This is a genomic window from Streptomyces sp. NPDC002499 (genome assembly GCF_053595415.1).
This window is the reverse complement of sequence record NZ_JBSFXO010000011.1, coordinates 115,344-229,249: the sequence shown is the minus strand read 5'-3', so window position 1 is coordinate 229,249 and position 113,906 is coordinate 115,344. Positions and strand designations below refer to the sequence as shown.

General features: G+C 71.1%; 99 protein-coding genes (2 of these 99 cut by a window edge). 36 read left to right on the top strand and 63 right to left on the bottom strand.

What is annotated here, in order from left to right:
- From hydA to ACWD5F_RS30595, 7 genes are all read right to left on the bottom strand, one after another.
- Positions 1-652: the 5' end (the start) of a dihydropyrimidinase gene (gene hydA / locus ACWD5F_RS30625; protein WP_451259251.1), read on the bottom strand. The gene continues 752 nt to the left of window position 1, outside the view; the window shows 652 of its 1,404 coding nt (coding positions 1-652); it begins with the start codon at positions 650-652; its stop codon lies off the left edge, out of view.
- A gap of 121 nt (positions 653-773) precedes the next feature.
- Positions 774-1,616 (bottom strand): nitrilase-related carbon-nitrogen hydrolase, encoded by an 843-nt coding sequence (locus ACWD5F_RS30620; protein ID WP_124001702.1) that lies wholly within the window; start codon positions 1,614-1,616, stop codon positions 774-776.
- A 155-nt stretch (positions 1,617-1,771) separates the two neighbouring features.
- The gene (locus tag ACWD5F_RS30615; protein ID WP_451259248.1) at positions 1,772-3,337 is read right to left on the bottom strand and encodes a PucR family transcriptional regulator; all 1,566 of its coding nucleotides are present in this window, start codon (positions 3,335-3,337) and stop codon (positions 1,772-1,774) included.
- Positions 3,338-3,364: 27 nt separating this feature from the next.
- Positions 3,365-4,651, bottom strand: coding sequence for an aspartate aminotransferase family protein (locus ACWD5F_RS30610; RefSeq protein ID WP_451259246.1), 1,287 nt, complete (start codon positions 4,649-4,651; stop codon positions 3,365-3,367).
- Positions 4,648-5,490 (bottom strand): nitrilase-related carbon-nitrogen hydrolase, encoded by an 843-nt coding sequence (locus ACWD5F_RS30605; RefSeq protein WP_401718324.1) that lies wholly within the window; start codon positions 5,488-5,490, stop codon positions 4,648-4,650. Before ACWD5F_RS30605 ends, ACWD5F_RS30610 begins: the two co-directional genes overlap by 4 nt.
- Before the next feature lie 179 nt (positions 5,491-5,669).
- Positions 5,670-7,385 carry a hypothetical protein gene (locus tag ACWD5F_RS30600; protein ID WP_451259244.1) on the bottom strand — a complete coding sequence of 572 codons (1,716 nt, stop codon included), beginning with the start codon at positions 7,383-7,385 and terminating at the stop codon, positions 5,670-5,672.
- A 169-nt stretch (positions 7,386-7,554) separates the two neighbouring features.
- Positions 7,555-7,806 carry a helix-turn-helix domain-containing protein gene (locus tag ACWD5F_RS30595; protein ID WP_124001697.1) on the bottom strand — a complete coding sequence of 84 codons (252 nt, stop codon included), beginning with the start codon at positions 7,804-7,806 and terminating at the stop codon, positions 7,555-7,557.
- Between the two features lie 32 nt (positions 7,807-7,838).
- Between ACWD5F_RS30595 and map the strand changes: the two genes are divergently transcribed.
- Positions 7,839-8,606, top strand: coding sequence for a type I methionyl aminopeptidase (gene map, locus ACWD5F_RS30590; protein ID WP_451259242.1), 768 nt, complete (start codon positions 7,839-7,841; stop codon positions 8,604-8,606).
- 174 nt (positions 8,607-8,780) lie between these two features.
- On the opposite strand, the gene ggt is transcribed toward map, so the two are convergent.
- Complete coding sequence (gene ggt, locus ACWD5F_RS30585; RefSeq protein ID WP_451259240.1) at positions 8,781-10,580, bottom strand: gamma-glutamyltransferase; 1,800 nt, start codon at positions 10,578-10,580, stop codon at positions 8,781-8,783.
- Positions 10,581-10,709: 129 nt separating this feature from the next.
- Between ggt and ACWD5F_RS30580 the strand changes: the two genes are divergently transcribed.
- Both ACWD5F_RS30580 and ACWD5F_RS30575 read left to right on the top strand, forming a co-directional pair.
- Complete coding sequence (locus ACWD5F_RS30580) at positions 10,710-11,468, top strand: hypothetical protein (RefSeq protein WP_401718311.1); 759 nt, start codon at positions 10,710-10,712, stop codon at positions 11,466-11,468.
- 116 nt (positions 11,469-11,584) lie between these two features.
- A complete protein-coding gene (locus tag ACWD5F_RS30575) occupies positions 11,585-13,150 on the top strand; it encodes an alpha/beta fold hydrolase (RefSeq protein ID WP_451259238.1) in 1,566 nt (521 codons plus the stop codon).
- Between the two features lie 46 nt (positions 13,151-13,196).
- Here ACWD5F_RS30575 and ACWD5F_RS30570 read toward each other — a convergent pair whose 3' ends face one another.
- The 5 genes from ACWD5F_RS30570 to ACWD5F_RS30550 all read right to left on the bottom strand — a co-directional run bounded on the left by ACWD5F_RS30570 (position 13,197) and on the right by ACWD5F_RS30550 (position 16,922).
- Entirely contained in the window at positions 13,197-14,075 is an 879-nt protein-coding gene (locus ACWD5F_RS30570; protein ID WP_451259236.1) for an amino acid ABC transporter permease, read from the bottom strand.
- A complete protein-coding gene (locus ACWD5F_RS30565) occupies positions 14,072-14,716 on the bottom strand; it encodes an amino acid ABC transporter permease (protein ID WP_451259234.1) in 645 nt (214 codons plus the stop codon). The genes ACWD5F_RS30570 and ACWD5F_RS30565 overlap by 4 nt, the downstream gene beginning before the upstream one ends.
- Positions 14,713-15,627 (bottom strand): glutamate ABC transporter substrate-binding protein, encoded by a 915-nt coding sequence (locus ACWD5F_RS30560; RefSeq protein WP_451259232.1) that lies wholly within the window; start codon positions 15,625-15,627, stop codon positions 14,713-14,715. The genes ACWD5F_RS30565 and ACWD5F_RS30560 overlap by 4 nt, the downstream gene beginning before the upstream one ends.
- A 17-nt stretch (positions 15,628-15,644) precedes the next feature.
- A complete protein-coding gene (locus ACWD5F_RS30555) occupies positions 15,645-16,388 on the bottom strand; it encodes an amino acid ABC transporter ATP-binding protein (RefSeq protein ID WP_451259230.1) in 744 nt (247 codons plus the stop codon).
- 126 nt (positions 16,389-16,514) lie between these two features.
- Entirely contained in the window at positions 16,515-16,922 is a 408-nt protein-coding gene (locus tag ACWD5F_RS30550) for a DUF6278 family protein (protein WP_124001689.1), read from the bottom strand.
- 176 nt (positions 16,923-17,098) lie between these two features.
- On the opposite strand from ACWD5F_RS30550, the gene ACWD5F_RS30545 reads away from it, so the two are divergent.
- Positions 17,099-18,892: a GDSL-type esterase/lipase family protein gene (locus ACWD5F_RS30545; RefSeq protein WP_451259228.1), complete on the top strand. Its 1,794-nt coding sequence runs from the start codon at positions 17,099-17,101 to the stop codon at positions 18,890-18,892.
- 19 nt (positions 18,893-18,911) lie between these two features.
- Here ACWD5F_RS30545 and ACWD5F_RS30540 read toward each other — a convergent pair whose 3' ends face one another.
- The 12 genes from ACWD5F_RS30540 to ACWD5F_RS30485 form a co-directional block, all read right to left on the bottom strand.
- Positions 18,912-19,694: an exodeoxyribonuclease III gene (locus tag ACWD5F_RS30540; RefSeq protein ID WP_401718291.1), complete on the bottom strand. Its 783-nt coding sequence runs from the start codon at positions 19,692-19,694 to the stop codon at positions 18,912-18,914.
- Positions 19,695-19,731: 37 nt separating this feature from the next.
- Entirely contained in the window at positions 19,732-20,367 is a 636-nt protein-coding gene (locus tag ACWD5F_RS30535) for an MBL fold metallo-hydrolase (protein WP_451259226.1), read from the bottom strand.
- Positions 20,368-20,457: 90 nt separating this feature from the next.
- Positions 20,458-21,762: a bifunctional 3-oxoadipate enol-lactonase/4-carboxymuconolactone decarboxylase PcaDC gene (gene pcaDC / locus ACWD5F_RS30530; protein WP_451259224.1), complete on the bottom strand. Its 1,305-nt coding sequence runs from the start codon at positions 21,760-21,762 to the stop codon at positions 20,458-20,460.
- Positions 21,763-21,897: 135 nt separating this feature from the next.
- Positions 21,898-22,314: a CAP domain-containing protein gene (locus ACWD5F_RS30525; RefSeq protein ID WP_451259222.1), complete on the bottom strand. Its 417-nt coding sequence runs from the start codon at positions 22,312-22,314 to the stop codon at positions 21,898-21,900.
- 300 nt (positions 22,315-22,614) lie between these two features.
- Complete coding sequence (locus tag ACWD5F_RS30520) at positions 22,615-23,295, bottom strand: hypothetical protein (protein WP_451259220.1); 681 nt, start codon at positions 23,293-23,295, stop codon at positions 22,615-22,617.
- Positions 23,288-30,184: a polymorphic toxin-type HINT domain-containing protein gene (locus tag ACWD5F_RS30515; protein ID WP_451259218.1), complete on the bottom strand. Its 6,897-nt coding sequence runs from the start codon at positions 30,182-30,184 to the stop codon at positions 23,288-23,290. Before ACWD5F_RS30515 ends, ACWD5F_RS30520 begins: the two co-directional genes overlap by 8 nt.
- 174 nt (positions 30,185-30,358) lie before the next feature.
- Positions 30,359-34,444, bottom strand: a complete 4,086-nt coding sequence (locus ACWD5F_RS30510; protein ID WP_451259216.1) for a LamG-like jellyroll fold domain-containing protein — start codon at positions 34,442-34,444, stop codon at positions 30,359-30,361.
- Between the two features lie 479 nt (positions 34,445-34,923).
- Entirely contained in the window at positions 34,924-37,011 is a 2,088-nt protein-coding gene (locus tag ACWD5F_RS30505) for an SWIM zinc finger family protein (protein WP_451259214.1), read from the bottom strand.
- Positions 37,008-39,824 (bottom strand): SNF2-related protein, encoded by a 2,817-nt coding sequence (locus tag ACWD5F_RS30500; protein ID WP_451259212.1) that lies wholly within the window; start codon positions 39,822-39,824, stop codon positions 37,008-37,010. The genes ACWD5F_RS30505 and ACWD5F_RS30500 overlap by 4 nt, the downstream gene beginning before the upstream one ends.
- 97 nt (positions 39,825-39,921) lie before the next feature.
- A complete protein-coding gene (locus ACWD5F_RS30495; protein ID WP_451259210.1) occupies positions 39,922-40,515 on the bottom strand; it encodes a sugar kinase in 594 nt (197 codons plus the stop codon).
- Positions 40,512-41,660, bottom strand: a complete 1,149-nt coding sequence (locus ACWD5F_RS30490) for an ROK family glucokinase (protein ID WP_124001679.1) — start codon at positions 41,658-41,660, stop codon at positions 40,512-40,514. Before ACWD5F_RS30490 ends, ACWD5F_RS30495 begins: the two co-directional genes overlap by 4 nt.
- Before the next feature lie 186 nt (positions 41,661-41,846).
- Complete coding sequence (locus ACWD5F_RS30485; protein WP_451259525.1) at positions 41,847-42,584, bottom strand: GntR family transcriptional regulator; 738 nt, start codon at positions 42,582-42,584, stop codon at positions 41,847-41,849.
- Positions 42,585-42,714: 130 nt separating this feature from the next.
- Between ACWD5F_RS30485 and ACWD5F_RS30480 the strand changes: the two genes are divergently transcribed.
- Positions 42,715-43,737 (top strand): Gfo/Idh/MocA family protein, encoded by a 1,023-nt coding sequence (locus ACWD5F_RS30480; protein ID WP_401718269.1) that lies wholly within the window; start codon positions 42,715-42,717, stop codon positions 43,735-43,737.
- 69 nt (positions 43,738-43,806) lie between these two features.
- On the opposite strand, the gene ACWD5F_RS30475 is transcribed toward ACWD5F_RS30480, so the two are convergent.
- From ACWD5F_RS30475 to ACWD5F_RS30465, 3 genes are all read right to left on the bottom strand, one after another.
- Positions 43,807-44,991, bottom strand: a complete 1,185-nt coding sequence (locus tag ACWD5F_RS30475; RefSeq protein ID WP_451259207.1) for a cytochrome P450 family protein — start codon at positions 44,989-44,991, stop codon at positions 43,807-43,809.
- A gap of 72 nt (positions 44,992-45,063) precedes the next feature.
- Positions 45,064-45,744, bottom strand: coding sequence for a response regulator transcription factor (locus ACWD5F_RS30470; RefSeq protein ID WP_401718263.1), 681 nt, complete (start codon positions 45,742-45,744; stop codon positions 45,064-45,066).
- A gap of 253 nt (positions 45,745-45,997) precedes the next feature.
- Positions 45,998-47,257 (bottom strand): sensor histidine kinase, encoded by a 1,260-nt coding sequence (locus ACWD5F_RS30465; protein ID WP_451259205.1) that lies wholly within the window; start codon positions 47,255-47,257, stop codon positions 45,998-46,000.
- 169 nt (positions 47,258-47,426) lie between these two features.
- On the opposite strand from ACWD5F_RS30465, the gene ACWD5F_RS30460 reads away from it, so the two are divergent.
- Complete coding sequence (locus tag ACWD5F_RS30460) at positions 47,427-47,627, top strand: hypothetical protein (RefSeq protein WP_401718258.1); 201 nt, start codon at positions 47,427-47,429, stop codon at positions 47,625-47,627.
- 64 nt (positions 47,628-47,691) lie between these two features.
- Here the strand turns inward: ACWD5F_RS30460 and ACWD5F_RS30455 are convergent, their stop codons facing one another.
- The gene (locus ACWD5F_RS30455; protein WP_451259203.1) at positions 47,692-48,087 is read right to left on the bottom strand and encodes a ribonuclease domain-containing protein; all 396 of its coding nucleotides are present in this window, start codon (positions 48,085-48,087) and stop codon (positions 47,692-47,694) included.
- A 265-nt stretch (positions 48,088-48,352) separates the two neighbouring features.
- Here ACWD5F_RS30455 and ACWD5F_RS30450 point away from each other — a divergent pair, with 265 nt between their 5' ends.
- A complete protein-coding gene (locus ACWD5F_RS30450; RefSeq protein ID WP_451259201.1) occupies positions 48,353-48,955 on the top strand; it encodes a hypothetical protein in 603 nt (200 codons plus the stop codon).
- A 32-nt stretch (positions 48,956-48,987) separates the two neighbouring features.
- Here ACWD5F_RS30450 and ACWD5F_RS30445 read toward each other — a convergent pair whose 3' ends face one another.
- Positions 48,988-49,614, bottom strand: a complete 627-nt coding sequence (locus ACWD5F_RS30445; protein ID WP_451259199.1) for a dihydrofolate reductase family protein — start codon at positions 49,612-49,614, stop codon at positions 48,988-48,990.
- Positions 49,615-49,688: 74 nt separating this feature from the next.
- Positions 49,689-50,501 carry an AIM24 family protein gene (locus ACWD5F_RS30440; RefSeq protein ID WP_451259197.1) on the bottom strand — a complete coding sequence of 271 codons (813 nt, stop codon included), beginning with the start codon at positions 50,499-50,501 and terminating at the stop codon, positions 49,689-49,691.
- A 143-nt stretch (positions 50,502-50,644) separates the two neighbouring features.
- Between ACWD5F_RS30440 and ACWD5F_RS30435 the strand changes: the two genes are divergently transcribed.
- Positions 50,645-51,403: a 3-oxoacyl-ACP reductase family protein gene (locus ACWD5F_RS30435; RefSeq protein WP_451259195.1), complete on the top strand. Its 759-nt coding sequence runs from the start codon at positions 50,645-50,647 to the stop codon at positions 51,401-51,403.
- A gap of 32 nt (positions 51,404-51,435) precedes the next feature.
- Here ACWD5F_RS30435 and alc read toward each other — a convergent pair whose 3' ends face one another.
- Both alc and allB read right to left on the bottom strand, forming a co-directional pair.
- Positions 51,436-52,593, bottom strand: a complete 1,158-nt coding sequence (gene alc / locus ACWD5F_RS30430) for an allantoicase (RefSeq protein ID WP_451259193.1) — start codon at positions 52,591-52,593, stop codon at positions 51,436-51,438.
- Between the two features lie 47 nt (positions 52,594-52,640).
- Positions 52,641-53,978, bottom strand: a complete 1,338-nt coding sequence (allB, locus tag ACWD5F_RS30425) for an allantoinase AllB (RefSeq protein WP_451259191.1) — start codon at positions 53,976-53,978, stop codon at positions 52,641-52,643.
- A 250-nt stretch (positions 53,979-54,228) separates the two neighbouring features.
- On the opposite strand from allB, the gene ACWD5F_RS30420 reads away from it, so the two are divergent.
- Both ACWD5F_RS30420 and ACWD5F_RS30415 read left to right on the top strand, forming a co-directional pair.
- Positions 54,229-55,023 (top strand): IclR family transcriptional regulator, encoded by a 795-nt coding sequence (locus ACWD5F_RS30420; protein ID WP_451259189.1) that lies wholly within the window; start codon positions 54,229-54,231, stop codon positions 55,021-55,023.
- A complete protein-coding gene (locus tag ACWD5F_RS30415; RefSeq protein WP_451259187.1) occupies positions 55,020-55,715 on the top strand; it encodes a DUF6304 family protein in 696 nt (231 codons plus the stop codon). The genes ACWD5F_RS30420 and ACWD5F_RS30415 overlap by 4 nt, the downstream gene beginning before the upstream one ends.
- An 18-nt stretch (positions 55,716-55,733) precedes the next feature.
- On the opposite strand, the gene ACWD5F_RS30410 is transcribed toward ACWD5F_RS30415, so the two are convergent.
- Positions 55,734-56,798, bottom strand: coding sequence for an aldo/keto reductase (locus ACWD5F_RS30410; protein WP_451259185.1), 1,065 nt, complete (start codon positions 56,796-56,798; stop codon positions 55,734-55,736).
- A gap of 115 nt (positions 56,799-56,913) precedes the next feature.
- Here ACWD5F_RS30410 and ACWD5F_RS30405 point away from each other — a divergent pair, with 115 nt between their 5' ends.
- Positions 56,914-57,747 carry a helix-turn-helix transcriptional regulator gene (locus ACWD5F_RS30405; RefSeq protein ID WP_451259183.1) on the top strand — a complete coding sequence of 278 codons (834 nt, stop codon included), beginning with the start codon at positions 56,914-56,916 and terminating at the stop codon, positions 57,745-57,747.
- Between the two features lie 75 nt (positions 57,748-57,822).
- Here the strand turns inward: ACWD5F_RS30405 and ACWD5F_RS30400 are convergent, their stop codons facing one another.
- The gene (locus ACWD5F_RS30400; protein ID WP_451259181.1) at positions 57,823-58,116 is read right to left on the bottom strand and encodes a DUF5955 family protein; all 294 of its coding nucleotides are present in this window, start codon (positions 58,114-58,116) and stop codon (positions 57,823-57,825) included.
- Between the two features lie 240 nt (positions 58,117-58,356).
- Between ACWD5F_RS30400 and ACWD5F_RS30395 the strand changes: the two genes are divergently transcribed.
- Positions 58,357-58,974 carry a nucleotidyltransferase family protein gene (locus ACWD5F_RS30395; RefSeq protein WP_451259179.1) on the top strand — a complete coding sequence of 206 codons (618 nt, stop codon included), beginning with the start codon at positions 58,357-58,359 and terminating at the stop codon, positions 58,972-58,974.
- Positions 58,975-59,120: 146 nt separating this feature from the next.
- Positions 59,121-60,743 carry a malate synthase A gene (gene aceB / locus ACWD5F_RS30390; RefSeq protein WP_451259177.1) on the top strand — a complete coding sequence of 541 codons (1,623 nt, stop codon included), beginning with the start codon at positions 59,121-59,123 and terminating at the stop codon, positions 60,741-60,743.
- 27 nt (positions 60,744-60,770) lie between these two features.
- Here aceB and ACWD5F_RS30385 read toward each other — a convergent pair whose 3' ends face one another.
- The 14 genes from ACWD5F_RS30385 to ACWD5F_RS30320 form a co-directional block, all read right to left on the bottom strand.
- Positions 60,771-61,049 (bottom strand): SelT/SelW/SelH family protein, encoded by a 279-nt coding sequence (locus tag ACWD5F_RS30385; protein ID WP_124001663.1) that lies wholly within the window; start codon positions 61,047-61,049, stop codon positions 60,771-60,773.
- The gene (locus tag ACWD5F_RS30380; RefSeq protein ID WP_451259175.1) at positions 61,046-61,951 is read right to left on the bottom strand and encodes a HipA family kinase; all 906 of its coding nucleotides are present in this window, start codon (positions 61,949-61,951) and stop codon (positions 61,046-61,048) included. Before ACWD5F_RS30380 ends, ACWD5F_RS30385 begins: the two co-directional genes overlap by 4 nt.
- Before the next feature lie 80 nt (positions 61,952-62,031).
- Positions 62,032-62,610 carry a TetR/AcrR family transcriptional regulator gene (locus tag ACWD5F_RS30375; protein ID WP_451259173.1) on the bottom strand — a complete coding sequence of 193 codons (579 nt, stop codon included), beginning with the start codon at positions 62,608-62,610 and terminating at the stop codon, positions 62,032-62,034.
- A 294-nt stretch (positions 62,611-62,904) separates the two neighbouring features.
- Positions 62,905-63,789, bottom strand: coding sequence for an alpha/beta hydrolase family protein (locus ACWD5F_RS30370; RefSeq protein WP_451259171.1), 885 nt, complete (start codon positions 63,787-63,789; stop codon positions 62,905-62,907).
- Positions 63,789-64,742: a VlmB-like protein gene (locus ACWD5F_RS30365; RefSeq protein WP_401718215.1), complete on the bottom strand. Its 954-nt coding sequence runs from the start codon at positions 64,740-64,742 to the stop codon at positions 63,789-63,791. Before ACWD5F_RS30365 ends, ACWD5F_RS30370 begins: the two co-directional genes overlap by 1 nt.
- Positions 64,743-64,830: 88 nt before the next feature.
- Positions 64,831-65,901: a phosphatidylglycerol lysyltransferase domain-containing protein gene (locus ACWD5F_RS30360; RefSeq protein ID WP_451259168.1), complete on the bottom strand. Its 1,071-nt coding sequence runs from the start codon at positions 65,899-65,901 to the stop codon at positions 64,831-64,833.
- A complete protein-coding gene (locus tag ACWD5F_RS30355; RefSeq protein WP_451259166.1) occupies positions 65,898-66,503 on the bottom strand; it encodes a hypothetical protein in 606 nt (201 codons plus the stop codon). Before ACWD5F_RS30355 ends, ACWD5F_RS30360 begins: the two co-directional genes overlap by 4 nt.
- The gene (locus tag ACWD5F_RS30350; RefSeq protein ID WP_451259164.1) at positions 66,503-66,967 is read right to left on the bottom strand and encodes a type II toxin-antitoxin system RatA family toxin; all 465 of its coding nucleotides are present in this window, start codon (positions 66,965-66,967) and stop codon (positions 66,503-66,505) included. Before ACWD5F_RS30350 ends, ACWD5F_RS30355 begins: the two co-directional genes overlap by 1 nt.
- A 1-nt stretch (position 66,968) precedes the next feature.
- Entirely contained in the window at positions 66,969-68,273 is a 1,305-nt protein-coding gene (locus ACWD5F_RS30345) for an aspartate aminotransferase family protein (RefSeq protein WP_451259162.1), read from the bottom strand.
- Positions 68,274-68,301: 28 nt separating this feature from the next.
- Entirely contained in the window at positions 68,302-69,438 is a 1,137-nt protein-coding gene (locus tag ACWD5F_RS30340; protein WP_451259160.1) for an acyl-CoA dehydrogenase, read from the bottom strand.
- Complete coding sequence (locus ACWD5F_RS30335; protein WP_451259158.1) at positions 69,438-71,123, bottom strand: aldehyde dehydrogenase family protein; 1,686 nt, start codon at positions 71,121-71,123, stop codon at positions 69,438-69,440. The genes ACWD5F_RS30340 and ACWD5F_RS30335 overlap by 1 nt, the downstream gene beginning before the upstream one ends.
- 4 nt (positions 71,124-71,127) lie before the next feature.
- The gene (locus ACWD5F_RS30330) at positions 71,128-73,875 is read right to left on the bottom strand and encodes a beta-ketoacyl synthase N-terminal-like domain-containing protein (protein WP_451259156.1); all 2,748 of its coding nucleotides are present in this window, start codon (positions 73,873-73,875) and stop codon (positions 71,128-71,130) included.
- Entirely contained in the window at positions 73,868-76,996 is a 3,129-nt protein-coding gene (locus ACWD5F_RS30325) for a non-ribosomal peptide synthetase (RefSeq protein WP_451259154.1), read from the bottom strand. The genes ACWD5F_RS30330 and ACWD5F_RS30325 overlap by 8 nt, the downstream gene beginning before the upstream one ends.
- A 107-nt stretch (positions 76,997-77,103) precedes the next feature.
- Positions 77,104-78,300: an aminotransferase class I/II-fold pyridoxal phosphate-dependent enzyme gene (locus ACWD5F_RS30320; protein WP_451259152.1), complete on the bottom strand. Its 1,197-nt coding sequence runs from the start codon at positions 78,298-78,300 to the stop codon at positions 77,104-77,106.
- 472 nt (positions 78,301-78,772) lie between these two features.
- On the opposite strand from ACWD5F_RS30320, the gene ACWD5F_RS30315 reads away from it, so the two are divergent.
- Together ACWD5F_RS30315 and ACWD5F_RS30310 are read left to right on the top strand one after the other, a co-directional pair.
- Positions 78,773-79,414 (top strand): SRPBCC family protein, encoded by a 642-nt coding sequence (locus tag ACWD5F_RS30315; protein ID WP_451259150.1) that lies wholly within the window; start codon positions 78,773-78,775, stop codon positions 79,412-79,414.
- 50 nt (positions 79,415-79,464) lie between these two features.
- Positions 79,465-80,520: a fatty acid desaturase family protein gene (locus tag ACWD5F_RS30310; protein WP_451259148.1), complete on the top strand. Its 1,056-nt coding sequence runs from the start codon at positions 79,465-79,467 to the stop codon at positions 80,518-80,520.
- Here the strand turns inward: ACWD5F_RS30310 and ACWD5F_RS30305 are convergent.
- Positions 80,444-81,112, bottom strand: a complete 669-nt coding sequence (locus ACWD5F_RS30305; RefSeq protein ID WP_451259146.1) for a TetR/AcrR family transcriptional regulator — start codon at positions 81,110-81,112, stop codon at positions 80,444-80,446. The two genes, ACWD5F_RS30310 and ACWD5F_RS30305, sit on opposite strands and share 77 nt — an antisense overlap.
- 167 nt (positions 81,113-81,279) lie before the next feature.
- Between ACWD5F_RS30305 and ACWD5F_RS30300 the strand changes: the two genes are divergently transcribed.
- From ACWD5F_RS30300 to ACWD5F_RS30280, 5 genes are all read left to right on the top strand, one after another.
- On the top strand, positions 81,280-81,996 hold the full coding sequence (locus ACWD5F_RS30300; protein WP_451259144.1) for a thioesterase II family protein: 717 nt from the start codon (positions 81,280-81,282) through the stop codon (positions 81,994-81,996).
- A gap of 79 nt (positions 81,997-82,075) precedes the next feature.
- Entirely contained in the window at positions 82,076-83,449 is a 1,374-nt protein-coding gene (locus tag ACWD5F_RS30295; RefSeq protein ID WP_451259142.1) for an ABC transporter permease, read from the top strand.
- Positions 83,450-83,484: 35 nt separating this feature from the next.
- Positions 83,485-84,075: an NAD(P)H-dependent oxidoreductase gene (locus ACWD5F_RS30290; protein WP_451259140.1), complete on the top strand. Its 591-nt coding sequence runs from the start codon at positions 83,485-83,487 to the stop codon at positions 84,073-84,075.
- A complete protein-coding gene (locus ACWD5F_RS30285; protein ID WP_451259138.1) occupies positions 84,072-84,872 on the top strand; it encodes an alpha/beta fold hydrolase in 801 nt (266 codons plus the stop codon). Before ACWD5F_RS30290 ends, ACWD5F_RS30285 begins: the two co-directional genes overlap by 4 nt.
- A 44-nt stretch (positions 84,873-84,916) precedes the next feature.
- On the top strand, positions 84,917-85,747 hold the full coding sequence (locus ACWD5F_RS30280) for an SDR family oxidoreductase (RefSeq protein WP_451259136.1): 831 nt from the start codon (positions 84,917-84,919) through the stop codon (positions 85,745-85,747).
- Here the strand turns inward: ACWD5F_RS30280 and ACWD5F_RS30275 are convergent.
- Positions 85,722-87,335 carry an IucA/IucC family protein gene (locus ACWD5F_RS30275; protein WP_451259134.1) on the bottom strand — a complete coding sequence of 538 codons (1,614 nt, stop codon included), beginning with the start codon at positions 87,333-87,335 and terminating at the stop codon, positions 85,722-85,724. The two genes, ACWD5F_RS30280 and ACWD5F_RS30275, sit on opposite strands and share 26 nt — an antisense overlap.
- Positions 87,336-87,437: 102 nt before the next feature.
- Here ACWD5F_RS30275 and ACWD5F_RS30270 point away from each other — a divergent pair, with 102 nt between their 5' ends.
- The 3 genes from ACWD5F_RS30270 to ACWD5F_RS30260 are packed head-to-tail and all read left to right on the top strand — an operon-like array spanning position 87,438 to position 91,056.
- Positions 87,438-88,937: an IucA/IucC family protein gene (locus ACWD5F_RS30270; protein ID WP_451259132.1), complete on the top strand. Its 1,500-nt coding sequence runs from the start codon at positions 87,438-87,440 to the stop codon at positions 88,935-88,937.
- 44 nt (positions 88,938-88,981) lie between these two features.
- Positions 88,982-90,247: a VWA domain-containing protein gene (locus ACWD5F_RS30265; RefSeq protein ID WP_401718165.1), complete on the top strand. Its 1,266-nt coding sequence runs from the start codon at positions 88,982-88,984 to the stop codon at positions 90,245-90,247.
- Complete coding sequence (locus ACWD5F_RS30260; protein WP_451259130.1) at positions 90,247-91,056, top strand: hypothetical protein; 810 nt, start codon at positions 90,247-90,249, stop codon at positions 91,054-91,056. The genes ACWD5F_RS30265 and ACWD5F_RS30260 overlap by 1 nt, the downstream gene beginning before the upstream one ends.
- Positions 91,057-91,144: 88 nt before the next feature.
- Here the strand turns inward: ACWD5F_RS30260 and ACWD5F_RS30255 are convergent, their stop codons facing one another.
- Entirely contained in the window at positions 91,145-91,786 is a 642-nt protein-coding gene (locus tag ACWD5F_RS30255) for a winged helix-turn-helix transcriptional regulator (RefSeq protein ID WP_451259128.1), read from the bottom strand.
- Positions 91,787-91,873: 87 nt separating this feature from the next.
- Between ACWD5F_RS30255 and ACWD5F_RS30250 the strand changes: the two genes are divergently transcribed.
- The 6 genes from ACWD5F_RS30250 to ACWD5F_RS30225 all read left to right on the top strand — a co-directional run bounded on the left by ACWD5F_RS30250 (position 91,874) and on the right by ACWD5F_RS30225 (position 97,927).
- Positions 91,874-93,082 (top strand): pyridoxal phosphate-dependent aminotransferase, encoded by a 1,209-nt coding sequence (locus tag ACWD5F_RS30250; protein WP_450354075.1) that lies wholly within the window; start codon positions 91,874-91,876, stop codon positions 93,080-93,082.
- A gap of 79 nt (positions 93,083-93,161) precedes the next feature.
- A complete protein-coding gene (locus tag ACWD5F_RS30245; RefSeq protein ID WP_451259125.1) occupies positions 93,162-95,570 on the top strand; it encodes a hypothetical protein in 2,409 nt (802 codons plus the stop codon).
- Between the two features lie 12 nt (positions 95,571-95,582).
- Entirely contained in the window at positions 95,583-95,993 is a 411-nt protein-coding gene (locus ACWD5F_RS30240; RefSeq protein WP_451259124.1) for a hypothetical protein, read from the top strand.
- 106 nt (positions 95,994-96,099) lie between these two features.
- Positions 96,100-96,699 (top strand): histidine phosphatase family protein, encoded by a 600-nt coding sequence (locus ACWD5F_RS30235; protein WP_451259122.1) that lies wholly within the window; start codon positions 96,100-96,102, stop codon positions 96,697-96,699.
- Between the two features lie 96 nt (positions 96,700-96,795).
- The gene (locus tag ACWD5F_RS30230; RefSeq protein ID WP_451259120.1) at positions 96,796-97,440 is read left to right on the top strand and encodes a hypothetical protein; all 645 of its coding nucleotides are present in this window, start codon (positions 96,796-96,798) and stop codon (positions 97,438-97,440) included.
- Between the two features lie 64 nt (positions 97,441-97,504).
- Entirely contained in the window at positions 97,505-97,927 is a 423-nt protein-coding gene (locus tag ACWD5F_RS30225; RefSeq protein ID WP_401718144.1) for an acyl-CoA thioesterase, read from the top strand.
- 110 nt (positions 97,928-98,037) lie between these two features.
- Here ACWD5F_RS30225 and ACWD5F_RS30220 read toward each other — a convergent pair whose 3' ends face one another.
- Positions 98,038-98,439 carry a winged helix-turn-helix transcriptional regulator gene (locus ACWD5F_RS30220; RefSeq protein WP_401718141.1) on the bottom strand — a complete coding sequence of 134 codons (402 nt, stop codon included), beginning with the start codon at positions 98,437-98,439 and terminating at the stop codon, positions 98,038-98,040.
- Positions 98,440-98,535: 96 nt separating this feature from the next.
- Between ACWD5F_RS30220 and ACWD5F_RS30215 the strand changes: the two genes are divergently transcribed.
- A complete protein-coding gene (locus ACWD5F_RS30215) occupies positions 98,536-99,966 on the top strand; it encodes an MFS transporter (protein ID WP_451259117.1) in 1,431 nt (476 codons plus the stop codon).
- Between the two features lie 92 nt (positions 99,967-100,058).
- Here ACWD5F_RS30215 and ACWD5F_RS30210 read toward each other — a convergent pair whose 3' ends face one another.
- Positions 100,059-100,985 carry an NAD(P)H-binding protein gene (locus ACWD5F_RS30210; RefSeq protein ID WP_451259115.1) on the bottom strand — a complete coding sequence of 309 codons (927 nt, stop codon included), beginning with the start codon at positions 100,983-100,985 and terminating at the stop codon, positions 100,059-100,061.
- Positions 100,986-101,080: 95 nt separating this feature from the next.
- On the opposite strand from ACWD5F_RS30210, the gene ACWD5F_RS30205 reads away from it, so the two are divergent.
- Together ACWD5F_RS30205 and ACWD5F_RS30200 are read left to right on the top strand one after the other, a co-directional pair.
- Complete coding sequence (locus ACWD5F_RS30205) at positions 101,081-101,878, top strand: helix-turn-helix domain-containing protein (RefSeq protein ID WP_451259113.1); 798 nt, start codon at positions 101,081-101,083, stop codon at positions 101,876-101,878.
- A 44-nt stretch (positions 101,879-101,922) separates the two neighbouring features.
- Positions 101,923-102,537 (top strand): 3'-5' exoribonuclease domain-containing protein, encoded by a 615-nt coding sequence (locus ACWD5F_RS30200; RefSeq protein WP_451259111.1) that lies wholly within the window; start codon positions 101,923-101,925, stop codon positions 102,535-102,537.
- A gap of 10 nt (positions 102,538-102,547) precedes the next feature.
- Here the strand turns inward: ACWD5F_RS30200 and ACWD5F_RS30195 are convergent, their stop codons facing one another.
- The 8 genes from ACWD5F_RS30195 to ACWD5F_RS30160 form a co-directional block, all read right to left on the bottom strand.
- The gene (locus ACWD5F_RS30195) at positions 102,548-103,951 is read right to left on the bottom strand and encodes a nucleobase:cation symporter-2 family protein (RefSeq protein WP_451259109.1); all 1,404 of its coding nucleotides are present in this window, start codon (positions 103,949-103,951) and stop codon (positions 102,548-102,550) included.
- Positions 103,952-104,176: 225 nt separating this feature from the next.
- Positions 104,177-105,550, bottom strand: coding sequence for an 8-oxoguanine deaminase (locus ACWD5F_RS30190; protein WP_451259107.1), 1,374 nt, complete (start codon positions 105,548-105,550; stop codon positions 104,177-104,179).
- A 48-nt stretch (positions 105,551-105,598) separates the two neighbouring features.
- Entirely contained in the window at positions 105,599-106,483 is an 885-nt protein-coding gene (gene pucL / locus ACWD5F_RS30185) for a factor-independent urate hydroxylase (RefSeq protein ID WP_451259105.1), read from the bottom strand.
- Positions 106,484-106,485: 2 nt separating this feature from the next.
- A complete protein-coding gene (uraH, locus tag ACWD5F_RS30180; RefSeq protein WP_401718122.1) occupies positions 106,486-106,887 on the bottom strand; it encodes a hydroxyisourate hydrolase in 402 nt (133 codons plus the stop codon).
- Positions 106,884-107,399 (bottom strand): 2-oxo-4-hydroxy-4-carboxy-5-ureidoimidazoline decarboxylase, encoded by a 516-nt coding sequence (uraD, locus tag ACWD5F_RS30175; RefSeq protein ID WP_451259103.1) that lies wholly within the window; start codon positions 107,397-107,399, stop codon positions 106,884-106,886. Before uraD ends, uraH begins: the two co-directional genes overlap by 4 nt.
- 121 nt (positions 107,400-107,520) lie before the next feature.
- Complete coding sequence (locus tag ACWD5F_RS30170) at positions 107,521-107,889, bottom strand: helix-turn-helix domain-containing protein (RefSeq protein WP_451259101.1); 369 nt, start codon at positions 107,887-107,889, stop codon at positions 107,521-107,523.
- Complete coding sequence (locus ACWD5F_RS30165; protein ID WP_124001641.1) at positions 107,886-108,137, bottom strand: hypothetical protein; 252 nt, start codon at positions 108,135-108,137, stop codon at positions 107,886-107,888. Before ACWD5F_RS30165 ends, ACWD5F_RS30170 begins: the two co-directional genes overlap by 4 nt.
- A gap of 91 nt (positions 108,138-108,228) precedes the next feature.
- Positions 108,229-109,668, bottom strand: coding sequence for an MFS transporter (locus ACWD5F_RS30160; protein ID WP_451259099.1), 1,440 nt, complete (start codon positions 109,666-109,668; stop codon positions 108,229-108,231).
- Positions 109,669-109,871: 203 nt separating this feature from the next.
- Between ACWD5F_RS30160 and ACWD5F_RS30155 the strand changes: the two genes are divergently transcribed.
- The 4 genes from ACWD5F_RS30155 (at position 109,872) to ACWD5F_RS30140 (ending at position 113,298) form a co-directional block, all read left to right on the top strand.
- Complete coding sequence (locus ACWD5F_RS30155; protein WP_451259097.1) at positions 109,872-110,753, top strand: helix-turn-helix domain-containing protein; 882 nt, start codon at positions 109,872-109,874, stop codon at positions 110,751-110,753.
- A gap of 169 nt (positions 110,754-110,922) precedes the next feature.
- Entirely contained in the window at positions 110,923-111,744 is an 822-nt protein-coding gene (locus ACWD5F_RS30150; protein WP_451259095.1) for a TIM barrel protein, read from the top strand.
- Positions 111,745-111,769: 25 nt separating this feature from the next.
- A complete protein-coding gene (locus ACWD5F_RS30145; protein ID WP_451259093.1) occupies positions 111,770-112,663 on the top strand; it encodes a 2-hydroxy-3-oxopropionate reductase in 894 nt (297 codons plus the stop codon).
- Positions 112,664-113,058: 395 nt separating this feature from the next.
- Positions 113,059-113,298 carry a hypothetical protein gene (locus ACWD5F_RS30140; RefSeq protein WP_451259091.1) on the top strand — a complete coding sequence of 80 codons (240 nt, stop codon included), beginning with the start codon at positions 113,059-113,061 and terminating at the stop codon, positions 113,296-113,298.
- 234 nt (positions 113,299-113,532) lie between these two features.
- Here the strand turns inward: ACWD5F_RS30140 and gcl are convergent, their stop codons facing one another.
- Positions 113,533-113,906, bottom strand: the 3' end of a protein-coding gene (gene gcl / locus ACWD5F_RS30135; protein ID WP_451259089.1) for a glyoxylate carboligase. The gene runs 1,411 nt beyond the window's last position; 374 of the gene's 1,785 nt are visible here — the last part of the coding sequence; its start codon lies off the right edge, out of view — the gene reads right to left on this strand; its stop codon occupies positions 113,533-113,535.

Below are 113,906 nucleotides of genomic sequence, written 5' to 3'. Positions count from 1 at the left end.
GGACCTCGCCGTGGTAGCGGGGGTCGGTCTCGCCGCGGGCCAGCGCCTGCTCGACCAGCACGTCGATGGCGATGCCGTTCTCGGCGTGCATCATGATCAACCCGCCGTTGTCGGCGGCGCGTTGCATGGCACGCAGGATCTGGCCGTCGTCGCTGTAGAAGACGCCCGGGTAGGCCATGAACTGCTTGAAGGAGGTGACGCCCTCCTCGACCAGCAGGTCCATCTCCTTGAGGGTGTCCTCGTTGACGTCGGAGACGATCATGTGGAAGCCGTAGTCGATGGCGCAGTTGCCCTCGGCCTTGGCGTGCCAGGCGTCCAGACCCTCGCGGAGGGCTCCGCCGACGCTCTGGATCGCGAAGTCGACGATGGTCGTCGTTCCGCCCCAGGCGGCGGCCCTCGTGCCGGTCTCGAAGGTGTCGGCGGCCTTGGTGCCGCCGAACGGCATCTCCATGTGGGTGTGGGCGTCGACGCCGCCGGGGATGACGTACTTCCCGGTGGCGTCTATGACCCGCTCGGCGGTCCAGGCGTCGGCCGTCGCGGTACCGGAGGTGGCCAGGGCTGCGATGCGGCCGTCTTCGATCAGGACGTCGGCGTGGAGTTCGTCGGACGCGGTGATGACTAGGCCGCCGCGGATGACGGTACGGGTGCTCATCTTGACTCCGCTGGATTGTGGTCGGGTGCGGGTCTGTGGGGGCTGGTCGCGCCCCGTGGCGAAGCCGCTAATGGACGCTGCCCCGCGCCCCTGGAAACGGGGCGCGGGAACCCAGGGCGTTCTACGGTGCGGTCAGCGGCTCGTACGCGTCCGGGCGGCGGTCGCGGTAGAACTGCCAGCGGTCCCGGACCTCGCGCAGTTTCTCCATGTCGAGGTCCCGGACGACCAGTTCGGTCTCCTTGTCGCTGGCCACCTCGCCCACGAACTGGGCTTCCGGGTCGACGAAGTACGTCGTGCCGTAGAAGTCGTTGTCGCCCAACTCCTCGACACCGACCCGGTTGATGGCGCCGACGAAGTACTCGTTGGCTACGGCCGCGGCCGGCTGCTCCAGCTGCCAGAGGTAGGCCGACAGACCGCGCGAGGTCGCCGACGGGTTGAAGACGATCTCGGCACCCGCGAGGCCGAGCGCCCGCCAGCCCTCCGGGAAGTGGCGGTCGTAGCAGATGTAGACGCCGATCTTGCCGACGGCGGTCTCGAAGATCGGCCAACCGCTGTTCCCGGGACGGAAGTAGAACTTCTCCCAGAAGCCGGCCACCTGCGGGATGTGGTGCTTGCGGTACTTGCCGAGGTACGAGCCGTCCGCGTCGATCACGGCCGCGGTGTTGTAGAGGACGCCGGGCTGCTCCTCCTCGTACATCGGCAGGATCAGGACGATGCCCAGTTCCTTGGCGAGCGCCTGGAAGCGCTTGACGATCGGCCCGTTCGGGATCTGCTCGGCGTACTCGTAGAACGCCTTGTCCTGGACCTGGCAGAAGTACGGTCCGTAGAACAGCTCCTGGAAGCACAGGACCTGAGCACCCTGCGCGGCCGCGTCGCGGGCCGCCTGCTCGTGTACCTGGATCATCGATTCCTTGTCGCCCGTCCACGCGGTCTGGAAGAGGGCGGCGCGAATCACTCTGCTCATCGGGACCTCCGGTCACTCGGTGTGCCAGAAGGCTAGGAAGTCCGGAAGCAGCCTTTGAGTTGCACGGTGTCACGTCTGCGGGCGCACGGCGTGCCACCGTGTCACGCCTTGCTCGCCCCATGTTTCACCACCGTTTTCCCAGGTCGTCGCATGTTTCACCCCTGTTGCGCATCGTGCGCGAGGAGCGCGATGTGCACCGAGGCGGCCTGTTCGAAGTCGTCGAGGTCCACGCCGAGCCGGCCCTGTATCGCCTCCAGCCTGCGATAGAGCGCGGGCCGCGAGACATGGTGGAGCTGGGCGGTGCGGGACTTGTTGCGCCCGGTGGCGAGATAGGTCCGCAGCACGGACAGCAGATCCTCGTCGGCCGCGCACAGCAGCCCGTCCAACTCCCGCTCCGCGAACGACTGGACGTTCGGGTCGTCCCGCAACAGCCGTACCAGGCCGCGCAGATGTACGTCCTTGAGGCGTACGACGGCCGGCAGGTCGAGGGCGGCCGAATGGTCCGCGACGGCGTCGGCCACGTGCTGGGCCTCGCGCAGTCCCGCCGGTACGTCGTCCCAGGCGGTGCGCGGATCGGCCGCCGCCACCACGGCCTTGAGCGAGCCGGACTCACTGCGCAGGCGCGCCGCGAAGTGCGCGGTGAGCGCCTCGGCGTCCTGGTCGCGGGCGAGGCTGAGCAGCACCGCCGTCGCGCCGTCCGCGAGCTCGGCGACCAGTCCGGGCAGGCCCAACATCCGCAGCACACGGTCGAGTTGGGCGGCCTCGCCCTCGCGTACGACCAGCGGCACGAAGGTGCGCCGGTTCACCGGCAGTCCGGCGGCCCGTGCGCGGGGCAGCAGTTGCCGGGCCGCTACGACGCCGGAGACCAGGTCGGTCAGCAGGCTCTCGGCGGACTGCTCCTCCCAGGTGTGCGCCGAGTTGCCGGCGAGCATGCGGTGCAGGACGAGGGCCTCGGCGCCCCGGTCGGCGAGGAGGCGTCCGGTGGTGGTGTCGCCGCGGTAGCCGCACAGCACGATCTGGCCCCAGCGTTCGCCGCGCCCGGCGAGTTCGGCCCGGATCCAGCCGTCGCCCTCGCTGCCGCCGGCCTGCCGGGCGATCCGCTCCCAGTCGCGCAGCACGTCGTCCACGGCCGGCCGCTCCCCCGCGGTGGCGAGGACGCGGTGGGCGAGGTTGGTGACGACGACGGGACAGGCGCTGTGCGAGGCGATCTCGTCGAGCAGGCGTTGCAGCGGGGCGTCCGCGGTGATGAGCCCGGTGAGGGCGGTGCGCACCGACTCCGACAGGCTGACGGCGGCGAACTTGCGCCGTACCAAACGGGCTTGGACCTCTTCGGTCAACTCCGCGAAGGGGAAAGGGCGGTGGAGCACGATCATCGGCAGTCCGCACCGCTCGGCGGCCCGGCGCATCACGTCCGGCGGCGCGGGGAAGGCGCGCCCCAGGCCGAGGACGACGGCGGCGGCCTCCGCGCGGTGCAGGGAGCGGATGTACTCGGCCTGCTTCTCCTCGTCACCGGCGAGGAGCACGCCGGTGGTGAGGACCATCTCGCCGCCGGTGAGCATCACGCCCACGTCGGGTGCCTCGGCGACATGCACCCAGCGCACGGCCCGGTCGAGCTGGGCCGCGCCGGCCACCACCTCGGGTTCCCCGGCGAGGACCCGTTCCATGGTCAGCACCTGGCGCACCGACAGGGCGGGTTCCAGGGTTCCGAAGGTGGTGGTCATGGCGGTGTTCCCTTGCTCATTCCGCGCTCAGCGCAGGCTCCCCAGGGCGTCTTCGAGGATGGCGGCGCCCTCCTCGGCCTCCGCGACCGTGAGGGACAGGGGTGGCGCGACGCGCAGGGCGCTGGTGTTGTGGCCGCCGCCCTTGCCGATGAGCAGGCCGCCCGCGCGCGCCGCTTCGAGCACGGCGGACGCGGCGTCCGGATCGGCCTGGTCGGTGCCCGGCTTCACCAGCTCGATGCCGATCATCAGCCCGCGTCCACGCACCTCACGGACGTACGGCAGTTGCGCGGCGACGGCCCGCAGTCGCTCGATGAGCAGGCCGCCCACGCGCCGGGCGTTGCCCTGGAGGTCGTGCTCCAGCAGGTAGGTGAGGTTGGCGAGGCCGGCCGCCATGGTGATCTGGGTGCCGCCGAACGTCGAAATGCTGTTGGAGTCCAGGCAGTTCATGATCTCGCCGCGGGCGACGACACCGCCGATCGAGCTGCCGTTGCCGATGCCCTTGGCGAAGGTGAGGATGTCCGGCGGGCCGCTGCGGCCGTGTGCCTGCCAGCCCCAGAAGTGGTCGCCGGTGCGGCCCCAGCCGGTCTGCACCTCGTCGGCGATCCACAGGATGCCGCGCTCGTGCAGCACCTCGCGGAAGGCGGCGTACAGGCCGTCGGGCGGCGAGGTGAAGCCGCCGACGCCCTGGACGGGCTCGGCGATCAGGGCCGCGGGCGGGCGGGTGTGGCCGAGCAGGTCCTTGAGGTCGTCGACGCAGGCCGCGATGAACTCGTCGTCGCTGAGGGCGGCGAACGGGCCGCGGCTACGGACGCCGCCGTGCACGTACAGCGTCTGGAGCGGTGACAGCGAGGTCGGTGACCAGCCGCGGTTGCCGGTGATGCCGACCGAGCTGAAGGAGCGGCCGTGGTAGCTGTTGCGCATCGCCAGGATCGTGTTGCTGCGCCGGTAGGTGGTGGCGAGCATCAGGGCGGTGTCGTTGGCCTCGGTGCCGGAGGTGGTGAAGAAGACACGGGCGTCCGGGATGCCGCTCAACTGGGCGATGCGCTCGGCGAGTTCGACCATCGGCCGGTTGAGGTACAGGGTCGAGGAGTGGATGATCCGCCCGGCCTGCTCGCTGACCGCCTTGGTCACCTCGGGCAGCGCGTGCGCGGTCATCGTGGTGAGGATGCCGCCGAAGAAGTCGAGGTACTTGTTGCCCGCGGCGTCCCAGACGTGGCGGCCCTCGCCGTGGGTGATCTCCAGCGGGTCCTCGTAGTAGAGGGCGAGCCAGTCGGGAAGCACCGCGCGGTGGCGTCCCAGCAGGTCCTTGGTCACGGCTGCACCAGCCCCTCGTACGCGTCGGGTCGGCGGTCCCGGTAGAACGCCCACTGCTGTCGCACTTCGTCGATCAGGTCGAAGTCCAGGTCACGGACGAGGAGTTCCTCGCCCTTGTCGCCGGCGGTCTCGCCGACGAACTGTCCGCGCGGGTCGACGAAGTACGACGTCCCGTAGAAGTCGTTGTCCCCGTACTCCTCCTGTCCCACACGGTTGATCGCGGCGACGAAGTACTCGTTGGCGACGGCGGCCGCGGGCTGCTCCAGCTGCCACAGATAGGCGGACAGACCGCGCGAGGTGGCCGACGGGTTGTACACCAACTGGGCGCCGTTGAGACCGAGTTGCCGCCAGCCCTCCGGGAAGTGCCGGTCGTAGCAGATGTAGACGCCCACCCTGCCGACGGCGGTGTCGAAGACGGGCCAGCCGGCGTTGCCCGGCTTGAAGTAGTACTTCTCCCAGAAGCCCTTGACCTGCGGGATGTGGTGCTTGCGGTACTTGCCGAGGAAGGTGCCGTCGGCGTCGATCACGGCGGCGGTGTTGTAGTAGAAGCCGGACTGCTCCAGTTCGAAGACCGGCACGACGATCACCATGCCGGTCTCGCGCGCCAGCGCCTGCATACGAACCACGGTCGGCCCGTCGGGCACCGGCTCGGCCCAGCGGTAGTGCTCGGGCTCCTGGACCTGGCAGAAGTAGGGGGCGTTGAAGACCTCCTGGAACCCGATGATCTTCGCGCCCTGGCGAGCCGCCTCGCGGGCGTGCTCCTCGTGTTTCGCCACCATGGACTCGGTGTCGCCGGTCCAGGTGGCCTGGACCAGAGCGGCACGTACGACGTTGGCCATGAGCTGCTCCTTCGACGGGACGTCCGTCTCTCTACGCCCGTAGAACAGGCCGTAGAGGGATGAACGTAAGCCTCCGGGAGAGCCTTGCCAAGACCATCGTCGTTAACCCGCGGAGTCGATCACGTTTCACACTCCGGTGGGTGAGCCGCGCGGCCGGTCAGCGGGGTGACGGGGGTGCCTCAGGCCGAGAAACCGGCGACCCGGAGGGCGTGCACCAGGTCCCAGTGTCGCTCTTCGGACACACCTTGCGCAGCTTCGAGCAGCAGCGGAGCGAGGGCGTGCGGGTCGGGCTCGGCGCTGCGGGCCGCCTCCTCGGGGGTGCGGACGCGGACGTAGGCGTCCAGCAGGGCGCGCACCTCGCGCCGGCGCCCCTGCGCCACCAGCTCCAGGACGGCCTGTCCGACCTCGACGGCGGGCCGTGCCACGCCCTGCCGCAGGATCTGCTCCCCGTCGGTGTCGCGGCCTGCGGCGACCAGGGCGTCGGCCGCCGCGACGAGCCGGTCGGCGGGCAGGGAGGCGGCCTCCCAGAGCAGGGTCGCCCAGTCGGCGCCGAGCCCGGCGCGGTGCAGTTCGGCGGCGAGCATGGGGAACCGGGCGGCGGGCCAGTAGGCGGCCTCGACGAGCAGCGCGTGCGCCTCGCCGCTGCGGCCCTCGGCACGCAGCCGCACCAGCCGCCCGACGGCCTCGACGACCTCCAGCGGAGCCCCGTCGTCCACCGACTCGCTCTTCTTCCCCTGCACCTTCTCCTGCGCCTTCGCCCGCTCGTTCCCGGCGGCGGCCCCGGCGAACCGCGCGCCACGGGGGGTCCTGCGGCCGGTCGCGGCCGGCGCCTGCGGGCTCGGCTGGGCGGTCGGCGGTACGACGACGGGGGCGCCGTCCGCCTCGGCCATCCCGGCGAACCGCGCACTGCCCCGGCGCCGCTTGCGCTGCTTCTGGGCAGGGGGCGCTGGCTCGGGTTCCGCGGGGGACGGATCGGCGGGGGCCGGCTGCTCGGCGAACGGGTCGTCGAAAGCGGGCTGCTCCTGGGCGGACCAGTCCTGCCCGGACTCGTCCTCGCCGGGCCAGTCGTGGGTGGAGCGGTCCTGGGTGGACTCGTCCCGTGCGGGCCAGTCATGGCCGGGCCGGCCCTGAGCAGGCTGTTCCTGAGCGGGAGCCTCCCACTCGGGCTCGTACGCGCGCCGCTGCTGCGGGAACCCGGTGTCGCGGGCGTCCCACCCCTCGTCGCCGGCGGAGGCCTCGCGCGCACCCCATCCCTCGCCCCCGGCAGCGGTGTCGTCGACCCAGCGCACGGGCCCCTGACCGGCGTGCCCTTCTCCCGCCTGCCCCTCTCCGGCCCGCCCTTCGCCGGCCTGCCCGCGGTGCGTCGCCTCCGCCCGGCCGCCGGTCGTGCGCCGGTCCAACTCGGCCATGCGGGAGTGGAGTTCGGCGCAGCGGGCGGTCGCCCGTTCGTGGTCGTCGTGGGCCCAGGCAAGGTCGAGGCGGAGGGCGTCGGCCTCCTCGCGGGTGGCCGCGGAGGCGAGCAACCGGCTCAGTTCCGCCTGCCGTTCGGCCGCGTAGCGCTGTTCGCGGAGCATGACGTCGAGGCGGTCACCGAGGGCGTCGCGGGCCCCGGGCCGGGCGTCGTGGTCGAGGAGTGCGGCGGAGTGCAGGGCGCGGATCCGCTCCTGCTCCTGGGCGGCGGCGCGAGGGCCGTATGCCGCGGCCAAATCCTGGAGGAGCGCTTCCAGTACGTCCCAGGGCGGTATCTCACGCCCGTCGAGGCAGGCCTGCATGCCGTCGGGATCGCGCTGCCAGAACACCGCGCACCAACCGCCGGCCTGGTCGAGACGCGCCAACAGGCCGTTCAGGTAGTTCGCGAACTCCCGCACCCTCCCCGGGAGTTGATCCACAGCCATCGCCCAACTCCCGCCAGACCGGAGCACTCCGGTTCGTAGGCAACACCAGCCGTGTTACGGGGTTGCTACGTTAGGTTTTCAGTCGGCGCGCAGCCACCTCATTGCGGGATCTTGACCAATGTGCGACCGGCGCGCGACCAACCCGCGTTCTATGAACGGCCGGCGCGGGTCAGACGATCACCAACTCGCAGCGCGTGGCCAGTTCGTCCATCGACAGACCGAGGGCGCGGGCCAGCGCGACGACCGTGAAGAAGGCCGGCGTCGGGGCCCGTCCGGTCTCGATCTTCCGGAGGGTCTCGGCGGAGATGCCTGCGCTCGCGGCCACGTCCGTCATGCTGCGCCCGCCGCGGGCCTCGCGGAGCAGCCGCCCGAAACGCTCGCCGCGTTCGCGCTCTTCGGTGGTGAGAGGGGTGCGTACCATGCCGTCATTCTAATACCGGTATAGTAATTGGCATGGTGGAACTCAAGACAGACACATCGCTCGACGCCATGTACGCAGCGGGACAGATCGTCGGACAGGCCCTGACGGCCGTACGGGACGCCGCTGACGTGGGCGTTTCCCTGCTGGAGCTGGACGAGGTGGCGCATGACGTACTACGCGCGGCGGGCGCCGGCTCGCCCTTCCTCGGCTACCGCCCCTCCTTCGCGCCGACCCCGTTCCCGGCCGTCCTGTGCGTCTCGGTGAACGACGCGATCGTGCACGGCATCCCGACCGGCTACCGGCTGCGCGACGGCGACCTGGTCTCGGCCGACTTCGGTGCCGAACTGAACGGCTGGGTGGGCGACTCGGCGATCAGCTTCATCGTCGGCGAACCGCGCCCGGCGGACGTGCGCATGATCGAGACGGCCGAGCGGGCGCTCGCGGCGGCCATCGAGGCGGCCGTGGTCGGCAACCGGATCGGGGACATCGCCCACGCGATCGGCACGGTCTGCCGGGCCGGCGGCTACGGCATCCCGGAGGGCTTCGGCGGCCACGGCATCGGCCGGCGCATGCACGAGGACCCGGGAGTCCCGAACGAGGGCCGCCCCGGCCGCGGCTTCCCCCTGCGCCACGGCATGGCCATCGCCATCGAGCCGATGCTGATCGCCGGTGGCGGCGACGACTACCACGCGGCCCCCGACGGCTGGACCCTGCGCACGAACGACGGCTCCCGCGCGGCCCACGTGGAACACACGGTGGCGATCACGAACAACGGCCCCCGCGTCCTGACGGCCCGCTGAGCGGGGGAACCGCCGAGCGGGAAGGCCGAGCCCTGCGCGCCAGGGGGCGTGTCCGCCGAGCGGAGAGCCGGAGCCCACCGAGCGGGGGCGGACCCGCCGAGCCGAGGCCCGCAGGGCCGCCGGGGCGGAGTCGTCGTGAGTCCGCCCCGCCTCCCCGCACAGTGTCCGTGCCGGCTACGGCGCCGGGTGCACCACCATCGCCGAGCCGCCACCCCGCCGTACCGTCTCCGCGGCCGCCAGCCACTTCCCGTTCGGGAGCCGCTGCACGCCCGTCGCCGCTCCGATCTCGGGGTTGAGCGAGAAGGAGTGGCCGATGGCCTCCAACTTGGTCCTCAAGTCGCTGTTGTAGAGGCCGGGTTCGAGTTCGGTCCTGGCCGCGTTGCGCTGGCTGGCGCGCGGGGCGGCGATGGCGTCGACGAGCGGCAGGCCGCGGTCGAGGAACTCGGTGAGCGTCTGGAGCACGGTCGTGATGATGGTCGCGCCACCGGGCGAACCGAGCGCCACCACCGGCTTGTCGTGCTTGTCGAGCACGATCGTCGGCGAGATCGACGAGCGCGGGCGCTTGCCGGGCCCGGGCAGGTTCGGGTCGTGCACGGCCGGGTTGGCCGGGGCGAAGGAGAAGTCCGTCAGCTCGTTGTTGAGCAGGAACCCGCGCCCGGGGACCGTGATCCCGCTGCCGCCGGTCTGCTCGATGGTGAGCGTGTAGGCGACGACGTTCCCCCACTTGTCGGCGACCGTGAGGTGCGTGGTGTTCTCGCCCTCGTACGTCGTCGGCGCCGCCGTGCCGCCGGCCCCGCAGGCCGCCGGGTGCCGCGGATCGCCGGGCGCCAGCGGGCTGGTGAGCACCGCGTCGTCCTTGATCAGGCACGCGCGCGCGTCGGCGTACTTCTGCGACAGCAGTTCCTTAGTGGGTACGTCCTCGAAGGCGGGGTCGCCGACCCAGCGCCCGCGGTCCGCGAACGCGATCCGGGTCGACTCGATGAAGTGGTGCAGGTACTGGACCTCGCTCGCCTTCGAAAGATCCGTCTTCTCCAGGATGTTGAGCGCCTCGCCGACGGTCGTGCCGCCGGAGGAGGAGGGCGCGATGGAGTAGACGTCGAGACCGCGGTACGAGGTCTCCGTGGGCGCCTGGAGCTTGGCGCGGTAGGCCGCGAGGTCCTTGGCGGAGAGCTTGCCGGCTCGGGCGTTCCAGCCTGAACCCGGGTCCACCGGCGGGTTGTTGACCGTGTCGAGGATGTCCTCGCCGAGGTCGCCGCGGTAGATCGCCCCGACCCCCTTCTTGCCCAACTCCTCATAGGTGCGGGCGAGTTCGGGGTTCTTGAAGGTGGAGCCGACGACCGGGAGCTGTCCGCCCGGCAGGAAGAGCTTCGCGGTGTCCGGGAAGTAGCGGAACCGGGTCTCGTTGGACGCGGTCTGCGAGCGGAACGTGTCGTCCACGGTGAAGCCGTCGCGGGCGATCCGTTCGGCGGGCTTGAGCACCGTGCCGAGTCTCTTGCTGCCCCACTTGTCGAGCGCCGTCTGCCAGGTGGCGGGCGTGCCCGGCGTGCCGACGCTCAGGCCGCTGCTGACGGCGTCGGCGAAGGCGAGCGGCTTGCCGTTCTCCAGGAAGAGGCCTGAGTCGGCGGTCAGCGGCGCGGTCTCCCGGCCGTCGATCGTGCGCACGGTACGGGACTTGGCGTCGTAGTAGACGAAGTAGCCGCCTCCGCCGATGCCGGAGGAGTAGGGCTCGGTGACGCCGAGGGCGGCGGCCGTGGCGACCGCGGCGTCGACCGCGTTGCCGCCCTTCTTCAGGACCTCGATGCCGGCGGCCGAGGCGTCGGCGTCGACGCTGGAGACCGCGCCGCCGTAGCCGACGGCCACCGGGACCTTCCGAGCAGTGGTGTCCTGGGCGGCCGGCGGCGCTGCCGCCCCCACCGACACCACGGCGGCCGAGACCGCCAGGACCGACAGTTTCCGTGCGACAGGGCGACGCATCCGTACCTCCAGTGAAAGGCCGTCCGCGCAGCCTATGCCATCACCATGCCCACGTCAGGAGCGCGCGGAAGCATGGCCGCCACCATGGCTCGAACACGGGTTTGCCCGGGCCCGCTAGCATGCGCGCCCATGAATGACGACGTGCGCAACATCGTCCTGGGCGTGCTCGCGGCCGGCATCAGTGCCGCGCTCGGCTGGCTGGCCCGTACGTACCTGTGGAAGCGGAAACTCCGCCGCAAGCAGGCCTTTTTCGGGCTGCCCGACAACTCCGAGTCGCTGCTCGTCGTGAACCGGGACGCGGGCAGCCCCGATCTGTCGGTGCACCGCTACGACGTGTTCGCCCTGCTGGAGCTGTCGGCACTCATCAAGGACTGCGGGGCCCACGCCGAGGTCATCACGCAGGACGTGGCCCGGCAGGGCTTCGGCGAGCGGACGGAGTTCTGCGTCGGCGGCCCGGGGTCGAACCGGCGCATGGCCGCCCACATGCAGGCGATGCTGCCCGGGGTACGCGTGAACATCGCGCCGGAACCGGGCCCGGACAAGCTGGCGTTCCAGATCGGCAGCGAGCGCTACCGCATGGAGAAGGGCGTGGCCGAACACGTGCTGCTGGCCCGGCTCACGGCCGGCCAGCCCGGCATGACCAGACCCGTGTTCCTCTTCAGCGGCCAGACCGCGATCACCAACCAGGCCGCCACCCGCTACCTCGCCCGCAACCACGAACGGCTGGCCCGCAAATACGGCAACAGCACATTCGTCCTCCTGCTGAAGGTGGTCAACTCGCAGGCGTACGGCCCCGATGTGGCCGAGCTGGTCGCGGACGTGACCCGGGCGGCCCAGGCACCCCTGCCGACACCCACCCCTACGCCCAACTCCCACCGCGCCTCCTGAGTTCGCACACATTTCAACAATCGTTACTCGCACGTAACTTACCGACGGGTTACTTGCGGTAAGCGGCCGCGGTTACCGTCGGGTCACTTTCCACTTACACGAGTGAGGAGTGACCCGTGGGACTCCCTCGCAAGGCCCTGCGTACGACCGCCGTGGGCGCCGTCTCCGCGACTCTGGTCGCCGGAAGCGCCCTCGGACTCACCCCTGCCGCCCAAGCGGCGGACGCCGTCCGTTTCGTGGACATCAGCGGCGACGGCGGCACCGTCCTCAAGGCGAACGTCATCACACCCACCGGCGCCGACGGCACGCACCGCTACCCGCTGCTGGTGCTGCCCACCAGCTGGGGCCTGCCCCAGATCGAGTACCTCGCCCAGGCCCAGAAGCTCGCGAACTCCGGCTATGTCGTGGTCAGTTACAACGTCCGCGGCTTCTGGCAGTCGGGCGGCGAGATCGACGTGGCGGGCCCGTCCGACACGGCCGACGCGTCCAAGGTCATCGACTGGGCACTGGCCAACACCCCGTCCGACGCCCAGCACATCGGCATGGCGGGCGTCTCCTACGGCGCCGGCATCAGCCTGCTCGCGGCGGCGAAGGACAAGCGGATCAAGGCGGTTGCCTCGCTCAGCGGCTGGTCCGACCTGATCGGCTCGATCTACTCCGGCCGCACCCAGCACGTCCAGGCCGCCGCCCTGCTGGACGGCGCGAGCCTCATCACCGGCCGCCAGAGCCCCGAGATCCGGTCGATCTTCGACGACTTCTACGCCTCCGACCTGTCCCGGGAACAGGACATCATCAACTGGGGGAAGAAACGTTCGGCCGCCACATACGTGGATCAACTCAACAAGAACGGCGCGGCGGTCATGATGGCCAACGCGTGGGGCGACACGATCTTCCCGCCCAACTCGTACGCGGACTTCTACGAGAAGCTGACCGGACCCAAGCGGCTGGAGTTGCGACCCGGCGACCACGCCACCGCCGAGCTGACCGGGCTGTTCGGTCTGCCCAACGACGTGTGGACCGACACCGAGCGCTGGTTCGACCACTACCTCAAGGGCGCCGACAACGGCGTCGACCGCGAGCAGCCGGTGCGGCTCAAGTCCCGTTCCAGCGGCGGCTACGAGGGCTATCCGGACTGGAAGTCGGTCGCCGCGACCGAGCGGAAGATCGCCCTCGGGGGCACGACCACGATCCACACCAACGTCGACTCGGGCGCGGACGGCGGGATCATCTTCCTGTCCAGCATCCTCGACCAGGTGGCACAAGTGCCCCCGGTCGCCTCCATCCCCCTGCTCCCCCGCCGCTGGGCCGCCGTGTGGCAGTCGGAGAAGTACGCCGACGCCCAACACGTGCGCGGCACCGCGAAGTTGCACACCACCGTCACTCCGACCGAGGAGAGCGGCACCCTCGTCGCCTACCTGTACGACGTGGGGCCGCTCGGCCTCGGCAAGCTGGTCAGCAACGCGCCGTACACCTTCCACGGGCTGACACCCGGCAAGCCGTTCGGCGTGGACCTGGAGCTGTACTCCACGGCCTACGACGTTCCGGCAGGGCACCGGCTGGCCCTGGTCGTCGACACGGTCGACCCGCTCTACATCGAGCACAACCCGTCCGGCGCGCGGCTGACCTTCTCCTCACCGGCGAACGACCCGTCGTACGTGTCGATTCCGCTGCGCGAGCAGTGATCTCCGGCCGACGCCGGGCGGGTATGGCTCTGTGACTGCTGCCCCCTTACGGTCCAGGGGCCGTGGGGGGATCCCCACCCGGCAGCAGCGTTCCGGGCGCGGCCGCGGTGACGTCCACGGCCTCGGTCCTGGGACTGCGCTGCTCCCGCCGGGACACCCATCCCGCGAACCAGGAGAGCAGCATGCACATCCCGATGCAGATCGGTGAGATCACCAGCACCACGGGGATGAACGGCAAATCGTAGTCCAGGTTGGAGGCGATCAGCTTGCCGGCATGGAGGAACTCCTCGTAGGTGATGAGGTATCCGAGGGAGGTGTCCTTCAGGGCCACCACCAACTGGCTGATGATGGCGGGCAGCATCGCCCGCACCGCCTGTGGCACCAACACATGGGCCATGACCTGGGACTTGCGCATCCCGAGCGCGAACGCGGCCTCTCGCTGGCCGCGTTCGACGCTGCCGATGCCCGAGCGGAAGACCTCGGCGAGCACCGAGCCGTTGTAGAGGGTGAGTCCGGCGACCAGCGCGGGCAGCGGTTGCACCTTCAGCGCCACGAAGACGAAGAAGATCATCACCAGTACGGGCATGGCCCGGAAGAACTCCACGAGCACGGTGGCCAGCCAGCGCACCGGGCGGTGGTCCGACAGCCGCCCCGCCGCGAGCAGTCCGCCGAGCACCAGCGACAGGGCGCCCGCGATCGCGAAGGCCTTCAGCGTGTTGCCCAGGCCCCGCAGCAGGAGCTCCTGGATGCCCTTGTACTCGAAGGGCATCCACTTCGTGTACGTGAACTGGCCGGTGTCGAACAGGAGATAGAGGATCCAGCCGATCAGGCCGAGGATCACGACGGTGGACAGGACACCGTAGGCGAGGTGCCGTTGGCGGGTCCTGGGGCCCGGGATGTCGTAGAGGGCGGAGGCTTCGGTCATCGGGCGATACCCCACTTCCGCTCCAGCACGTTGAACAGGGCGCTGATGGCGAGGGTGATGATCAGGTAGCCGACGGCGATCCAGACGAAGGTCCAGACGATGTTGTAGCCGAGCTCGCTGAGCGTCCTGTACGTGCCGAGCAGTTCGGTGACGCTGAACGCGCCGGCGATCGCGGAGTTCTTGGCCAGCGCGATGAGCGTGGAGCCGACCGGCGGGATCACCGAGCGGAACGCCTGCGGCAGCACGACCAGCGCGAGTGTCTGCCCGAAGGTCATGCCGAGGCTGCGGGCCGCCTCGCCCTGGCCCTTGGGCACGGTGTTGATGCCGGAGCGCAGCGCCTCGCAGATGAACGCCGAGGTGTAGCAGCCGAGCGCGAGGATCGCGAACACCTGGAAGGGCAGGACGAGTCCGAAGCGCGGCAGGCCGAGCAGCACCGCGAAGAACAGCAGGGTGAGCGGGGTGTTGCGCAGGACGGTCACCCACGCGGTGCCGAAGACCCGGAAGGACCCGACGGGCGCGACCCGGAAGGACGCCATGACGAAGCCGAGGACCAGGGCCAACACCGAGGAGTACACGGTGAGTTCGACCGTGCCGAGGAAGCCGTCGCCGTAGGTGGAGAAGTTGTCCGTGAGTACGTTCATGAGCCGGCCTGGTAGCGGTCGATCGCGGGCGGGGTCGGCGCGGGGACGCCGGACAGGCCGAGCGTGGCCTCGTACGCCTTCTTCCAGTCGCCGTTCTTCTCGCGGGCCTGGAGGGCGTCGTCGAGGGCGAGGCGCAGGGCGTTGTCGGAGTGCGGGACGCCGATGCCGTACGGCTCCTTCGAGAACGGCCTGCCGACGACCTTGAGTTCGTCGGGCACCTTCGCCGCGTAGCCGATGAGGATGGCGTCGTCGGTGGTGACCGCGTCGACCTGGTAGGTCAGCAGGTTGTCGACGCAGACCGAGTAGGTGTCGTAGGCGACGAGTTCGGCCTTGGGGTAGTCGTCCTTGATGCGCTGGTACGGCGTCGAGCCGGCCGCCGAGCAGACGCGCTTGCCGTCGAGGTCCTGGGGGCTGTGGATGTCGTGCTCGTCGGTGCGGACCAGGAGGGACTGGCCTGCCATGTAGTAGGGACCGGCGAAGCCGACGAGCTTCTTGCGGTTGTCGTTGATGGTGTAGGTGCCGACGTAGTAGTCGATCTGGCCGTTCTGCAGGGCGGTTTCGCGGTTGGCGGAGGCGATGGTCCTGAAGCGGACCGACGTCGGGGCGAGGCCGAGGGAGGCCGACATCATCTTGGCGATCTCGATGTCGAAGCCGGAGTAGGTGCCGGTCGCCGGGTCCTTCTCGCCGAGGTAGGGCTGGTCCTCCTTGGCGCCGACGACGAAGTGGCCGCGCTTCTCCGCCCGCTTCCAGGTCTTGGACGAGGTCAGCTGAAAGCCCTGCGCCACCCGGTAGTCGGGGAGCTTGTCGGCCGCCGGGCCCTTGCCGGGCGGGCTGCCCTCCTTGCCGCAGGCCGCCGCGAGCAGCGCCACGGACACGGCCAGGGCCGTGCGCACACGTGTGGTACGGGACATGGATCGCGCTCCCCCGCTCAGTGCTTGAGGATCTTTGACAGGAAGTCCTTCGCGCGCTCGCTGCGCGGGGCGGTGAAGAACTCCTCGGGGGTGCGGTCCTCCACGACCCGGCCGTCGGCCATGAACACGACGCGGTGGGCGGCGGAGCGGGCGAAGCCCATCTCATGGGTGACGACGACCATCGTCATGCCGTCGCGCGCCAACTGCCGCATGACTTCGAGGACTTCGTTGATCATCTCGGGGTCGAGGGCGGAGGTGGGCTCGTCGAACAGCAGCGCCTTGGGCTCCATGGCGAGGGCACGGGCGATGGCCACGCGCTGCTGCTGGCCGCCGGAGAGCTGCGCCGGGTACTTGGGTGCCTGGGAGGCGAGGCCGACGCGGTCGAGCAGTTCGAGGGAGCGTTTGTCGGCGTCCTCCCGCTTGCGGCGGCGCACCTTCGTCTGGGCCAGCGAGACGTTCTGCAGCACCGTCTTGTGGGCGAAGAGGTTGAAGGACTGGAAGACCATGCCGACGTCGGCGCGGAGCCTGGCGAGTGCCTTGCCCTCCTCGGGCAGCGGCCGTCCGTCCAGCAGGATGGTGCCGGACTGGATGGTCTCGAGGCGGTTGACCGTCCTGCACAGTGTCGACTTCCCCGACCCCGAAGGGCCGATGACCACGACCACCTCCCCCTTGCCGACGGTGAGGTTGATGTCCTGCAGGACATGCAGCTCCCCGTAGTACTTGTTGACGTCACGCAGTTCGATCAACGGATCGACGGCCATTCGCAGCCCTACTCACTGTCAGCTGTGTCGTGGTTGCCGCAAACTATCCACACCGGAGAGGAGTTAACGCACGACACGCACTTTTCGGGCATTAGCCGTATTTACGTCGAACTACGGGTCAAAGGTTCACACCTCGGCGACCTCCGCGTACAGCTGGGAGAGTTCGGGAACTCCGGTGTCGGCCCAGTCGTGGCCGGACTCGACGACGTCGAACTCGCGCCCGGACTCGAGCCGGACGACGGGCTGGCCGTCCTCCCGGATCTCCCAGGCGGCGCCGGCCACGGTGCGCACGATGACGGTGCCCAGATAGAGGCCGGCGTCGTTGCCGAGCCACGGCAGCGTCTCGGCGTCATCCCGCCAGCGCGGCAGCAGTTGGTCCAGCGCCTCCAGCGAGGCGACCGTGTCGTCGAGCCGGACGCCCTCCTGGGACGCCTGTGAGCGGAGCAGTTCGCACTCGGAGAGGAGCTCACCGACACCCTCCGAGTTGTGCACCGGGGGGACCTCGCGACGCTTGCCCAGGAAAGGGATGTTCATACGTTCAGCCTCGCACCGGGTACCGCCCCCGCACCACAGGCGCGCGGGCCATGGATTCGGCAAGAAGGAGGGCGTGCCACCGAGCGGCGCCCGGCCCGCGAGTGTCGCCCGCGCATCGCTGTGACCTCCCCTTACCGTCTGCACGTCAGTGATCACTGTGCGAAGGGAGACCGGGCGTGCGTCGACGGTCGCTGGGACGAAGAATCACCGCCGCCGCGGTCGTGCTGCTCGGTCTGGTCGCGGTGGCCGGGCCCGCGAGCGCGCAGGCCACGGGGTACGTGGAGAGGACCCGGGCCGAGGAACCGCTCCCGTTGGAGCAGCTCTTCGACAACACGGCTGTCAGCGACGACGCCCTCCCGGGCCGGGCCGACTTCGACGGCTCGGGCGCCTCGCTGTCGGCGCGCGACCTCACGGCCGCGGGCTGGACACCCGGCCGCACGCTGACCGTGCAGGGCGCCGACCTGACCTGGCCCGACCGACAACCTGGCGAGCCGGACAACGCGACCGCCGCCGGCCAGTCCGTCCTCCTGACCGGCACCGGCACCGGCGACGCGCTCGCCTTCCTGACGACGGCCACGGGCGGCAAGGCGGCCACCGGCTCGGGCACGGTCTCGTACGCCGACGGCAGCTCATCGGCGTACCGGCTGACCGCCCCCGACTGGCGCACCGGCGCCCTCGCCACCAAGGCCGTCACCCTCCCCCACGTGAACACTCCCGCCGGTCAACTCACCACGCAGGCACGGCTGTACGTCGTCACCGTGCCGATCGTGCCGGGGCGCGCGGTCGTCTCGGTGCGGTTGCCGAGCGCGGCGGGGCTGCATGTGTTCGCGCTGTCGGTGCGTGCCAAGTCCGCCGGTTGGACGGGGAGTTGGACGGCCTCGACGTCCGGGTATCCGGCGGTGGGGCCGTGGACCGACCGGACGCTGCGGCTCGTGGTGCACACCTCGGTGGGCGGGCCGCGGGTGCGGCTGCGGTTCGACAACACCTTCGCGGCGGCGCCGGTACGGATCGCAAGCGCGACCGTGGCCGTGCAGTCGGCGGGGGCGACCGCGCGGGACGTGCCGGTCGCGCTGTCCTTCGGGGGCGCGGCGGACGTCGAAGTCCCGGCCGGGGCACAGGCGTTCACCGATCCGCTCGGCTTCGAAGTGCCCGCCGACACCAATCTGCTGGTGAGCTTCCATCTGCCGGACACGGTGGCGACGGTGGCCGAGCACCGGCTCGCCAAGCAGCGCTCGTACCTGAGCACACCGGGCGACCACACGGCGGACAGCGCCTCGACGTCGTACACCACGACCCTGACCACCTGGCCGCTGCTGACCGGTGTCGACGTGAGCGGCGGGCCCGGGTCCGTGGTGCTGCTCGGGGACTCGATCACCGATGGCGCCGGGTCCACGACGGACTCCAACCGGCGGTGGCCCAACGCGCTGGCCACCCGGCTGCTCGCGCAGAGCGCGGTGCCGCGGTACGGGGTGCTTAACCAGGGGATCTCCGGCAACCGCGTGGTCGCCGAGATCTACCACGGCGAGGGGATCTCCACGGACTCCACCGGGGTCGACGCCCTCAACCGGCTCGACCGGGACGTCCTCGCCCAGACCTCGGTGCGGACGGTGATCGTCTTCGAGGGCATCAACGACGTCCGCTGGCAGGCGACGGCCGCACAGGTGGTCGCGGGCCTGCGGGAGATCGCGGCGCGCGGACACGAGCGGGGGCTGCGGATGCTGGTGGCCACGATCCTGCCCTGCGCGGGCGAGGTGCGGTGCACGGCCGCCGTCGACACCCAGCGGGTCGCCGTCAACACCTGGATCCGGGCCAACGACGTGTTCGACGGCGTCGTCGACTTCGACGCGGTGCTGCGCGACCCCGCGCAGCCGGCCCGCCTGCTGCCCGCGTACGACGGCGGCGACCACCTGCATCCGGGAGAGACGGGGCTGGCCGCGCTGGCGGGGGCGGTGGACCTGACGCTCCTGTGACGGCCCGGCGCCTGTCCCGCTACGGCACGTCCAGGTCGACCACCACGGGCGCGTGGTCCGAGGCGCCCTTGCCCTTGCGCTCCTCGCGGTCCACGTAGGAGTCGGTGACCGCCTTGGCGAACGGCTCGTTGCCGTACACCAGGTCGATGCGCATGCCCCGGTTCTTGGGGAAGGCGAGCTGGCGGTAGTCCCAGTACGTGTACGGGTGGTCGTACTTCAGGGGCCTCGGTACGACGTCCGACAGGCCGGCCTCGCGCAGGGCGGCGAGGGCGGCGCGCTCGGGCTCGGTGATGTGGGTGAGGCCCTCGAAGGCGGCCACGTCGTAGACGTCGTCGTCCGTCGGCGCCACGTTGTAGTCGCCCAGGATCGCGAAGGGGCGGCTGCCGGTGGCGTCGTCCGCGACGGCTGCCTTCAGGGCCTCGAACCACTGGAGCTTGTAGGCGTAGTGCGGGTGGTCCACCTCGCGTCCGTTCGGCACGTACACCGACCAGACGCGGACCCCGCCGCAGGTCGCCGAGACGGCACGGGGCTCCTCGGCGCCGTCGTACTCGGGGCCGCCGGGCAGGCCCTTGACGACGTCCTCCAGGCCCACCCGGGAGAGCACCGCCACGCCGTTCCACCGGCCGGTCGCGTTGACCGCCGCCTCGTAGCCCAGCTCGCGCAGCTGGTCGAACGGGAACTGCGCCTCGGCCAGCTTGGCCTCCTGGAGGCACAGCACGTCCGTGCCGCTGCTCTCCAGCCAGGCCAGCAGCCTCGGCAGGCGGGCGGTGATCGAGTTCACGTTCCAGGTCGCGATACGCATGCCTCACAACCTACCGGGCGGGTCTGACAACCCGGTCTCAGACCTCCGCGGAGGCCCCAGGCGCGAGTCGAAGATGCTCCGCGCCGCCGAGCGCGCCGATCTGGTGGTCGTAGATCGGACGGGCCAGGTCGGTGAGGAGCGCGTCGTGGATGTCGTACGCGCGCCGCGGCTTCACCTCGCGGACGTACTCGATGACCTCGGAGATCTTGTTCCAGGGCGCCATCACGGGGAGCATCAGCGTCTCGACCGGCTGGTCGGGGACGGTGAGGGCGTCGCCGGGGTGGAAGACCTGGCCGCCGTCGACCAGGTAGCCCACGTTGGTGATGCGCGGGATGTCCGGGTGGATCACCGCGTGCAGTTCGCCGTGGACCTGGACGTCGAAGCCGGCGGCGGTGAAGGTGTCGCCGTGGCCGACGGTGTGGACACGGCCCGGGAACGCGGCCGACAGCTGCTGCGCCACGGAGGCGAGGGTCCAGATCTCGACGGCCGGGTCGGCGTCCAGGGCCGCGCGCAGCTTGCCCTCGTCGAAGTGGTCGGGGTGCTCGTGCGTGACCAGGATCGCGTCCGCCCCGGCGGTGGCGTCCTCCTCGCTGAACACTCCGGGGTCCAGGACGAGCGTCCGACCGCCCTTTTCGAGACGTACGCACGCGTGCGACTTCTTCGTGAGCTTCATGGTTCCCATCCTGCCGCTTCGCGCGCGAGGGTGGGCGGTCGAGGCTGGTGCCTTCGCTGCCAGGCTGTGTTCACGGCGGCGGAGAGCCCGTCACTCCGTCGGGGTCGTCTCCTCGCGGATGACCTGCTGCGCCACCTTGAAGGCGCTGTTCGCGGCGGGCACTCCGCAGTAGACGGCCGCCTGGAGGAGCACCTCTTTGATCTCGACCGGGGTCAGGCCGTTGCGCAGGGCGGCTCTGGTGTGGAAGGCCAGCTCGTCCAGGTGGCCGCCCGCGACCAGGGCGGTGAGGGTGACACAGCTGCGGGAGCGCCGGTCGAGTCCGGGCCGGTCCCAGATCTCGCCCCACGCGTACCGGGTGATGAACTCCTGGAAGTCGCCGGAGAACTCGTCGGCCTGCGCCAGCGCCCGGTCGACATGCGCGTCGCCGAGCACCTCCCGGCGGACCTTGATCCCGGCGTCGTACGGATCGGGCCGTCCCATCGGATATGCCTGCGGCGGAACGACGACGGGGGCGATCTCGGCGATCGGCGTGGCCTGCACGGGCGGCGCGCTCAGGACGGGCTTGACCGGGACCGGCGGGATGGCCATCTGGCCCGTGGACGAGTCGAAGGCGGGCTGCCAGGCGGTGGAGAAGTGCCGGACCAGGAGGTCGGTGACCGCGGCGGGCTGTTCGACCGGGACCAGGTGGGAGGCACCGGGGACGACGGCGAGCCGGGCGTCCGGTATGCCGGCGACCAGCGTGCGGGCCTCGGCGGGGCCGGTGACCTGGTCGTCCGAGCCGACCAGGACCAGGGTCGGCACACCGATCCGGGACAGCTCGGACCGTACGTCGAACGCGGCGAGCGCCTCGCAGGCGGCGATGTAGCAGCCGGGGTCGGTGGTCCGCACCATCTGTACGGCCCAGTCGGTGATCGCGGGCTGCGCGGCGGCGAACCCGCTGGTGAACCAACGGTCGGGAGACGTACGGGCGATGGGATCCAGCCCGTTGGTCCGCACGATCACCCCCCGCTGCCGGAACTCGTCGGCCGTGCCGAAGCGCGGTGAGGCGGCGAGCAGCCCGAGCGAGGCGACCCGCTCCGGGTGGCGCAGCGCCAGTTCCATGCCGACCGCACCGGCGAACGCGCAGCCCGCGTAGCCGAAGCGCTGCACACCGAGCCCGTCGAGGGTGACCAGCAGCCGGGCGGCCAGCTCAGACACCGAGCCGGCCGGGTAGGCGGGCGCTCCGCCGTGTCCGGGCAGGTCGTAGCGGAACACGCGCCACTGCTTGACCAGTTCGGGGATCTGGCGATCCCACATGTGCCAGGTGGTACCGAGCGACGGCCCCAAGATCAGGACCAGAGCTTCTTCTGGCCCGTCAAAGCGGTACTGCAAGGGCGCGGCAGTCGTGTCACTCACTCGACTCACGCTCTCATATCTCACGATTTCTCACGCGCCTGGGTCGTAACCCCGCGCAAGGCATCCCATGTTGTGGCGGGCTCGCGAAGATCCTGTACGCCGCCGTGGAGGAGCCGTTCACCACGGCCGCCGGTCCTAGCGGGCCGTGCCGAAGTCCTGTGTCCAGTAGTCGCCGGGGCCGGCACGGCCGACGCCGATCTCCTTGAACCGGCAGTTCAGCAGGTTCGCCCGGTGCCGGTCGCTGTCCATCCAGCCGGCCATGACGGCCTGCGGCGTGGGATAGCCGGAGGCTATGTTCTCGCCGCCCGCGCTCCAGGCGTAGCCGACCCGTGCGTACCGGTCCACCAGGGTCGACCCGTCGGAGCCACGGTGGGAGAGCCTCCCGTGCGCGGCCATGTCCCTGCTGTGGCCCCGGGCGGCCCTGCCGAGCTTCCGGTCGACCGTCAACGCCGCGCAACCGGCCTTCGCGCGCTCGCTGTTGACGAGGGAGACCAGGGTCCTGAGGTCACCTGCCGCGGCGGCCGGGGTCGTAGTCAGAGCGACCACGGCCACGAAGGACATCAAAGCCACGACTGCTGTCCGGCCGTGCTTCCTGTACGGATTCGTCATACGGCTCCCCGTCTGTCCGGTGCTTCGAGTATCGGACGTCACAGGGAGGCGATCGGGGCAAGTGGCCGAACAGGAAAGGATGTTGAGCGCACCATGCCCGCGGGCGACGCCATGAGGCCATCGACCGACGCTATGTGATCCCCTTCGGGTTCCCTTGCGTCGCACCATGCCGAAGGCCCCACCGGAGTGACGTGGACGTCGCTCCGGTGGGGCCTTCGTGCTCACTCGACCGACAGGACCCGGTCAGCGGGAGGTGAAGTACTCGACGACGTGACGGGCCAGTTCGTCGAGCGTGTCGAGGGCGTACTCCCGGGGCTCCGGTCCGGATTCCTCCACCCGGAATCCCGGCCCGTCTCTGCGTGCGCGGAACACCCGGCCGTCCTGGTGGGGCGGGGGCACGGTGAAGCGGACGTCTCCGTAGCTGATCTCCGGATAGAAACTCCGCAGTTCACCGAAGGGGGCGAGGCTGACGAGCAGTTGCTGGCCGCCGGTCGGGTACTCCGAATCCAGCAGGTCCTGCCATTGCGCTTCGGCGACCCTTCCCTCGGCGAAGGCGCGCGCCAGCCGTCCCGGCTCCATGAACGGGAACTCCGAGACGTAGTCGTCGAGAGGTGCGCCGTCCCGCCAGGCGGCGACCGCCCGGAGGATCTGGCCGAGGTCGTCGGTCGCTCCCGACGCCCAGGTGACCCCGGACTCGTGGATGCCGATGCCGAAGCCCCTCTCGTGGGCCGCGACGCTGACCGACACGGTGCCGCGGTCGGTGGCGAGTTCCGCCCGGGCGAATCCCTCGACGAACCCGTCGAGCGTCAGGCCGAGACCGGCGGCGCCGTGCTTGAGCGCTTCGGCCAGGCCCTCGGACATGTCGAGATCGGGGTAGTGCACCGTGGGATCCCAGGTTTCTTTCGGCTGCTTGTCGCTATTCATCCCAGGGAACCGATCCTTTGCAGAAGCATGTGGTCATCGTGCTCCTGACCGGATCGAGTTTGCCGAAGGTGGACCAGTTGGGCTCGGGGGGCCGGGGCACCTCGACGATCGCTCCGTTCTTGCCCACGGCGTCGTAGAAGTGCACGGAGTCCCAGGAACGCTGGCCGTTGGCCACGGCTCTGGCAATCCAACTCATCTCGAGATTCGTCGCCCCGTCCTCCACGAGCCCGCGCCTCACGGCAGTGTCGAAGCCGTAGCCCCATCCGTTCAGGTTGACATGGATCCCCTTGACGTTGGGATCGCCGATCATGCGCTCCACGGGGGCCTTCCACCCGTCGTTCGGGTTCGCCATCATGTGGGTGAATTTGTTCGCCTCCGCCCACTCCCCGGTCCCCATGGTGCGCCACCCAAGGGCCAGATTGCAGTTGTGCACCAGGACCGGCGTGGAACCGGCGACCACGTAGTACGTGTGCAGTTCCTCGACCGTGAGGTTGTACATCTCGGCCGCGCCGGCCCGGTGGCGCACACCGATCAGGGGGACGTCGCCGTCCTCGGCGGTGCTGAGGTCGTGACCCACGGTGAGCTCGCCGGCCGGGATCCAGGCGTGTGCCGTGGCGTCCCAGAAGGGGTGCTTGAAGGTGGTGGGGATGGTGAGCACACGGCCCCGCTTGTCACGGATCCTCAGGTCGACCAGGTCCGTGTCGCGGTGACTGCCCTGAGCGGTGACCGTACGCGCCCCCAGGCGCCTGCCCGTCTTCGGATCCGCCGCCGCCACCTTGTCACCGGGCTTGATCTTCCCGATCTGTTTGGTGCGCCCGTCCTTCATGAGCACCCGGGTCGAGGAGGTGAAGCTGCACAGAATCCGCCCGGCCTTGCTCATCGCGCCGATGAATCTGGTGGCGCCCCGCGCGATACCGCCGGCGTCCGCCGAGGACATGGCCATGCCGAGGGTGTCGCACTTGTCCTGGTTGTGGTTGAAGGCGCACTGGTACCAGGGTTCGAGCATCGTCATGTCGCCGAAGGCGGACGCGACGGTCTTCAGGAGCTGTTTGTCGGAGTCGATCTCCGCCTGGGTGTAGCAGGTGTCGTACTTCGGGAGCGGCAGGACCGGATTGCCGAAGCACTTCGACGGCTTGAAGAAGTAGTTGTAGAGCTTCTGGGCCTCCTTCTGCCGCTTCTTCCTGAAGTATTCCTCGGTCTCCCTGTTGGCCTTGTTGACCTTCTCGATGTTCTTCTTGACGCACGCCGAGTCGCAGCTGTTGTCCTTGTGGCCGCACAGCTCGGGGTTGGCGTCGCACTTCGTGGTGCCCGTCGGGTCGCTGTAGGTGACCGGATTGTTCTCCGTGTAGCTGTAGCCGTTCATCTGCTGCGGGTCGCCCGAGTCCATGATCGGGTCGACGCTGATGAAACGGCCGGTCGCCAGGTCGTACTCGCGGGCGCCGAGGTGGGTCAGGCCCGTCGTGCCGTCCTCGGTGCCGCCGACGAAGCCCTTCTGGCCGGGCCATGAGGTCGGCGCCTGTCCGCGGGCGGCGCCGAAGGGCGTGGAGCGGCGCTGCTGCATGGACAGGTCGGTCGCGTCGACGGCGAGTTCGGAGGTGCCGTGGTGGTCGCCGAGGAGGAACGACAGCTTGCCGTCGTCGGTGCGGATCGCCTGGTTGCCGCCGCCGAGGTCGTAGTAGCGGGTGGCCTTGGCGGTGGTCGCGCCCTTGGCGAGGGTGAGCTCGGTGGAGCCGAGGTAGAGGGTGGCGTCGGCGTCGGTGCGGCGGATCAGGCGGTTGCCGTCGGCGTCGTAGACGTAGGAGGTGGTCCTGGTGCCCTCGGTGACCTTGGCGAGGTGTCCCTCGGCGTCCCAGTCGAGGGTCTGCTGGTCGCCGTCGACGGTACGGGTGCGGGTGTTGCCGACCGTGTCGTACGTGTAGGTGTCGATCGCCGAGCCGTTGGCCGAGGCGGTGGTGACCTGGGTCAGGCCGTGCGGGCGCGGCGACTTGGGCGCGGGGTACTCGTAGGTGCGCTTGACGTCCTTGGCGGCGTCGCCGGCGGCGTCGTGGAGCGTCTCGGTGCGCCGGTTGCCCGTGGCGTCGTAGGTGTACGACTGCCAGTAGGGCGCGGGACCGCCGAGCAGGGATCCGGCCGTGGCGGAGCAGCCGGTGGTGCCCTGGGCCCAGGCCTCGGTGAGGCGGCCGAGGTGGTCGTAGCCGAAGCACTGGTTGTCGGTGCCGTCGCGGGACACGTCACTGAGCGACGTGATGTTGCCGGCCTCGTCGTAACCGAAGGTGGAGGACTTGTCCACGCCGGGCACGCCCTCGCGGTCGACCCGCGTGTTGTTCAGGCGCTGGGTGCCCCACTGGTAGGTGTTGGTGACCTGGGTCTTCTTGCCGCCGCTCTGGTAGGTGAACTGCAGCGGCTTGCCGGTGTAGCTGTACGCGGTGTCGGTGATGTAGGTGACGCCGCCCGTGCCGGAGAGCGTGACGGGGCGCAGGACGTCGTCGTAGGTCGGGGTGAGGACGTCGGCGGCGAGGCTGCCGGCCGCCGGGTAACTGCTCGACTGGACGGTGCCGTCGGGGTTGTACTTGATGTTCGACTGGTAGGCCCCGGCGAGGGCACCCTCGGAGGCCGGGATCGTGGTGGTCACGCGGTTGGGGCGGTAGAGCGTGTCGTAGATGTTGTAGGTGGTGGTGTACGCGCTGCCGCTGGCGCCGCCGATGTAGCGGGTGGCGGAGGTCAGTTGGCCCTCGTTGCCGGCCGGGTCCCAGACGCGCTTGGTCAGCAGCGGGCCGGTGGCGGTGCCGTCGTGGGTCTCCAGCTCCCGGCTGAGACCGTCGTAGACATGGGTGACGGTCTGCTTCGGCCGGCGGTCGTCGGTGCTGGTGATCAGCAGGTTGCGGTCGTCGTAGGTGTAGCTGGACTCGCCCTTGTCGGGGTCCTTCGACGAGGTCTTGTTGCCGCGCTGGTCGTAGCCGTACGTCCACCGGTTGCCGACGGGGTCGGTTACCGCGGCCAGCCGCCCGGCGGGGTCGTAGTCGTAGTGGGTGGTGGACGGGGTGCCGGTCGGCGTGGCGGCGTCGTACTGCATCAGGTCGGTGGTGCGGCCGCGGCTGTCGGTGACCGTGGTGCTCGGGGTGCCGCCGGCCGGTGGGGTGACCGTGGTGCGGTCGCCGCCGTAGCTGGTGCTGGTGGTGGCGAGGACCGTGCCGCCGTCGCCGTTGCCGGCTATCTGCCGGGACTTGGTGACGCGGCCGAGGCCGTCGTAGGTGTTCCAGGTCTGGCTCTCCACCGCCAGGGCGTTGTCGAGCTTCAGCAGTGCGGTGGAGGGCGCGGTGGTGTTGTAGTACGGCGCGAACGCCTTGGCCGTCAGGCCGCGTTCGTCGTAGAAGACGTCGTTGACCAGCATGCCGCCGGACGGGCCGGGGGCCTGGGTCTGACGAGTCCGCAGAAAGCCGTCGTACAAGGTGTACGAGGTGCGCTGCCCTCCGTCGTTCTTCACCGCCTTGGTGGCCACCGCCACCGGCTTGCCGTCGGTGATGGTGTAGCCGAACTCGAAGTTCGGGGTCTGGTTGTTGGCCTTGGAGCGGTCGGGCAGCCAGATCCTGAGGCCGCGGCCGAGGGCGTCGTAGGTCCTGTCGGTGCGCTTGTTGTTGGTGTCCAGGACCGTCACGGGCAGACCGCGCAGCGTGTCGTACGTGGTGGTGCTGGTCTGGGCGGTGGCGGCGGTGCCCGGCGTGGCCGGCGGGGAGGTGGTGGTGACCGTGACGGGGAAGCCGGTGGTCGGGCTGTACGCCGTGGTCGTCGTCCGGCCGTCGCTGCGGTCGGTGCGCACCGGGGTGCCGGTCTGGGTCGCGGTGACCGTGCCGGTGATGTCGGTGCTGGTGAGCTGGCGGCCGTAGGTGGCGTCGTAGGTGACGCCGGACTCCAGGTAGGTCGCGGTGGTGCCGTTGTGCGTCTTCAGGCTCGCGATGCGCGTGGGATCGCCCTTGGTGGGGGCGGCGTTGTACGCCTGGCCGTCGTAGGCGGAACGGATGTCGGACAGCACGTCCTTGCTGCGGTCCGGGGTGGCGTCGCACTTGACCGCCACGGTCTCCACCCGCGAGGGCTTGGTGAGTATCCAGGCGGTGGTGTTGTCGACGTAGGTGGTGCGGGTGCACTGGTCGTCGGCCGCGGTGCCGGTGTCACCGAAGTCCTCCAGCTGCGTGACCCGCCCGGCGGTGTTCTCGTGGGTGTTGGTCTGGTAGGTCTGCCGCCACTTGTCGCCCACGCCGTCGTCGAGCGAGGTCCAGGTCCGCACGGCGGCGGTGCCGGTCAGGTTGGCGGTGGTGAGGCCCCACGGCCGGATCCGGCTGGCCGTCTGGTGGTGCCAGGGCGTGCTGACGGTCTTCTCCAGCACTCGGCCGCCGGGGCCGCTGTACTCCTCCGTCTTGTACTCGAAGCCGGCCGCGGAGTCGTGGTCGGTGATCGTGCCGCCGTTGTCGTCGGAGACACTGGCGGACTTGGTGCCCCCGGACGGGGTCGCCCGGTCGCCGTCCATGCCGCGCAGGAAGTAGTGGTCGGTCTGCGACTTCATGCCGACCGGGTCCTGGCCGCCGGTGCGTTCCTGTACATGGCCGTAGCCCCGCCACTGCGACCAGGTCTTGTACTTCTCCTTGGTCAGGCCGTCGTCGTCCGCGTAGTGCCAGGCCGCGCCGTCGAGGTAGTCGTAGCGGGTGACCATGTCCGGTGAGGAGTTGGTGCGGTCGGTCTCGGTGACCGACTCCACCACGTACTTGTTGAACCACTGCAGGGTCGGGTCGGCGTCGCCGGACTTGGTGAAGTACACCGGGTAGCAGCGGGTGGTGTTGGTCTGCGGGCTCGGCAGGTTGCCCGCGTCGCAGGCCGCCGCGGAGTAGTTGACGTCGATCTGGCCGCCGGACTCGTCGGCGACGGTGGAGAGGCGCTCCTTGATGAACGGCGCGGTGTCGTCGCCCGCGATGTCGAGGCGGTTGGCGTCCTGGTGGTATCCGAAGGTGACCTTGGGCAGTGTGACGTCCGGGGTGGCCGACCTGCCGGTGTGCTGGATCGAGTCGAGCAGCAGTTGGTAGTCGATGTCCGCCATGCCCCAGCGGTGGCCCAGTGTCCAGGTGTCGATCGGGGCGTACGTGCCGTCCGACTTCAGCACCTGCGTGGTGACCCCGGTCAGGCGCTTACGGGTCCAGAAGCTCGGGGAGGCGGACTTGGTGCAGTCCTCCCCGGACTTGCAGTTCAGGTCCCAGGGTGTGTCGTACCAGTAGAACTTCTTGTCGTCGATGGTCGAGGCGTCGCAGGTCACCCCGGTCTGCGGCAGGCAGCGCTCGGCCGAGGTGAAGGAGACCTTGGCCAGGGCCTTGGCCGAGTAGACGGTGTCCTTGCGCAGGCCGTACTCGATCCGGTCCAGGTAGCCGCCGCGGTCGTAGGCGGTCTCGTCGGCGACCGTGAGGTTGCGGGCGTAGTAGTTGGATTCCTTCTTGTAGTAGTAGGCGATCGCGTTGCCGTGGACGTCGACGGCGTAGTCGAGGTTCCAGCGGTAGGCCTGCCGGCACCAGGAGTCGGCGAAGGTGGCGGCGTGGCAGGGCTCGTCCGCGTCGTCGCCGTAGACGGGGGTCGTCCAGGTGGAGTCGGTGGTGTCCTTGCCCGATGCCCAGCCGGGCAGGCGGTTGTAGCCGAAGTAGTACTGGGCGCCGTCGGTCGTGGTGACCTTCCAGTACTCGTCGTCGCGGGCGCCGTTGGAGCGGACGTCGGTGGTGGTGCCGTAGACGCGCTGGACCTTGGTGCCGTCGTCGCCCTTGATCCTGAAGGTGTCGGTACCGGTCGGGATCAGCTCTCCGGCGCGCCCGTTGAACGAGATGGTGGCGTTGTCGTACGCCCAGCACATGTCGCCGGGCTTGTTGCCGTCGGCGTTCTTCACGTCGTCGTCGGCGCAGCTCTTGTAGCTGCGCTCGATGGAGCCGGGCCAGAGGTTGAAGCCGTCGCCCGCCCAGGAGGACTGGTTGTTGGTCGAGGACGTACGGCCGTCGATGCCCCCGGAGGAGTAGGACAGGCCCACGCTGGGCGCGAACTTGCCGGGCACACCGGGCACGGGCATGTCGTACGACCAGGAGAAGCTGCCCGAGTTCAGACTCGTCGACCAGGTCGCGGACGGGGACAACTGGCTGGCGGTGTAGTCGCCGTGGTCGCTGGAGGCACCGCCGGCGGCGGCTGTGGTCGCCGCCAGCATCATCGGCTCGGCGCCCGCGATGCTGACGTCGCCGGACAGCCGCGTTCCGTCGTTACGAGTGTCGAGCGGCTGTTGTGTACGGCACTTGGCCAGCTGTGGCGTCGTCGCGGCGCAGGCGGGCAGCCGTACCAGCTTCAGGCGGGCGGCGTAGGCACCGCCGTACGCCTGCGCGAAGGCGGAGTGGTCGACGCTGACGCCGACCTTGGTGCCGTGGGCACCGGTCCCGCGCCGCACGGAGAACAGCAGGCCCTCGACACCGGCCTTCCGGGCGGCCTTCTCGTCCAGCACGCGTACGGTCGCGGCACCCTTCAACGCCGTCGGCGTCCTCTTCGCCGCGGGCGCCGTCAGCGACACCGGCAGCGTTCCCGCGCGCCGCGTGACCGCCTTCTCGCCCGGTCGCAGGGTCACCGTCGCCGACCCGGCCTTCGGCCAGGTGTGCCGTGGCGCGGCGGACGGCACCTTGCGCTGCCCGTCCGTCCCGCGCGGCAGCGACTTCACCGTGTGCCCGGACAGCGCCTTCTCCGAGGCCGGGACCTTGGGCAGGTCGTCCGCCTGCGCCGCCGACGGCGTGAACGCCCCCTGCAGCAGGGTTCCCACCATCACCACGGACACGGTCACGGCGACTCTGCGCCGCGCTCTCGCCCGTCCCCATCTGGCCACGTTCATGTGTCTCCCCCATTCACCCGCTGGTTGGTTCCGACGCCACAGCGACTCGGCGGCCCGTCGGAACCGCGGCCGCCCGCGAATCGACCCGCCCTCGCGTGGAGTGCGGGCATGAATGCCACCCGTGCGCGGGGAGCGGGCCGTCGGCTCCGCTCCCCGCGTCGGTCGTGCCGGTCGTTACGGGCCGGGGACCGTGGCCAGGTCCGTTCCGTTGGCCAACCGGTCGATCTGCTCGTCCGAGGCCACGCCCTGGAAGGTCCACACGTCGTCGATCACGCCGGGCCAGTACTCGCCCCACGTGCCGTCCGTCCTGCCGCGGCCGAGCTGGAGGCCGGCGGTGGCGTTGAACGGCAGGACGTTGGAGTTCCAGGACACCGAGTCGGTGCAGCCCGTGACATCCGGACTCCCGTCCTCGTCACTGTCGGCGCAGACGACCTGCTCCAGGTTGCCGTCGACGTACAGCCGCATCTGATCGGCGAAGGCGTCGTAGACCACCGCCAGATGGTTCCAACTCGTGGAGTTCATGAAGTTGGGATGCTCGGCCGTCGCCACCGTCGCTCCCTTGACGTCGGAGCCCGGCATCGCCAGCTGCCATCGGCCGGCGTTCGCGGGGTCGGTCGCACTGGGTACGTACCGCACCGCGAAGCCGCTGTTGACCGCGCCCGCCTGCGAGAACACAGTCACCGGATGGTCCGGCCGGGCGGCCGTGCTCACCCACGCGGCGGCGGTGAAGCTGGTCCCGGTGGAGACGGGCGAGGTGGCCGTGGCGGCGTAGTCGCCGTTGCCGTCCAGCAGCAGCCCACCGTTGCCCACGTAGTTGGAGTTGCCGGAGGTGTCGATCGAGGCGTTGCCGGCCAGCGTCAGTGTCCGCTTGCCCGAGGAGTCGTCCGCCGAGGTCAGCGGTGTGCCGGAGCCGGAGTCCAGCTTCCAGCGGCCCTGGACGACCGGACGGGCCTTGTTCAGCTCCTTCACCTCGTCCCCGGACAGCGTCCGGTCGAACAGCCGGACATCGTCCAGGTCGCCCTTCATGAAGGCCTGGGGCCCACCCGTCGCCCTGTAGCCGAGGGTGACCGGGCCGGTGGCGAGCCAGGGGGTGGTGAAGGGCTGGGTGTCCTTCAGTACCCCGTCGACGTAGAGCCGGATCTCACCGGCGTCGATGTCGTAGACGCCCACCACGTGCGTCCACTCCCCGAGCCGGGCGGCCGCGCAGTTCACGTTCGGGTCACAGGCGTTCTGCCGGGCCCGCACCACCGTGGCGCCGGTCGCGTCGGAACCGGCGCGCAGGAAGGTCCAGCCGCCGAGTGCCGAGGAGTGGACCAGTTCGAAGCCGGGGACACTGGCGCTGCCCTGGGTCACCGCCGTCATCGTCCGGCTCTCCTTGTCCTTGGGCAGCCTGGCCCAGACGGAGACCGCGAAGCTCTGATAGGTGTCCAGCACCGGCTGCGAGGTGACCACGCCGTCGTCGACGCCGTCGAACGTCGCCGCCGTACCGTCGACGCCCGCGGAACCCAGCACCGTTCCGCCGTTGACGGTCGCCGTCACCTGCTGCGACAGGCCGATGGCCGCGGTCGCCGGGGCTTCCTCGTCCAGCGGCCAGACCACCTTCGCCGGACGGTTGGTGTTCACCGGCTGCTTGGCGTGCAGCCGGTCGATCTGCGCGTCGACCAGCGGGTAGTCGAAGAGCTGGGCCTCGTCCAGATCACCGGTGAAGAAATTGCTCAGGGTGCCGTAGTGCTGGGCGGCACCGAGGAGGGTACGGCCGCGGGAGTCCCACGGGGTGGAGAACGCCGCACTGCCGACCAGCACGCCGTCGACGTACAGCCTCATCTCCTTCTTCGCGTTCTCGAAGACGCCGACCAGGTGGGTCCAGGTGCCCAGCCGGGCGGCGGCACAGGCGGTGTCGCCGGTCGGACAGGCGGGCTGCGAGGCGCGCGTGATGGCCGGGGACGAGGCGTCGACGCTGTGCCGCAGGAACTGCCAGCCCCCCAGCACCGGCGAGTAGTAGATCTCGAAGCCGCTGGTGTTGGCTCCGGCCTGCGAGAGGGCCACGACCGAGGTGCTGGGCTGGGTGGCGGGCAGTCTGGCCCAGGTCGACACGCTGAAGCTCTTGGCCGTGTTGAGCACCGGGGAGGTGGTGGCGGCGTAGTCGTCCGTGCCGTCGAAGTGCAGACCGTGGCCGGAGACGCCGTCCCCGCCCGGGGTGGCGCCGTTCAGCTGGGCGGGCCACTCCCCGCCCGTGCCTCTGACGGTGGCCGAGCCGGCCGCCTCGTTGAGCTTCAGGTTCAGCCGGTCGGGCTGGCCCGCGTTGACCCGGAACTGATAGGTGCGGATCTCACTGCCGTTGCCCGCGGCGTCGAAGGCCTGCGCCGTGAGGAAGTTGACGCCGGACTTCGTCGGCATGAACTTGGTCGTCTGCGCGGCGCCGCCGGAGGTGGTCAGCGCGTGCGCGCTGGTGGGGTCGCCGTTGATGCCGAACCAGTACTTGGTCACGTCCGTGGACGAGGAGTCGATGGTGAAGGTGCCGTACCGGCCCACCCCGTCCAGCCACGGGTCGTTCGGGTCCTCGGGGTCCGAGGCCGGGTACTGGGTGGAGGCGATCGAGGGTCCGGCGGGCACGCTCGTGTCGTAGACCATGAGGCAGTCGGGCGCCGCCCCCGCATAACTCCACGGCGACCATTGCGCGCTGTCGTAGGAGCGCACGTGCCAGCCGACGTTCTTGTTCTTGGGGATGCTCGTCGGAAGCTGCATCGAGAAGTCGGAGCCCGACTTCTTGTACGTCGTCCGGGCCGAGGTCCAGCGGGCCGTGAAGCCCTTGCCGTCACCGGTGTCCCAGGAAGCCTGGAACTGTACGGCGATGCTGTCGCCGTCCGGGTCCGTCACGTCGTTCGCGCGGACCGTGGGCAGGATGCGGACCCGCTTGGCGGTCGCGGAGCAGGCACCGCCGGGGTCCTGCGTCAGCTGCGAGGTGCGGATCTGCGTCGGCGGACGGTTGTACTGCACCCGCAGCCACGCGTCGTCGGTGAACCGCTTCCACGACAGCACGTCGTTCTCGTCGCGGGCCTTCAGGCCGAACGTCGTGGTCGACCAGCCGTTGGCCGCCGCCTGCTGCACCGCCCGCAGCGCCCAGAACTCCACGCTGCCGCCCGGGCAGTCACTGCTCCAGCCCTTCGCCTCGCTCAGCGTCTTCTGCAGGTCGACCCAGAAGCCGTCGGCGTTCTGCGTGTTCCACGTCGTCGAGGAGCTGATTCCCTTGGTGCGCCACAGCTGCACATCGGTCTTGGTACAGCTGTAGGAGTGCGTCTCGTTGACCACGAACTCCGCCGACAGGATCGACTTGCCCGCGAACCGGGAGGTCGGGATCGTGTAGAAGATCCGCTTGACGTCCTCGGGCGCGCAGCGCGCGTCACCCGCGCAGTAGCCCATGCCCGAGTCGGAGTTGCCGTTGAACTTCCACTGCGGGGACGAGGCCCAGTAGCGGGAGGCGAAGGTCCAGCCGCTCGCCTTCGGCGTGTACCACTGCGGGTCGATGTAGACCGGGAACGTGGCGTTCTTCAGCAGTTTCCGGTCCGGCTTCAGCACCAGCTCGTCATCACCCGCGGGGACGCTCACGCCGATGGGCGCGGCCTTCGCGGACTCGCCGGGCCCGTGCGACGGATCGGCGGCCTCGGCCGCCTTCCCGGCCGCCGTGCGCGCCGCCGCGGTCGAAGCGCTTTTGCTGGAGTCCCACATCATCGGCCGCGCGGCCTCGAAGACCGGTCCGCCGGCGCCCGTGTCGACGGCCGCGAGGCCACCGTCCGGCGTGGTGCGCACGTCCATGCCGCCGGCGTCCATCGCCAGCCGCAGTTCGGCCAGCTTCGGGTCCGCCGCCGCTTCGGGCGTCTTGACGATCAGTACCTGCGAGACGCCGTCGACGCTCGCCTTCACCTGAAGGTCCACGTCCCCCAGCACCGACGGATAGGTCGCCGTGTCACCGTCGATCACCGGCTCCGGCAAGGCCGTGGGCCAAGACAGGGACAGCTTCCGGCCCGCCCGCTCCAGCGTGATCAGGGGCTGCTTCTTCCCGCCGCCGGAGAACGCGATACCCACCGTCGCCGCCTTGGGCGCGACGCTGCCGTCCGCGCGCTTCTCCAGCGTGGTGTCGATCGCCTTCCACCGGCCGTCCACCCGGGCACGCACGGGACGCAAATGTTCCACGGCTTCGAAATTGCCGTTCGGCAGGGCGTACGTCTCGCTGGTTTCAGCGCGCAGAGAGGTGATCTCCACCTTCTTTCCCGAACGCTCGGCCCGACCGAAAGCGACGCTCTCCGGGTCTTTCGCCGTCGCCGTTCCGGCGGATGCCGCAGCCGTTCCGGCGGATGCCGCAGCCGTTCCGGCGGATGCCGGCACCACCCCGGCCAGCAATGTCAGACCTACCACGACACTCACTGCGCAGGCAGCGGCGCGGCCCCGTCTGGGAACCGTCATCCCCCAGTCCTCCCCCGGACTTTTAAATCGACAAAATGATCAAGCTGTCGCCCGTTGAAGGTAAAGGGAGGGCAACAGCTAGTCCAGGGAAATCGATAGGTAAATCCAAGGATTTAACCGACAAAGCCTATGGGGAACCTGTGTGACACCCATCACAATGTCAACATTTCGCCACCACGCGCTCTGGAAATTGGGGACGTAAATCAAAGCGCAGGAGAATTCCAGGTGAATACTCCGTGGCAACCGCAATGCTTTTCCTCCATGCCGTTCAGGACCGGTCAGAGGTCGTTCGGTGAGCCCAGGCCCGTCAGCGCGCCCACCGGATCGAGGTCGGGGGTGCCTCGGGGCCACCAGTCGTCGTCGCCCGGTTCGGATTCGTAGGCGTACCAGAGGCCGTCGCGGCCCAGGCGGAGCTGGACATGGCCGCGGGGGTGGGTGAGGTGGTTGTGCCACGGGCGGAAGGCGGGGAGGTCGGCGGCGAGGAGGAGAGGGCGGGCCCGGTCGAAGCGGCCGGCCGGTGGGTCCCAGGGCTCCTCCAGGACGGCGAGCCCTTCGAGCCCGCCCTGGCGCCAGGCGGCGACCGCGCGTGCCAGGTCGGCCGGGGTGCGGTCGGCGGCTTTGGCGAGGGAGGCGTAGAGCGCGCGGGTGCCCGCGGTGAGGCCGGAGCCGGGGCGGGCGGCGGCCAGCCGGACCGCGTCCTGCCACAGCGTCAACTCCGCCACCGGATCGCGGCCGGTGCTGAGCAGGGCATGGGCGCGCGCTGCCGCGTCGGTCGCCAACTGGTCCAGCGCGAAGGGGTCCGGGCCGCCCGGGGCCGCCGGATAAACCGGGGGCTGTTCGGGATGCGCCGGTCCGGGCAACGGGTGGGGCAGGCGCGGGAGTTCGCGCCGGGCGATGGCCTCACTGGCGCGTACGCCGGGCACGGGTGCGGGTTCCTGTTCCCGTGCGGCGCGGGCCGCGCGGGTGGCGCTCAGCCGGGAGAGCGCGTCGAGCAACTCGCGCTCACCGCGCCCGCGCAGCAGAAGCAGGACGAAGGGGTCGGCGTCGAGCAGCCGGGCCGTCTGGTAGCAGAGGGCGGCCGCGTGCTTGCAGGGGTGACCGCGGTCGGGGCAGCTGCAGTGCGGTTCGAGATCGCCCGCCTCGGGCAGCAGCGGCACCCCGCAGTCGGCGAGTGAGTGGGGCAACTCCTTGTCCAGCAGCGCCGCGATGTGCCCCGGGCGCTCGGCGGCGGCGTCCAGGAACAGCTCCCAGTCCTGGTCGGACAGCGTGCGCAGCCGCACCTGCACACGGTACGGGCGCGGCCGACTGCCCTGTACGTACGCGAGGACGAGCCCTGGCGTCACGGTGATGGCGTCCACATGCCCCTGCGCGGCGTAACCCCGCCCGCGCACCAGCCGCTTGACGTCCAGCGCGCCCTCCTCCAAGGCGGTGACCCACGCGTTCCCCCACCACGTCTCCGCGAAGCCGGCGCCCGTACCGGCGTCGGCCTCGGCGCGGTGGGGGAGCGCCGGGAAGGTGCGGCGCAGGTCGCCGTCGCGGGTGGGGGCGGCCATCGAGCGGAGGAGGAGGGGTGCGGCGGGGTCGGGAGCGAGGGGTGCCGCCGAGTAGGGGGCGAGGGCTTCGGCCGGGGGCGCGGCACGGTCCGGGTCCTGTCGGAGTTCCGAACTCGCCGTGTCCGTGCGGTCGTTGGAGTCGTGCTCCGTCTCCCTGTCGCCGTACTCCGGCTCGTCATCGGGCATACGGAAGGCCCCGGCGAGCAACTCCCGTACATCGCGCGCCTGTACGCCGGTGGATCGGCGGCTCGTGGACGGAGGCGCGGGATGACGTTGCCGGCGAGCGGCGATCTCGGCTCCGGTCTGCCCGGCGCCTTTCTGCCCGACATCCGTCCGGGCCTGCTTCGCTTCGCTGCGGGCGGCCCGAAGGGCCTCGCGCACGGCATCGGCGGGACGCGTACCCGGGGCGCGTGCCGGGGCGGGGCTGCCGGCCGAGGCGTCCGAGGTCGGGGGCGGTACGACGGCCAGCTCCGCGTCGGCCGCCTCCACGTCGGTCGACTCCGCGGCGTTGGCGTCGGCGTCGGCGTCGGCGTCCGCGACCAACTCCGGATCCCCGTCCGCCAACCCGCGCTTGGCGGAGACCGCGTGCCGCAGCGCCTCCCGGGCGGCGGCGGCACCGGGCCGGGCCGCTTCGGCGTCCGAAACGGGCTCGGGAGCGTCCGGTTCCGACTCCGTCCCGGGCTGCGACTGGGGCTGGGGCCGGGTCTGGGGCTGCGGCTGGGGCTCCCCGGAGGGCGCCGCCTCCCGCGCTTCCCGCTCCTCGCGCGCCGCCCGCAGCGCGATCCGCACCTTGTCGGCGGGGCTGGGGGTCATGACGGCCTCCGCAGGGACACCAGGTCGGACAGCTCGCGGTCGGTCAGTTCCGTGAGGGCCGACTCGCCGGAGCCGAGGATCGCGTCGGCCAGGGCGCGCTTGGCCTCCAGCATCTCGGCGATGCGGTCCTCGACCGTGCCCTCGGTGATGAGGCGGTGCACCTGGACGGGCTGGGTCTGGCCGATGCGGTAGGCGCGGTCGGTGGCCTGCTCCTCCACCGCCGGGTTCCACCAGCGGTCGAAGTGGACGACGTGGCCCGCGCGGGTGAGGTTCAGGCCGGTGCCCGCGGCCTTCAGGGACAGGACGAGGACCGGCGTCGCCCCGTCCTGGAAACGGTCCACCATGCGTTCGCGCTCCGGCACCGGCGTGCCGCCGTGGAGGAGTTCCACCGGGACCGCGCGGGCGCCCAGGTGGGAGGTGATCAGCCGGGCCATCCCGACGTACTGCGTGAAGACGATCGCCGAGCCGTCCTCGGCCAGCACCGTGTCCAACAGCTCGTCGAGCAGGGCGAGTTTGCCGGAGCGGGCGAGCAGTCCGTCGACGCGTGCGTCCTCCTTCAGATACAGCGCGGGGTGGTCGCAGATCTGCTTCAGCGCGCCGAGGAGCTTCAGCACCAGGCCGCGGCGGGCGATGCCCTCGGTGGTCTCGATGGCCAGCATGGACTCCCGCACCACCGCCTCGTACAGGGCGGCCTGTTCGCGGGTGAGCGGCACCGGGTGGTCCGTCTCCGTCTTGGGCGGCAGTTCGGGGACGATGCCGGGGTCGGACTTCTTGCGGCGCAGGAGGAAGGGCCGGACCAGACGCGCCAGGCGGGTCACCGCCTCCTCGTCCTCGCCGTTCTCCACCGCGCGCGCGTGCCGGGCGCGGAAGGACTTCAGGGGGCCGAGGAGTCCCGGGGTCGTCCAGTCGAGGAGGGCCCACAGCTCGGACAGGTTGTTCTCCACCGGTGTGCCGGTGAGGGCCACGCGCGCGGGGGACGGGATCGTGCGCAGGGCCTTCGCCGTCGCCGAGTAGGGGTTCTTGACGTGCTGCGCCTCGTCCGCGACGACCATGCCCCAGCGTTGCTCGGCAAGGCGCGGCGCCGCCGTGCGCATGGTCCCGTACGTCGTCAGGACGAAGCCGCCGGTCACCTCGTCCAGCGAGCGGTCCGGGCCGTGGAAGCGGCGGACGGGGACGCCGGGGGCGAAACGGGTGATCTCCCGCTGCCAGTTGCCCAGCAGGGAGGCCGGGCAGATCACCAACGTCGGCTCGCTGCGCGCGCGTTTGAGGTGCAGGGCGATGAGGGTGATCGTCTTGCCGAGGCCCATGTCGTCGGCGAGGCAGCCGCCGAGGCCCAGGGTGGTCATGAGGTCCAGCCAGGCCAGGCCCCGGAGTTGGTAGTCCCGCAGCCGGGCGTCGAGTCCGGGCGGGGGCTCGGCCGGGAGCACCCCGGTCGTCAGGCGGTCGCGCAGGGCGGCCAGGGCGCCGACCGGCACCGCCTCGACGGTCTCGCCGTCCACCTCGGCGCTGCCGGTGAGCGCGACGGAGAGGGCGTCGACCGGGTCGAGCAGGCCCAGTTCGCGCTTGCGGGCCTTGCGGACCAGGGCCGGATCGACGAGCACCCACTGGTCCCGCAACCGCACGACCGGCCGGTGCGCCTCGGCCAGCGCGTCCATCTCCGCCTCGCTGAGCGGGTCGCCGCCCAGCGCCAACTGCCAGCGGAACTGAAGGAGTTCCTCACTCTCGAAGAAGCCCGTGCCGTCGGTCGCCGAGCCGGGGGCCGACCGGACCACCGCGGCCGCCGAGAGGTCCTGCGCGAGGTCCCGGGGCCAGTGCACCGCGACCCCGGCCGCCGCGAGCCGGGTCGCCGCCACGCCGAGCAGGTCGCCCAACTCCTCGTCGGACAGGGCCAGTACGGCCGGCACGTCCTGCTCGGCGAGCCGGTCGAGGGGCGGCCAGATGCGGGCCGCGCGCCGCACGGCGAGGGCCGCGTCCACGCGCGCGCGGGGCCCGAACGCCACGTCCGCCTCGCCCGCCCACAGCGCCGCCGCGTCGACGACGAGGGTGGGGTCGGCGAGGCTGTGCACCTGGACGATCGCCGCGCCCGCGGTACGCACCCGCTCGCCCCCGTCGAACAGCTCGTACGCGGACAGGTCGAGCCGGAGCGAGACGCGCACGCCCGCGTCCATGCCGGCGGCGACCTCGGCGGCCCAGTCCTGCGCGTCCGGCAGGCGCTGCGGGCGGCGGTCCGCGAAGGGGCGGCCGGAGACGTGGGGTGCGGCGGGGGTGCGGGGCAGGGTGTCCGCGACCGCGTCCAGGAAGGAGCGCATCAGCGCCTCGGGCTCGGGCAGCCGAAGCGGGCCGGCCCCGGGCAGCGGGACCGCGTGGCCCTCGTACGGCAGGGCCGCGGCGACCGCCCTGAGGTGCGCGATGTCGGTCTGGTCCAAGGGGCCCGCCCGCCAGGCGTCATGGCCGGTGGCCGTCAGCCCGGGCAGCAGCCGGCCGCGCGCGGTGAGCCGCAGCGCGTGCAGCGTGGCCGCGCCCCAGCAGGCGGTGGCGGGGTGGGCGGCCGGGTCGCGCCGGGCCCGGACGAGGAGGGGCAGGGCCTCGCCGACGGGGAGGGTGAGGGCAGGCGCGGTCCTGCGCCGTACGCTCGCGCCGTGCGGTCGTACGACCGTGAGTTCGGTGTCCGCGGCGGCGGGCAGCTCGCCGCCCTCCGGGTCCCAGAAGGCGACCCGTCCGTCGCGCGGCAGGGGCGCGGGCAGGAAGACGGCCGCCAGCCGGAGGGGGATCTCCGCCCCCGTCCGCTCGGCCACCGCAGCCGTGTCGCTCATACGACCTGTCACCTCCCGCCCGTGTGTCGGATCAGACGTCTTCGACTCTACGGGCGGCCTCTGACAATCGGCCCCGGCGACCGGCCGGGGCCAGCCCCTACGGCACCGCGCGGGAGACGACGTACACCATCGGGTACGTCGCGTTGTACGTGTTCACGACCACGTCCTGCGTCGGCTTTGGGTTCTTCTGCCGGTGGACGAGCCCGAAGTAGTCGCCGCCGCGGGAGCCGGGGCCCGAGAACTTCCAGCCGGTGACCTTCCGGTCGCGGGCGCCGATGGTGACGTCGCCCTTCTTCAGGTCGGTGCGGGCGACGCCCATCTCCTTGAGGAAGGCGTCCAGGCCCGCGTTCGTGGTCTGGAACTGGGCGTAGAGACGGCTGGTCTTCCAGTTGTTCGTCTCGTAGTAGGCGACCTGGTTCGACGGGTGCGGGATCGGTACCTCGTACAGGCGGCGCTGGACCTTCGAGGGCCAGCCCTCGGTGAGGCCGGTCGCGGAGTACTTGGCCTCCTTGTCCTTGCCGCTCTGCCGGCTCTGGTCGGCGGAGATCACCAGGTAGCCGGCCGGGACGCCGATCAGCAGCACGATGATGAGCAGGGTGATGGCCCGCCGACGGATCTTGTGGCGGCGGTCCTCGACCGGTCCGGACGGTTCGTCGGGGGGTACCGCCTGACGCGGCAGCGATGCCGTCACGCGGTGTCCCTGGTCGAACGGCGGGCCTGGACGTAACGCTCGTAGCGCTCGTGCCGCTCGACCCGGCGGCGGTTGGCGCGGCGGAAGCGGCGGGCGACCAGGCGGGCCAGGTCGGCGGCGCCGACCATGCCGGCCTCGGGGCCCAGCTGGGCGCGGGCGATACGCGCCTCGGGGCGGTAGCCGCGGCCGGTGAGCTGGCGCTTGAACGCGTCGCGCGCGGGGCCGATCAGCAGGTCGTCGGCCGCGCTGACGCCGCCGCCGATGACGAAGCAGGAGGGGTCCAGGGCGGCGGCCAGGTTGGCGATGCCCACGCCGAGCCACTGACCGATGTCCTGGAGCAGCTCGATGCACATCGCGTCGCCCTCGCGGGCCAGCTCGGTGATCATCGGGCCGGTGATGTCGTCGATGTTGCCCTTGACGTGCTCGATGATCCCGTAGGCGACCGGGGAGTCGGCGGCGGCCAGCTCCTTGGCCTCGCGGACCAGCGCGTTGCCGGAGCTGTACTGCTCCCAGCAGCCGCGGTTGCCGCACGGGCAGCGGTGGCCGCCGGGCACGACCTGCATATGGCCGAACTCGCCCGCGACGCCGTACTTGCCCCGCTTGACCTGGCCGTCCTCCAGTATGGCGCCGCCGATACCGGTGCCCAGCGTGATCATGACCAGGTGGTCCTCGCCACGGCCCGCGCCGAAGCGCCACTCGGCCCAGGCGGCGGAGTTGGCGTCGTTGTCGACCAGGACGGGCACCGCGAGGCGGCCGGCGAGGCGGTCGCGCAGCGGCTCGTTGCGCCAGGAGAGGTGGGGCGCGAACAGGATGCGGTTGCGGTCGGCGTCGACCCAGCCGGCCGCGCCGATGCCCACCGCGTGCACGTCGTGGCGGTCGGACAGGTCCAGGACCAGTTCGACGATGGTGTCCTCGACGACCTTGGGGCTCTTGGACTTGTCCGGCGTCTCCGCGCGGAGCTTCTCCAAGATGTTGCCGTCGGCGTCCACGACGCCGGCCATCACCTTGGTGCCACCGATGTCGATGCCGACGGTGGGGACGCGGGGGGCGGTCAGGTGTGACCTGCGCTCCCTGGTGCCGACCGTGCGTAGCGCCGGCGCGCGGCGGGAGCCTATGGGGGCGGTGAAGTTGCCGTAGGTGCTCATCAACGCCTGATTCTGCCTCACCGTGACTCACAGTGCTGTACGGGGGAGCGATGGGGGGTGCGCGAGGCATGCCGGGTGCCGGTTCGTCGTGGCTTGTCGCGCAGTCCCCCGCGCCCCTTCTCGGCATACAACCGACGGCGCTGAAATGTACTGACATTAGAACTAACCGCAGGGCGTAGGACGACCTCAGGACCGCACGAGCAACTGGAACTCGAACGAATAGCGCGTCGGGCGGTAGGTGTGGGTGCCGAACTCCACCGCTCGGCCCGTGTCGTCGAAGGTGACGCGTTGCATGGTGAGAAGGGGGGCGCCCTCCGGCTCGGCCAGGCGGTCGGCCTCGGCGGCGGTGGCGGCCCGGGCGCCGATGGTCTGGCGGGCGCTGTGCAGGGTGATGCCGACGGCGCGCATCATGCGGTAGAGGCCGGTGGCCTCCAGTTGGTCGGTGTTCAGATCGAGCAGGCCGGGCGGGATGAAGTTGCAGAGGTACGCCATCGGCTCGCCGTGCGCCAGGCGCAGCCGCTCCACCCGGTGCACGTCACTGTCCTCGGTCACGCCCAGGGCGGCGGCGATCTCGGCGGTCGCCGGGACGATGGCGTTGACCAGTACTTTCGTCGCGGGGCGCTGTCCTGCCGCCTCCAGGTCGTCGTAGAGGCTGCTCAGTTCCAGCGGGCGCTTGACCTGGCTGTGCACGACCTGCGTACCGACGCCTCGGCGGCGCACCAGCAGACCCTTGTCGACGAGCGACTGGATGGCCTGGCGGACGGTGGGCCGGGACAACCCCAGCCGGCCGGCCAGTTCGATCTCGTTGCCCAGCAGGCTGCCGGGGGTGAGCGCTCCGTGTTCGATCGCGGCCTCCAGCTGTTGGGACAGCTGGAAGTACAGCGGCACCGGGGAACTCCGGTCCACGCTGAGGTCGAGCGACACGGTGGGGTCCACTTCTGGTTTCGGCACGGGCCGAGCGTAGCTCTGTGCGTTGTTGACGGGAAGTTGTGTAGTTCGATTGTCCGGACATACGCATTGACAGCGTACGGTCCTGACCCCCATGTTTTGTTCCATGCGCATCGGGGTCATCGGTACGGGCCGCATCGGCACCATCCACGCGAACACGCTCAGCCGTCATCGCGAGGTCGGTTCCTTGATCCTCACGGACGTGGATCCGGCACGGGCCCAGGAACTCGCGTTCCGCCTCGGGGAGACCGCGGCGCCGGGGGTGGACGAGATCTTCCGGTGGGGCGTGGACGCCGTGGTGATCACGACGGCGACCTCTGCGCACGCCGAACTGATCGGCCGGGCGGCGCGCTCGGGTCTGCCGGTGTTCTGCGAGAAGCCGATCGCGCTCGATCTGCCCGGCACGTTAAGCGCGATCGCCGAGGTCGAAACCGCCGGGACGATTCTTCAGATGGGGTTCCAGCGCCGCTTCGACGCGGGCTACACGGGCGCGCGGGAGGCCGTGCGCTCGGGGCGGCTCGGGCGGCTGCACACCGTCCGGGCGCTCACCAGTGACCAGGCCCCGCCCGCCGCCTCATGGCTGCCGCTGTCCGGCGGGCTGTACCGGGACACGCTGATCCACGACTTCGACATCCTGCGCTGGGTCACCGGCCACGAGGTCGTCGACGTCTACGCGGCCGGGTCCGACGCCGGTCCCTCGATGTTCCGCGAGGCGGGCGACATCGACACGGGCGCCGCGCTGCTGCGGCTCGACGACGGCACGCTCGCCACGGCCACCGCGACACGGCTGAACGGCGCGGGGTACGACGTCCGCATGGAGCTGGCCGGAGAGCTAGACCAGATCGTCGTCGGCCTGGACGACCGGACGCCGATCGCCTCCACCGAGCCGACCGGGCCACCGGCCGCGGACAAGCCGTGGGCCGGCTTCCTGGAGCGCTTCGGACCCGCCTACGAGGCCGAGCTGTCCGCGTTCGTCGAGGTCGTGCTCGGACGCCGGGCCAACCCCTGCGACGGGCGCGAGGCCCTCCAGGCGCTGCGCATCGCCGAGGCCTGCGAGGTATCCAGACGGGACCGCAGACAGGTCGTCCTGGCGGAGATCCCGGGCTGGACCGAGTCGGCGTACAGGTGATCCGTAGCGGGGTCGGGTCGGCATCCGGGCGCCGCGCATCGCAACCACCCCGCACCCGCCCCGGGAGCCCTACCAGCGCACCGGCAGGCTGCGCACCCCTCGCATCAGCATCCCCGGCAGCCACTCGCCGGACGGGCCGTCGAGGGCGAGGTCCGGGGCCCGCTCCAGCAGGGTCCGTATCGCCGTACGGCCCTCCAGGCGGGCCAGTGGAGCGCCCAGGCAGAAGTGGATGCCGTGGCCGAAGGCCACATGACCGCGGGTGTCGCGGCGGATGTCGAAGCGGTCGGGGGCGGGGTAGCGCAGTCCGTCGCGGTCGCCCGCGGTGAGGCCGACCATCACCGCGTCGCCCTTCTCGATGTGCGTGCCGCCGATGTCGAAGGACTCCACGGCGAAGCGGAACGTCGCGTTCTCCACCGGCCCCTCGTAGCGCAGCGTCTCCTCGACCGTGCCGTCGACGAGGCTCATGTCGGCGCGCAGCGCGGCGAGTTGGTCCGGGTGGGTGAGCAGGGCGTGCACGGCGTTGGTGATCAGGTTCACCGTCGTCTCGTGGCCCGCGATGAGCAGCACGAAGGCCATGCCGCGCAGTTCGCTCGGTGAGAGCCGGTCGCCGTCCTCGGCGGTGGTGCGGATCAGGTCGCTGAGCAGGTCGCCGCTCGGCCCCGCGCAGCGTTTGTCCTCGATCAGCTCGGTGAGGTAGTCGGCGAGCCGCACGAACGCCTCGTGCTCGCTGCCCGAATCGTTCGGCACGATCGCCTCGTTGGAGATCTTCCGGAACGCGGTGCGGTCCATCTCGGGCACGCCGAGCAGCTCGCAGATCACGGTGATCGGCAGCGGGTACGCGAAGGAGTCCACGAGGTCGGCCCGGCCGAGCGGCAGCATCGCGTCGAGGAGTTCGTCGGTGATCTGCTGGATCCTGGGCCGCAGTTCCTCCACCCGGCGCATGGTGAAGGCCCGGGAGACCAGCGAGCGCAGGCGCGTGTGCTGGGGCGGGTCGGTGGTCAGCAGGTTCTTCCCGATCAGCTCCTCGTCGAGGAACCGCACCCCGATCCTGGTGGCGTCCTTGGCGAGGCGCGGGTCGGCGAGCGCCGCGCGCGCCTCCTCGTACCCGACGACCAGCCAGGTCTCGTGGTGCTCGTCGGGCACGGGCAGCCGCACCCGGTGCACCGGTCCGCTCTCGCGCAGCCGCGCGTACACGGGATGCGGGTCGCTTCGGAACCCGTCCCCGAACTCCCCCAGGTCGATCACTTCCACCATGGACTCCCCCGTCCTTCCGCAACGACAACGTCCGGGGTCCGCCGCGAGTGCCCACCTCGCCGTCCCTGTCCGCTAGTTGCCGCCTTCTCCCGACTCCTCCAGGAGTCCCGCGTCGTACACCAGCAACGCGACCTGCACACGGTTGTTCAAGTCCAGCTTGGCGAGAATGCGGGAGACGTGGGTCTTGACGGTGGCGACGCTCATGAAGAGCTGGGCGGCGATCTCGGCGTTGGAGAGACCCCGGCCGACGGCGACGGCGACCTCGCGTTCGCGGTCGTTGAGGACGGAGATCCGCTCACGCGCGCGTGCGCGGCGGGTGTCGGCGGCGTTCCCCACGGCGTGCTCCACCAACCGACGGGTGACGGCGGGCGACAGGACGGGGTCGCCGGCCGCGACCCGCCGTACCGCCTCGACGATCTCCTTGGGAGGCGTGTCCTTGAGGACGAATCCGGCGGCGCCCGCGCGCAGGGCGCGCAGCACCTGTTCGTCGCCGTGGAAGGTGGTGAGGACGATGACCTGCGGCGCGTCCTTGCGGGTGCGCAGCCGCTCCGTGGCCGTGAGCCCGTCCACGGTCGGCATCCGGATGTCCATGAGGACGACGTCCGGCCGGGTGCGGTCCACGAGGGCCTCGACCTCGCTGCCGTCCGCGGCCTCGCCGACGACCTCGATGTCGTCGGCGCCGCCCAGCATCAGGGACAGGCCCGCCCGCACCAGCGGGTCGTCGTCGACGAGGAGCAGTCTGATCGCAGTCATGGGCCTACGTAATCACGGTTGCGCCGGGCGCAGGGCACGGGTGTGGACGGGACCCTCACTCCGGTCAACACGCGCGCGTGGAGGCGGGTTTGGAAAGTGGACGCGAGGTCGGAGGGTGGATGCGCGCCGGGAAGGCGGACGCCGGCTCGGCGGGACCGCATTCGGCGCCCCATGCCTCTCCGGGAACGCGTTCGGCGCTCCATGCCCCTCCGGGAGTGCATTCCGCGCTCGATGCCCCTCTCGGGGACCGCCCTCACCCCCACGGCAGCCAGGCCCGCACCCGGAACCCGCCGTCCTCCCCGGTCCCGTGCTCCAGCCGTCCCCCGGCCAGCGTCGCCCGCTCGGTGAGGCCGATCAGGCCCTGTCCCGAGCCGGGGACGGCCGGTACGTCGCCCTCGGGGGCGGGGTTGTGCACGGTCACCGCGAGCCCCTCCCCCGGCGCTCCGGTGACGCAGACCGTGACCTCCGTGCCGGGCGCGTGCTTGCGGGCGTTGGTCAGGCCCTCCTGGGCGATGCGGTACGCGGTGCGGCCGACGGAGGCGGGGACGGCGGTGGGGTCGCCGACGCGGTTGTCGAGGACGACCTTCATACCGGCCTCGCACGATTCGGCGACCAGCGCGGAGATCGCGGCGAGCGTCGGCTGGGGCCGCCCGCTCTCCTCGTTCTCGCCCGCGCGCAGTACGCCGATGATCTCCCGCAGGTCCTGCAACGCCTCGTGGGCGCTCTCCCGGATGACACCCGCCGCCCGCGCGATCTCCTCGCGGGGTGCGTCGGGGCGGAACTCCAGGGCGCCCGCGTGCACGCTCAGCAGCGTCAGCCGGTGGGCGAGGACGTCGTGCATCTCCCGGGCGATGGCCTCGCGCGCGAGGCGTTGCGCCTGTTCCGCGCGCAGTCGTGCCTCGGTCTCGGCGCGCTGTGCGCGGTCGCGCAGGCTGACCATCAGCTGCCGCTTCGACCGTACGAACATGCCCCAGCCGATGACCGTGACGGTGAGCAGGGTCGTGAAGGCGACGATGCCCGCGTAGGGCAGGTCGGGGTCGGGGCGCAGCCAGAAGAAGAACGGGATCAGGACGAGGTTGGCGCCGCCGATCCAGGCCACGTAGCGGAACGGCCGGTGCACGGCGACGGTGAACAGGGCGACCATGGCGGCGCCGCCCGCGGTGTTGGACAGCAGGCCCACGGGGATCATGGCGACGGCGAGGCCGACCGGCCAGCGGCGGCGCCCCCAGAGGGCGGCGCAGGCGAGCGCGCCGAACACCTGGTCGACGGCGATGAAGCCCGACGAGAGGCCCGGATCGTCGGCCACGCTCTGGGCGCCGGCGATGCCGACCACCGAGGCCAGCAGGAAGGCGCTGAAGTCGACCACCCAGTCGCGTGCGGTGCGCCGCGGTCGGCGCCCTGCCGCCGTGGCGTCCGGATCGAGGTCGTGGAGCACGGCGGACGGGAACAGCCATCTGCGGCCGGTGATCGTCTGCGGTGCGGGGGCCGGCTTGTCTGAACTCACAGTCGACAAATCTATGCGCGGCGGGGCCGGGCCACCGCCTTCCGTACGAGATCGGCGACCAAAGTCTCGCCGCCATGGACTTTCGGCGCGCCCGTCGGCGTCAAGGACCATCCTGCGGCGGGCATGCCTCGCCCCGCGGCCGATGCGGGTGGGGGGACCGCGGGGCGAGGGTGGTGCCATGAAACAGCTGCTGGAACTTCTCGGTCTTCTCGCGCTGGTGCAGGGTGTGATGGGCCTGCTGCACGAGTTCACCCACTGGCATGTGGGCCTCGTGCAGAAGCTCGGTTTCCTCGACGGCTACGGGGTCTACGCGAGCGTCGCACTGGTGGTGCTGGCGATCGCGCTGTTCGCCGCCGCGGAGAGTCGGAAGTCCGGCTGACCGCGGACCGGGCTCCCGGCCGGTCGCGCTGTTCCCTCGACGACGGCCGAGCGGGGGAAGTCGCTCAGCAGCCGAAGTCGATCAGGTCGAAGGTGACGTAGTGGTCCGCGGTGTAGTAGTCCTCCTGGGACCGCTGACCGGTGACGATGCGCTTGGCTCCGCGGGTGGACGAGCCCGGCGTCTTGACCGTGTACTCGTGGTAGTAGCCGGACGACTGACTGGGCAGCACGCCTTCCTGGTTCCGGAAGACGGTGCCGTCCTGCGAGTACGGGAAGGGCCCGCCCGCGTCGATCAGGTCGAGCGTGTCGTACGCCTGGGACGGCAGGTCGCTGTAGCAGATGCTGCCGACCGAGGCCGCGGCGGCGTCCGCCGTGGTGACGGAGACCGTGCCGCCGACCAGAAGTGCGGACAGGACGGCGGCAGCGGCACCGATGCGGGTGATTCGTGGGGGGAATCTCATGCCCTCCATGATGACGCGCGTAGACCATGGCATGTCAATGACAACTCCGGAGATTTTCCCGTCAAGTCCGATGAGTTTTCCGCGAGTTAACGTGGCGCCGCAGGTCCCCACACAGCCCCCACAAGCATCCTCTCGTCTTGACGCCATGGGGTGGATACGAACCTTTTCGACACGATCGAGTGGCTAGCACCTATTCGCGGCAACCGCACGGCTCCTCCGCATGTCACACACCTCGCATTCAACGCGGCATGTGTCAGGAGGAACCATGAGCCACCCGCAGGACCCACAGCAGCCCGGATGGGGCGGACCGCAGCAGCCGTACGGGCAGCCGCCCTTCCAGCCGCAGCCGCCGAAGAAGAGAGGGGTGGGGAAGATCGTGGGCTTCGGCTGTCTCGGCCTGGTGGGCGTCATCGTCCTGTTCGGCGTCATCGGAGCGCTGCTCAGCAACGGCTCCGATTCGAAGGACTCCAGCGGCTCCAACGACGTCGAGCCGACCGCCTCCACGCCGAAGAAGGACAAGCCGGCGGCTGCGAACACGGCGGAGAACAACGAGAAGAAGGCCGAGAAGCAGGTCGTCGTCTTCAAGGTGTGGGGTACCGCACCCGCCGGTGCCCTCGGTCCGCTGGACATCACCTACGGCTCGGACTCCGACAACCGCAAGGGCGAGTTCGCGAACGGCAAGTTCGAGGCGACGCTGCCTCTGAACAAAGACGCGCTCTACTACAACGTCACGGCCCAGCTCCAGGGCTCGGGTGACATCAACTGCTCGGTCACCGTCGAGGGCCACTCGAAGAAGGGGCACGCGTCCGGCGGGTACAACCTGTGCACCGCGCAGCTGAGTTCCGGGCTGCTCGGCGGCTGGGACTGATGCGGCCCGCAGGGCATCGCCCCGGGTCGCCGTCAGGCGTTGTCCGGGAGTTCGTACGAGCCGTACTCCGGGCGGCCCGCCAGGTCGTACGACTGGATCGAGACGCCGGTCGTGGTGATGGTGCCGCCCGTGTGCGTGAACCTCCTCGGTAGCGCGCCCTCCGCGAAGAGGCGGAAGCCGGAGCCGAGGACGACCGGGAAGGTCAGCAGGTGGAGGGTGTCGACCAGGTCGAGGGCGAGCAGGGACTGGACGAGGGCGCCGCTGCCGTGGACCTGGACCTCGCCGTCGGTGCGCTCTTTGAGGGCCGTGACCTCCTTGGCGAGGTCGCCGTCCAGGACGGTGGTGCCGGACCAGGCGGGGTCGGTCAGGGTGGACGAGGGGACGTACTTCGGCAGGGCGTTGAGCTTGGCCGCGATCGGGTCCGCGGGGTCGGTCACCTTCGGCCAGTGCGAGGCGAAGATGTCGTACGTGCGCCGGCCCAGGAGGAACGCGCCGGGGCGTTCGAACACCTCGGTGACGAACCGGCCGAAGTCGTCGTCGCCGAACGGGAAACTCCAGCCGCCGTGCTCGAAGCCGCCCCGGGAATCCTCCGAGGGGCCGCCGGGAGCCTGGTAGACGCCGTCGAGGGTGACGAAGATCGTGGAGACGAGCTTGCCCATGGCTGGTGCCTGCTTCCTGGTGCGGGGTCTGTTGTCATCACCTCAGACCCCGCGGACCCCCGCAACTCATCGGCCTAGCCGGCGTGCGTCGAGAAGAGGCCGCCCGTCGGACCCTGCTTGTCACCGCCCTGCGCCTTCTTGAGGGCGTTGGCCAGGCTCTCGATGGTGAGGGACTGCAGGATCACCTGTCCGTTGCCCTCCAGGGTCGCCAGGGACAGGCCCTCGCCGCCGAAGACGGCGTTCATCAGACCCTGGCGGTTGAGGCCGCCGACGCGCTGGACGCCGTACTGGATGCCCTCCTCGAAGGCGACGACGCAGCCCGTGTCGACCTCGATACGGCCGCCGAAGTCGGCCGGGTTGAGGTCGATGAAGTTGCCCGCGCCGGCGATGATCACCGTGCCCTGCCCGGTGAACTTCTCCAGGACGAAGCCCTCACCGCCGCTCATGCCGGTGCGGCCGCCCTGGAAGGCGATGCCGAAGTCGACGCTCGACTCGGCCGCCACGAACGCGTCCTTCTCGGCGAACCACGCGCGCGTGCCGTTCAGCTCCAGGGCGCGCATCTCGCCGGGCAGCACGCCCGCGAAACCGACCGTGCCCTCGCCGCCCTGGGAGGTGAAGTACTGGAACGCCAGCGACTCGCCCGCGAGGGCGCGCTGGCCGACCTGCATGGCCGTGCCCATGGCCTGGCGGAGCATGCCGCCCATGCCGCCGGCGCCCTGGGGCTGGCCGCCACCGCTGTTCGACGGACCGGAGAGACGCGTCTCCATGGTCACGTTCGTCGTCTTGAACAGGAACTTGCCCGCCTCGCAGTACACGGTCTGACCGGGGCGCAGGCTGACGACCGCCATCTGCATGGCGTTGCCGACAATCTCTTGCTGAAGAGTCACGCACATCACAACGCGTGAGATGGAGCGAATGGTTCCGTCCATACGGCTTCGATCGTCTGGTTCCGGCCATACGATTCCGGCCGCGCGACCTCGGTGTCCGTTGGCCGCCGGTACCGGGGGCTCGGGGCGGCTGGGATGGAGCCATGACGACGACACGGAGCACGGCTCACGGAACCCTCGACAACAAGGTCGCCCTGGTCACCGGCGGCAGCCGTGGCATCGGCGCGGCCACGGCGGTACGGCTCGCGCGGGAGGGCGCGGACGTGGCCCTGACCTACGTGAACGGCAAGGAGGCGGCCGAGGACGTCGTACGACGGGTCGAGGCGCTCGGGCGGCGGGCGGTGGCCCTGCGGGCGGACTCGGCGGATCCGGCGGAGGCGGCCGGCGCGGTGGAGCGTACGGCCGAGGAGTTGGGCGGGCTCGACGTGCTGGTGAACAACGCGGGCGTGGGCGTCCTGGGCCCGCTGGAGGGCCTCTCGCTCGCCGACGTGGACCGGGTGCTGGCGGTGAACGTCCGGGGCGTGTTCCTGACCTCGCAGGCGGCCGCCGCGCGGATGCCGGCGGGCGGCCGGATCATCACGATCGGCACGTGCATGACGCAGCGGGTCCCCGGTCCCGGCGGCACCCTGTACGCGACGAGCAAGTCGGCGCTGATCGGCCTGACCAAGGCCCTCGCCCGTGAGCTGGGCGCCCGCGGGATCACCGCGAACATCGTCCACCCCGGCCCGACCGACACCGACATGAACCCGGCCGACGGCCCGCACGCCCCCGCCCAGGCCGCCATGACGGCCCTCGGCCGCTTCGGGACGGCGGACGAGGTGGCGGCCACGGTGGCGTATCTGGCGGGGGCGGACTATGTCACGGGCGCGGAGGTCTCGGTGGACGGAGGCCACTCGGCGTGACGGTCAGGTGAGCGTCTCTCGGACCAGCACGGTCAGGCGCCCAACTCCCGATGGCGTGCCGCCAGGCTCGTTGCGCCCTTCTCCGTCAGCGACCCGAACAACCGCAAGCGCGAGATCCCGCCGTCGGGATAGATGTCCACGCGTGCGTGGGTGCCGACGGCCGGGGTCGGGAGGACGAAGCGGTGGTTGGTGTCGGGCTGGAGGCGGGTGCGCGGGAGGATCTCCGTCCAGCCGTCGTCCCCGGCTTCCGTGCCGCTCTCGGCGTCCCGCACCGAGACCGACGCCCAGCCCGCGCTGTTGCCCTTGAGGTACGCCGTGTCGATCTCGATCGCGCGGATCTGGGACTGGGCGGCGAGGCGGTAGCGGATCCAGTCGTTGCCCTGGTCGCGGCGGCGCCGGGTCTCCCAGCCGTCGTCCATCTTGCGCGAGCGGCCCGGCTGGATGGTGTTGCTCGCCGGGGAGTAGAAGAGGTTCGACGCGTCCTCGGCCCGGCCGCCGTTCTCCAGGGCGACGACGTCGAACGTGCCCAGGACGGCAAGCCAGTTGGGGTCCGGGACGACCTCGCCGTACACGCGCAGGCGGGCGATGCCGCCGTCGGGGTGCTGGTTGACGCGGAGGTGGGTGAAGCGCTGCTCGGCCGAGACGGAGAAACCATTCTCCGCGTGCCCGCCGACCGGCGTGCGCGGCACGAGGGTCGTCCACTTCACGTCGTCCGACAGCAGTTGCTCCGGCGACGGGGAACCCGCCACGGAGGCACCCTCGACCGACACGGCCTGGGGGTAGTTGCCGCGGAAGTGGGCCGTGTCGACGACGATCCCGCGGATGACACCGGGCGCGCCCAGGCGCACCAGCGCCCAGTCGTGGTCCTCGGCCGTCGGCCACGGGTGCTCGGCCGAGGCGCCCCGGCGGCGGCGCGTCTCCCAGCCGTCCATGATCTTGCCCTTGTGCCCGAAGTGCTCGGGGTCGAACTCGGCCCGCTCGGGCACCAGGAGGTTCTCGCGCTGGGCGAAGAACTCGTCGTTGGCGGCGATCACACCGGCACCGAGCCGCCGGTCGGCGAGGTTGGCGTACTGGGTGAAGGGGAGGTCGGCGGTGCGGTAGTCCGCGTACGGGTCGCCGCCTCCGTACGGGTTCGCGTCGCCGGTGAAGTGAGTCGAGGAAGCCGAGGAAGACTGGCTCTGCGCCGTCACGATGATCTGGTGTCCTTTCGAGGGTCGGCCGCTGCGGGTGCGGTGAATCAGGGGGTACGGGTCAGCAGTTGTCCCTTCGGATCGGTGAACTCGCCGTCAGCGACGATGCGTCGGCCGCGCAGCCAGGTGGACTTCACGACGCCGTGCAGGGTCTTGCCCGCGTACGCGGTGACGCGGTTGCGGTGCTGGAGGGCAGCCGGGTCCACGGTGAACGTCTCGTCGGGCGCGAGGACCGCGAAGTCGGCGTCGCGGCCCGCCTCGATGGCGCCCTTGCGGTCAAGACCCACCAGTCCGGCGGTCCTTGACGACATCCAGCGCACCACGTCCTCCAGGCCGTGACCCCGCTTGCGGGCCTCCGTCCACACCGCCGCGAGGCTCAGCTGGAGGCCGGAGATACCGCCCCAGGCGGTCGCGAAGTCGTCGGTCTTCAGGTCGGCCGTGGACGGCGAGTGGTCGGTGACCACGCAGTCGATCGTGCCGTCGGCCAGCGCCTGCCACAGCAGATCCTGGTTGGCCGACTCACGGATGGGCGGGCAGCACTTGAACTCGCTGGCCCCGTCCGGGACTTCCTCGGCGGTGAGGGTGAGGTAGTGCGGGCAGGTCTCGACGGTGAGGCGCACGCCGTCGGCCTTCGCGGCGGCGATCAGCGGCAGCGCGTCGGACGAGGACAGGTGCAGCACGTGCACGCGCGCGTCCAACCGCCTCGCCTGGGCGATGAGTTGGGCGATCGCCGTGTCCTCCGCGTCCCGCGGCCGCGACGCGAGGAAGTCGGCGTACTTCGGGCCGCCCTGCTGCGGGGCCGCGTCCAGGTGGTGCGGGTCCTCGGCGTGCACGATGAGCAGGCCGCCGAAGGAGGCGATCTCGGCCAGGGACAGGGCGAGTCGCTCCTGGTCCAGGTGCGGGAACTCGTCCACGCCGGACGGCGACAGGAACGCCTTGAAGCCGAAGACGCCGGCCTCGTGCAGCGGGCGCAGGTCCTTGACGTTGTCGGGCAGGGCGCCGCCCCAGAAGCCGACGTCGACATGGGCCTTGGCGGCGGCGACCGCCTGCTTCGTACGGAGGTTGTCGACCGTCGTGGTCGGCGGGAGGGAGTTGAGGGGCATGTCGACGAGGGTGGTGATGCCGCCGGCCGCCGCCGCGCGCGTGGCGGTCCAGAAGCCCTCCCACTCGGTGCGGCCGGGGTCGTTGACGTGCACGTGCGTGTCGACCAGGCCGGGCAGCAGGACGTCGTCGCCGAGGTCCTCCAGCCGGGCACCGGAGGGCACTTCGGCGTCGTACGGGAGGACGGCCGTGATCGTGCCGGAGGCGACCGCGACCGAGGCGGCGCGTGTCCCCTCGGGTGTGATGACGCGCGTCGAGCGCAGCACCAGTTCTACGTCGGACACCCGGACCCCTCTCTGCCGGCGTTTACTTCCGCGTAACGGAATTCAACTTTCTGTTGAAGGAGTCTTCACTCCCGCTCCCGAGCCGTCAAGGGCACACTTGTCGACAAGGATGGCTGGGCGCACACTCTGGACGTTTCCACAAAGCGGAATTAGACTTCCGTAAAGCAGAACGTAGCTACGCACCACCAGGGAGTCAACCGACCGACGGGTAGGCTTCAGCCCTTCCTGCCAGTCCCGAAAGGAACGCGCCGTGCCGACGTCCAGCGCCAGCACCACCGACTCCACCAAGTCCACGACCGGTGGGGTCCAGTCACTGGAGCGCGCCTTCGATCTGCTGGAACGGATGGCCGACGCGGGCGGCGAGGTCGGACTCAGCGAGCTCTCCGCGAGCAGCGGGCTGCCGCTGCCCACCATCCACCGTCTCATGCGCACGCTCGTGGCCTGCGGTTACGTCCGCCAGCAGGCCAATCGCCGGTACGCGCTCGGTCCGCGCCTGATCCGTCTCGGCGAGTCCGCCTCGCGCCTGCTCGGCACCTGGGCCCGCCCGTATCTGGCCCGCCTGGTCGAGGAGACCGGCGAGACGGCGAACATGGCGCTGCTGGACGGGGACGAGATCGTCTACGTCGCCCAGGTGCCGTCCAAGCACTCGATGCGCATGTTCACCGAGGTCGGCCGGCGCGTCCTGCCGCACTCCACGGGCGTGGGCAAGGCCCTGCTCGCCGACGTCCCCGACGACGAGGTCCGCGCCCTGCTCTCCCGTACCGGCATGCCCGCCGCGACGGAGAAGACGATCACGACGCCCGACGGCTTCCTGGCCGCCCTCGCGGAGGTGCGCGGCCTCGGCTACGCGGTCGACGACAACGAGCAGGAGATCGGCGTCCGCTGCCTCGCGGTCTCCGTGCCCAACTCCCCCACCGCCGCGGCCATTTCGATCTCGGGACCGGCCGGCCGGGTCACCGAGGTGGCGACGGACAGGATCGTGCCGGTGCTCCAGCAGGTGGCCGGGGAGCTGTCCCTGGCGCTGGCCAACCAGGCCCAGGCATGACCGAGCCGGTGTACTGGCCCGGCCGGTACACCGACCGGCACGGCTCGGAGGACATCGTCTTCGAGTCGGACGGCCGGGACGTGATCCGTACGACGATCCGGGGCGTCCTCTTCGAGAGCGACAGCGTGGCCGACCTGGGCGCGCTGAGCGGCGAGCCGCCCGAGCAGGCGTTCTCGTTCCTCGACGGGGGGCTGTGCGAGTGCCTCCTGGAGTGGGAGGTGCCCATGCCGGTCGAGGTCAGAGGCAGCGGGGTGCGCCCTGCGGTGCTGCACTGCTCACTGCGGCTCGGGGCGCCGGCCGGACCGGGGAAGGGCCTGGACGCCGAGACGTTGACCACGACTCTGCGCCTCGACGGGCACGAGTACCGCAACGCGAACGGCCAGGACGACTTCGAGGACGCGCTGCACGAGGTCCAGCGTCAACTGCCGCGCGCGGCACGGCTCAAGGCGTGCGTCTCGTGCGCGTGGTCCGACTACCACCCCGTCGGCCACAGCCTGATGGGCGGCCTCGCCTGCTTCCGAGACGTCAAGGACCTCTACCGGCTGGTCGACGGCAAGCACGGGCCGCACGGCATCCTCACGGTCTGGCAGTCGCGCACCGAGTTCGTCCAGGAGACCTGGCTCTGCGGGGAGTTCGAGCATCGGACCGGAGACCGGGGCTACCGGGGCCGGTTCCCGGCCCGCAGGTTCTGAGACCGGCGCGGTCGGGCATCAGCCGCGGGCTTCGATCTTCAGGTCGCCGCGGGCCACCCTGCGGATGTGATCACTGGCGAGCAGGTCGTGCGGGTAGCCGAGTGCGATCGTGCTCGCCTCGTCGAGGCGGGCCGACTGGGAGGCGCTGAAGTCGACCTCCAACGCACCCAGATTGTCCTCCAGTTGCCCGGTCGTGCGGGCCCCGATGATCGGTGCCGTCACGCCCGGCTGCCGCAGGGTCCAGGCGAGCCCGACCTGCGCGGGTGTGCGGCCCAGCTCCGTGGCGATCTCCTTCACCACGTCGGCGATCGCGAGGTTGCGTTCGGTGACCATGCCCAGGCCGGCGTTGAAGCTCTTGCGGGTGCTCTCCCCTGGCGCAGCCGTCGTCGCGGTCAGGTCGGCGCGGCGGTACTTGCCGGTGAGCAGGCCGCCCGCCAGCGGTGAGTACGGCGTGACACCCAGCCCCATCTCCCGTGCCATGGGGATGAGATCGCGTTCCGCGGCCCGGTTGACGAGGTTGTACTCGATCTGTAGCCCGACCAGCGGCGACCAGCCCCGCAGGTCGGCGATCGCCTGCATGCGCGAGATCTGCCAGGCCGGCGTGTTGGAGATCGCCACGTACAGGACCTTGCCCTGGCGGACCAGGTCGTCCATGCCGCGCAGGATCTCCTCGACCGGCGTGGCGAAGTCCCACACGTGCAGGTGGAGAAGATCGAGGTAGTCCGTGTTCAGCCGCCGGAGACTGGCCTCCACCGAGGCGAACATGCTCTTGCGGTGGCTTCCCGCGGAGTTCGGGTCGCCGGGCCGGCGCAGCGTCGTGTACTTCGTCGCCAGCACGAGGCTCTCGCGGTGGTCGCGGGTGAACTCGCCCAGCTGACGCTCGGAGCTGCCGTCGGTGTAGGTGTTCGCGGTGTCGAGGAAGTTGCCGCCGCGCTCGACGTAGGTGTCGAACAGCTTGCGTGCCTCGTCCTTGTCGGCGCCCCAGCCGGACTCGGTGCCGAAGGTCGCCGTGCCCAGCGCGAGCGGGGAGACCCGCAGTCCGGAGCGGCCGAGCAGCCGGTGGCTGTCGAGAGTGAGCGACATCGTGTCCTCCTGCTTGTGATCCGTTGTCGACAGCGAGTCTGTGACCGCGGCGAGGCAGGGGTAAGGGAAGGACGATCCTGGGAAGAGCCGTCCTACCCTGGCTGTTGGACCGATCATGACGATCTCCACGGTGGACAGGAACCAGGAGCTGGCCGCGTTCCTGAGGACCCGGCGGGAACGCCTGGATCCGCGGGACTTCGGCCTGCCGGCGCGTCGGCGGTCCCGGCGGACCCCGGGGCTGCGCCGCGAGGAGGTCGCCGAACTGGCGGGGGTCAGCGTCGACTACGTCGTACGGCTGGAACAGGCGCGTGGGCTGCGGCCCTCCGCGGACGTGGTGGAGGCGCTGGCCCGGGCGCTGCGCCTGGCCCCCGACGAGCGCGCCTACCTCTTCGACCTGACCGTGCGGCGCCCGCGCGACGCCGACAGGCTCGCCACCGCCGCGGCGCAGCCGTTGGCCCGGCTGGTCGCCGACCTGTCACCGCTGCCGGCCATGCTCCTGAACCACCGCTACGACATCCTGGCCTGGAACGGCGAAATGGCCGGACTGCTGGTGGATTTCGACACCCTGCCGCGGGCGCAGCGCAATTCGATGTGGCTGTGCCTGATGCACCCGCGGGTCCGTGAGCTCTACCTCGATCGCGAACGCGTGGTGCGCGAAGGGATCGCCCATCTGCGCGCCGCGTGGGCCGCGCACCCGGACGACCGGGCGCTGACCGGTCTCATCGCCCGATTCAGCGCCGGTGACGAGGACTTCGCGCGGTTGTGGGCCGAGCAGGACGTCAAGGTCAGCGGGCGCGGACGCAAGGTGATGCGGCACCCCGAAGTCGGTGTGATCACCGTGCAGTTCGAAACCCTCAAGCCGCTCCAGGATCCGGACCAGCTGCTGGTGATCTACCGTGCCGCGGACGAGGAAAGCCAGTCGGCCCTGGACCGGCTGCGCGCACGGTGACCGGGGAAAGCACATGGTGACCGGGGCACTCGCACGGTGACCAAGGCACGCGCACGGTGGCCAGGGAGACGGTCCTCAGCCCCGCCCGCGCGGCGGCTCGCCGAACAGCTCCACCGCGTCCCGTACGTCCGACAGTCCCCGGGCCAGCGCGCTGACCGATCCGATCGATCCCGCGATGAGTAACAGGGAGCGGCGCAGCCGCGGGATCTCGGGGGTGCCGTCGATCGTCATCGCGGCGAGGGCGGCGAGTTCGTCCTCGGCGATGCCCCGGTCGGGGAACTCCGCGGGGTGCGTGGCGAGTTGGCGGCGCAGCCGGGACACGGCGGTCCGCAGTCCCGCCACTCTTGGGTCCTCACCACTGCCGGTCACTGGTCTCTGCCCCAAGCTCCGCAACACAGCTCTCCCCCCGCGCACGCCGTTGTGCGCCTCTACGTCGTGATCCTGCCGAGCTCCCCCGTGGCGTTGGTCGGGCGCCGGGAGACGCGGGTCAGTAAACGCCACCCAATGCGGGGCGCGCCACTGCGCGGACCGAAATTCAACCGTTGGAAACCGGGCACTCGCGCGGGCGTCGGGTAGGGGGTCGGGAACGGCCTCAGGTATGCAGGACGCATGACGGAGAAAGAAGACGGCGTGATCGCACTTCTGCTCGCCGCGGGCGGCGGCCGACGGCTCGGCGGGCGGCCCAAGGCGCTGCTCGAACACCGGGGCCGGCCGCTCGTCGAACACGCGGTCGGCGTGCTGCGCGCCGCCGGCTGCGCGCGCGTGCACGTGGTGCTCGGCGCGCGGGCGGCGGACGTACGCGCGCGTGCCGATCTGACCGGCTGCGTCCTGGTGGACAACCCGGACTGGGCCGAGGGCATGGGCGGTTCGCTGCGGGCGGGACTCGATTCGCTCGCCGGAACGGGCGCTGCGGGCGTACTGGTCTCACTGGTCGACCAGCCCGGGATCGGTCCGGCGGCGGTCGCCCGTGTGCTGGCGGCCCACCGGGACCGTACGTCGCTGGTCTCGGCGGCGTACGACGGTGCGCGCGGGCATCCCGTGCTGTTCGGGGCCGCCCACTGGGCCGGTGTCGCGGCGAGCGCGACCGGGGACCGCGGTGCGCGCGCCTACCTCAAGGCGCACGAGGAAGCGATCACGCTCGTCGAGTGCGGGGATGTGGCCGAGCCGTACGACATCGACACCGAGGCCGACCTGGTCCACCTTGACCGAACGGCCCACCGTGAGTGAGCGGCCCACCTTGAGTGATCACGGTGGCACTGAGCGCCACGTTCCCTCGATCCGAAGAATCTCGATATCAACAAACCATTGAAGTTCCACAATGAGGAAACTAGTATCCACTGCTCAGAAACACGTTGAGAAGGAAGTGACAGCTCATGTCCGCACCAGCGCCGTCCCCGCTGGCCATCGTCGACGCCGAGCCCCTGCCCCGGCAGGAGGAGGTCCTCACCGACGCGGCCCTCGCCTTCGTGGCCGAGCTGCACCGGCGGTTCTCACCGCGCCGCGCGGAACTCCTCGCCCGCCGTGCCGAGCGCCGCGCCGAGATCGCCCGCACCTCCACGCTCGACTTCCTCCCGGAGACGGCCGCGATCCGCGCCGACGACTCCTGGCGGGTGGCCCCCTCCCCCGCGGCCCTGAACGACCGCCGGGTCGAGATCACCGGCCCCACCGACCGCAAGATGACCATCAACGCCCTCAACTCGGGCGCCAAGGTGTGGCTCGCGGACTTCGAGGACGCCTCCGCGCCGACCTGGGAGAACGTGATCCTCGGCCAGGTCAACCTGATCGACGCGTACACGCGGAACATCGACTTCACGGACGCGGGCTCCGGCAAGTCGTACGCGCTCAAGGACGAGGCCGAGCTGGCCACCGTCGTCATGCGTCCGCGCGGCTGGCATCTGAACGAGCGGCACCTCCAGGTCGACGGCGAGCAAGTGCCGGGCGCCTTCGTCGACTTCGGGCTGTACTTCTTCCACAACGCCCAGCGCCTGCTCGACCTCGGCAAGGGGCCGTACTTCTATCTCCCCAAGACCGAGTCGCACCTCGAAGCTCGGTTGTGGAACGACGTGTTCGTCTTCGCGCAGGACTACGTCGGCGTCCCGCAGGGCAGCGTCCGCGCGACCGTCCTGATCGAGACCATCACGGCCGCGTACGAGATGGAGGAGATCCTCTACGAACTCCGCGACCACGCCTCGGGGTTGAACGCGGGGCGCTGGGACTACCTGTTCTCCATCGTGAAGAACTTCCGTGACGGCGGCACCAGGTTCGTCCTCCCGGACCGCAACGCGGTGACGATGACGGCCCCGTTCATGCGGGCGTACACCGAACTCCTCGTCCGCACCTGCCACAAGCGCGGCGCGCACGCGATCGGGGGCATGGCGGCCTTCATCCCCTCCCGCCGGGACGCCGAGGTCAACAAGGTCGCCTTCGAGAAGGTCCGCGCCGACAAGGACCGTGAGGCGAACGACGGTTTCGACGGCTCCTGGGTCGCCCACCCCGACCTGGTCCCGATCGCCCTGGAGTCCTTCGACCGGGTCCTCGGCGACAGGCCGAACCAGAAGGACCGGCTGCGCGAGGACGTCCACGTCGAGGCCGCCGACCTGATCGCGATCGACTCGCTGAAGGCGAAGCCGACGTACCCGGGTCTCGTCAACGCCGTTCAGGTCGGCATCCGTTACATCGAGGCCTGGCTGCGCGGTCTCGGCGCGGTCGCCATCTTCAACCTCATGGAGGACGCGGCCACCGCGGAGATCTCCCGCTCGCAGATCTGGCAGTGGATCAACGCGGGCGTCGAGTTCGAGAACGGCGAACTCGCCACCCCGGAGCTGGCCCGCAAGGTCGCCGCGGAAGAACTCTCCAACATCCGCACGGAGATCGGCGAGGAGGCCTTCGCGGCCGGCCACTGGCAGCAGGCCCACGACCTGCTGCTCCAGGTGTCCCTGGACGCCGACTACGCGGACTTCCTGACGCTGCCGGCGTACGAGCAGCTCAAGGGCTGACCGGCAGAAAACAGGTCAGGAAACAGGTCAGGAAGCAGGCTTGTCCGAGTGGCCCAGGGATCTCCCCGGGGCCACTCGGTCGCGTACGACCTGCTTGACCGCCGTCGGCTCGGGGAAGCCCTGGTCGCGGCGGTCCCAGACCACCTCGTCGTCGACGCGGACGATGAAGACCCCGCCCTTGCCCGGTTTGAGGGCGAGTTCGGACAGCTCCGTCTCGAAGGTGGTCAGGAGTTCCTGAGCCAGCCAGGCGGCGCGGGGCAGCCAGCGGCACTGCGTGCAGTACTCGATCTCGACACGGCCACTCATTCGAAGTGCACCGACCCATCCTGTTCCGCGGCCGGCTTGCCGTGCAGGTCGGGGACCCGCTTCAGCCACTTGGGCCGGCCTCGCTCTGTCTGCACCGCGCGGAGTGCCTGCTCGGCGGCGAGTTCCTCCCGGGTGGGAAAGTCCGTGGGCAGCCACGCGGCGGACGCCCGCACGCGCGCGTGGAGGTAGCCGACGTACGCCTCGCGCATCTCGTCGGGCGTGCCGAACTCCGTCAGCCAGGCGTCCGGGACCTCGGCGACGACCGCGCGCAGCAGGTCCTCGGTGACCTTGGGCGCCAGTTCGGCGTCGGCGGCGCGCACGTCCGGGGCGTAGTGGCCCAGGGCGTGGTTGCGGAAGTCGTAGACCTTGGTGGGGTCGGAGGCGTCCCAGCGGTGGTGGAAGACGAGGGCCGCGCCGTGGTCGATCAGCCAGAGGCGGGCGGGCGCGGTGCCGAAGGTCGGCCAGACCATCAGGTTGGAGCTGTGGACCGTACGGTCGACGTTGGCGGTCAGGGCGTCGAGCCAGACGATCCGGCCGGCCTCCAGGGAGTCGACGCGGAAGTGCTTCGCGAGGTCCGGGGTGAAGTCCTTGGCGCCCGGCAGGTAGTCCATGCCGAGGTTGACGCCCGCGCTCGCGGAGTGCAGGTGGCGCACCTCCTGGTGCGGCTCGCTGTCGGCGATCGCCGGGTCGAAGTGGACCAGGACGAGTTCCGGGAAGCGCAGCCCGAGCGCGCGTGCCAGTTCTCCGACGATCACCTCGGCGACCAGCGCCTTGCGGCCCTGCGCGGAGCCGGTGAACTTCACGACGTACATGCCCAGGTCGTCGGCCTCGACGACACCGGGGACGGAACCGCCGGACGTCAGGGGCTCGACGTAGTGGGTCGCGGTGACCTCTCTCAGCATTCCCTCAGGTCACCCCCTCTTTCCGGCTTCCGGCCCGAAGTGACCATAGTAACCGGGGGTGATCGTCGGCGAGGCGGCGGTCAGTCGGCCTCCGGCCCCTCGGTGACGCGGGGCGGTGAGTCGAGAGTCGCCGCCACGAGGTTGCGGATGGCCCGGTCGTCGAAGGTGAGGTCGAAGAACAAGCTCCGGAAGAGCATGAGCCCTGCCCACATGTCGAGGACCGTGGAGATGTCCGTGTCCTTGGGCATGTGACCCCGGTCCACCGCGCGCTGCAGCACGGTCGCGGACTGCCGCTTACGGTCCTGGATGAGCTCCTCGCGCAGGCGGCGGCCGAGTTCGGGGTCGGCGGCCGCGTCCGAGACCAGGGCCGGCAGGACCAGCCGTACCTTGGGCGAGCCGTAGAGCGCGGCGAGCGTGTCCGCCACGGCGAACACCTCCTGTCTGCTGTCGCCGACGTCGTCGACGGGGATGTCCGGCAGCTGGGTGCGTACGGCGTCGAGGGTGAGTGCGGCCTTGTTCGGCCAGGACCGGTAGATCGTGGCCTTGCCGACTCCGGCTTCGACGGCGATACCGCCGATCGTCAGCCGTGTGTACCCGAGCTCACCTAGCATTTTCAGTGTCGCCGCGAGGATGCGGTCGCGGGCTTCGAGGTCCCGCATGCGCTGACCGTCCTCGACGGTGACAGAAGTGAGTGATCGTTTCTGGCCCATGTGCAGGTCGGCTCTCCGGTCGTGCGACTTGGTGACACGCGTAGCCGCGGGGGGTGAGATCTCCGTGGAACGAGTCGTATCGTTCTTATGGTGGGGGCTGTTATGCGAATGCTCAAGTACCTTGCGAAACAATCACGTTCACACCTGTGCACGATCACAGCGCGTGACGTGTGAGGCGTGCGGGCAAGGGAGCGGCCCGGCCGCGCCGGTACCTCGACGGTATTCCGGCGCGGCCGTGGAGCGTCAGGTTCCGCGCGGTTCCCGGATCCAGTCCGAGATCTCCCGGGCGATGCCGGCGCCGGACCTGGCCCACCGCACGTGGTCGATCCGTTCGCCGTTCTCGGGGCGGTGGTGCACGCGCCGCACCTCGGCCCGGGGAAGCTTGGCGCACAACCGGTCCACCGCCGCGCGCGGAGCGAGTCCGTCACCCGCGAGGGACACGGCCAGCACCGGAAGCGTCACGGACGCGAACGCGGCCTCGTAGTCGAGGTCGGCACCCGCGGGCTCGAACCGTCCGGTACGGCAGATCCGCGCCCAGTCCCGCATCAGCCGCGCGGGCTGCCGGCCGCCGAAGCCCAGCCGGTGCCCGGGCCAGTACCCCCACAGCGAGGCGACCAGCGCGACGAACTGCGTACCGGCCAGCACGCGCAGCCGGGCGGCTCCGCTGAAGCCGCGCTGGTCGACCGATCCCGCGGCCACCAGCAGCAGACCGTCCACGCCCTTCGGCTCCCGGGCCGCGTACAGCACACCGACCTGGCCGCCGATGCTGTGCCCGAGCAGGAACAGCGGGATCTCCGCGCCGAACCGCTCCCGGGCGGCGGCGACGAGGGCGGGCCAGTCCCGGCCGGCCAGCTCGTGGTAGCCGTGGTGGCTGCCGCGCCCCGCCCTCGGCGTGCTGTGCCCCTGTCCGCGCAGGTCGGCCGCGACGACGGCGATCCCCTGGGCCGCGAGTTCGGCGCAGAACGGCGCGTAGTACGAAGCGGTCACACCGAGCGCGGGCCAGAGCAGCACCACCGCCCTGGGCGCCTCCTGCGGAAGCGTGACCAGCGCGGCGACATGGGCCTCGCCGGGCCGTGCCGGATCGCCACCGCCGGGCAGGGCGATCCGCCAGACGTCCTCGTCGGCCATCAGTGGGACCCGTCGAGCAGCATGTACGCGAGCCGGGTGTCCTGTGTCTCCCGCGACCACCGTTCCGCGGCTTCCATACGCTCCTCGATCCCCGTGTCCACCAGCCGGCGTCCCGGCCAGATCTCGTAGTCTCCCAGCAGGTCCCCGTGCTCTGCCAGACCCTCCTGGAACAGGGTCTCCCGACGGAACAGCACCTCGACCATCGGGAGCTTCTCCCACAACCGCCGCCCCTCGTGGATGAGTTCGAGCAGCCGCCCCCGCTCTTCGGGGTGTGCGGTCAGGTGGGTGCGGATGATCGACGAGCCGACCGCGAGATGGCGGATCTCGTCCATGTTCGCCCCGCGCTCGACCAGGGCCGCCGACGGGTCGAACACCTTCCACTTGCGCTCGCTCAGCTCCGCCGCCGGCGCCAGCACGCCCTCGACGAGGACGGTGAGGACGAGGACACCGCCGTAGAAGTCGCCCTGGTCGCGTAGGACTTGCAGGCCGAACTCCTCGAGCGGGTCGAGGACGGCGGCGCCCGAGGCGGCCGCGGTCCGCGCGACGGCGGACGCCACCTCGGCCGCGGGCACCCCGGCCGCCACCAGGTGCTCACGGAACACGCGGGCGTGGCGGGCCTCGTCGACGAGCTGGGTGGCGAAGAACTCCAGGCAGTCGGTGTCCGGAGCCTGGTGGACCAGGAAGGACAGGGCCCGCGTGGCCTTCTCCTCCGCGAGTGTGCGGAAGGTGAACTCCTCGACCAGCGCGTCGTGCAGCGGGCCCGGACGGCGTACGGCATCGGTGGGGGCCTGGGCCGTCACCGTGCCGTCCGACAGGCGGCGCAGCATGGTGCCCGCCACGTGTTCCAGCCAGTAGGGCAAGTCGCAGTCCCGCACGGTCAGTTCGAGGTCGCGTGCGCCCTCCAGTACGCCCGGGGCCCGGTCCCAGTCGGCTTCCAGGGGAAGTGCTGCCATGGTGTCGTCCTTAGTTCGGTGAGGGTGAGTCGGAAGGAGGGGTGAAGGGTGAGGGGAAGGGTGAAGAGTGAGGGGTGTCCAGGGATGGTCAGACCGCGCCGGTGGCCCGCAGCAGGCGCCACACGGCGCCGGGGCGGACTCCGTCCTGGAAGGCCACGTACTCGGGTTCGACCACGTGGGGGTCCCACTTGAGCTTGAAGACCTCCTGGGTGCGCGCGGGGTAGACCGCGCTCCCGCGCCGGGCCACCAGTCGCAGCGCCCGGGTCAACGACGGTGAGGCGCCGGACGGTTCGTGCTCGTCGGCGAGTCCGGCGAACGGGGTCAGCCCCAGGTGCAGCCAGCCCGCGCCCTCCTCGGAGAAGCGGGTCAGGGCGGTGAGGTTGACCAGTTCGATGGTGCCGACGGGAGCCTGGGGGGCACGGCGGGTGAGGTCGTACAACCAGCCCGGGCGGCTGCCCCACGCGGGCGAGTAGGTGATGTACGCGACGATCCGGCCCTGGTGCCGGGCCAGGAAGGTGCGGCGCAACGGCCGCCCGGGGCCGCCGCGTTCGCCGACCAGGAACGCCAACTGCCTTACGTGGCGGCCCTTTGCGCGCAGCCACTCGCGGTCGATGCGGTCCAGGGCCTCCTGGTCGACCGGGTCGTCGGGGCCCGCCTCCGTCACCGTCACCTCCTCGCGGCGGGCGCGGGAGACGTTCTGCCGGATCTTGGCCAGCGCCTTTCCGCGGAGCGTGAACCGGCTCAGGTCAATGCCGTAGGTGCTGCCGATCTGGTTGACCGTGAAGCCCCGTTCGGCGTACAAGTCCACGTCCTGCGCGCGTACTTGGACAGCCGTCAGCAGCCCGCGTCCGCGCAGGGACGCCAGGTACTCGTCGAGCAGTGGCCCGCGCGCGTTCGGGGGTGCCAGTGGGCCGGCGAACTGGATGTGGTGGCGTCGGCCGGGCAAATGCGCGACCAGGCCGGGCACCTGGCGTCCGTGGTGGTGGCGGGTGCGTGCGTTGACGGCCAGGAATGCGCTGGGGTGATCGGCGTATGTGCGGAGGACGTCGATCGCGTCGCGCGCGTCCGGCCTGTCCGGCCTGTCCCGCGTTTCCGGCGGGCTCGGTGGGCTGGGCGGGCTCAGTGGACTTGGCGGGCTCGGCGGGCTCGGCTGGCTCATCGTGTCCCGCCCGCGACGGCCCGGTCGGCTTCCGTGCCCTCCATGACCCCTGCAACCTTCACGCCCCCCGCAACCTCCGCAGCCTCCGCGTCATTCGCGCCCTGCACACCCTGCACGTCCTGCGCGTCCTGCGCGTCCTGCGCGTCCGCCGGCAGCCGCGCGGTGAAGGCCAGGCTCTGCTCGAAGCGGACGAAGGCGGGATGGGGCTTCGGCTCGAACGGGACCGCGAACGGTTTGAGGAAGTTCCCCAACAGGCCCCGGTCGCCGCACAGATGGATCGGCACCGCGAGCAACGCCCACTCGGGGCCGATCAGCCAGGCCCACAGGGCGACCACGGCGCCGGCCGTCAGCCAGCTGTGCATCGTGTTGTAGAGGACGTAGTAGACGCGCGGCAGCTGTCCGGTGGCCGATCGGCGGTGGGCCAGCGCGCCGGGCACGTAGCCGATCACGTCGATGTACGCGAACAGCGCGACGGCCACCGGCCAGCGCACCTCGTCCCAGTGGGCGAGGAACAGGCCCGCGGACAGGGCGAGGCCGACGCAGTACTCGGCCCGCAGCAGCCGGTAGGTGACCCGGCTCTCGAAGCGGTTGACGGCGTCCATCAGGCCGCCACCCGGTCCGTCCCGGCCGGCCCGTCGTCCAGGAGCGCGCGCAGGATGTCCTCGATGGTCTCGCGCAGCACCCGCTCGGCGACCGGGTCGATGATCCCGGCCAGGCTCGGCAGACCGAAGTCGAACGCGGCCGTGAAGCGCACCCGGGCCCCGTCCCGCGCGGTCGGGGTCACCTCCCAGCGGCCCTCGAAGGACTCGAAGTCCCCCTCGGTCTGCCGGAATTCGATGCGCAGCGCCGCGTCGTCGAACACGTCCTCCTCGCTCCACGCGAGGACGCCGTTGCGGAAGTCCACCTCCCAGTCGCTGAGCACTGCCGAGGCGGTCTGCGACGGCCGGACCGTCACGCTGCGCACCACGTCGACCAGGTCGGGATAGCGGGCGAAGTCCCGGATCCGGTCGTATGCCTGACGGGGAGTCAATCCGTCCCCGCTGTAGTCGAGTTCAACCGAACGCATGTCAGTTCCTTTCGGTACCGGGCCCCGGACAGGGGTAGGGAAAGCGCCGGGCGAGCGCCTGGGCGGCGCCTTCCAGGGCCTCGGTCAGTCGGTCCGTCCCGGCCTCGTCGAGCACCGCGGGCGGTGTCAGCCGGACGACCGACTGCGCGTTGAGCGAGTGGTTGGCGATCACGTCCCGGTCGAGGAGTTCGAGCAGGAACTCGCCCGCCAGGCCGGCGTCCTGGAACTCCACGCCGATGAGCAGTCCGAGCCCGCGCACCTCGGAGACGAGATGCGGGCAGTGCCGGGCCACCGTGTCCCGCAGCGAGTTGAGCAGCAGGCCGCCCAACAGGGCTGCTCGGTCGACGAGTTGCTCGTCCTCGACGACCTCGACCGCCGCTTCGGCCGCCGCCATCGCGATCGGTGCCGCCGAGAAGGTCGAGGTGTGCAGGAACGGGTCGCGGTCGAAGGGCGCGAACGCCCGCGCGGTGGCGATCGCCGCAGCGACCGGGACGACACCACCGCTGAGCGCCTTGCCGACCAGCAGGACGTCGGGCACCACCCCTTCCCGGTCGGCGCCCCACCAGTGGCCGAGCCTGCCGAGGCCGGTCATCACCTCGTCGAGCACGAAGAAGGCGCCCGTGTCCGCGCAGGCAGACGCCACGTCCTTGAGGTAGCCGGCCGGCGGCATCAGGACGCCGGCCTCGCTCTGCACCGGCTCCACGATCACCACGGCGTCTGAGCCGTCGGCGCCGAGCGCCTCGCGGAGCGCGGCTGCGTCGCCGTAGGGCACGTGTTCCGTCTCCAGCAAGGGCAGGAAGGGATCGCGGTAGAGGGGCTTGCCGGTCGCCGAGAGGGCGCCGAGCGTCTTGCCGTGGAAGCCGCCGGTGGTGGACACGATCCGCCGGTGGCCGTGTGCGCGGGCCAGTTTCAGCGCCGTCTCGACCGCCTCCGCACCGGAGTTGGTGAAGTGCACCCGCTCAAGACCGGCCGGTGCCACCCGGGTCAGCGCGGCCGCCGCGTCGGCGGCCTTCGGTTCGAGGAGCATCCGGGTGGCCAACGGATGCGTACGCAGCTGCCGTTCGACGGCGGCGACGATCCGCGGATGGCAGGCGCCGGCCAGGAACACGCCGTAGCCGCCGCAGTTGAGGAACTCCCGTCCGTCGGCCGTCCGTACCGTGCTGCCGTAGGACGCGACTTCGACGTGTCCGCCGAACAGTTCGCCGAGCTTGCCCCTCCCCCGGCTCAGGTGCTGCTTGTAGCGGCGGGCCACGTCCTGGCCCGGGGACGTCCCCGCGTCCGTCGTCGTGCCGTGGGTCTGTCGCATGGTCGTCTCCCTTCCGTCGTCCGTGTGGTCACGCGAGCCGCAGCGGGGCGCCGGCGTGGTGGTCCAGCAGGGCCTGGGCGCTCGCGCCGCGCGAGGGCGGGTGGAAGGCCAACGCGCGGCTGACGGCGAGCAGATGGCCGATGTCGCAGCTGGTCGCGAAGGCCAGGCCGCCGAGGAGTTCGGCGGCGCGATCGGCCGCCGAGACCAGCAGCTCCTGGACCGCGTAACGGGCCGTCAGGACCATCGCCAGCTCGTCGTTGCCCACCGGCCCCGCGTCCACCACCCGTGCGGTGTTCTCCGCGAGCGCGATCGCGGCCTCCACCTGTGTCAGCACGGCGGCGCGGTCGGTCGCGGAGCCCTTGCCGGCGTTCAGAGCGCTCTCGGCGAGCCGGGCGACCGCGCCGGTGTAGACGCTGGTGACGAGCAGTTCGAACCACACGAAGCCGATCGTCTGCAACGTGTCGAGTCCGGTGCCCAGTTCGACCTGCGGGCGCAGCATGAGTTCCGTCGGCACGTGCACGTCCGTCAGGACGACCTCGTCGCTCTCGGCGCCGGCCAGGAAGGGTGCGCCCCAGAAGGGGCGCCGGGTGATGCCGGGTGATGCGGTGGGGACGAGGGCGACGCCCAGCTCGGTCGTGCCGTCCTCCCCGGTCAGGGCGACGCTCGCGGTGATCAGGTCCATGGACTGCGAGAGGCTGCACGGCTTCTTGCTGCCGCTGACCAGCCAACCGGCCTCGGCGGGCCGGGCCTTGACCGCGGAGTCGAGGATCCCGGCGCCGGGGCGGCCCTCGGCGAACGCCGAGGCCACCAGCAGCCGGTCGCGGGCGATGCCCTCGATGAGCATCCACTCCAGACCGGAGGCGTCGGCGGAGGCCACCAGGGCGACCAGGCTCGCGACCGAGAAGTTGTGCATCGCCGTCGCCACCCCCAGAGAGGGGGACAGCGCGCCCAGCGCCCGGGAGACACGGGTCGCCCGCAGCGCTCCCGCGCCCGCGCCGCCGTACGCGCCGGGCACCAGCAGCCCGGGGCCGCCGCTCTTGCGGAACGCGTCGAGTCCGGGACCGCCGGGCGACTCCAGCACTTGGAGCGGTACGTCGGCGAGGGTCGGCGCGAGTCCGGGCAGCAGCGTGTCGAGTGCCTCGCGGGCCGTGTCCATACCGCGCATCAGAGGGGTACCTCCTTGTCGCCGCCGAGGCGGTTCTCGTCGCTGAGGCGGTCGTCGTCGCTGAAGCGGCCGTCGTCACCGAGGCGTTCGTCGTCGGCGGGCTGGGCGAACACGGCGTCCGAGGGCCGCACCCCGTGGGCGACGCTCACTCCCTGGAGGTGAGAGGTGCGCAGCAAGGGGTAGTTGGCCTCGCCGCCGGGGCCGCCGGTCAGGCCGGTTCCGCCGTGGGTCGGCAGGACGGGCAGGAAGCCGATGTGCGAGTCGTTGACCTTGAGCAGGCCGCCGTTGCGCACGCGGCGCAGGAACAGCTCCGCGGTCTCCTCGTCGCCGGTCCACAGCGAGTTGCGCAGCCCGTACTCGTTGCTGTTGACGAACTCCGTGACAAGCGTGAGGAGTTCGTCGTCGGGCAGCTCTTCCGGCACCACGACCGGCAGCAGCGGGAAGAACGTCTCGTGGCGTACGGCGTCCAGTTCCCGCGCTCCCTTGAGGCCGTCCACCCGGATCACCGTGGGTTCCAGGAACAGACCGCGGACGTCGTCGGGACGGCCGTCCACGTCCAACCGGCGTCCGCCGCAGACGAGTTCGGCGCCCGCCTCGACGGCCTGGCGCAGCACGTCGTTGAACCGGTCCGTGCGCAGTACGGGCGACAGGAGTGCGTCCGGCGCCTCGGGCGGTCCGGGCCGGATGGCCGCGGCGCGCGCGGCGAGCTTCGCCAGCAACTCGTCGGCGACGCGCGGGTGCACGACCGCGCAGTTGGGGACCATGCAGATCTGTCCGGAGCCGTAGAAGGCCTCGGCCAGCGCCTCCGCCGCGAGGTCGAGGTCGGCGTCGTGCCACACCACGCAGATGTCGTTGCCGGCGAGCTCAAGCACCGGCTTCTTGCCGCGGGCCGTGCACTCGGCGCCGAAGGCGATGCCCTGTTCGCTGCCGCCGAAGTACATGATGTCGTCGACCAGCGGGCTCGCCAGCCACTGTTCGACCGTGGCGCCGGCGTCCGAGCACAGCACCGACAGCGCGGCGGCCGGGGCGCCGGCCCGCTCCAGGGCGGGCGCCACCAGCTCGCGCAGCGCGTACATCACACCGAGCGGCGCGCTCCGCGGTGCCCGGACGACCAGGGCGTTGCCGGCCGCGAGGGCCCAGATGCCGAGCAGGGCGTTGGACACGGTCGCGTTCTGCGGCGGGTTGAGACAGACCACGCCGTCGGCGACCCGGCGCACTCTCAACTCCCGTGCGCCGTCCCGCACTCGGTACTCCAGCTGTCCGGCGAGGAAGTCCCGGGTGGCGGCGCCGGTGGCCGCGAGCATGCCCGCGACCTGCCAGCGGGCCAGTGACCGCGGATGTCCCTCGGCGATCATCAGGTCGACCAGCGCGTCCTGCTTCTCCCGTACGAGGTGGTGGAACTCCTCGACGACCCGCATCCGGGTGGCGGGCGAGGCCCCCGCCCAGGTGTCGACGGCGCGTGCCGCGGCCTGGAGGGCGGCCTCCATGTCGTCGCGGTCGGCGACCGCGCACCGGCCGATGACGTCGGTGCCGACCTCCTCGGGGCTCAACCGGCCGCGTTCCAGGCCGCGTTTGACGCGGACGGCGCCGAAGAAGTCGCTCAGCATGGCCGAGCTGCGCAGCGTGTACACCCAGCGTCGGCCGGGCTGTTCGACGCCGCCGATGTAGGAGCCGAGACTCAGCACGTCGTCAGTCCTTTCCGAGGCGGGAGACCGCGTGGTCGAACGCGGCGGCGAGGGCGGTGATCCGCTCGCCGTCGTCGAACATGGAGAAGTGGTGTCCGGGCACCTTGCGCACGCGCAGCCGCCCGGTGATGTGGTCCTGCCACAGCGACTTGTCGCGTTCGTTGATGTGCAGCGCGTCGAGCAGTTCCTCGGGCTCGGCCTCCTCGGCGCGCAGCAGCAGGATGTCGCCGTCGAAGGGGCGGTCCGGGTAGTACGACTTGAGCCAGTCGTGGTTGGCCTGCCACACCGCGAGGAAGCCCTCCTCGCGCAGGATGCCGACGTCGACGCCCGCCAGCAGCGTCGACTGCCGGGCCAGTACCTCGAAGGCGCCCTCGAAGGCCTCGCTGTCCAGCCGTCCGCCGACGTAGCTCTCGGGGACGTGCGAGTCGAGCATGACCAGCGGTTCGACCTGCTCGCCGGCGGCCTGGAGTTGCAGCGCCATCTCGAAGGCGACGTTGCCGCCGAAGGAGTAGCCGCCCAGCCGGTAGGGGCCGGCCGGCTGCACGGCGCGGATGCGGTCGAGGTAGAGCGCGGCGAGTTCGCGCAGGGTGCCGGGCAGGGTGTCGGCGGCGGACGGGAACGACAGGGCCGCCAGCGGCAGGGCCGAGCCGGAGTACTCGGCGAGCTTGAAGTACAGCAGGTTGGTGCCGCCGGCCGGGTGGACCAGGAACAGCGGCCGTCCCTCGCCCTCGCGCACGGTGACCAGGCCGCTGGGGCGGCTGCCGTGGGTGAGCCGGGCCCGCAGGGCGTCGGCCATCCGGGCCGGGGTGCGCAGCAGACCGAAGTCGTCGAGCTCGAGCACCACGCCGAAGGCGTCACGGAAGTCGCTGACGATCTCCACGGCGGCCATCGAGTCGCCGCCCAGGTCACGGAAGTCGTCGTCCGGGCCGATGCCCTCGACCCCGAGGTGCTGTTCGAGAACGGCGACGACCCGGTCCAGCAGTTGCCGGTCGTCGCGTGCGGCGGTCCCCGCGGGGGGTTCGGGGACCGCCGCGCGAGCGCCGCGCGCCGGCTCGGTGGCCGGTCGCTCCGGTACGGGCCGGTCGATGTCCGGCTCGATCCAGTGGCGCTCCTCCCGCAGGGGGTGACCCGGCAGGGAGATCTTGTGGGCGGGCGTGAACGGCCATACGGCGTCGGGCAGTTCGCCGTTGGGCGCGCCCGCGATCAGGGCGTCGAGCCCCGCCGTCACCTCGGCGAGCTCGGTCGCGGTGAAGGTGTGGCTCACCGGGAACCGGGAGCGGCCCGTGAACAGCGAGTAGGCGAGGTCGGCCACGTCGGTCCGGGGCGCGGCGGCCAGCCGGGCGCGCAGGTGGCGGGCCAACTCCCTTAGCGCGTCTGCGTCCTTGGCCGTGAGCACGATCGGCAGAGGGGTCGCTTCCGCGGGCGCCGGACGTTCCTGCGGCCGAGGGGCGCGGGCCAGGACGCAGTGGGCGTTGGTGCCGCCGATGCCGAACGAGCTGACCGCGGTGGCGCGCAGGGGTTCCTCGGTGAAGCGGACGGCCTCGCGCGGCACGTCGTACGGCGTCCGGTCCAGTTGCAGGAACGGGTTGGGCTCGCCGATGTTGATCTGCGGCGGCACCGTCTGGTGGTGCAGGGCAAGGGCCGCCTTGATCAGTCCGGTGACACCGGCCGCCGCGTCCAGGTGACCGAGGTTGGCCTTGACGCTCCCGATGAGGCAGCCGGCCGCGACGCCGCCCGCGTCCCGGTGGGCGGCGGCGAGCGAGCTCAGCTCCAGCGGGTCGCCCACGGCGGTGCCGGTGCCGTGGGTCTCGACGTACCCGATGTCCCGGGCAGGGATGCCGGAGACGGCCAGCGCGCGTCCGATGACCTCGCGCTGTCCCGCCGGACCGGGCGCGGTGAAGCCGATCTTCGCGGCACCGTCGTTGTTGATCGCGGTGCCGCGGATCACGGCGTACACGCGGTCGCCGTCGCGTTCGGCGTCCGCCAGGCGTTTGAGGACGACGACCCCGCAGCCGTTGCCCTTGACGGTCCCGGACGACTCGGCGTCGAAGACCCGGCAGTGGCCGTCGCGGGAGAGGATGCCGCCTTCCTGGTAGGCGTAACCGGCGGTCTGCGGCAGCGTGATGCTGACCCCGCCCGCCAGCGCGGCGTCGATGTCGCCCGCGTCCAGGGCCCGGCAGGCCAGGTGCACGGCCGTCAGGGAGCTGGAGCAGGCGGTCTGCACGGTCATGGCCGGGCCGCGCAGGCCCAGCTTGTAGGCGGCGCGGGTGGCGAGGAAGTCCTTGTCGTTGCCGAGCAGGACGGGATACGTCAGCGCCGAGTCCGCGTATTCGGCGGAGCGCAGCACGTGGAAGAGGAGATACGTGCTGAGGCTGGTCGCGGCGTACACGCCGACGTTGTCCTGGGCGTCGGGGGCGAGTCCCGCGTCCTCCAGCGCCCGCCAGGCGCAGGTGAGGAAGACGCGGTGCTGCGGGTCCATCAGCCGGGCGTCGCGCCGGGTGACGCCGAAGAACTCGGCGTCGAAGAGGTCGGCGTCGGCCAGGTCGGCGCCGTGGGGGACGTATGTGGGTGAGCCGGCGAGGGCGGCGGGTACGCCGGCCTCGGTCAGCTCCTGCGGGGTGAACTGCCGCACGGCCTCCGCTCCGTGCACCAGCTCCTCCCACAGTCCGGCCACCGAGTCGGCGCCGGGAAAGCGCCCGGCCATACCGACGACGGCTATCGGTCCGGTGTGCGGTGCGGTTCGCTCAGTCATGCGTGTTCCCCCGTATGGAATCGATGTGCGCGGCGAGCTTGCGCGTGGTGGTGTGCGTGAAGAGTTCGATCATTTCCAGCTCGTCGACGGCGAGTTGGCTGCTCAGCAGGCGGTGCACCTCGACGACGTGCATCGAGGAACCCCCGACGTCGAAGAAGTTGTCGTCGGGACCGAACTCCGCGCCGGGCAGCACCTGTTGCCATACGTCCCGTACGGCGTCGACCGTGGAGGCCTGGTCGGTCGGGCCGGTCGGGCCGGTCGGGCCGGTCGGCGGCACGGCCGGGCTCCGGTCCGTGCGCTCGGGCCAGGGCAGCGCGGCCTCGTCCACCTTGCCGTTGACGGTCAGTGGCAGCCCGGCCACCCGGACGAGCGCGGCGGGGACCATGTACGAGGGCAGCAGTGAACGCAGCGACTCGCGTACGGCGGCGTCCGACGGCACCTCCCGGCCGGACACGAAGGCCACGAGGGCCGGATGCCCCGCGTCCCGCTCGTCGAGGCGTACGGCGCACTCGCGCACGCCCGGCAGGGACAGCAGCGCCGACTCGATCTCGCCCAACTCGATGCGGAAGCCCCGCAGTTGGATCTGTTTGTCCATGCGGCCCAGGTGCACCAGGGTGCCGTCGGGGCGGACGAGCCCCAGGTCGCCGGAGCGATAGACCCGCTCGCCGGCCCGGACGGGGAACCGCTCGTCGGTCAGTTCCGGCTGCTCGCGGTAGCCGCGGGTGACGCCCGCGCCCGAGACGACCAGCTCGCCGGGCACACCGGGCGGGCAGGGATGGCCGTCGGTGTCGACGACACGCACGTTGAGGTCGGGCAGCGGGCGGCCGATGGCCGACACGGTCTCGTAGCGGGCGTCCTCGGCGGTGACCGGGTGGTGGGTGACGTGGACGGTGGTCTCGGTGATGCCGTACATGTTCACCAGCCGGGTCCGCGAGCCCATCAGCTCGAACCAGGGGCGCAGTGCCGCGTAGCGCAGGGCCTCGCCGCCGAACACGACGTGGCGCAGGGCGAGTTCGTCCCGGTCCTGTGGTCGGAGCACCTTCAGCAGCTGGCCGAACGCCGACGGCGTCTGGTTGAGCACCGTGACCCGATCGCCGAGCAGGAACTCCCGGAATTGGTCCGGGGATTTGGCGGTGGTCTCCGGCACGATCGCGAGCCGGCCGCCGTACAGCAGCGCGCCGAAGATCTCCCAGACGGAGAAGTCGAAGGCGTAGGAGTGGAACAGGCTCCACACGTCGCGCGGGCCGAAGCCGAACAGTTCCTCGGTGGAGCGCATGAGCCGCATGACGTTGCGGTGCGTGACCTGGACGCCCTTGGGCCGGCCGGTGGAGCCGGAGGTGAAGATGACATAGGCGTCCGCGTCCGGGTCGTGCAGGACCGGCAGCGCGCTCGCCTCCCCCGGCGCCAGCAGGTCGGCGGCCGGCAGCCGGACCGTTTCGGCGTCGGGCCAGCGGGGTTCGTCCTCGACGACGGGCAGCCCTTCGGGGAAGCTGCGCAGGATCTGGCCGATCCGGGCCGTGGGCGAGGACGGGTCGAGTGGCACGTAGGCCTTGCCGGCCTTGAGGACACCGAGGATCACGGCGACCAGGCCGGGTCCGCGGCGCAGGGCGACGCCCACGTGCCGGCCGGGCACCCGCTCGGCGAGCCGGGCGGCGACGACGTCGGCCCTGCGGTCCAGTTCGGCGTAAGTGAGGCTGTCCGGGCCGAGGTTGACGGCGACCCGGTTGGGGTGGCGGCGCGCGGTCTGCTCGAACCACACGGACAGGGAGGCCTCCACCGGGAACGGCGGGCGGGCCGCCCCCGGGTTGACCAGGTGGTGCAGGCGGGCCTCGGCGTCGGCGGACAGCGCGGGGATCGAGGTCACCGGCCGGTGGGGGTCGCGGCCGACGGCGTCGAGGACCGTGCGCATCACGCCGAGCGGGTCGGTCGCCCACTGTTCGTGGGAGCACTCGACGTTGACGGTGAAGGACGTGCCGAAGTCCTCGACGTTCATCGACAGCGGGTACTTCACCAGGCCGCGGGGCAGGTCGAGGGAGTCCACCGCGCAACCGTCCAGGCGGATGTCCAGCGGCTGCTTGTAGTAGGTGAAGGTGGTGTCGGTGCTCAGCGGTCCGCCGGTCACGCCCGGGCACACCTCGCGGGCGGCGGCGGCCAGGTCGAAGTCCTGGTGGCGCAGCATGCCGGTGCTGCGGGACTGCACGGCACGGCACAGGTCCGCGAAGGTGTCGTGCTCGGTCAGGTCGACGGCCAGCGGCAGGGTGTTGACGAAGTAGCCGAACGCCTTGCGCTGCCGCAGACCCCGGCGGTTGGCCAGCGGCAGGCCCGTCACCGACTGCCGGTTGCCGGTGCAGCGGCTGTAGGCGACGAGATAGGCGGCCAGGAAGAAGGAGAACGGCGTGCAGCCCAACTCCTTGGCCTGCAGCCGGAGGTGGTCGCTGGTCTCGGCGTCCAGCTCCAGCCGGCGCTCCTCGCCGAGCAGCCCGCCGTCGGGGGCCCGCCGGCCCAGCAGCCGGTCGTCGGTCAGGGAGGTGAGATGGCCGAGTTGCTCGGCGAAGTGCTCGATCGCCGCCGGGCGCGGGGCGGTCGGCGCGACCAGCTCGGAGGGGTCGTCGGCGGCCGACGCGGGCAGCGGCGCGTCCGGGTCGGCGTACAGCCGCTCCAGCTCCTCGACGAAGTTGAAGTACGCGTAGCCGTCGAGAACGATGTGCGAGAAGAGCATCGCCGCGTAGACCGCGTGGTCGTCCTCGTAGAGTGTGAAGTGGTACTGCTCCGGCGCGTCCGGCGGCAGCGGGGTGTCCGCGAGCTGGGCGAGCCGGCGCGCGACCTCCTCACGGGCGTCACCGGCGAGCCGCACCAACGGGATGTCCGTCGGAGACGGGTAGCGGGGCGGCCGGTCCACCGCGAGGACACGGCCGTCGCGCTGGACGAAGACGGTGTTGAGGGCGCGGATGCCACCGCTGAGGCGGGCGAGCGCCGTGCGCAGCCGGTCGGTGTCGACGTCGCCGGTGATGCGGTAGGCGCCGGCCAGGTTGAAGGCGGCGTTGTTGGTGAAGAGCTGGGTGTGGGTGTGGAGCTTCAGCTGCGCCGGGGTGGCCGGGCGGGCCGACTGGCTCTCAGACATGCGGGGTATTCCTCTTCAGGCTCTCGAGGCTCAGCTGCGGGTGCCGGTGCGGACCGACGACGAACGGATGCAGGGTGCGGTGGTGGCTGCTCGCGGGGCAGGACGGCTCACGCGACGGCCGGTACGGCGGGTACGGCGAGGACACGATCGCGGACGGCGGCGAACCCGGCGAGGGCGCGGCCGAGGTGTTCCTCGGTCTGCACCGCCGTGTAACTGGTGCGCAGCCGGGGCGAAGCGGCGGGCGGCAGTACCGCGTTGACGTACACCCCTTCTTCGATGAGCAGGTTCCAGGCGTTGAGGGTGTTCAGCTCGTCGCCCGTCTCGACGGGTACGACGGGAGTGGAGCCGGCGCCCACCTCGTAGCCGAGCGCGCTGAGTTCGCGGCGCATGTAGGCGGCGTTGTCGGCGACCGTGGTGCATCGCCAGGGCTCCTCGCGCAGGATGCGCAGGGACTGGAGCGCGGCGGCCGTGTTGGCGGGGCTGGCGCTGGCCGAGAACATCAGGGCGCGGGCGTGGTGGCGCAGGTAGTCGATGACGTCCGCGTCGCCGAGCACCGCGCCGCCGATGGAGCCGAACGCCTTGGAGAAGGTGAGCGTGATGAGCGGTACCTCGTCGGTGAGCCCGAAGTGCGCGCTGGTGCCGCGCCCCTTGTCGAGGACGCCGCCGCCGTGTGCGTCGTCGACCAGCAGGGTCGCCCCGAACTCCCGGCAGACCTCGACCAGTCGAGGCAGCGGGCAGAGGTCGCCCTCCATGCTGTAGACGCCGTCGACGACGACCATGACGCCGCCGCGGCGGGGCAGCCGGGCCAGCTTGTCGGCGAGGTCGTCGACGTCGTTGTGCGCGAACCACCCGATCTTGGCGCGGCTGAGCCGGGCGCCGTCGATGAGGGACGCGTGCGCCTCCTTGTCGACGAGTATCAGGTCGCCGGGGCCGCACAGGCCGGATATCGCGCCGAGGTTCGCCTGGTAGCCGGTGGTCAGGACGAGGGCGGCCTCCTTGCCGAAGAACTCGGCCAGTTCGCGCTCCAGTTCGTCGTGCAGGTCGAGGTTGCCGTTCAGGAAGCGGGATCCGGTGCAGCCTGCGCCGTAGCGGGCCGAGGCCTCGGCGGCCGCGGCGACCACCCGGGGATCGGTGCTCAGTCCCAGGTAGTCGTTGGAGCCGCACATGACGACCTCGCGTCCGTCGGCCATGCGGGCGGTGCCGGCGTCGCGGCCGTCGAAGTTGAGGAAGTACGGGTACAGGCCCGCGTTCCTGGCGTCCCGCGCCCTGGTGTAGGACGCGCACCGCTCAAGCAGAAGACTCACTGGATTGCCCTTTCTGAGAACCGTACGAAGGCATGGCTGAGCTCGGAAGCGGAATTCTTGTTGCCATCTCGCGAACGACCATGTCGAGAATGCTGGAAAGCGAGGTCGGTTCCGGGCACGGCATCGTTGCCGGCCACTCGGAATGGAGCGAGATAAGTGAGGTGGGACGTTCCGCGTGGATGTCGCGGAACTCCTTCATCGACCGGCTCTGTCCCAGCTGTTCCAGAGCAGCTGAATGACCGAGGCAATGTCGCAGACCACAGTCCCGACAGCGCTCGCGATCTTGTACACGTGTCCCCCTGGCATGGCCATAGGGCATGGCGCAGCGGTCGACTTCGTCGACGCCCGCAGCGACATCCCCCGTGAATGTGCTGGTGGGTCGGTATGCGAGTACCTCCGGCGATGACCCTCCGGGAGCACTCAGAACGATCCGACTCGTTCCAAGCTAGAGTCGCGGTCGTGGCTGAGTCAAGTGACATTCGGTTTAACAGTTTCATGCTCAACTAAACCCCAAAGGGGAGTCCTTGACTCCGTTTATGGTTTCGAGCAGTTGTTGGACAAGCCGTCGTACGGCCGGTTATGGTCCGGACGCTCCACGCCCGCACAATGCGGCCGAATCCGAATCGGGGGAAAATCTGTGGGACGCCTGTGGGAGATTCAGGAAAGCGCCCTGGTGAATTCGGGAAGAGAAGACCTTTACGCCGCGATTTCCCGGGTCCGGAACATCGGGAGCTGGAGCCCGGAGTGCTTCGCGGTGTGGCACCGCGGACCGGTCGCGGGCGCGGGGGCGAGGTTCGTGGGCTTCAACCGCAGGGGCCTGTTCGTCTGGTTCACGACCTGCCGGGTCGTGGTCGCCGACGCGCCGGCCGAGTTCGCCTTCAAGGTCACCACGTTCGGGCTGCCCGTCGCGCTGTGGGGCTACCGGCTGGAGCCGGAGGGAGCCGGCACCCGGGTCACCGAGTACTGGCGCGACCTGCGCACCGGCCCCGGCGCACGGCTCACCGAACTGCTCGGGCGGGTGTTCACGGGCACCCGGCCGACCGACCGCGCCGAGGTCAACCGCGCCGGCATGCGCAGCACCCTCCAGCGCATCAAGACCGCCGTCGAGGCCTGACCGGCCACCAGAGCCGAGGCCCGACCCGCGAGAAGAGAGGCACTCCGGACATGGAGTCCACGACGGACATACGCTCCTTCGCTCCCCTGCAACAGCGCATCCGCGCGGCCGGCCTGCTCCAGCGGCGCACCGGCTACTACGCCGTGAAGTTCGCCGTGAACACGGCGCTGTTCGCCGGTTCCTGGGCGGTCTTCGCCCTGCTCGGCGACTCGTGGTGGCAGCTCGCCACGGCCGTGCTGCTCGCCTTCGCCTACGGGCAGACCGGTCTGCTCGGCCACGACGTGGGTCATCAGCAGGTCACCCGCAGCCGCCGGGCCATGGAGGTCCTGGGCCTGCTGCACGGAAACCTGGCGCTGGGCTTCAGCTACGGCTGGTGGATGAGCCACCACACCAAACACCACAACCATCCCAACCACCTGGACCTCGATCCGGACATCCTGCGCCGGGTCGTCGCCTTCTCCCCGCGCCAGGCCGACGGGGTCTCACGGCTGCGCACGTTTGTAATTGACCGTCAGGCGGCTTTGTTCTTCCCGCTGTTGGGCCTCGAGTCCGTCGGTCTGCGGGTCGGCTCGGTGATCGCGATCAGGCGCGGGGTGCCGCGCCGCCCGCGCCTGGAACTGGCGCTGCTGGCCGTGCACGCCGTCGCCTACCTCGCCGTGGTGTTCCTCACGCTCGCCCCGCTCACCGCCGTGGCCTTCGTCGCCGTGCACCAGGGCCTGTTCGGATTCTACCTGGGCTGCGTCTTCGCCCCGAACCACAAGGGCATGCCGGTGCACGACGGCGAGGAGCCCGACTGGCTCAGCCGCCAGGTCCTCACCTCGCGCAACATCCGCAGCTCACGGCTGCACGACTTCCTGTACGGCGGGCTCAACTACCAGATCGAGCACCACTTGTTCCCCGGCATGCCCCGCCCGCACCTGCGTCGCTGCCGGCCGCTGGTCATGGCGTACTGCGCCGAACTCGGCCTGCCCTACTACGAGGTGGGCGCCTTCCGCTCGTACCGCGAGGTGCTGGCGCATCTCGCCGGAGTCACCCGCGAGGTGGAGCGGCTCCGTCGCCCATCGCCCGCACTCCGTCCAGCAGCACCCGGACCAGCTGGGCGCTGAAGTCCTCGGCGACGGGCCGGCGGCGGACCAGGATGCGGATCCACAGCGCGCCGGTGAGCGCGTCCACCAGGAGCGCGGGGTCGAAGTCGGCGCGCAGCTCCCCGCGTTGCACGGCACGCGTGAAGAGCGGCTGATGCCGGCCGAGCCGGTCCTCCAGGAAGGACGTCGCCAGTTCGCGCATCGCCGGATGCCGTACCGCCCCCACCAGGGCCGCCTCCACCACGGCCCGCCGGTGCTCGTCGGCGAGCAGGTCCCGCACCCGCGCGGCGAGCGCGGTCAGGTCGCCGGAAAGGCTGCCGGTGTCGGGGAGTTCGAAGGCGAGGGTGCCCGAGTGAAGGAGCGCGTCGCGCAGCAGCTCCGACTTCGACGGCCACCAGCGGTAGATGGTCGTCTTGTTGACGCCGGAGCGCTGGGCGACGCCCTCGATCGTCAACAGGTCGTAGCCCTGGGCGGCGAGCAGATCGAGACAGGCCGTGAAGATCTCGTCGCGGCGCCGGGGGCCGCTCTGCGTGTGCGCGTTCCGGGTGGCGTCCGTGCGCGTCCTGCCCACACCTGCCTGCTTCTCGTCCGCCTGCTTCTCCTTCGCCGTCATCCCTGTCCTCGCATCCGTCTGCTCGCATCCCGTCGCCTCGCACGCCGACGCCGGCCCGAGACCGAACCGAACGCAACGTTGTGTTGCGGTGGATCCTATCCGCCTTCTACTATTGCAACGCACCGTTGCGTTGCATTCTCGGGTCCACTGTGAACAGGGGGAATCGCATGAACCCGACCACCCGACTCGTCTGTCTGCCCTACGCGGGCGGTTCGGCCGACGCCTACCGGCCCTGGTCGACCTGGCTGCCCGACGGCTGCGACCTGCTCACGCCGGACCTGCCAGGACACGGCCGCCGACTGCCCGAGACACCGCTGGAGACCCCGGCCGCCATCGTCGCGGACCTGCTGCCCCGGCTCGGCGACCCGGCACTCCCGCTGGTCCTGTTCGGGCACAGCATGGGCGCGCTGCTGGCCTACGAGCTGTGCCAGACCCTGTGCGCCCACGGCACACCGCCCCGCGCACTCGTCCTCTCCGCCCTCGGCCCGCCCGAAGTCCTGCGCGCGGAGCGGGAGTTGGCGGACGACGCGGACGCGCTCCTCGCCCATGTGGCACGGCTCGGCGCCACCCCGCCGGAAGTCCTCTCCAGTCCAGCGATGCGTGCCCTGGTGCTGCGCCCCCTCCAGGCGGACTTCCGCCTGCTCGCCGCGGCTCCTCGGACGCCCGCCAGGACGGTCTCCGTGCCCTTGTACGCCCTCGCCGGGGACCGGGACCCGGTGCATCCGCCGCACGAGGTCGCCCAGTGGGAGCGGCACGCGGCGCGCTGGCAGGGCCTGCGCGTCCTGCCCGGCGACCACTTCTTCCCCTGGCAGGGCGACGCCGTGCCCCGGCTCCTCGCCGACCTCGCGCACCCGGCCAAGTGCCTTACAGCACAGAGCCCTTGAACACCGAACACCGCCCTTGAACACCGGCAAGAACACCGCCGACAACAACGTACGGGAAGCGAAGGAGAGGTGGCACCCGATGCGGGCCACAACCGTGTGGAAACAGCCCCGTGCCTGGATCGTGGTCGTCCTGGGCTCCCTGCTCGCCGCCCTGGCCACCGTCAGCTATCTGGGCCCCGCCGCGGACCCCGAAGGGCACCTGCACGGCCTGCCCCTGGTCCTCGTCAGCGAGGACGCGGGCACCACCGGACCGACGGGCGCGGTGAACCTCGGCCGGCAGGTCACGCAGAAGGTCACCGCCGCCGACGCCCGGGACGACCGGGTCGAGTGGACCGTGGTCCCCACGCGCGCCGCCGCCGAGAAGGCCCTGGAGCGCGAGGACGCCTACGCCGCGCTGGTGGTGCCCGGCGACTTCAGCCGCCGGTCCCTCTCCCTGCTCGGCGCCGGGCAGGACGTCCGCCGCCCGGCCCTGGAGGTGCTCAGCCATCGGGGTGTCGGACCCATGGCCGCGTCCATGGCGGACAAGGCGGTACGGCAGGCCGCGGCGGCCGTGTCCCAGCAGGTGGGGACCCAACTGAGCACCCAGGCGGCGAAGTCCGCCACGCAGGGCGCCCAGGCGGCGGAGCCCGCCACGAAGGACACCCGGGCAGCGGAGCCCGCCGCCAAGAGCGCTCCGGCTGCCCCGACCGCTCCCGGCTTCCTCGCCCTCCTCCGCGACCCCGTCGAGGTGAAGGCCACCGTCCAGCAAACCGCGGGCGGCTCCGCCGGGTCCACGTCGGGCACGATTCCCCTCTACTTCACCGTGGCCCTGCTCATCTCCGGGCTGCTGCCCGCCACCCTCCTGACGATGCTGGTGGACGCCCGGCTCGGCTATCTGCCGCTGGAGATCGGACCGCGTCGGCTGCTGCGGCCCGTCGTCCGCATCTCCCGCTCGGCGACCTTCCTCGCCAAGGCGCTGCTCGGCACCGTGATGGGCTTCGCCGCGGGGGCCGTGGTCGCCGCGGTGGGCCTGTCCAGCACGGGCATCGACACCCCGGCGCAGGGCGAACTGGTCCTCTTCTGCGGCGCGGCCTGCGCCGCGACGGCCCTGGTCACCCTCGCCCTGTTCGCCGTCTTCGGGATGCCGGGCCAGGTCCTGGCGCTGCTGCTGATCACGTTGGTGGGTATCCCGCTGTCCGGCGGTGCCATCCCCGTGGAGGCGCTGCCGGGCACCCTGGACACGCTGGGCGGTCTGCTGCCGGCCCGTCATGTCGCCGACGGAGTGCGCTCGTTGATGTTCTTCGACGACGACGGCGTCCGGTCCTCCCGGGCCTGGGCCGTGCTGGCCGCGTACGCGGCGGGAGCGGTCGTCGTCGGCCTGGGACTCAGCCACTGGTACGACCGCCGCGGCTACCACCGGGCCAGGACCCACGAGTTCCAGCCGGCCGCGCAGCCCGAGCCGGCCCTGTCGTGACGCCGCCACCCGCCCCTCGAAGGTGAAGACCAGCCATGGCCACGTTCCTGACGATCTCGGGCAGCCCCGCCCCGGGCTCCGCCACCGATCACGTCCTGTCCCAGCACGTCACACCACGGCTCGTCGCCTCCGGGCACCGGACCGAGCACCTCGTCCTCAGGGAACTGCCCGCCGCGGCCCTGCTCTTGGGGCATCTCCACCACCCCCGCCTGACGCACGCGGCCGAACTCCTCGGCGCGGCCGACGGGATCGTCGTGGGGACTCCGGTCTACAAGGCCGCGTACTCGGGACTGCTCAAGACGTTCCTGGACGTCATGCCCCGAACGGGCCTGGCCGGACGGCGCGTTCTGCAACTCGTGGTGGGGCACTCCACCGCCGACGGCCGGCTGACCCACGAGGCGTTGGACACCGTCCTGGCCTCCATGGGGGCGAGCACGCCGACAGAGCGCTGCTTCGTGCCCAGCCGCACCGCGCGGGCTCTTCGGAATCCGCCGCGTGAGACCACCTCGCGTGAGGCCACCGCGCATGAGGTCACCGCGCATGCGGCCATCGGGCGCGAACTCGACGCGGCAGTCGACCGGTTGTGCACCCCGGCGGCCGACCGACCCGAGAAGAGGGCGGCATGACGCCCGGGTCCGAGACCGGCCGAACCGTCCGCCCCGGTCTGTGGGTCTACGGCGAAGACACCGCGCCGCCGATCGTGCTCGTGCACGGAGTCCGGGTCTCGGCAGCCATGTGGACACCCCACGCCCGCCGCCTCGCGCCCGAATTCCGCGTGAGCGCCGTCGACCTGCCGGGGCACGGAGCGCTCAGGGACCGTACGTTCACGCTGGCCGACGCGGCGGCGGAACTGGACGACGCGGTGCGCGAGGCGACGGAATCGACGGGTCGCAAGCCCCTGGTCGTCGGCATGTCCCTCGGCGGGTTCACGACGATGGCCCACGCGGCACGGTTCCCGGGCCACGCGGCCGCCCTGGTCCTGTGCGGCGCCACCGCCCAGCCCCGCGGCCTCAAGGGCCTCGCCTACGGGGCCGCGGCCCGGCTGAACGACTTCATCGGGCCGGAGCGCGGCGCCGCCCGGGACGAACGGCTCTTCCGCCGCCACACCACCCCGGAGTGCGCGGCGGCCGTCCTCGCCGGAGGGCTGGCCATGCGCGCTTTCGGAGAGGCGGTCCGGGAACTGCGGCAGGTCGACTTCCTCGCCCTCGCCGCCCGTCTGAACCGTCCCACCCTCGTCGTCAACGGCCGCTCCGACCTCGTCTTCCGCGCCGACGAGCGCGCCTTCGTGAAGGCCCTGCGCCGCGGTGGCGCACCGGTACGGCTCCGCCACGTCCGCGGCAGTCACCTCTTCCCCATGCAGGATCCGGACGTGTTCGTGGCCCTGGTCTCGACAGCCCACAGGGAATTGACGGAACGTCAGTGACAGGCGCGCCCGATGGGAACGCAACAGCGGACAGGAGCACGGCGATGAGAGAGACGAGGGCCCTCGGCCACGTGATGGTGACCGGAGGGTCGAGCGGCATAGGGCTGGCCACGGCCCGGCTGTTCGCGGAGCGCGGCGCCAAGGTGTCCCTGATCGCGCGGGGCGAGGAGCGACTGGCCGCGGCGGCAAAGGAGTTGTCGGCCGTCGCCCGCCCGGCCGACGTCGCCGCCCGCCCCGCCGACGTGGCCGACCGGGAGGCCGTGACGCGGGCCGTCACCGAACTCGAGGAAGAGCAGGGGCAGCCCTGCGACGTCCTGATCAGCTCGGCCGGGCTCGCCCGTCCGGGGCGGTTCCTGGAGCTCTCGGACGAGGTGTTCCGGCAGATGATCGACGTCGACTACTTCGGTACGTTGCACGCCCTGCGGGCCGTGGTCCCCGGGATGGTCGAGCGCGGGCGGGGCAGTGTGGTCGCGGTGTCCTCGGCCGCCGGCCTCCTCGGCATCTACGGCTACAGCGCCTACGGACCGGCCAAGTTCGCGGTCCGCGGGCTCATGGAGTCGCTGCGGGCCGAGCTCACACCGTGCGGCATCCACGTCGGTGTCGTCTTCCCGCCGGACGTCGACACCCCCCAACTCGCCGAGGAGAACCGCTGGAAGCCGGCGGAGACCCGGGCGGTCGGCGGCACGATCAAGCCGATCCCGGCGGAGCAGGTCGCGCAGGCGATCGTGAAGGGCATCGACCGTCGGCGTTTCCTGATCTGCCCGGACCTGGGCACCCGCGCGCTGTCGAGGTTCGGCAGCGTGCTGACGCCCTTGCTCAACCGGGAGTTCGACCGAAGGGTCAGAGCGGTCAGGAAGTCCGGGCCGAACTCCTGACCGTGCGCAGCGGGTTGGGCAGCGGCAGGTAGCGCGCGTCGGCGCCGTCCGCGCCCGTCCAGCGGAGCAACAGGTTGGTCTTGCCCGGCAGTTGGGGCGCGGTGAGCAGGGCGGCGGCCTCGGGCAGGTCGTGCCGGGCCAACTCGCGGCGCACGGCGGGCCACGGGTCGAAGCCCGGCCGCGGTTCCGCCAGCGCGCCGGCGACCTCGATGAGGTTGTTGACGACCAGGCAGTACACGAGCCGCTCCCAGCCGGCCTCCCGCGACACGTCCGACAGCAGCTTCACGCCCTCCGCGTCCCGGAAGAGCGCCTGCACCGGGGTGCCGTCGGCGTCGACGGCGACCAGGGTGTTCTGCAGATGCGCCTCCAGTACGACGCCGTATTCGCCGAAGGCCGTCAGGCACGGCGGGACCACCGCCCGCAGATACGCCTCCCACCAGGCCGCGGGATCCGACAACTCTTCCAACGGACTGCCCTCGAAGCCCTCCACCAGGCCCGCCGCGAGCAGCGGTGTCGTCCCGGGCGCCAGATGGCCGCGCAACCCGTCACGCACGAGGACGGCGAGCTCCTCGAAGGCGAAGTCGGCGGTGCGGTAGCCGCGGTCACTCAACCAGGCTGCCGGGGTCTCCGTCGCGGCGGAAGCCGAAGCGACCGCAGCGCCCTCGTCCACCGATGCGGACGCCGAAGGCACCCCGGCACCCTTGTCCATCGCGGCGAACGCCGAGGTCACCGCCGCGTCCGTGCGCCGCAGTTTCAGCAGGTCGTGGCGCCACAGCCGGCGGATGTCGTTGGTGATGCGCACATCGAGGCTGAACTTCAGGAACAGGTCGCGCTCGGGGGCGTACACCGTGCGGATCGCGGCCGTCGGCCAGGTGTCGAAGGCGGTCGTGCCGAGGCGGATCAGCCGGCCGTCCGCGAAGGCCGCCGCGAGGTCGGCGCCGAGCAGGTCGAGCTGCCAGGGGTGGGCGGGCAGCAGGCGGTAGCCGGGCGGGGCCTCACCGAGGGTGTCCAGCGCCGAGGTGTCGCCCTCCTCGACGACGGTGTCCGCGCGCACCCCGAGCAGCGTCAGCGGGAAGTCGGCGTACGCCTCGGGGGCGTACGGCAGCCAGCCGGCCACCGGGCCGCCGCCGCGCGCCTTGGGGGCCGGGTGGTAGGGGTGGCCGGTGATCAGCGACTGCTCGGAGCGCCGGTACGGGTCCTCCGGCGCCGTCGCCCCGGCGCGGGCGGTGAGCAGCGCGGCGACCGCGTCCCGGCTGTCGGTGATCTCGGCGGGCAGCTCGTGGTTGGACAGGCCCGTCGTGCGGCGCAGCTCCTCGGCGACGAGTTTGACCAGCTCGGTGTGGCCGACGCGGTGCCAGCGGCCGGCCGCGTACACCTCGGGCTCGGCCGGTCGTCGCTCGCCACGCACGCGTAGGAGACGATTCACGCCGGGCAGACGGTACTCGTGGCGCCCGCCGCGCTCGGTGAGCGGCTCGGCCACCTCGCGCAGCAGGCAGTTCAGGAGCGGTGCGGCGGCGTACGCGTCGGCGCGGGCCGGGACATCGGCGTCGTCACCGGCGGCCGGGGGGATGAGAACCACGCGATCCACTCGATCCATTCGTGCCCAGAGGTCCGTACAGGCGAAGATGATCAGTATGTATGCCGTCACTCCCCGTTCGTGACGCCCTACTCGTACCCGAGGAGCCCGCCCGTGCACCGTCCCCACCCCACGGAGGCCGTGGTCGCCGACGAGCTGGCCGTCGTACGTCCCGACCTCCTGTCACGGTACGCGGCCGAGCTGCCGGGCGCCCGGGCGGCCGTGCTGACCCGGCTGTGGCGGGCGCTGGCCCATGAGCCGCTGCCGTGGATCACCGGCCGCGCGCCGGGCCGCGAGGGGACCACCCTGCGCCTGCGCGACGGCCGCCGGCTGCACGGGCCGCTCGCCGACCCGTACGCCACGTCCGGGTACGTCACCGTCGTACGACTCGACGAGAGCGCCTACGACCATCCGGCGCGGTTGATGACCGACCTCGGCGTACCGCACGGCACCGGCTTCGCGACCGAACTGGCGCACAGCGTCGCCTCGTTGGCGCTGTCACGGGCCGATCAGGAGGAGCCCGCGAAGGAGTGGCCGGCGAGCGACTGGGAGTGGGAGCAGCGGGTGGTCGACGGGCATCCGTACCACCCCAACTGCCGTTCCCGGCCCGGCTTCTCGGTGGCCGAGCAGCTCGCCTACGGGCCCGAGCACCGGCCGGTCGTCGAACTGGGCCTGGCGTCCCTGCGGGCGTCGGAGTGCCTGGTGACGGGCGTCTGGCCGGCCGAGATGCGGGACGGGGAGCGGCTGTTGCTGCCCGTGCATCCCTGGCAGGCGCACCACGTGCTCAAGCGGACCCGCAACGAGGGTCCGCGCGCCCACCCGTTGATGTCGCTGCGCACGCTCGCCATGCAGGACGGCCCGCACGTCAAGACGGCGCTCAGCGCCCGACTGACCTCCTCGGTGCGGGACATCTCGGTCTACTCGATCGGCATGTCGGCGACCCTGTCCGCGTTCGCGGAATCCCTCGCCGCCCGCTCGGACGGACTGCTGCACGTCACCCGCACGTTGGGCGCGGCCACCGCGGACTCCCCCGATCTCGCGGCCGTACTGCGGGAGTCACCGCAGACGTACGCGGCCACGGAACGCGGCGAGCGGGTCGTGCCGGTGGCCGCGCTCGCCACCACCGAGCTGCCCGATTCCCCCGCCTGGCTCGCCGAGTTCACCCGCCTCACCCTCACGGTCGGTTTGCGCCTGCTGGAACAGGGCGTGGCCCTTGAGGCACACGGCCAGAACCTCCTGGTCGTCCTGTCGGACTCGGGTGCCCCCCTGCGCCTGGTCTACCGCGACCTCGCCGACATCCGGGTCAGCCCCGTCCGGCTGGCCCGGCAGGGCATCCCGGACCCCGGGCTGACCGGCCGGGTCGTCACCGACGACGAAACGTCTCTGCGCCGCAAGCTGTTCGGGTCCCTGGTGGCCGGGGCGCTCGCGGCCACCGCGGGTTCGGCACCGGCGTTGCGGACCGCGCTGGAGAGTGCCGTACGACTTCTGCCGCGCACCCCCGACGTGGCCGCGCTGCTCGAAGAGCCGCTGCCCGCGAAGGCGTTGACGCTGATGCGGCTGTCGCCGGGCACTCCCGGGGACCAGTGGATGGAGCTGCCCAACCCCCTTCGCTGACCGCCGTTTTGGAGCACGGCACCTTTGATCAATAAGATCCGCCGATGATCAGAACTCAACGGCTGGCGGCAGGAGTGTGCGCCCTGCTCGCCGCCATGGCGGCCGGGCTCGCGTTCCCGGCCGCGGCAGCCGCCGGCGAACCCACGGGCGAGAGCGTCGCGAAAGTCGATCTCGTCCTCGACGTCAGCGGGTCCATGCGGGCCCGGGACATCGACGGCGGGACCCGGATGGCGGCGGCGAAGCAGGCGTTCAACGAGGTGCTCGACGCGACGCCCGAGGAGGTCCAGCTCGGCATCCGCACCCTCGGCGCCAACTACCCGGGCGACGACCAGAAGACGGGCTGCAAGGACACCGCGCAGCTCTACCCGGTCGGTCCGCTGGACCGCACCGAGGCCAAAACGGCGGTGGCGACCCTGTCGCCGACGGGCTGGACGCCGATCGGTCCCGCGCTGCTCAAGGCGGCCGACGACCTCGGCGAGGACGCGGGCTCCAAGCGGATCGTGCTGATCAGTGACGGCGAGGACACCTGCGCCCCGCTCGACCCGTGCGAGGTGGCCCGCGAGATCGCGGCCAAGGGCATCGGCATGACCATCGACACCCTCGGCCTGGTGCCGAGCACCAAGCTGCGCAAGCAGCTCAGTTGCATCGCCGAGGCGACCGGCGGGACGTACACCTCGGTCGAGCACACCGACGAACTCACCGACAAGGTCAACCAGTTGGTGGACCGGGCGGCCGACCCGGTGGTGACGCCGGTGGCCACCGAGGGCGCCGACTCCTGCGCGAAGGCGCCGACGCTCAAGTCCGGTCTCTACACGGACCGCGAGGAGTTCGGACAGCAGCGCTGGTACCGGGTGGACGTCAACCCCGGTCAGGAGCTGCGCACTTCGGTGAGCGTGTCGGCGGACCGGGCGATGAACCCGGACTACGGCGTGCTGCTGCGGGCGGTCACGACGCACGGCCGCGAGATCGTGCGCGGCGAGGCCTCGGGCACCGGCCGCACGGACGTGATCTCGACCGGGCTGCGCTATCCGAAGGCGGAGAGCGACGACGAGGACGCCCCGGCCGAGGCCGTGTGCATCCAAGTCACCAACTCCTACTCGGCGGCGGCCGGGGTGAAGACCACGCCCGGTATGCCGGTGGAGCTGACGGTGGACGTGGTCGACGCGCCCTCGAAGGCGAGCGACGTGGCCTCCTTCGGCCTCGGACGCGGCTGGTGGCTGCTCGGGCTGCTGGTGCTGGTCGGCTTCCTGGCCGGCGTGCTCTGGGGCTGGCTGTCCCGCTGGCGGCTCGCGGTCTGGAGGACCAACTGATGCGGATCACACGAGTGTTGGGCGCGGCCCTGCTGACGCTGGGCCTCGCCGCCTGGCCGGCCGCGGCCGACTCCACCCCGTCGCCGAGCGCGTCGGACGACACCTCGGCGCCGACCTCGGCGGGCACGTCGTTCCGTACGGCGGCCGAGTTCGAGCAGGGCCAGCAAGCCACCGCCAGTGCCTCCACGGGCGACTACCTGTACTGGTCGTTCCCGGCGGACGCCGGTCAACGCCCCACCGTCAAGGCGACGGTGAAGCTGCCGGACGCGCACGCCGCCCAGACCTGGCAGCTCGACGTGTACGACGGACTGCGCCGCCGCCAGGCCTGCCAGTACGGGGCGCAGTCCCGCACCGCGGCCCAGGGCGCGACCTCGGTCGAGCTGTCCTGCACGCTGCGGACCGTCCGTGCCTGGTCGGAGACCTGGGCGAACGACCCGCTGCCGGGCACGTACTACCTCCGGCTGACCGCGGTGAACCTCGCCACGGCCGACCTGGGTCTGCCGGTGAGCACCGAGGTGCGGGTCGACTCCAAGGACGTCGGCGGTTCGGCGGCGGTGGACGGCTCGCTGGCGAAGCCGCTGGTGCCGGGGATCGCGGTGAAGTCCGACTCCGAGGACGGCGAAGAGGATTCGTCGACGTCCGCCGTGCTGTCCAGCATCGAGCCCGATGACGGCTGGTCCTCCGGCTGGTGGTCCGACCGCTGGGTGTGGACCGCGGTGGGCGGCGTGCTGGCCGCGCTGGCCGGCGTCGGCGGATACGCGCTGACGCGCGGTTCGGGACGTCCGTCACGGATGCCTCCCGGCGCCTGACGGTACGTCAGGAGGCCCGCCGAACCTGGGGTACGGCGGGCCTCCTGCATGTCCGGAGGCTCCACGGTCCGCAGCACTCCCGGCGTCCTCAGAGATCCCGCAGCACCTTCGCCAGCATGCCCTCGCCGGTCACCTCGATCCGTCCGTCCCGCACCGCCTCGGCCACGCTCGACTCCCCGGCGCCGACGGCCACGCACGTCCCGATGTCCAGGACCAGCCGGGCGTCGGGCTCGCCGGGCGCGGGTCCGTCGCCGTAGACCGGGCCGTCCTCGGCACCGACGTACAGGTGGAAGTCCCCCTCGTCCAGCCGGACTTCGACGACTCCCTCCCCCACGTCGCCCAGCTCGCGCAGGGAGCGCAGCATCGGCAGAGCGAACCAGTGGGCGCGTACCGCGTCCGTGGGGCGCCGCTCGCCCAGCTCGGCCTGCCCCCATGCCCCGAGCGCTTGCAGCACCGGCAGCAACTCCCGGCCGCGCGGGGTGAGTTCGTAGACGTAGGCCGCGCCGGGCGGGGGCAGCCGGCGGCGGGTGGTGAGGTCGTCGCGTTCCATGCCCTTCAGCCGGGAGGCGAGTACGTCCGTGCTCACGCCGGGCAGGTCGGCGTGCAGGTCCGTGTAGCGGCGCGGTCCTGCGAGCAGTTCCCGGACGATCAGCAGGGTCCAGCGGTCGCCCACGACGTCGAGGGCCCGGGCGGCGGAACAGTACTGGTCGTAGCTTCGGCGTGGTGACATGCGACGCAGTCTAGACATGTCGTTGGACTTTCCAAGCTCGAACTTGGTAAAACCAAGCAACACACGTAACCGGAGGGGCGAGCGCGCATGGAGTTCCGGCAGTCGAACAAGCTCAGCGAGGTCTGTTACGAGATCCGCGGCCCGGTGATCGAGCAGGCCAACGCGTTGGAGGCGGCGGGCCACAGCGTGCTGCGCCTGAACACCGGCAATCCCGCCCTGTTCGGCTTCGAGGCGCCGGAGGAGATCCTCCAGGACATGATCCGCATGCTCCCGCAGGCGCACGGCTACACGGACTCGCGCGGCATCCTCTCCGCCCGCCGCGCCGTCGCCCAGCGCTACCAGGAGCGTGGCCTGGAGGTCGGGGTGGACGACGTCTTCCTCGGCAACGGCGTGTCCGAGCTGGTCTCGATGGCCGTACAGGCGTTGGTCGAGGACGGCGACGAAATCCTCATCCCCGCTCCGGACTTCCCCCTCTGGACCGCCGTCACCACCCTGGCCGGCGGCAAGGCGGTGCACTACCTCTGCGACGAACAGTCGGACTGGTACCCGGACTTGGACGACATGGCGGCGAAGATCACGGACCGCACCAAGGCCGTCGTCATCATCAACCCGAACAACCCCACCGGCGCGGTCTACCCGAAGGAGATCATCGAGGGCATCCTCGATCTGGCCCGCCGGCACGGCCTGATGGTCTTCGCCGACGAGATCTACGACCAGATCCTCTACGACGACGCCGTGCACCACTCGGCCGCCGCGCTCGCCCCCGACCTGGTGGTTCTCACCTTCTGCGGCCTGTCGAAGACGTACCGCGTGGCGGGGTTCCGCTCGGGCTGGCTGGTGGTCACCGGACCGAAGCAGCACGCGAAGAACTACCTGGAGGGCCTGACCATGCTGGCCTCCATGCGGCTGTGCGCCAACGCGCCCGCCCAGTACGCCATCCAGGCCGCGCTCGGCGGCCGCCAGTCCATCCACGAACTGACCGCGCCGGGCGGCCGGTTGAACGAACAGCGCAGCGTGGCCTGGGAGAAGCTGAACGAGATCCCCGGTGTGTCCTGCGTACGGCCCAAGGGCGCGCTCTACGCGTTCCCACGTCTGGACCCCAAGGTGCACAAGATCCACGACGACGAGAAGTTCGTCCTGGACCTGCTGCTGCGGGAGAAGATCCAGGTGGTCCAGGGCACCGGCTTCAACTGGCCGACCCCCGACCACTTCCGCATCCTCACGCTGCCGTACGCGGACGACCTGGAGGCGGCCATCGGTCGGATCGGGCGGTTCCTGAGCGGATACCGGCAGTAGTCGCCGCCTGTTTGCCGATTCGCGGTCGCGGCGCGGGGGGATGCCATAGAGTGCCGCCACTGATCTCGGGGATCGGGGGATGGGGGAACCCCAGATGTTCATGTCTCCTCGGCGTGCTTCACGCACGCCGTCGGACTTACGCAACCGGCTCGCTCTGCTGGTCCTGCTTCTCGTCGTCGTGGGCAGCCCGTGGGTGCAACGGCCGGTCAGCGACTACTACTTCCGGCGCTACTACGCCCTGCTGATCGACGACGGGCCCCGACGCTGGTTCGTCCAGGCGGTGTTCGTGCCGGGCTGGGGCTACTCCCCCGACAATTTCGGCGGCGTCGGCTACCTGCTCGTGAACGACGTCGCCACCGTGCTGCTGCTCGCGGGGATCGTCTTCCTCACCCTGCGGCTGTCGGCCCGCCGAGGGCCCGGGGTGATCGGCAGTCTCCTCGCGGGCGTACTGGCCTCGGAGTTCGTGGCCCTGCTGCAGTGCGCCCTGCCCGGCGCCTTCGTTCCGGACTCCTGGGACCTGGCGTTCTCCGGCGAGCTGACGAAGAACCTGCTGCGCTCGGGCCTCATCTTCGGGCTTGCGGTCGGCGTGCTGCTCGCCCTCCTCACCGCCCGTTCGCCAAGATCGCACGCCGCCAAGCCAGTTGACGTCGCGAAGGCGTCACTCCGTCGGAGGAACAAGGGAGGGCTCGGTATGACGACCGCGCCGGGCTACATGCCGGTCGGGAGCGCACCGGGTGACGTCACCCGCTATCTGTGCGCCGCGGCCTACGTCGACGAGGGGTTCGCCGACCGGGTGGTGGAGGGTGTCCTGGCCGACGAGGCCAGCGCCGTGGCTCCCTCACCCGGTGTCGATCTGGTGGCGGTGACGCGCCACTGTCTGTCGGCCCAGGACCTCCGGTACCAGCGTGATCTGCGTCTGGCGACGGCCTTCGGGGCCGTGGCCCTCCTGGCACCGCTGTGGCTCGTCTTCGTCATGGTGTTCCTGTCGGTCGCCCAACGGGGCGGCGTACAGCAGAGCTTCGCCACCCGCGGCCAACGCCAGCCCGGCAGCCGCGTGTTGGTGAACACCGCCGTCACGGTCGGGGTGGTGGTGATCTTCGCCTTCTACCTCGGTGTCGTCTTCTCGTCCCTGCCCGTGGGCGGCTTCGTGAGCTGGCTGCTCGGCTCCTACCTCGCCGGGGTGCCCGCCGTCCTCGCGTCCGTCGGCGCCGCGGGATTCGCGTACGCGACCGTCGTACGGCACGACCTCGACGTCGACCGGCTGCTGCGCACCACGATGACCCGCGAGACCTTCGCCCGGCAGCCCCGCCCGACCGTTCCCCGGCGCAAGTGGATCGCCGCGCGGCTGGCGGCCATCAAGGAGGCGCGGGACGGCAACGTCACCGTGTACAGCGGTTACAGCCCCTTCATCGGCTACTCGGCGACCAGCTCCAAGTGGACCGTCGCCGTACCGCTGTTGCCCGCCGAGGACCCCGTCGGGATGAGCCGACGCCCGGCCGAGCCACGGCCGTTCACGGTCGCCGAACTCGTCGGCCACGTACGCGAACAGCTCCGCCTGGTGGCCGTGCGCGACGGCGCCGACGGGACGCCGTCGGACCGGGCCTCGGTGCCTGTCCCGGGCCCGACGCCGGCTTCGGCCGACGGGGAGTCCCTGGGCTCCCTCGTCATCGAGGACCGGATCTTCGCGAGCGGCACGACCATCGGTGACGACGACCGGTTTATCAGAAGCACGACGCTCGCCCCGGCGGCCCGCCTGTCGCCCGAGGCCGTCGAGCGGATCATGCTGCGTCCGAGCGGCACGGTCCGGCACTATCTCGCGATCCATGTACCGCTGTGGGGCGGCGACGTCGTACCGAGCGTCTTCCTGCACTTCTCGACCCTGGGCAGGACGCTGCACCTGCACATCGACAACCACGTGCTCGGCCCGGTGAGCGCCGCGTACCACGTCGTGGACCGCCTGCGCGACCCGCTCACGCCCGAGCGGCAGCGCGGCCTGCTGGTGACCGCCCTCTTCCACACGGCCCCGGCGTTCTTCGCCGCGCCGTTCCGGGCCCTGCGCCACGCCCGTTTCGAGGCCCGCCACAACCGGCGGATGTCCGACGAGATCAAGGCCATGGAGCAGGACCCGGTCTACGACTACGGCGCCCGACTGAGCATCCGCGAAACGGCGTTGAGCCCCGACTACCACAACTACTTCCAGGTCGTGGACGCCGAACGGATCACGTCCCTGGTGCAGCGCCACACCTTCGCCGCCATCCGCGAGTTCCTCGACGCGCGCGGCTACGACACCAACGACTTCCGCGCCCAGCAGCAGACCATCCTCAACCAGGGCCTCATCCAGCAGGGCGGGACGAGCATCATCGGCAACCAGGCGATCGGGACGGGCGCGACCGCCACGCAGAACATCCCGCAGCAGCCCGGCGCGACCGCCCTCAGCGGCGCCGGCGGCTCCGGCGGCTCCGGCGGCTCCGGCGGCACGAACAAGTAGGGGGTCCTCATCATGCAGAGCGACGACGGCCGACTCGATCCTCCCGTCAACAACGGTGTCGTGATCAACGGCGGCACGCAGTACGTGGGCAACCAGGCCGTGGGACACGGCGCCCAGGCGTTCTCGGGCTCGGTCTCCTTCCAGCCGCAGGACGCCGAGCAGTCCGCCCGTACCACCCAACTCCTCGCCTACGTCGAGCAGTTGCTGACAGAGCACCGCGCGGCCCTCGCCGACCCCGAGGCCACCACCAGGGAGCTGCGACGCCTGCGCGAGGAACTGGAGGAGCCCGAACCGCAGCCGTCGGTCCTCCAGCGCGCCCTCGACCGCCTGAACGCGTTCGTCCAGCCGGTGACCCCGCTGGTCGTGGCGGTCGGCCAGCTCACCCAGTCGGTACAGGGGCTGCCGGGACTGTCGGGGCACTGAGACCCGAAGGGCAGGGGCCTCGGGACGGCCGTCCGGCCCAGCCCGTCCTGCGGGTCTCCGGCACCCTGTGGCACGGTGCCGGTAGGCGAGCGGGAAGGGCGCGGACGTGGGTGATCTCTTTCTGGTCCGGCACGGGGAGACCGAGTGGTCCCGGTCCGGCCGGCACACGGGTTCGACGGATGTGCCCCTGACCGAACACGGGCGCGAGGAGGCCCGGTGGCTGGTCCCACTGATCCGCTCGCACCGCATCGGCGCCGCCTTCGTCAGCCCGATGCAGCGGGCGCGGGAGACGGCGGAACTGATCGGGGTGCACGACGCCCGGGTCGATGTCGACCTGCGCGAATGGGACTACGGCGGGTACGAGGGCATCACGACCGTCGAGATCCAGCGCACCCGTCCGGGCTGGTTCCTGTTCACGGACGGGGTCGCGCCGGGCCCGCCGGACCATCCCGGGGAGACCCCGGAGCAGGTGGGGGCACGCGCCGACCGGGTGCTGGCCCTGGTGGACGCGGCACACGCCAACACCGAGGGCGTCGTCCTGCTGGTGGCCCACGGCCACTTCCTACGGGTGCTCACGGCCCGGCGGCTGGGGCTCGCCCCGTCGGCCGGGGCGCTGTTCCAGCTGGCGACCGGGACGGTGTGCCGACTGGGCACGGAGCACGGGCGACCGGTGATCTCGGGGTGGAACGTCCGGCCCCCGTCGTAATCACCGCCGCCCGCACTGTCAGACCCCGGTCGTACGCTTCGAATGGGCCGTCTCCCGACGGTCCACCCATGACGGACCCCCGGGAAGGAGCACGCCGTGACACGCCCGCCGACCGCCGCCCAGCGGCGTGTCATCGACGCCGCCGATCCCGTCACCGGACGCCTGAGGGGTACGGAGACGCAGCTCGCGACCCTGGTCAAGTACGGCCTCGCCTTCCGCCACCCAAGGCCGCCGCACGACCACTTCCTCACCCCGGCCGGGCACCGCATACGGGAGTCGGAGCCGACCGCGCCGCCGCCTCCGTCCCCGCCGGCCGAGCCCGAGGCGCCCGCCGCCACGGGCGTGTTCGCCGCGCGGGTCGGCGGGGAGCCGGAGGGCGCGCTCGCCTCGCCCGCCCGCACCCGTGAGGTGCACAGCGCCTGGCAGGGCCTGCTGGAGCTGCGCCGGATGACCAATCCGGACGGGGCCACCGACCGGCCGTGCGGCTGGGAGCGGAGCCATCTGGTGCCGGCCGCCGCGCTCGCCCTGGAGGCGGCGGGTCACCGCCCGGCGGGGGCGGACGGGGCCGGCTACCGGGTGCGCGCGACCCCGCAGCCGGAGGCAGTCGCCGTGCACGAGCCGGATCCCGAGGCGCTGCGGGCGTGCGCGGACACGCTGGAGGGGGCGGGATGGCAGGTGGGCGCGTACACGGAACCGCGGACGAGGGCCCGTTATCTGCTGGCCTCCCCGCGCCGCGTGTGAGGGACATGCCAAGATCGGTCGGTCAGGCGGTCGTGGCAGACGTCCACGACCAGAGAGGGAAGCCGTGAGTGAACCGTTCTCCGTTCCGGTGACCGTCCGCGGATACGAGACCGACGTCCAGGGACACCTCAACCAGAGCGTCTATCTCAACTACGGGGAGCACGCGCGCTGGTCGTTGCTCCACGCGGCCGGAATCAGCCAGGCGCGCCTGGTCGGCCAGGGCGTGGGTCCGGTGGCCCTGGAGACGACCATCCGCTTCCGCCGCGAACTGCTCGCGGGCGACGAGGTCGAGGTGACGTGTGTCTTCGTCTTCGGCGAGGGCAAGACGTTCCGCGTCGAACAGACCATCCGCAAGACGGACGGCACGGTCGCGGCCGAGATAACGGCGGTGGGCGGCCTGATCGACCTCGAGGCACGACGACTGGTGCCGAACCCCCGACAGGTCCTGGAGGAACTGGCGGAGGATCCGAAGCTGCTCAGCCGCTGACACCGGCCGGCAGTCCGTACGAACCTGCGCGTCGAGCGGCAGCGTCGGCCAGGCGGCGATCCTCTTCATGGCCGGAGCGTACGTCGCACCCCTGCTCGACCGCCGGAGGCCTACCCGTCCACCAACTCCGGTGCGTGCTCGGTGTCGTACTTGGCGCGGGCGTCGGCGACGTAGTGGCGGTTGCGCTCCGCCCAGTCGGTGAGGCGCTGGAGGGTCTCGTGCAACTCGAGGGCCACCGGGGTGAGTTCGTACTCGACCTTGGGCGGGACCGTCGGGTGGACGGTACGGGTGACGAGGCCGTCGCGCTCCAGGTTGCGCAGGGTGAGGGTCAGCATGCGGCGGCTGATGCCCTCGATGCCGCGCTCCAACTCGGTGAAACGGATGGGGCCGTGGGCCGCCGCGACCAGGATCTGGACGCTCCATTTGCCGGCGACCCTGTCAAGAACTTCACGGACCGGGCACGCATGCGCGTTCACTGCCTGGACCGTTACACCGGTGTTCCTCTGGGACATCGAACTGCCTCCTTACGCCTCTCCTCATAGTCACTCACGATGCACCCAGTTACAAGTAGTGCACTCAGTTACCGATCCGCGAGGAGAGCGAAGGCCATGTCGACCGCGATCAAGTCGACGGCACCGGCCGTGCCGTCACGAACGTACTCCCGCTGGGCGTCCCTCGTCGTCCTGTGCGCGGGAACGCTGATGACGATCCTGGACGGCAACATCGTCACCGTCGCCATGCCGGCCATCCAGAACGACCTCGGCTTCTCGGGCCCCGGTCTTGCCTGGGTCGTCAACGCCTATCTCATCCCCTTCGGCGGACTGCTCCTGCTGGTCGGCCGGCTCGGCGATCTCGTGGGCCGCAAGCGGATGTTCGCGACGGGGCTCGCCGTGTTCACCGCCGCGTCCGTGCTGTGCGGGGTCGCCACCAGCCAGGGCATGCTGATCGCGGCCCGTGCCGTGCAGGGCGTCGGCGGCGCGATGACCGCGGCCGTGGTGCTCGGCATGCTGGTCTCGCTCTTCCCCGAACCGCGCGAACAGGCCCGTGCCATCGCGGTGTTCAGCGCGGTCGGTGCGGCGGGCGGAGCGCTCGGCACATTCCTCGGCGGAGCGCTCACCCAGGCCCTGAACTGGCACTGGATCTTCCTGATCAACCTCCCGATCGGCGCCGTCGCCCTGATCGCCGCTCTCCGCGTCCTCGCCCCCGAGCAGGGCGCCGGCCTCGGCAAGGGCGCCGACTACCCGGGTGCCGTGCTGGTCACCGGCGCGCTGATGCTGGCCGTGTTCGTGATCGTCGGCTCCGGCGACCGCTCGCTCACCACCACGCTCCTCCTCGGCGCCCTCGCCCTAGCCCTGCTGCTGGCGTTCACGCTCCGCCAGGCCCGCGCGGCCCGCCCGCTGCTGCGCCTGCGCCTGTTCCGCTCCCGGCTGCTGAGCGGCGCCAACGCCGTCCAGATCCTGATGATCGCGGCGATGTTCGGCTTCCAGTTCATCGGCGCGCTCTACGTCCAACGCGTCCTCGGCTTCGGCGAGTTGCTCACCGGAACGGCGTTCCTGCCGGCCCCGATCGCGATCGGCGTGCTGATGCTGGGCCTGTCGGCACGGACCGTCGGCCGGTTCGGACCGTACCGCGTGCTGCTGGCCGGGCTCGTCCTCGTCGTCGCCGGGATGGCGCTGCTGAGCCGGGCCCCCGCCGACGGTTCGTACGCCGTCGACGTACTGCCGGCGCTTCTGCTGCTCGCCGCCGGGTTCGCCGCCGCGATGCCCGCGCTGACCGGGCTCGCCATGTCGGGTGCCCTGGAGGAGGACGCGGGGCTCGCGTCGGGACTGTTCAACACCACGCAGGTGGTGGGCGGTTCGCTCGGTCTGGCGGTGCTGTCGGTCCTGGCGGCCGACCGCACGGACACGCTCCTCGGCCGGGGCGAGGAACTGGTCGCGGCGACGGCCGCCGGCTACCGGCTGGCGTTCGGCGTGGGGGCCGCGCTCGCGGCGGGCGCGCTGGTGCTCGCGGCGGCGGTGCTGCGACCGCGGCGGGACTGACCTGCGCGGCACCGCGCCGGAGGGGCGGCGGGACCCCCGTTCCCGCCGCCCCTCCGGCATGCCTCCGCCGCCGTCCACGGGCAGCGCGGGGCTCACGACACCCCGAACGCCTCCCGGTGATCCACCACCCACTCCCGGTACGTCCGCGCCGCCCGCCCCAGCACCTCCGGCACATCCTCGGTGACGACATCGTTCCCGCCGTCCTGGATGAAGCGCGCGGCGATCACGAGAGCGTCCGCGTAGTCCTCGCCCAGCCCGGCGGCGAGCAGCTGCTCACGCCGCTCCTCGGGCGACAGGTCGCGGAGTTGCACCGGGCGGCCGAGGATCTCGCCGAGAACGGCGGCCTGTTCGTGCGCGGAGAGCGTCTCGGGGCCGGTCAGGGTGTACGTCCGTCCCGAGTGCCGTGGGTCGAGCAGCGCGGCCACCGCGATCTCGGCGACGTCCCGCGGGTCGACGACGCCCTGCTTCCCGCTGCCCATCATGTTGAGCGCGGGCGTGCCCTCTTGGATGGTCTGCGACCAACTCAGCGTGTTGGAGGCGAAGTTGGAGGGGCGCAGGATCGTCCACTCCAGGCCGCTCGCCTTGACCGCCTCCTCGCCGTGCAGATGCCAGGTGCCGAACCCGCCGACGCGCGGGGCGCCTTCACCCTCGCCCTCGCCCTCGCCCTCGCCCTCGCCCGACGGAGGATCACCCGCACCCAGACGGGGGTCGCCCGTGCCGATCGCCGACAGCTTCACGATCCGCCGGACGCCAGCCGCCCGCGCCGCGGCAACCAGTCCCCGGTCGTGCTCCACATCGTCCGGTCCGAACACGCCCACCAGGAACGCGGCCTCCGCGCCGGCCATCGCCGCCTCGACCGAGGCCCGGTCGCGGTGATGGCCCGGCGCGGTCTCCACGCCCGAGGGCACCCGGGCCCCCGCCGGGTCCCGGCTCAGGGCGCGCACCTTCTCGCCGCGCGCCGCGAGCTGTCGTACGACTTCACTGCCGATGGTGCCCGTGGCACCGGTCACAAGGATCATGTCCACAACGGTGGGCGGTGGCCGCCTCGGATCTCTTGGAGATTCCGGCACGGTTCCCCGGCCCGCGGGGTGTGCGGGGCGCCTACGGTGGAGGGGTGACGTATGCCGTGTCCCGCCAGATCCTGCCCACGCCCGAGACGCTGCGCCCGTGGGTCGCGGGCATCGGGACCGTGACGGTCGACGACGTGCCGACGGAGACGTTCATCCATCTCCCGGAGGCGGCCACCAAGGTGGTCATCCGCGGCGAGGCGAGCGGCAACCGCAGCATCCTGGTCGTCGGACCGCGCGCCCGCGCCTCGTACCACCGGGGCAAACGCTTCATCTCCTGCGTGGAGTTGCGGCTCGCCCCCGGCACCGTCCGCCCCCTGCTCGGCATCCAGGCGGTCGAACTCGTCGGCCGTGCGGTGCCGTTGGGGGATCTGCCCAGTGTCACCGCGCGCCAACTGGCCACGGAACTGCGCCGGCTGGACCCCGAGGAGTCGCTGGCGCACCTCACCCGGGCGCTGCCCGAGCGGCTCGCCTCCACCGCCGACCGGGCGCGGACCGAGTTGGTGCGCGCGGGCGTCGACGCGATGTCCATCCGCTCCGGGCACGTCCCCGCGCACGTCGGTGACGTGGCCCGCGAACTCGCCGTCAGCGAGCGGCAGTTGCGCAACCTGTTCGCCGAAGGCGTCGGCCTCTCCCCCAAGCACTACGCCCGCATCAGCCGCGTCCGGACGGTCCTCGACCATGCCACCACCCGCTCCTGGGCCGACCTCGCCGCCGCCACCGGCTACTACGACCAGGCGCACATGACGACGGACTTCCGCACCCTGATGGGCGTCCCGCCCCGCTCGTACTTCACCGGCCGGCTGCCCCAGGCCACGCCCTGCCAGGTGCTCCCGCGGCGCTGAAAATCGGCTGCGGGGACGGCCGGGCGGCTGGGATGCTCCGGATCATGTCCGCACGACGCGTCAAGGCAAGTCTCTACCTCTCCGTCGACATCGAGGCCGACGGCCCGATCCCCGGCCCCTACTCCATGCTCAGCTTCGGTGCCGCCGTCGCCGGGGTGCAGGACGCCGACGGGTTCACGGCCTCGGATCCGGAGCGGCGGACCTTCTATCGCGAACTGCACCCGATCAGCGAGGAGTTCGTCCCGGAGGCGTTGGCGGTCAGCGGCCTCGACCGGGAGCGGCTGCGGACCGAGGGCGCCGAACCGGCCGTCGCGCTGGGCGAGTTCACCGAGTGGGTCCGTGAGGTGGCCGCGGAGGCCGGCGCGCAGCCCGTCATGTGCGGCTATCCGGCGTCGTACGACTGGACCTTCCTGTACTGGTACTTGATCCGCTTCACCAGTTCGAGTCCCTTCGGGCACTCGGGCTGTCTGGACATGAAGACGCTGTACGCGACCAAGGCGGGGGTGCCGCTGCGGGCGGTGGCGAAGGGCACGATGCCGCGCCATCTGCTGTCGCGGCGCCGGCACACCCATCACGCCCTGGACGACGCCGTCGAGCAGGCCGAGCTGCTGGCCAACCTCATGGCGTGGCAGGGCGGTTCACCCACCACCCGGCAGTGACGTCCTTGACTCAGCGGGCCGCCGCGATCTCCTCGCCCGCCTCCATCGGATGGGTCACGTCCTGTGCGTCCCGCTGCCTGCCCAGGTGGTTGAAGAGCAGGTTCAGCACGACGGCGGCTACGCAGCCCGTCGAGATGCCGGAGTCGAGCACGATCCGTACGGTCTCCGGGAAGGCGTGGTAGAAGTCCGGCGCCGTGATCGGGACGATGCCGACGGCCAGGGAGACGGCGACGATCAGGACGTTGTTGTCCTTCTCGAGGCCGGCCCGGACCAGGGTCTGGATGCCGCTCGCGGCGACCGAGCCGAAGAGGACGACACCGGCACCGCCGAGCACCGGGCGCGGTACGACCGCGATCAGCGAGGCAGCCATCGGGCACAGGCCCATCAGGACCAGGAAGGCACCGCCGGTCGCGACCACGAACCGGCTGCGGATGCGGGTCATCGCGACCAGGCCGATGTTCTGCGCGAAGGCGCTGCACATGAAGCCGTTGAAGAGGGGGCTGAGGGCCGAGCCGAGCGTGTCGGCGCGCAGGCCCGCGGCGATGGTCCGTTCGTCCGCCGGGCGTTCGACGATCTCGCCCAACGCCAGCATGTCCGCGGTGGATTCGGTCATCGAGACCACCATCACCACGATCATCGACACGATCGCGGCGAGCTGGAACTGCGGGGCCCCGAAGTGGAACGGCGTCGGGAAGCCCACCGCGTCCGCGTCCGTGACCGGGCCGAAGTCCGTGACGCCGAACGGGATCGCGACCAGCGTGCCCGCGACCAGGCCGAGCAGGACGGCGATCTGCTTGACGAAACCGGTGGTGAAGCGGCGCAGGAGCAGCACGATGAGCAGGGTCAGGCCCGCCAGGCCCAGGAACTTCGTCGAACCGTAGTCGTCCGCCGCGGGGTTGGGGCCCTGCGCCCAGCCGAAGGCGACGGGCAGCAGGGACACGCCGATGAGCGTGATCACCGTGCCGGTGACCACCGGCGGGAAGAAGCGGATCGCCTTGCTGAAGAAGGGCGCCGCCATGAAGCCCAGCAGACCCGCCACCATGACCGCGCCGAAGATGATCGGCAACGCGTCGGACTTGTCCTCGGTGGAGGCGACGATCGCGGTCATCGGGGCGACGCCGGCGAAGGTGACGCCGTTGACGAAGGGCAGCCGGGCGCCGATCTTCCAGATGCCCAGCGTCTGGAGGAAGGTGGCGAGTCCCGCGGTGAAGAGACAGGCGCCGGTGAGGAAGGTCAGTTCGGTGGCGGAGAGGCCGATGGCCGCCCCGACGATGAGCGGCGGAGCGACGACTCCCGCGTACATGGCGGCCACGTGTTGCAGTCCTGTGGTGGCCATCTTGAGTGCGGGGAGTTTCTCGTCGACCGGATGGACGACGGGTCGGGTCACGGCATCGGTGACGGGTCGGGTGGTCACGGCGGCTCCTCCGGGCGGGTAACACGTCGGCTCTGACGTGGGTTTCAGGAGGTGATGCGCGGTCGTGCGGGACCGGGGGACGGAACCCAACAAAAGGGATGGGCAGGGCCGTTCCGGGGCGCACAAAGTGCATGCACGCCCCGGCCACGGCCACCGGACGAGGGCCGTCCCCCTCGACCGGAGATCTTGAACAACGGCCCGCCGACCGGTCGGCCGGCCAACCGGTCAGCCCTGCGCGGCGATCCGTGCCAGACGCTGGGCCTCTTCCCGCGTGGAGCGGGCGATGGCGTCCTCGTCGACATGCAACAGGCGGCCCGCCTCGACGATCTGACGGCCGTTCACGAACGACGCGGTGACCGGGGCCGCCGCGCCGAAGACCAGTGCGGTCACCGGATCGGCGATGGAGGCGTGGGCGAGGGTGTCCAGCTTCCACAGCACCAGGTCGGCCAGCTTGCCGGGTTCGAGCGAACCGATCTCGGCGGCGCGGCCCAGGACTTGGGCCCCGCCGTACGTGCCGAGGCGCAGCGCCTGACGGGCGTTGAGGGCGGCCTCGCGGTGGGCGCCGAGGCGGTTGATGAGGAGGGCGTTGCGCAGTTCGGTGTGGAGTTCGCCGGACTCGTTCGAGGCGGTGCCGTCGACGCCGAGGCCGACCGGGACGCCGGCGGCGAGCATGTCGGGGACGCGGGCGATACCGGCCGCGAGCCGGGCGTTGGACGAGGGACAGTGAGCGACACCGGTCTTCGTGCGGGCGAAGGCGGCGATGTCGGAGTCGTCCATGTGGACGCAGTGCGCCATCCACACGTCCTCGCCGAGCCAGCCGGTGGACTCGAAGTAGTCGGTCGGGCCCATGCCGAACAGCTCCTTGCAGAACTGCTCCTCCTCGACCGTCTCCGAGCCGTGCGTGTGCAGCCGTACGCCGAGCCGGCGGGCCAACTCGGCGCCCTCACGCATGAGTTCGGTGGAGACGGAGAACGGTGAGCAGGGCGCCACGGCGACCTGGGTCATCGCGTCGAAGGAGGCGTCGTGGTGCTCCCGTACCGTCGCCTCGGTCGCGGCGAGGGCACCCTCCAGGGTCTCCACGGCGAAGTCCGGCGGCAGCCCGCCGTCCTTCTCGCTGCGGTCCATGGAGCCGCGGGCCAGCGTGAAGCGGACGCCCATCTCGCGGGCGGCGCCGATGATGGCGCCGGAGAGGTCGCCGGAGCCCTCGGGGAACACGTAGTGGTGGTCCAGCGCGGTGGTGACACCGCCGCGGGCCATCGTCGCGAGGGAACCCTGCGCGGCGGCGCGGACCATGGACTCGTCGATGCGCGCCCAGGTCGGGTACAGCGCGACGAGCCAGTTGAAGAGGTTGTGGTCGGTGGCCAGACCCCGGGTGATCCACTGGTAGAAGTGGTGGTGCGTGTTGACCAGGCCGGGGGTGACCAGGTGACCGGTCGCGTCGATGCGCCGGACCACGTCCGTGAGCCCCTCGGGCGCCTTGCCCGCGCCGAGCGACTCGATACGGTTGCCGGCGATGACCACGTACCCGGTGGCGTACTCGGTGTCGGCGGCGTCGACCGTCGCGATCGAACAGTTCTCGATGACGACGCGCTGAACCATCGTTACCATCGTTCGTCTCAACTTCCTTGATTCTGGGCCGGGTTCGCGTCAGAGGTTGGTGAGATCCGCCGGGATCCGCGGCTCGACGCCGTCCCGCAGGACCGTCGCCTCGATCAGGCCGTAGGGCCGGTCGGCGGCGAAGTACACCTCGTTGTCGTTCTTGAGCCCGAACGGCGCCAAGTCCACAAGGAAATGGTGCTTGTTGGGGAGCGAGAAGCGGACCTCGTCGATCTCGTCACGGTTGTCGATGATCCGCGAACCCATCTGGTACAGGGTCTGCTGGAGCGAGAGCGAGTACGTCTCGGCGAAGGCCCGGAGCATGTGCTGCTTCGTCTGCTCGTAGGACTCCTCCCAGTCCGGCATCTCCTGTGCGTCGTCGGACCAGTTGAAGCGCCAGCGCCCGGACACCTCGGTCGCCAGGATCCGGTCGTACGCCTCGGGCAGCGTCGTGTACTTGTCCTTGACGTAGCCCCAGAACTCGGAGTCGGTCGAGTTGAGCACCGTCAGGTCCTTGAGCCCGGAGACGACTTCCCAGCTCCGGCCGTCGTAGGTGATCTGGGTGAGCCGGGTCTCCTGGCCCTTGCGGACGAAGGAGTGACCTCCCACCGTGCGCTCCCAGGCGTACTCCTCGATGCGGATGCGCGCGGTCCTGATCGGCTCCTGGCTGGTCACGAAGTGCCGGGCCAGGTGGATGCCGAACTGCTCGGCGGACTCGATGCCGTGCTCCTTGGCGAACGCGTACACCGTGTTCTTGGTGGTGTCGGTCGGCAGCACGTTGGCGTTCGAGCCGGAGTAGTGGACCTCGTCCATGTCGCCGCTCAGCGACACGGACACGTTGAGGTCCTTGATGTGGTGGGTGGCACCGTCCCGCGTGATCTTGACGACTCGGTTCTCGGCCTTGCCGTACTGGTTCTGTCCCAGGATGGTGGGCATAGCTAGCTCCCTCGATATACGGAGTAGCCGAACGGGTTGAGCAGCAGCGGTACGTGGTAGTGCTCGCCGGGCTGCACGGCGAAGGTGATCGCCACTTCCGGGAAGAACACTCCGGTGCTCGCACCGCTGTCCCGATTCGCGGGGGCGTCCTGCTGCGCATCGGCTTGCTTCTTTTCGAAATACGGCTCCACGGCGAAGTCGAGCCGTACGTGTGTGGTTCCTTCCGGCGGCGCCGGCAGGTCCTTGCACCGCCCGTCCGCGTCGGTCGCGGAGCCACCCAGCGGCTGCCACTCCCCCAACAGCCCGCTGCGCGCGGCGAGTTGGACGGCGACGCCCTCGGCGGGACGGCCGACGGAGGTGTCCAGGATGTGGGTGGACACGGAGGCGGTGGTGCTCGTGCTCATGCCTGCTCTTCCTGTACGAGGTTGCCGAGCCGGATGCGGTTGATCCTGCCGAGTTCGACGCGGACGATCTCGCGCTCCTGCTCGGGCGAGTTGCCGATCCGCTCCTTGACCGCGTCCCGCATCTGCTCGCCGGTCCGGCCGGTGGCGCAGATGAGGAAGACATGACCGAACCGCTCCTGGTAGGCCAGGTTCAGTTCCAGCATCTCCGCCTTGAGCTCCTCGGAGGCGCCCGCCATGCCGCGCTGCTCCCGGCTGGAGGTCGGGTCGCCGGGCTTGGGTCGCCCGATCGGCGGGTGTCCTGCCATCGCCTCGGCCAGGTCCTCGGCGGTCAGGTCCGCCATCGCGGCGTCGCTCTCGGCGTACAGGTCCTCGAGGCCGGCGTACGGACGGGCGGCCGACAGCCGCTTCGCCCACGCCGTGGAGGCGCACGCCTCGAGGAGGACGGCGAACGCCGCGTGCTCCTCAAGAACGTTGAACCGGGCGAGGTCCGGCGGCGTGGAAGTCGAAGTCACCGGAGCCTCCGTGGCTGAGTGCTGAACGGGCTGGCTGTAGCTAACGCCCTCGCCACCACCACGTCAACACTTTGTTGAAAATTCCGGGTAACAAAGCCCCGGAGTCACCTGGCGACCCAGGTCAGGAGTCCTTCTCCCGGTTCAGGTAGTTGTAGACGGTGAACCGGCTGACCCCGAGCGCGCTCGCGACGGTCTCCACACCGTGCCGTACCGAGAAGGCGCCGCGCGCCTCCAATATCCGTACGACCTCCTGCTTGGCCTTGCGGTCCAGCTCCGCCAGCGGCTTGCCCTGCTTGCGCTCCATCGCGGCCAGGATGTGGTCCAGCGAGTCGGCGAGCTGCGGCAGGCGTACGGCGACCACGTCCACGCCCTCCCAGGCGAGCACGACGTCGTCGGGTCCCGCCTCGTCCGGCGGGACCATCTCCCCGCCCATGGCGTCGACCAGCGGCTTCACCGCCGTGATGAAGGGCTCGTCCCCGGTGCCGGTCACGCGTCGCCCTCCCCGATCACGTTGACCTGGAGCGAGATCCGGGTGGCGCCGGCTTCCAGGGTCTTGCGCAGCAGCGCGTCCACGGCGGTGAGTACGGCGTCGGAGGCGCCCTCCGCCGTGTTGCCGAACGGCCCGACGTCCACCGCGTCCAGCTCACCGGCCTCGATGACCTCACGGGCGACGACCGCGTGCGCGGGTGCCTCATCGAGGTCGAAGGGTTCGGTGGTGAACTCCACTCTCAGTCGCATACTGCCCCCAGACACGTTCCTGACCTGCGTGACTCCGGGCACCGGCGACGCCGGTCGGTCCGCCCGTGGGCGACTCTAACGGACCGGGGGATCAGCTCGCCGGGTACACGACAGCGACCGGTTCCTCACTGCGCAGGAACACGAGGCTGCCGATCACCCCAAGAAGCACCACACCGGCGTTCACCGCGATGGCGACCCGAAGGCCGCCGAGGACGGCCCCGGCCCCGGTCCCCGCCATCGCCGCCGTGGCCACCACGCTCATCACGGGCGTGCCCACGGTGATGCCGATCTGCTGGGTCATCGTGGCGAGCCCGGTGGCCAGCCCCTGTTCCCGGTCGGCCAGACCCGACGTGGCGGTGACCATGAAGCCGACGATGGCCAGCATGTTGCCGACCCCGCCCAGGAACGTGCCGGCCAGCAGCAGCCACAGCCAGGACCGGTCGGCGCCGAGGCCGAGCAGCGCGGCGGTCGCCACGGCCTGGACGAGCCCGCCGGCGACCAGGGTCCACCGGCTGCCGAACCGGCCGATGACCCGGGACGCGGCGAGACCGCCGAGGACGGTGCCGAGGCCGAGCACGCCGAAGCTCAGACCCGCGGCCAGCGGGGAGAAGCCGAGCACCTCCTGGAGGTAGAGGGTCAGCAGGAAGACCAGGGACGTCTCGGTCAGGAAGGCGATCAGCCCGGCAGCGTTGCCCCAGGCGACGGAGCGCCTGCGCAGCACGCTCGGCGGCACCAGCGGAGCGGCGGCCCGGCGCTCCACGGCGAGGAACACGAGCAGCAGGACCGCGCCCAGGCCCAGTGCCCCCAGCGCGAGCGGCGAGCCCCAGCCGCGCTCGCCGGCCTGCGTGACGCCGAGTACGACGGCCAGCAGGCCCAGCGTGACGGTGACCGCGCCGGGCAGGTCGAGCCGCGGGCGTTCGACGGGCCGCGACTCCTTGACGACCGCCGGAGCGACGGCCAGGACGGCGAGGGCGACGGGGATGTTGAGGAAGAACGACCACCGCCAGGACAGGAGGTCGGTGAGCAGGCCGCCCAAGATCGCCCCGGTGGTGAACCCGGCCGACATGAGCGCCCCGTTGAGGCCGAGCGCCCGTTCCCGCAGCGGTCCCTCCGGGAACGCGGTGGTCAGCAGGGACAGGCCCGCCGGGGTGACGGCCGCGGTCGCGAGTCCTTGCAGGACGCGGGCGGTGATCAGCGTCTCCGGGTTCTGCGCGAGGCCGCCCAGCAGCGAGGCGGCGGCGAGCACGGCGAGGCCGCCGAGGAAGATCCGCCGACGCCCGAAGAGGTCCGCGACCCGCCCGAAGAGCAGGGTGAACCCGGCCGCGCACAGCGCGAACGCGGTGCCGATCCACTGCAGGTGCGCCAGCGAGAAGCCCAGGCCGTCGCCGATGACGGGCAGCGCCACGTTCAGGATGGAGAAGTCGACCGCCAGCATGAACTGGGCCGCGAGCAGCAGCACCAGGACCAGGCGGAGCCTGGGGGTGAGGGCGGCCGGGCCACTGCCGGCCGCCCTCGTGTCGGTGACGGTCATGACGTCGTGTTCCTTCCTCACGGTGATCTCGCGCTGATCGCGCGGTGCTGGAGGAAAGGCTCGTCCGCCTCCGAATGCCCAGCCAGCACCCGGAGTTGGGCAGACGGCGCAAGGGTGGTCACGGCATGACCACCCTCACGGATCCCGTTCGCGGGCGGCCACCGGCATGATGGAGAGGCGGCAACCGCACCGAGGAGGCAGGCATGGACACCCGCTCCGAGCTGGGCGAGTTCCTCAGATCCCGGCGTGCCGCGCTGCGCCCCGAGGAACTCGGCCTCACCCCGCACCCGACCCGCCGCCGGGTCACGGGCCTGCGGCGCGAGGAGCTGGCCACGCTGGCGGGCGTCAGCATCACCCACTACACGCGCCTCGAACAGGGCCGCGCGAAAGGTGTCTCGGACTCGGTCCTGTACGCGATCGCCCGCACCCTTCGACTCGGCGCCGACGAGACCGCCCACCTGCTCGCCCTCGCCCGTCCCGCCGACGCCTCCGCACCCCGGCCGCCCGCACCGCCCCGCGCCGAACACGCGAGCACCTCGGCGCGCCAGCTGATCGCCGCCATGACCGACGTACCGGCTCTCGTCCTGGACCGCCGGGGCGACGTACTCACCTGGAACCGGCTCGGACACGCCCTGCTCGCCGGGCAGTTGGCCCCGGACGGACCCGAACGGCCGGGAGCGCGGCCGAACCTCGTGCGGATGCTGTTCCTGGACGAGCGGTACCGGGCGCTGTACGACGATCCGGATACGGAGGCCGAACTGGCCGTCGCCTCACTGCGGTTGGTGGCCGGGCGCCATCCCGACGACCGCGCCCTCGCCGCACTGGTCGGTGAACTGTCCATCCAGAGCGCCGAGTTCGCCGCCCTCTGGTCCCGGCATCCGGTCCGCACCTGCACCTCGGGCACCAAGCGGCTGCACCACCCGACGGTCGGCGCGCTGGAGCTCGCCTTCGAGAACCTCTGCATGCCCGGCACCGCAGGGCAGCGGCTGATCGCCTACACGGCCGCCCCCGGCTCCCCCTCGGAGGCCGCACTGCGCCTGCTGAGCAGCCTCGCCGCGCCCGCGGCCACCGCGGACCGGACCTGACCGACCACCTCGTACAACGACCCGCGGCTTCCCTGACGTGGGCGCCTCCGTGCGCCCTGCCCTCTTGACAAGCCTCGCCCCTCGACGGCAATCTTCCATTAAGCAGAAACAATATTCCACAATACGGAATCTTGCTTTAGACCTCGACACGGAAGGGAGCGCGGCCCCCATGGGATTCGCAGACCAGCGCTTCAACGTCAACCTGTCGATCCTCTTCACGGAACTCCCCCTCCTGGAGCGCCCCGCTGCCGCCGCCGCGGCCGGCTTCACGGCGGTCGAGCTGTGGTGGCCCTGGGTCGACTCCCCCACCCCCGAGCGGTCCGAACTCGACGCCCTCAAGAAGGCGATCGAGGACGCGGGCGTCCAGCTGACGGGCCTCAACTTCTACGCCGGACAGCTCCCGGGCCCGGACCGCGGTGCCCTGTCGATCCCCGGCGAGGAGTCGGAGCGGTTCCGCGCGAACATCGACGTGGCCGCGGACTTCGCCCACTCCCTCGGCGCCGGGGCGCTCAACGCGCTCTACGGCAACCGCGTCGACGGCGTCGACCCGGCGGAGCAGGACGCGCTCGCACTGGAGAACCTGGTCCTCGCGGCCCGCGCCGCCGACAGGATCGGCGCGATCCTCCTGATCGAGGCGCTCAACAAGCCCGAGTCGCCGCTGTATCCGCTCGTCAGCGCCCCCGCCGCCGTGGGAGTCGTCGACAAGGTGAACGCCGCGACCGGCCTCGGCAACGCCAAGTTCCTCATGGACCTCTACCACTTGGCGCGGAACGGCGAGGAACTCCCTTCGGTGATCGAGCAGTTCACGGCGAGGACCGGACATGTGCAGATCGCCGACAGCCCGGGCCGCGGAGCGCCGGGCACGGGGTCGCTGCCCCTCGAAGACCTCCTCGACCAGCTGAAGAAGGCGGGTTACGACGGCTGGGTCGGCTTGGAGTACAAGCCCGGCGACCGCCCGAGCGCCGAGGCCTTCGACTGGCTGCCCCGCTGATCCCCTTCCCGAAAGGCCTCCACCCATGAGCAACGCACTCCCCAAGATCGCCTGGATAGGCCTCGGCATCATGGGCTCCCCCATGTCCGAGAACCTGATCAAGGCGGGTTACGACGTCACCGGCTTCACCCTGGAGCAGGACAAGCTGGACCGGCTGACCGCCGCCGGCGGCACGGCCGCCGGTTCGATCGCGGAGGCCGTGCGGGACGCCGACGTCGTCATCACGATGGTGCCCGCGTCCCCGCAGGTCGAGGCGATCGCGTACGGCCCCGACGGCATCCTGGAGAACGTGCGCTCCGGCGCCCTGCTGATCGACATGTCCTCGATCACCCCGCAGACCTCGGTGGACCTGGCAACGGCCGCCCGGGACAAGGGGATCCGCGTGCTCGACGCCCCCGTCTCCGGCGGTGAGGCGGGCGCGATCGAGGCCGTGCTGTCCATCATGGTCGGCGGCGGGCAGTCCGACTTCGAGGAGGCCGAGCCGATCTTCGACGCGCTCGGCCGCACCATCGTGCTGTGCGGTCCGCACGGCTCGGGGCAGACCGTGAAGGCCGCCAACCAGCTGATCGTCGCCGTGAACATCCAGGCGTGCGCCGAGGCCGTGGTCTTCCTGGAGAAGTCGGGCGTGGACCTCGCCGCCGCCCTCGACGTCCTCAACGGCGGGCTCGCCGGCTCCACCGTGCTGACGCGGAAGAAGGACAACTTCCTCAACCGCGACTTCAAGCCGGGCTTCCGGATCGACCTGCACCACAAGGACATGGGCATCGTCACCGACGCGGCCCGCAACGTCGGCGCGGCCCTGCCGGTCGGCGCCGTGGTCGCCCAACTGGTCGCCAGCCTGCGCGCGCAGGGCGACGGCGGCCTCGACCACTCGGCGCTGCTGCGCGCCGTCGAGCGCCTCTCCGGCGACCGGGTCTGACACCGGGGCCGAGCCCTGTGCCAGGGTCCGGCCGCACAAGCTCCGGGCGGCGCCGACGCCGACAACTGTCCTGTCGCGCCCAGGCGAGGCGCCGCCCGGAAACCAATCGAAGAAGCGTGTGAGGACCGAGCCCCCGGCCGTGTCCCACCCGGCGGCCCGGATGAGGGGTGGCCGTACGGGAGCGGACACGGTGCGGGTAGGGCGAGGACCGCGGCGGAGTGCGAGCCAGTGCGGTGGTGAAGGACCCGGAGCTCCATCTCGACCAGAGGGGCGGAGCGCCCCGGTTCCGTCGCCTCCGCCGCGGTCCCAGCCCGATGAACGACAACCGAGGAGCGCGAAGGCGCCGGATGCGGAAGATCCCGCATCCGGCGCCTTCGCCGTTGCAGTCTGGGGGCATGGCACATCCAACCGAGAACCCGCACATCGTGGTCCACGCGCCGGCCCTGGACGGCTCCCGGCGCGTGACCTCGGGCGACGAGACGCTGGGCATCGCGACCCACATCGACGACGTCGCCGAGATCCTGCGCCTGGCCGACCACTACATCACCGACGTCGAGGACACCGACCTCATCGCCTGGCAGGGCGGCGGTCCCGAGGACTGGCCGGGGCTGTCGGAGCACCACGAGGGGGCATGACCCCGCGCGTACGCCTCGGGCCGTAGGACGTCCCACCCGGAGACGTAGGACGTGTACGCTATGCTCACATCAAGCACTGAATATAATTCAAGATGCTTCAACCACCCTCACGGGTGGGCACATTCCGGTCACGCGTGAAGCCCGTCGGCACGGGGGCGGCGGGCCTCACGCGTACCGAAAGAGCGGCTCACCGCAGGGTGAGCCGCTCTTGTGTCGTTCGGGGCGGGTCAGACGTCAGACCTTCAGCGTCCTGATCGAGGTCGGCGCGTGCCCCGGCTCGGTCGCGATCTCCTCGAACTCGACCACGTTGGAGATGTCGTTCGTGGTCGACATGGAGATGTTGGTGACGCGCTCCAGGACGGCCTCGACGACGACCGGGACCTGGAACTGCGCGGCGAGCTTCTTCGCCTGCTCGAAGGCCGCGCCGAGGTCGGCCGGGTCGGTCACCCGGATCGCCTTGCAGCCGAGACCCTCGGCGACCTTGACGTGGTCGACGCCGTAGGCGCCCAGTTCGGGCGAGTTGATGTTCTCGAACTCCAGGTTGACCTGGAAGTCGATGTCGAAGGCGCGCTGCGCCTGGCGGATCAGGCCCAGGTAGGCGTTGTTGA

Bases quoted from the DNA above. Each gene is read 5' to 3' on its own strand.
- ACWD5F_RS30330 (WP_451259156.1), bottom strand. From the start codon at position 73,875: ATGACTGAGCGAACCGCACCGCACACCGGACCGATAGCCGTCGTCGGT.
- ACWD5F_RS30340 (WP_451259160.1), bottom strand. From the start codon at position 69,438: ATGCGCGGTATGGACACGGCCCGCGAGGCACTCGACACGCTGCTGCCC.
- ACWD5F_RS30450 (WP_451259201.1), top strand. From the start codon at position 48,353: ATGAGCCACCCGCAGGACCCACAGCAGCCCGGATGGGGCGGACCGCAG.
- ACWD5F_RS30145 (WP_451259093.1), top strand. From the start codon at position 111,770: ATGAGCAACGCACTCCCCAAGATCGCCTGGATAGGCCTCGGCATCATG.
- ggt (WP_451259240.1), bottom strand. From the start codon at position 10,580: ATGCGTCGCCCTGTCGCACGGAAACTGTCGGTCCTGGCGGTCTCGGCC.
- ACWD5F_RS30480 (WP_401718269.1), top strand. From the start codon at position 42,715: ATGCGCATCGGGGTCATCGGTACGGGCCGCATCGGCACCATCCACGCG.
- ACWD5F_RS30300 (WP_451259144.1), top strand. From the start codon at position 81,280: ATGAACCCGACCACCCGACTCGTCTGTCTGCCCTACGCGGGCGGTTCG.
- ACWD5F_RS30455 (WP_451259203.1), bottom strand. From the start codon at position 48,087: ATGAGATTCCCCCCACGAATCACCCGCATCGGTGCCGCTGCCGCCGTC.
- ACWD5F_RS30375 (WP_451259173.1), bottom strand. From the start codon at position 62,610: ATGCGGGACCTCGAAGCCCGCGACCGCATCCTCGCGGCGACACTGAAA.
- aceB (WP_451259177.1), top strand. From the start codon at position 59,121: ATGTCCGCACCAGCGCCGTCCCCGCTGGCCATCGTCGACGCCGAGCCC.
- ACWD5F_RS30285 (WP_451259138.1), top strand. From the start codon at position 84,072: ATGACGCCCGGGTCCGAGACCGGCCGAACCGTCCGCCCCGGTCTGTGG.
- ACWD5F_RS30540 (WP_401718291.1), bottom strand. From the start codon at position 19,694: ATGCGTATCGCGACCTGGAACGTGAACTCGATCACCGCCCGCCTGCCG.
- ACWD5F_RS30355 (WP_451259166.1), bottom strand. From the start codon at position 66,503: ATGGACGCCGTCAACCGCTTCGAGAGCCGGGTCACCTACCGGCTGCTG.
- ACWD5F_RS30255 (WP_451259128.1), bottom strand. From the start codon at position 91,786: ATGTCACCACGCCGAAGCTACGACCAGTACTGTTCCGCCGCCCGGGCC.
- ACWD5F_RS30160 (WP_451259099.1), bottom strand. From the start codon at position 109,668: ATGACCGTCACCGACACGAGGGCGGCCGGCAGTGGCCCGGCCGCCCTC.
- ACWD5F_RS30600 (WP_451259244.1), bottom strand. From the start codon at position 7,385: ATGGCTGTGGATCAACTCCCGGGGAGGGTGCGGGAGTTCGCGAACTAC.
- ACWD5F_RS30570 (WP_451259236.1), bottom strand. From the start codon at position 14,075: ATGACCGAAGCCTCCGCCCTCTACGACATCCCGGGCCCCAGGACCCGC.
- ACWD5F_RS30605 (WP_401718324.1), bottom strand. From the start codon at position 5,490: ATGGCCAACGTCGTACGTGCCGCTCTGGTCCAGGCCACCTGGACCGGC.
- ACWD5F_RS30150 (WP_451259095.1), top strand. From the start codon at position 110,923: ATGGGATTCGCAGACCAGCGCTTCAACGTCAACCTGTCGATCCTCTTC.
- ACWD5F_RS30290 (WP_451259140.1), top strand. From the start codon at position 83,485: ATGGCCACGTTCCTGACGATCTCGGGCAGCCCCGCCCCGGGCTCCGCC.
- ACWD5F_RS30165 (WP_124001641.1), bottom strand. From the start codon at position 108,137: ATGCGACTGAGAGTGGAGTTCACCACCGAACCCTTCGACCTCGATGAG.
- ACWD5F_RS30415 (WP_451259187.1), top strand. From the start codon at position 55,020: ATGACCGAGCCGGTGTACTGGCCCGGCCGGTACACCGACCGGCACGGC.
- pucL (WP_451259105.1), bottom strand. From the start codon at position 106,483: ATGCCCACCATCCTGGGACAGAACCAGTACGGCAAGGCCGAGAACCGA.
- ACWD5F_RS30325 (WP_451259154.1), bottom strand. From the start codon at position 76,996: ATGTCTGAGAGCCAGTCGGCCCGCCCGGCCACCCCGGCGCAGCTGAAG.
- ACWD5F_RS30250 (WP_450354075.1), top strand. From the start codon at position 91,874: ATGGAGTTCCGGCAGTCGAACAAGCTCAGCGAGGTCTGTTACGAGATC.
- ACWD5F_RS30220 (WP_401718141.1), bottom strand. From the start codon at position 98,439: ATGTCCCAGAGGAACACCGGTGTAACGGTCCAGGCAGTGAACGCGCAT.
- ACWD5F_RS30385 (WP_124001663.1), bottom strand. From the start codon at position 61,049: ATGAGTGGCCGTGTCGAGATCGAGTACTGCACGCAGTGCCGCTGGCTG.
- ACWD5F_RS30595 (WP_124001697.1), bottom strand. From the start codon at position 7,806: ATGGTACGCACCCCTCTCACCACCGAAGAGCGCGAACGCGGCGAGCGT.
- ACWD5F_RS30380 (WP_451259175.1), bottom strand. From the start codon at position 61,951: ATGCTGAGAGAGGTCACCGCGACCCACTACGTCGAGCCCCTGACGTCC.
- ACWD5F_RS30155 (WP_451259097.1), top strand. From the start codon at position 109,872: ATGGACACCCGCTCCGAGCTGGGCGAGTTCCTCAGATCCCGGCGTGCC.
- map (WP_451259242.1), top strand. From the start codon at position 7,839: ATGGTGGAACTCAAGACAGACACATCGCTCGACGCCATGTACGCAGCG.
- ACWD5F_RS30565 (WP_451259234.1), bottom strand. From the start codon at position 14,716: ATGAACGTACTCACGGACAACTTCTCCACCTACGGCGACGGCTTCCTC.
- ACWD5F_RS30200 (WP_451259111.1), top strand. From the start codon at position 101,923: ATGTCCGCACGACGCGTCAAGGCAAGTCTCTACCTCTCCGTCGACATC.
- ACWD5F_RS30245 (WP_451259125.1), top strand. From the start codon at position 93,162: ATGGGGGAACCCCAGATGTTCATGTCTCCTCGGCGTGCTTCACGCACG.
- ACWD5F_RS30490 (WP_124001679.1), bottom strand. From the start codon at position 41,660: ATGAGCACCTACGGCAACTTCACCGCCCCCATAGGCTCCCGCCGCGCG.
- ACWD5F_RS30620 (WP_124001702.1), bottom strand. From the start codon at position 1,616: ATGAGCAGAGTGATTCGCGCCGCCCTCTTCCAGACCGCGTGGACGGGC.
- ACWD5F_RS30210 (WP_451259115.1), bottom strand. From the start codon at position 100,985: ATGATCCTTGTGACCGGTGCCACGGGCACCATCGGCAGTGAAGTCGTA.
- ACWD5F_RS30360 (WP_451259168.1), bottom strand. From the start codon at position 65,901: ATGAGCCAGCCGAGCCCGCCGAGCCCGCCAAGTCCACTGAGCCCGCCC.
- ACWD5F_RS30240 (WP_451259124.1), top strand. From the start codon at position 95,583: ATGCAGAGCGACGACGGCCGACTCGATCCTCCCGTCAACAACGGTGTC.
- ACWD5F_RS30445 (WP_451259199.1), bottom strand. From the start codon at position 49,614: ATGGGCAAGCTCGTCTCCACGATCTTCGTCACCCTCGACGGCGTCTAC.
- ACWD5F_RS30550 (WP_124001689.1), bottom strand. From the start codon at position 16,922: ATGAACATCCCTTTCCTGGGCAAGCGTCGCGAGGTCCCCCCGGTGCAC.
- ACWD5F_RS30580 (WP_401718311.1), top strand. From the start codon at position 10,710: ATGAATGACGACGTGCGCAACATCGTCCTGGGCGTGCTCGCGGCCGGC.
- ACWD5F_RS30615 (WP_451259248.1), bottom strand. From the start codon at position 3,337: ATGACCACCACCTTCGGAACCCTGGAACCCGCCCTGTCGGTGCGCCAG.
- ACWD5F_RS30560 (WP_451259232.1), bottom strand. From the start codon at position 15,627: ATGTCCCGTACCACACGTGTGCGCACGGCCCTGGCCGTGTCCGTGGCG.
- ACWD5F_RS30190 (WP_451259107.1), bottom strand. From the start codon at position 105,550: ATGGTTCAGCGCGTCGTCATCGAGAACTGTTCGATCGCGACGGTCGAC.
- ACWD5F_RS30410 (WP_451259185.1), bottom strand. From the start codon at position 56,798: ATGTCGCTCACTCTCGACAGCCACCGGCTGCTCGGCCGCTCCGGACTG.
- ACWD5F_RS30365 (WP_401718215.1), bottom strand. From the start codon at position 64,742: ATGGCAGCACTTCCCCTGGAAGCCGACTGGGACCGGGCCCCGGGCGTA.
- ACWD5F_RS30555 (WP_451259230.1), bottom strand. From the start codon at position 16,388: ATGGCCGTCGATCCGTTGATCGAACTGCGTGACGTCAACAAGTACTAC.
- ACWD5F_RS30515 (WP_451259218.1), bottom strand. From the start codon at position 30,184: ATGAACGTGGCCAGATGGGGACGGGCGAGAGCGCGGCGCAGAGTCGCC.
- ACWD5F_RS30305 (WP_451259146.1), bottom strand. From the start codon at position 81,112: ATGACGGCGAAGGAGAAGCAGGCGGACGAGAAGCAGGCAGGTGTGGGC.
- ACWD5F_RS30350 (WP_451259164.1), bottom strand. From the start codon at position 66,967: ATGCGTTCGGTTGAACTCGACTACAGCGGGGACGGATTGACTCCCCGT.
- ACWD5F_RS30215 (WP_451259117.1), top strand. From the start codon at position 98,536: ATGTCGACCGCGATCAAGTCGACGGCACCGGCCGTGCCGTCACGAACG.
- ACWD5F_RS30435 (WP_451259195.1), top strand. From the start codon at position 50,645: ATGACGACGACACGGAGCACGGCTCACGGAACCCTCGACAACAAGGTC.
- ACWD5F_RS30475 (WP_451259207.1), bottom strand. From the start codon at position 44,991: ATGGTGGAAGTGATCGACCTGGGGGAGTTCGGGGACGGGTTCCGAAGC.
- ACWD5F_RS30500 (WP_451259212.1), bottom strand. From the start codon at position 39,824: ATGAGCGACACGGCTGCGGTGGCCGAGCGGACGGGGGCGGAGATCCCC.
- ACWD5F_RS30370 (WP_451259171.1), bottom strand. From the start codon at position 63,789: ATGGCCGACGAGGACGTCTGGCGGATCGCCCTGCCCGGCGGTGGCGAT.
- ACWD5F_RS30460 (WP_401718258.1), top strand. From the start codon at position 47,427: ATGAAACAGCTGCTGGAACTTCTCGGTCTTCTCGCGCTGGTGCAGGGT.
- ACWD5F_RS30405 (WP_451259183.1), top strand. From the start codon at position 56,914: ATGACGATCTCCACGGTGGACAGGAACCAGGAGCTGGCCGCGTTCCTG.
- ACWD5F_RS30295 (WP_451259142.1), top strand. From the start codon at position 82,076: ATGCGGGCCACAACCGTGTGGAAACAGCCCCGTGCCTGGATCGTGGTC.
- ACWD5F_RS30395 (WP_451259179.1), top strand. From the start codon at position 58,357: ATGACGGAGAAAGAAGACGGCGTGATCGCACTTCTGCTCGCCGCGGGC.
- ACWD5F_RS30280 (WP_451259136.1), top strand. From the start codon at position 84,917: ATGAGAGAGACGAGGGCCCTCGGCCACGTGATGGTGACCGGAGGGTCG.
- ACWD5F_RS30505 (WP_451259214.1), bottom strand. From the start codon at position 37,011: ATGACCCCCAGCCCCGCCGACAAGGTGCGGATCGCGCTGCGGGCGGCG.
- ACWD5F_RS30345 (WP_451259162.1), bottom strand. From the start codon at position 68,273: ATGCGACAGACCCACGGCACGACGACGGACGCGGGGACGTCCCCGGGC.
- ACWD5F_RS30535 (WP_451259226.1), bottom strand. From the start codon at position 20,367: ATGAAGCTCACGAAGAAGTCGCACGCGTGCGTACGTCTCGAAAAGGGC.
- ACWD5F_RS30265 (WP_401718165.1), top strand. From the start codon at position 88,982: ATGATCAGAACTCAACGGCTGGCGGCAGGAGTGTGCGCCCTGCTCGCC.
- ACWD5F_RS30470 (WP_401718263.1), bottom strand. From the start codon at position 45,744: ATGACTGCGATCAGACTGCTCCTCGTCGACGACGACCCGCTGGTGCGG.
- ACWD5F_RS30310 (WP_451259148.1), top strand. From the start codon at position 79,465: ATGGAGTCCACGACGGACATACGCTCCTTCGCTCCCCTGCAACAGCGC.
- ACWD5F_RS30140 (WP_451259091.1), top strand. From the start codon at position 113,059: ATGGCACATCCAACCGAGAACCCGCACATCGTGGTCCACGCGCCGGCC.
- ACWD5F_RS30520 (WP_451259220.1), bottom strand. From the start codon at position 23,295: ATGAATAGCGACAAGCAGCCGAAAGAAACCTGGGATCCCACGGTGCAC.
- ACWD5F_RS30260 (WP_451259130.1), top strand. From the start codon at position 90,247: ATGCGGATCACACGAGTGTTGGGCGCGGCCCTGCTGACGCTGGGCCTC.
- uraH (WP_401718122.1), bottom strand. From the start codon at position 106,887: ATGAGCACGAGCACCACCGCCTCCGTGTCCACCCACATCCTGGACACC.